The 115,343-nt window shown below is 30.1% G+C and carries 91 protein-coding genes, 5 tRNA genes and 5 pseudogenes (2 of these 101 running past the window's edge); 65 read left to right on the top strand and 36 right to left on the bottom strand.

Annotated features, from left to right (window positions below; all coding sequences use genetic code 11):
* From rnr to groL, 8 genes are all read left to right on the top strand, one after another.
* Positions 1-1,821, top strand: the 3' portion of a protein-coding gene (gene rnr, locus ICMP_RS00860; protein ID WP_052456804.1) for a ribonuclease R. The gene continues 459 nt to the left of window position 1, outside the view; only the last 1,821 of its 2,280 coding nucleotides appear in the window; the start codon falls outside the window, past its left edge; it ends in the stop codon at positions 1,819-1,821.
* A gap of 17 nt (positions 1,822-1,838) precedes the next feature.
* On the top strand, positions 1,839-2,576 hold the full coding sequence (rlmB, locus tag ICMP_RS00855; RefSeq protein ID WP_041070029.1) for a 23S rRNA (guanosine(2251)-2'-O)-methyltransferase RlmB: 738 nt from the start codon (positions 1,839-1,841) through the stop codon (positions 2,574-2,576).
* A 198-nt stretch (positions 2,577-2,774) separates the two neighbouring features.
* A complete protein-coding gene (rpsF, locus tag ICMP_RS00850) occupies positions 2,775-3,143 on the top strand; it encodes a 30S ribosomal protein S6 (protein WP_041068896.1) in 369 nt (122 codons plus the stop codon).
* Between the two features lie 252 nt (positions 3,144-3,395).
* Complete coding sequence (gene rpsR, locus ICMP_RS00845; protein WP_041068893.1) at positions 3,396-3,623, top strand: 30S ribosomal protein S18; 228 nt, start codon at positions 3,396-3,398, stop codon at positions 3,621-3,623.
* Between the two features lie 32 nt (positions 3,624-3,655).
* Positions 3,656-4,105, top strand: a complete 450-nt coding sequence (gene rplI / locus ICMP_RS00840) for a 50S ribosomal protein L9 (RefSeq protein ID WP_041068890.1) — start codon at positions 3,656-3,658, stop codon at positions 4,103-4,105.
* Between the two features lie 85 nt (positions 4,106-4,190).
* The gene (cysQ, locus tag ICMP_RS00835; RefSeq protein WP_052456803.1) at positions 4,191-4,970 is read left to right on the top strand and encodes a 3'(2'),5'-bisphosphate nucleotidase CysQ; all 780 of its coding nucleotides are present in this window, start codon (positions 4,191-4,193) and stop codon (positions 4,968-4,970) included.
* Positions 4,971-5,311: 341 nt separating this feature from the next.
* A complete protein-coding gene (locus ICMP_RS00830) occupies positions 5,312-5,605 on the top strand; it encodes a co-chaperone GroES (RefSeq protein WP_041068887.1) in 294 nt (97 codons plus the stop codon).
* Between the two features lie 40 nt (positions 5,606-5,645).
* On the top strand, positions 5,646-7,292 hold the full coding sequence (gene groL / locus ICMP_RS00825) for a chaperonin GroEL (protein ID WP_041068883.1): 1,647 nt from the start codon (positions 5,646-5,648) through the stop codon (positions 7,290-7,292).
* A gap of 115 nt (positions 7,293-7,407) precedes the next feature.
* Here the strand turns inward: groL and epmB are convergent, their stop codons facing one another.
* Entirely contained in the window at positions 7,408-8,427 is a 1,020-nt protein-coding gene (gene epmB, locus ICMP_RS00820; RefSeq protein ID WP_041068880.1) for an EF-P beta-lysylation protein EpmB, read from the bottom strand.
* A 26-nt stretch (positions 8,428-8,453) separates the two neighbouring features.
* On the opposite strand from epmB, the gene efp reads away from it, so the two are divergent.
* The 15 genes and pseudogenes from efp to rpiA all read left to right on the top strand — a co-directional run bounded on the left by efp (position 8,454) and on the right by rpiA (position 22,912).
* Positions 8,454-9,023, top strand: a complete 570-nt coding sequence (gene efp / locus ICMP_RS00815) for an elongation factor P (protein ID WP_041068877.1) — start codon at positions 8,454-8,456, stop codon at positions 9,021-9,023.
* Positions 9,024-9,179: 156 nt separating this feature from the next.
* Positions 9,180-10,142: an elongation factor P--(R)-beta-lysine ligase gene (gene epmA, locus ICMP_RS00810; protein ID WP_231844667.1), complete on the top strand. Its 963-nt coding sequence runs from the start codon at positions 9,180-9,182 to the stop codon at positions 10,140-10,142.
* 130 nt (positions 10,143-10,272) lie between these two features.
* Positions 10,273-11,403 carry a cell division protein ZapE gene (zapE, locus tag ICMP_RS00805; protein ID WP_041068871.1) on the top strand — a complete coding sequence of 377 codons (1,131 nt, stop codon included), beginning with the start codon at positions 10,273-10,275 and terminating at the stop codon, positions 11,401-11,403.
* A 178-nt stretch (positions 11,404-11,581) separates the two neighbouring features.
* Positions 11,582-12,010, top strand: coding sequence for a 50S ribosomal protein L13 (gene rplM, locus ICMP_RS00800; protein ID WP_041068868.1), 429 nt, complete (start codon positions 11,582-11,584; stop codon positions 12,008-12,010).
* An 18-nt stretch (positions 12,011-12,028) separates the two neighbouring features.
* Positions 12,029-12,424 (top strand): 30S ribosomal protein S9, encoded by a 396-nt coding sequence (gene rpsI, locus ICMP_RS00795; RefSeq protein ID WP_041068865.1) that lies wholly within the window; start codon positions 12,029-12,031, stop codon positions 12,422-12,424.
* 115 nt (positions 12,425-12,539) lie between these two features.
* On the top strand, positions 12,540-12,995 hold the full coding sequence (locus tag ICMP_RS00790) for a ClpXP protease specificity-enhancing factor (RefSeq protein ID WP_041068862.1): 456 nt from the start codon (positions 12,540-12,542) through the stop codon (positions 12,993-12,995).
* Between the two features lie 608 nt (positions 12,996-13,603).
* Entirely contained in the window at positions 13,604-13,855 is a 252-nt protein-coding gene (locus ICMP_RS00785) for a BolA family protein (protein ID WP_041068859.1), read from the top strand.
* Positions 13,856-13,900: 45 nt separating this feature from the next.
* Positions 13,901-15,169 (top strand): UDP-N-acetylglucosamine 1-carboxyvinyltransferase, encoded by a 1,269-nt coding sequence (gene murA, locus ICMP_RS00780; protein ID WP_041068856.1) that lies wholly within the window; start codon positions 13,901-13,903, stop codon positions 15,167-15,169.
* A 39-nt stretch (positions 15,170-15,208) separates the two neighbouring features.
* Positions 15,209-15,520, top strand: a complete 312-nt coding sequence (gene rplU / locus ICMP_RS00775; protein WP_041068853.1) for a 50S ribosomal protein L21 — start codon at positions 15,209-15,211, stop codon at positions 15,518-15,520.
* A 27-nt stretch (positions 15,521-15,547) separates the two neighbouring features.
* The gene (rpmA, locus tag ICMP_RS00770) at positions 15,548-15,808 is read left to right on the top strand and encodes a 50S ribosomal protein L27 (protein ID WP_041068851.1); all 261 of its coding nucleotides are present in this window, start codon (positions 15,548-15,550) and stop codon (positions 15,806-15,808) included.
* Positions 15,809-15,877: 69 nt separating this feature from the next.
* Positions 15,878-16,900: pseudogene (gene cgtA / locus ICMP_RS00765) on the top strand (Obg family GTPase CgtA); the annotation flags it as partial.
* A gap of 282 nt (positions 16,901-17,182) precedes the next feature.
* Positions 17,183-19,174, top strand: coding sequence for a transketolase (gene tkt / locus ICMP_RS00760; protein ID WP_041068849.1), 1,992 nt, complete (start codon positions 17,183-17,185; stop codon positions 19,172-19,174).
* Positions 19,175-19,723: 549 nt separating this feature from the next.
* A complete protein-coding gene (locus tag ICMP_RS00755) occupies positions 19,724-20,890 on the top strand; it encodes a phosphoglycerate kinase (RefSeq protein WP_041068847.1) in 1,167 nt (388 codons plus the stop codon).
* 85 nt (positions 20,891-20,975) lie between these two features.
* Positions 20,976-22,055, top strand: coding sequence for a class II fructose-bisphosphate aldolase (gene fbaA / locus ICMP_RS00750; RefSeq protein WP_041068844.1), 1,080 nt, complete (start codon positions 20,976-20,978; stop codon positions 22,053-22,055).
* 197 nt (positions 22,056-22,252) lie between these two features.
* The gene (rpiA, locus tag ICMP_RS00745; protein ID WP_041068841.1) at positions 22,253-22,912 is read left to right on the top strand and encodes a ribose-5-phosphate isomerase RpiA; all 660 of its coding nucleotides are present in this window, start codon (positions 22,253-22,255) and stop codon (positions 22,910-22,912) included.
* Positions 22,913-22,962: 50 nt separating this feature from the next.
* Here the strand turns inward: rpiA and ICMP_RS00740 are convergent, their stop codons facing one another.
* On the bottom strand, positions 22,963-23,553 hold the full coding sequence (locus ICMP_RS00740) for a 5-formyltetrahydrofolate cyclo-ligase (protein WP_041068839.1): 591 nt from the start codon (positions 23,551-23,553) through the stop codon (positions 22,963-22,965).
* Between the two features lie 424 nt (positions 23,554-23,977).
* Here ICMP_RS00740 and ICMP_RS03430 point away from each other — a divergent pair, with 424 nt between their 5' ends.
* On the top strand, positions 23,978-24,118 hold the full coding sequence (locus ICMP_RS03430) for a hypothetical protein (RefSeq protein WP_158386958.1): 141 nt from the start codon (positions 23,978-23,980) through the stop codon (positions 24,116-24,118).
* Positions 24,119-24,399: 281 nt separating this feature from the next.
* Here ICMP_RS03430 and lysA read toward each other — a convergent pair whose 3' ends face one another.
* From lysA to ICMP_RS00720, 4 genes and pseudogenes are all read right to left on the bottom strand, one after another.
* The gene (lysA, locus tag ICMP_RS00735; protein ID WP_041068837.1) at positions 24,400-25,671 is read right to left on the bottom strand and encodes a diaminopimelate decarboxylase; all 1,272 of its coding nucleotides are present in this window, start codon (positions 25,669-25,671) and stop codon (positions 24,400-24,402) included.
* Positions 25,672-25,846: 175 nt separating this feature from the next.
* Positions 25,847-27,355: a lysine--tRNA ligase gene (gene lysS / locus ICMP_RS00730; RefSeq protein ID WP_041068834.1), complete on the bottom strand. Its 1,509-nt coding sequence runs from the start codon at positions 27,353-27,355 to the stop codon at positions 25,847-25,849.
* Positions 27,356-27,364: 9 nt separating this feature from the next.
* Positions 27,365-28,462 (bottom strand): annotated as a pseudogene (prfB, locus tag ICMP_RS00725) (peptide chain release factor 2).
* A gap of 939 nt (positions 28,463-29,401) precedes the next feature.
* Positions 29,402-29,659, bottom strand: coding sequence for an FAD assembly factor SdhE (locus ICMP_RS00720; RefSeq protein ID WP_041068831.1), 258 nt, complete (start codon positions 29,657-29,659; stop codon positions 29,402-29,404).
* Positions 29,660-29,745: 86 nt separating this feature from the next.
* On the opposite strand from ICMP_RS00720, the gene ygfZ reads away from it, so the two are divergent.
* Both ygfZ and tusA read left to right on the top strand, forming a co-directional pair.
* Positions 29,746-30,738 (top strand): tRNA-modifying protein YgfZ, encoded by a 993-nt coding sequence (gene ygfZ, locus ICMP_RS00715; RefSeq protein ID WP_041068828.1) that lies wholly within the window; start codon positions 29,746-29,748, stop codon positions 30,736-30,738.
* 82 nt (positions 30,739-30,820) lie between these two features.
* On the top strand, positions 30,821-31,072 hold the full coding sequence (gene tusA / locus ICMP_RS00710; RefSeq protein WP_041068825.1) for a sulfurtransferase TusA: 252 nt from the start codon (positions 30,821-30,823) through the stop codon (positions 31,070-31,072).
* An 80-nt stretch (positions 31,073-31,152) separates the two neighbouring features.
* Here tusA and rsmD read toward each other — a convergent pair whose 3' ends face one another.
* A complete protein-coding gene (gene rsmD / locus ICMP_RS00705; protein ID WP_041068822.1) occupies positions 31,153-31,737 on the bottom strand; it encodes a 16S rRNA (guanine(966)-N(2))-methyltransferase RsmD in 585 nt (194 codons plus the stop codon).
* Positions 31,738-31,823: 86 nt separating this feature from the next.
* On the opposite strand from rsmD, the pseudogene ftsY reads away from it, so the two are divergent.
* Positions 31,824-32,765, top strand: a pseudogene (gene ftsY / locus ICMP_RS00700) (signal recognition particle-docking protein FtsY); the annotation flags it as partial.
* Between the two features lie 272 nt (positions 32,766-33,037).
* Entirely contained in the window at positions 33,038-33,904 is an 867-nt protein-coding gene (gene rpoH, locus ICMP_RS00695) for an RNA polymerase sigma factor RpoH (RefSeq protein ID WP_041068819.1), read from the top strand.
* A 72-nt stretch (positions 33,905-33,976) separates the two neighbouring features.
* On the opposite strand, the gene ICMP_RS00690 is transcribed toward rpoH, so the two are convergent.
* Positions 33,977-34,567, bottom strand: coding sequence for a YhgN family NAAT transporter (locus ICMP_RS00690; RefSeq protein WP_041068816.1), 591 nt, complete (start codon positions 34,565-34,567; stop codon positions 33,977-33,979).
* A 204-nt stretch (positions 34,568-34,771) separates the two neighbouring features.
* Here ICMP_RS00690 and asd point away from each other — a divergent pair, with 204 nt between their 5' ends.
* From asd to recD, 4 genes are all read left to right on the top strand, one after another.
* Complete coding sequence (gene asd / locus ICMP_RS00685; RefSeq protein WP_041068813.1) at positions 34,772-35,884, top strand: aspartate-semialdehyde dehydrogenase; 1,113 nt, start codon at positions 34,772-34,774, stop codon at positions 35,882-35,884.
* 117 nt (positions 35,885-36,001) lie between these two features.
* Positions 36,002-39,274: an exodeoxyribonuclease V subunit gamma gene (recC, locus tag ICMP_RS00680; RefSeq protein WP_041068810.1), complete on the top strand. Its 3,273-nt coding sequence runs from the start codon at positions 36,002-36,004 to the stop codon at positions 39,272-39,274.
* 20 nt (positions 39,275-39,294) lie between these two features.
* Positions 39,295-42,840, top strand: a complete 3,546-nt coding sequence (gene recB, locus ICMP_RS00675; protein ID WP_041068808.1) for an exodeoxyribonuclease V subunit beta — start codon at positions 39,295-39,297, stop codon at positions 42,838-42,840.
* A 1-nt stretch (position 42,841) separates the two neighbouring features.
* Positions 42,842-44,659: an exodeoxyribonuclease V subunit alpha gene (recD, locus tag ICMP_RS00670; protein WP_231844666.1), complete on the top strand. Its 1,818-nt coding sequence runs from the start codon at positions 42,842-42,844 to the stop codon at positions 44,657-44,659.
* Between the two features lie 4 nt (positions 44,660-44,663).
* On the opposite strand, the gene argA is transcribed toward recD, so the two are convergent.
* Both argA and ICMP_RS00660 read right to left on the bottom strand, forming a co-directional pair.
* Complete coding sequence (gene argA, locus ICMP_RS00665) at positions 44,664-45,995, bottom strand: amino-acid N-acetyltransferase (protein WP_041068802.1); 1,332 nt, start codon at positions 45,993-45,995, stop codon at positions 44,664-44,666.
* A gap of 117 nt (positions 45,996-46,112) precedes the next feature.
* Positions 46,113-46,189 (bottom strand) — tRNA-Met (locus ICMP_RS00660).
* Positions 46,190-47,026: 837 nt separating this feature from the next.
* On the opposite strand from ICMP_RS00660, the gene ICMP_RS00655 reads away from it, so the two are divergent.
* The 12 genes and pseudogenes from ICMP_RS00655 (at position 47,027) to rpoS (ending at position 62,157) form a co-directional block, all read left to right on the top strand.
* Entirely contained in the window at positions 47,027-48,667 is a 1,641-nt protein-coding gene (locus ICMP_RS00655; RefSeq protein WP_041068800.1) for a CTP synthase, read from the top strand.
* Positions 48,668-48,714: 47 nt separating this feature from the next.
* Complete coding sequence (gene eno / locus ICMP_RS00650) at positions 48,715-50,013, top strand: phosphopyruvate hydratase (protein WP_041068798.1); 1,299 nt, start codon at positions 48,715-48,717, stop codon at positions 50,011-50,013.
* 392 nt (positions 50,014-50,405) lie between these two features.
* Positions 50,406-52,190: an NADPH-dependent assimilatory sulfite reductase flavoprotein subunit gene (gene cysJ / locus ICMP_RS00645; protein WP_041068796.1), complete on the top strand. Its 1,785-nt coding sequence runs from the start codon at positions 50,406-50,408 to the stop codon at positions 52,188-52,190.
* Positions 52,190-53,902 carry an assimilatory sulfite reductase (NADPH) hemoprotein subunit gene (cysI, locus tag ICMP_RS00640; RefSeq protein WP_041068793.1) on the top strand — a complete coding sequence of 571 codons (1,713 nt, stop codon included), beginning with the start codon at positions 52,190-52,192 and terminating at the stop codon, positions 53,900-53,902. Before cysJ ends, cysI begins: the two co-directional genes overlap by 1 nt.
* 16 nt (positions 53,903-53,918) lie before the next feature.
* A complete protein-coding gene (locus tag ICMP_RS00635) occupies positions 53,919-54,650 on the top strand; it encodes a phosphoadenylyl-sulfate reductase (RefSeq protein ID WP_041068790.1) in 732 nt (243 codons plus the stop codon).
* Positions 54,651-54,782: 132 nt separating this feature from the next.
* On the top strand, positions 54,783-56,156 hold the full coding sequence (cysG, locus tag ICMP_RS00630) for a siroheme synthase CysG (protein ID WP_052456800.1): 1,374 nt from the start codon (positions 54,783-54,785) through the stop codon (positions 56,154-56,156).
* Between the two features lie 44 nt (positions 56,157-56,200).
* Positions 56,201-57,109: a sulfate adenylyltransferase subunit CysD gene (gene cysD / locus ICMP_RS00625; RefSeq protein WP_041068787.1), complete on the top strand. Its 909-nt coding sequence runs from the start codon at positions 56,201-56,203 to the stop codon at positions 57,107-57,109.
* 12 nt (positions 57,110-57,121) lie between these two features.
* On the top strand, positions 57,122-58,558 hold the full coding sequence (gene cysN, locus ICMP_RS00620; protein ID WP_052456799.1) for a sulfate adenylyltransferase subunit CysN: 1,437 nt from the start codon (positions 57,122-57,124) through the stop codon (positions 58,556-58,558).
* On the top strand, positions 58,555-59,154 hold the full coding sequence (cysC, locus tag ICMP_RS00615; protein WP_041068784.1) for an adenylyl-sulfate kinase: 600 nt from the start codon (positions 58,555-58,557) through the stop codon (positions 59,152-59,154). Before cysN ends, cysC begins: the two co-directional genes overlap by 4 nt.
* A gap of 170 nt (positions 59,155-59,324) precedes the next feature.
* Positions 59,325-59,567: a septum formation initiator family protein gene (locus tag ICMP_RS00610; RefSeq protein WP_052456798.1), complete on the top strand. Its 243-nt coding sequence runs from the start codon at positions 59,325-59,327 to the stop codon at positions 59,565-59,567.
* Between the two features lie 31 nt (positions 59,568-59,598).
* Positions 59,599-59,775 carry a hypothetical protein gene (locus ICMP_RS03425; protein ID WP_158386955.1) on the top strand — a complete coding sequence of 59 codons (177 nt, stop codon included), beginning with the start codon at positions 59,599-59,601 and terminating at the stop codon, positions 59,773-59,775.
* A 1,370-nt stretch (positions 59,776-61,145) separates the two neighbouring features.
* Positions 61,146-62,157, top strand: a pseudogene (gene rpoS / locus ICMP_RS00605) (RNA polymerase sigma factor RpoS).
* 71 nt (positions 62,158-62,228) lie between these two features.
* On the opposite strand, the gene mutS reads toward rpoS, so the two are convergent.
* From mutS to mutH, 3 genes are all read right to left on the bottom strand, one after another.
* On the bottom strand, positions 62,229-64,751 hold the full coding sequence (mutS, locus tag ICMP_RS00600; protein ID WP_173401953.1) for a DNA mismatch repair protein MutS: 2,523 nt from the start codon (positions 64,749-64,751) through the stop codon (positions 62,229-62,231).
* Positions 64,752-64,885: 134 nt separating this feature from the next.
* Positions 64,886-65,596 carry a TerC family protein gene (locus ICMP_RS00595; RefSeq protein WP_041068781.1) on the bottom strand — a complete coding sequence of 237 codons (711 nt, stop codon included), beginning with the start codon at positions 65,594-65,596 and terminating at the stop codon, positions 64,886-64,888.
* Positions 65,597-65,652: 56 nt separating this feature from the next.
* Positions 65,653-66,339: a DNA mismatch repair endonuclease MutH gene (mutH, locus tag ICMP_RS00590; RefSeq protein ID WP_041068778.1), complete on the bottom strand. Its 687-nt coding sequence runs from the start codon at positions 66,337-66,339 to the stop codon at positions 65,653-65,655.
* Between the two features lie 395 nt (positions 66,340-66,734).
* Here mutH and lgt point away from each other — a divergent pair, with 395 nt between their 5' ends.
* Positions 66,735-67,601 (top strand): prolipoprotein diacylglyceryl transferase, encoded by an 867-nt coding sequence (lgt, locus tag ICMP_RS00585; protein ID WP_041068775.1) that lies wholly within the window; start codon positions 66,735-66,737, stop codon positions 67,599-67,601.
* On the top strand, positions 67,598-68,392 hold the full coding sequence (gene thyA / locus ICMP_RS00580; RefSeq protein ID WP_041068772.1) for a thymidylate synthase: 795 nt from the start codon (positions 67,598-67,600) through the stop codon (positions 68,390-68,392). Before lgt ends, thyA begins: the two co-directional genes overlap by 4 nt.
* 55 nt (positions 68,393-68,447) lie before the next feature.
* On the opposite strand, the gene nfuA is transcribed toward thyA, so the two are convergent.
* Positions 68,448-69,029: a Fe-S biogenesis protein NfuA gene (nfuA, locus tag ICMP_RS00575; protein ID WP_041068769.1), complete on the bottom strand. Its 582-nt coding sequence runs from the start codon at positions 69,027-69,029 to the stop codon at positions 68,448-68,450.
* A 114-nt stretch (positions 69,030-69,143) separates the two neighbouring features.
* On the opposite strand from nfuA, the gene bioH reads away from it, so the two are divergent.
* The gene (gene bioH, locus ICMP_RS00570) at positions 69,144-69,911 is read left to right on the top strand and encodes a pimeloyl-ACP methyl ester esterase BioH (protein WP_041068766.1); all 768 of its coding nucleotides are present in this window, start codon (positions 69,144-69,146) and stop codon (positions 69,909-69,911) included.
* Between the two features lie 113 nt (positions 69,912-70,024).
* Here the strand turns inward: bioH and ppa are convergent, their stop codons facing one another.
* Together ppa and cysK are read right to left on the bottom strand one after the other, a co-directional pair.
* A complete protein-coding gene (ppa, locus tag ICMP_RS00565; protein ID WP_041068764.1) occupies positions 70,025-70,558 on the bottom strand; it encodes an inorganic diphosphatase in 534 nt (177 codons plus the stop codon).
* A gap of 216 nt (positions 70,559-70,774) precedes the next feature.
* Positions 70,775-71,725: a cysteine synthase A gene (gene cysK, locus ICMP_RS00560; protein WP_041068761.1), complete on the bottom strand. Its 951-nt coding sequence runs from the start codon at positions 71,723-71,725 to the stop codon at positions 70,775-70,777.
* 199 nt (positions 71,726-71,924) lie between these two features.
* Between cysK and ligA the strand changes: the two genes are divergently transcribed.
* Positions 71,925-73,976 (top strand): NAD-dependent DNA ligase LigA, encoded by a 2,052-nt coding sequence (ligA, locus tag ICMP_RS00555; protein WP_041068758.1) that lies wholly within the window; start codon positions 71,925-71,927, stop codon positions 73,974-73,976.
* A gap of 2 nt (positions 73,977-73,978) precedes the next feature.
* Here the strand turns inward: ligA and ICMP_RS00550 are convergent, their stop codons facing one another.
* The 3 genes from ICMP_RS00550 to ICMP_RS00540 all read right to left on the bottom strand — a co-directional run bounded on the left by ICMP_RS00550 (position 73,979) and on the right by ICMP_RS00540 (position 75,281).
* On the bottom strand, positions 73,979-74,932 hold the full coding sequence (locus ICMP_RS00550) for a bile acid:sodium symporter family protein (protein ID WP_052456848.1): 954 nt from the start codon (positions 74,930-74,932) through the stop codon (positions 73,979-73,981).
* A gap of 191 nt (positions 74,933-75,123) precedes the next feature.
* A tRNA-Lys gene (locus ICMP_RS00545) sits at positions 75,124-75,199 on the bottom strand.
* 6 nt (positions 75,200-75,205) lie between these two features.
* Positions 75,206-75,281 (bottom strand) — tRNA-Val (locus tag ICMP_RS00540).
* A 255-nt stretch (positions 75,282-75,536) separates the two neighbouring features.
* Between ICMP_RS00540 and gltX the strand changes: the two genes are divergently transcribed.
* The 5 genes and pseudogenes from gltX (at position 75,537) to ICMP_RS00515 (ending at position 81,618) form a co-directional block, all read left to right on the top strand.
* The gene (gltX, locus tag ICMP_RS00535; protein ID WP_041068755.1) at positions 75,537-76,958 is read left to right on the top strand and encodes a glutamate--tRNA ligase; all 1,422 of its coding nucleotides are present in this window, start codon (positions 75,537-75,539) and stop codon (positions 76,956-76,958) included.
* A gap of 71 nt (positions 76,959-77,029) precedes the next feature.
* Positions 77,030-77,101, top strand: a tRNA-Ala gene (locus tag ICMP_RS00530).
* 89 nt (positions 77,102-77,190) lie between these two features.
* Positions 77,191-78,389, top strand: a pseudogene (locus ICMP_RS00525) (Nramp family divalent metal transporter).
* A gap of 524 nt (positions 78,390-78,913) precedes the next feature.
* Positions 78,914-79,879 (top strand): glucokinase, encoded by a 966-nt coding sequence (glk, locus tag ICMP_RS00520; RefSeq protein ID WP_041068751.1) that lies wholly within the window; start codon positions 78,914-78,916, stop codon positions 79,877-79,879.
* Between the two features lie 263 nt (positions 79,880-80,142).
* Positions 80,143-81,618 carry a UbiD family decarboxylase gene (locus ICMP_RS00515; RefSeq protein WP_041068748.1) on the top strand — a complete coding sequence of 492 codons (1,476 nt, stop codon included), beginning with the start codon at positions 80,143-80,145 and terminating at the stop codon, positions 81,616-81,618.
* Between the two features lie 3 nt (positions 81,619-81,621).
* On the opposite strand, the gene ICMP_RS00510 is transcribed toward ICMP_RS00515, so the two are convergent.
* Both ICMP_RS00510 and ICMP_RS00505 read right to left on the bottom strand, forming a co-directional pair.
* Complete coding sequence (locus ICMP_RS00510; protein ID WP_041068746.1) at positions 81,622-82,131, bottom strand: PNPOx family protein; 510 nt, start codon at positions 82,129-82,131, stop codon at positions 81,622-81,624.
* Positions 82,132-82,317: 186 nt separating this feature from the next.
* Positions 82,318-82,389, bottom strand: a tRNA-Arg gene (locus ICMP_RS00505).
* A 282-nt stretch (positions 82,390-82,671) separates the two neighbouring features.
* On the opposite strand from ICMP_RS00505, the gene prmB reads away from it, so the two are divergent.
* The 5 genes from prmB to truA all read left to right on the top strand — a co-directional run bounded on the left by prmB (position 82,672) and on the right by truA (position 88,231).
* On the top strand, positions 82,672-83,592 hold the full coding sequence (prmB, locus tag ICMP_RS00500) for a 50S ribosomal protein L3 N(5)-glutamine methyltransferase (RefSeq protein ID WP_269446732.1): 921 nt from the start codon (positions 82,672-82,674) through the stop codon (positions 83,590-83,592).
* A 61-nt stretch (positions 83,593-83,653) separates the two neighbouring features.
* Complete coding sequence (gene aroC, locus ICMP_RS00495; RefSeq protein WP_041068740.1) at positions 83,654-84,742, top strand: chorismate synthase; 1,089 nt, start codon at positions 83,654-83,656, stop codon at positions 84,740-84,742.
* Positions 84,743-84,855: 113 nt separating this feature from the next.
* Positions 84,856-86,085, top strand: coding sequence for a beta-ketoacyl-ACP synthase I (fabB, locus tag ICMP_RS00490; RefSeq protein WP_041068738.1), 1,230 nt, complete (start codon positions 84,856-84,858; stop codon positions 86,083-86,085).
* Positions 86,086-86,154: 69 nt separating this feature from the next.
* Entirely contained in the window at positions 86,155-87,294 is a 1,140-nt protein-coding gene (locus tag ICMP_RS00485) for a 4-phosphoerythronate dehydrogenase (protein WP_041068734.1), read from the top strand.
* Between the two features lie 127 nt (positions 87,295-87,421).
* Positions 87,422-88,231: a tRNA pseudouridine(38-40) synthase TruA gene (gene truA, locus ICMP_RS00480; RefSeq protein ID WP_041068732.1), complete on the top strand. Its 810-nt coding sequence runs from the start codon at positions 87,422-87,424 to the stop codon at positions 88,229-88,231.
* Positions 88,232-88,356: 125 nt separating this feature from the next.
* Here the strand turns inward: truA and ICMP_RS03485 are convergent, their stop codons facing one another.
* The 7 genes from ICMP_RS03485 to ICMP_RS00450 form a co-directional block, all read right to left on the bottom strand.
* Complete coding sequence (locus ICMP_RS03485; RefSeq protein ID WP_407078880.1) at positions 88,357-88,617, bottom strand: YciC family protein; 261 nt, start codon at positions 88,615-88,617, stop codon at positions 88,357-88,359.
* Positions 88,618-88,925: 308 nt separating this feature from the next.
* A complete protein-coding gene (gene trpA / locus ICMP_RS00475) occupies positions 88,926-89,738 on the bottom strand; it encodes a tryptophan synthase subunit alpha (protein WP_041068724.1) in 813 nt (270 codons plus the stop codon).
* Positions 89,722-90,927, bottom strand: a complete 1,206-nt coding sequence (trpB, locus tag ICMP_RS00470; RefSeq protein WP_041068723.1) for a tryptophan synthase subunit beta — start codon at positions 90,925-90,927, stop codon at positions 89,722-89,724. The genes trpA and trpB overlap by 17 nt, the downstream gene beginning before the upstream one ends.
* A 1-nt stretch (position 90,928) precedes the next feature.
* Entirely contained in the window at positions 90,929-92,335 is a 1,407-nt protein-coding gene (gene trpCF, locus ICMP_RS00465; protein ID WP_052456797.1) for a bifunctional indole-3-glycerol-phosphate synthase TrpC/phosphoribosylanthranilate isomerase TrpF, read from the bottom strand.
* 1 nt (position 92,336) lies between these two features.
* Positions 92,337-93,335, bottom strand: a complete 999-nt coding sequence (gene trpD, locus ICMP_RS03515; protein WP_041068722.1) for an anthranilate phosphoribosyltransferase — start codon at positions 93,333-93,335, stop codon at positions 92,337-92,339.
* Positions 93,336-93,338: 3 nt separating this feature from the next.
* On the bottom strand, positions 93,339-93,926 hold the full coding sequence (locus ICMP_RS03510; RefSeq protein WP_041068721.1) for a glutamine amidotransferase-related protein: 588 nt from the start codon (positions 93,924-93,926) through the stop codon (positions 93,339-93,341).
* 1 nt (position 93,927) lies between these two features.
* Positions 93,928-95,493 carry an anthranilate synthase component 1 gene (locus ICMP_RS00450; RefSeq protein WP_041068720.1) on the bottom strand — a complete coding sequence of 522 codons (1,566 nt, stop codon included), beginning with the start codon at positions 95,491-95,493 and terminating at the stop codon, positions 93,928-93,930.
* 370 nt (positions 95,494-95,863) lie between these two features.
* Here ICMP_RS00450 and sohB point away from each other — a divergent pair, with 370 nt between their 5' ends.
* The 3 genes from sohB (at position 95,864) to acnA (ending at position 101,376) form a co-directional block, all read left to right on the top strand.
* Positions 95,864-96,865, top strand: coding sequence for a protease SohB (gene sohB, locus ICMP_RS00445; RefSeq protein ID WP_041068718.1), 1,002 nt, complete (start codon positions 95,864-95,866; stop codon positions 96,863-96,865).
* Between the two features lie 814 nt (positions 96,866-97,679).
* Entirely contained in the window at positions 97,680-98,654 is a 975-nt protein-coding gene (gene cysB / locus ICMP_RS00440; RefSeq protein ID WP_041068716.1) for an HTH-type transcriptional regulator CysB, read from the top strand.
* 52 nt (positions 98,655-98,706) lie between these two features.
* Complete coding sequence (gene acnA / locus ICMP_RS00435; RefSeq protein WP_041068714.1) at positions 98,707-101,376, top strand: aconitate hydratase AcnA; 2,670 nt, start codon at positions 98,707-98,709, stop codon at positions 101,374-101,376.
* A gap of 12 nt (positions 101,377-101,388) precedes the next feature.
* Here acnA and ribA read toward each other — a convergent pair whose 3' ends face one another.
* Positions 101,389-101,982 carry a GTP cyclohydrolase II gene (gene ribA, locus ICMP_RS00430; RefSeq protein WP_041068711.1) on the bottom strand — a complete coding sequence of 198 codons (594 nt, stop codon included), beginning with the start codon at positions 101,980-101,982 and terminating at the stop codon, positions 101,389-101,391.
* 408 nt (positions 101,983-102,390) lie between these two features.
* Here ribA and ICMP_RS00425 point away from each other — a divergent pair, with 408 nt between their 5' ends.
* Together ICMP_RS00425 and pyrF are read left to right on the top strand one after the other, a co-directional pair.
* Entirely contained in the window at positions 102,391-102,885 is a 495-nt protein-coding gene (locus tag ICMP_RS00425) for a phosphatase PAP2 family protein (protein ID WP_158386952.1), read from the top strand.
* Between the two features lie 128 nt (positions 102,886-103,013).
* Positions 103,014-103,733, top strand: a complete 720-nt coding sequence (gene pyrF, locus ICMP_RS00420; protein WP_041068708.1) for an orotidine-5'-phosphate decarboxylase — start codon at positions 103,014-103,016, stop codon at positions 103,731-103,733.
* A gap of 64 nt (positions 103,734-103,797) precedes the next feature.
* Here the strand turns inward: pyrF and ICMP_RS00415 are convergent, their stop codons facing one another.
* The 3 genes from ICMP_RS00415 to ICMP_RS00405 all read right to left on the bottom strand — a co-directional run bounded on the left by ICMP_RS00415 (position 103,798) and on the right by ICMP_RS00405 (position 107,807).
* A complete protein-coding gene (locus ICMP_RS00415) occupies positions 103,798-105,747 on the bottom strand; it encodes an exoribonuclease II (RefSeq protein ID WP_041068705.1) in 1,950 nt (649 codons plus the stop codon).
* 175 nt (positions 105,748-105,922) lie between these two features.
* Positions 105,923-106,690: an enoyl-ACP reductase FabI gene (locus ICMP_RS00410; protein WP_041068702.1), complete on the bottom strand. Its 768-nt coding sequence runs from the start codon at positions 106,688-106,690 to the stop codon at positions 105,923-105,925.
* A gap of 541 nt (positions 106,691-107,231) precedes the next feature.
* Positions 107,232-107,807 carry a metal-dependent hydrolase gene (locus ICMP_RS00405; RefSeq protein ID WP_041068699.1) on the bottom strand — a complete coding sequence of 192 codons (576 nt, stop codon included), beginning with the start codon at positions 107,805-107,807 and terminating at the stop codon, positions 107,232-107,234.
* Positions 107,808-109,369: 1,562 nt separating this feature from the next.
* Between ICMP_RS00405 and dapE the strand changes: the two genes are divergently transcribed.
* Entirely contained in the window at positions 109,370-110,497 is a 1,128-nt protein-coding gene (gene dapE / locus ICMP_RS00400) for a succinyl-diaminopimelate desuccinylase (protein WP_041068696.1), read from the top strand.
* Between the two features lie 184 nt (positions 110,498-110,681).
* Here the strand turns inward: dapE and bamC are convergent, their stop codons facing one another.
* Positions 110,682-111,284 (bottom strand): outer membrane protein assembly factor BamC, encoded by a 603-nt coding sequence (gene bamC / locus ICMP_RS00395; protein WP_158386949.1) that lies wholly within the window; start codon positions 111,282-111,284, stop codon positions 110,682-110,684.
* 97 nt (positions 111,285-111,381) lie between these two features.
* Positions 111,382-112,257 (bottom strand): 4-hydroxy-tetrahydrodipicolinate synthase, encoded by an 876-nt coding sequence (dapA, locus tag ICMP_RS00390; protein WP_041069997.1) that lies wholly within the window; start codon positions 112,255-112,257, stop codon positions 111,382-111,384.
* A 402-nt stretch (positions 112,258-112,659) separates the two neighbouring features.
* On the opposite strand from dapA, the gene bcp reads away from it, so the two are divergent.
* Positions 112,660-113,136, top strand: coding sequence for a thioredoxin-dependent thiol peroxidase (gene bcp / locus ICMP_RS00385; RefSeq protein WP_041068690.1), 477 nt, complete (start codon positions 112,660-112,662; stop codon positions 113,134-113,136).
* A gap of 108 nt (positions 113,137-113,244) precedes the next feature.
* Here bcp and guaA read toward each other — a convergent pair whose 3' ends face one another.
* The gene (gene guaA, locus ICMP_RS00380) at positions 113,245-114,825 is read right to left on the bottom strand and encodes a glutamine-hydrolyzing GMP synthase (RefSeq protein WP_041068687.1); all 1,581 of its coding nucleotides are present in this window, start codon (positions 114,823-114,825) and stop codon (positions 113,245-113,247) included.
* 32 nt (positions 114,826-114,857) lie between these two features.
* A protein-coding gene (gene guaB, locus ICMP_RS00375; protein ID WP_041068684.1) for an IMP dehydrogenase crosses the window boundary here: on the bottom strand, positions 114,858-115,343 show its final stretch. 990 nt of this gene lie beyond the right edge of the window; 486 of the gene's 1,476 nt are visible here — the last part of the coding sequence; the start codon falls outside the window, past its right edge; the stop codon is at positions 114,858-114,860.

The following is a 115,343-nucleotide window of genomic DNA, read 5'->3' as shown; positions in this document are numbered from 1 at the left end:
ATTGGGCGTTATTTTATTATATCTGGAACCGGTTTTGTAGTACCCGGAGATAGTAGAATAAATTTTGATATTTTAATTCCTATAGAATATTCGATGAATGTTTCTACAGGCTTTATGGTAGTAGTGGAATTAATCAAACGTCCATATAAAAATATTAATGCCATGGGAAGAATAATAGAAATTCTAGGCGATCATATGAATAGTAATCTAGCAGTAGATATGGCTTTACGCATGCATGAAATTCCATATATTTGGTCCGCGGAAGTAAAAGAACAAGTATTATCTTTTGACAAAAATCTGTTAGATAGAGATAAGCAAGGACGTATTGATCTTCGCAAATTACCTTTCGTTACTATTGATGGCGATGATGCTCATGATTTTGATGATGCTCTTTATTGTAAAAAAGCTGACGGTAGATGGTATTTATGGGTCGCTATAGCGGATGTAAGTCACTACGTGCATGCCAATACACCTATTGATAAAGAAGCTCAAAAAAGAGGAACTTCCGTTTATTTTCCCATGCAAGTTATACCAATGTTACCAGAAATTTTATCAAACGACTTATGTTCTTTAAATCCACATGTGGATCGCTTATGTTTAGTTTGTGAAATGAGTATATCACAAAATGGCAAGCTCATTAATTATCACCATTACGAAGCAGTGATAAATTCACATGCAAGATTTACATATAATGAAGTATCCGATATTTTACAAGGAAAAAAAAAGCCTTTATTAGTGCATTTACAATTCATTAAACATTTAAAAGCATTGTATGCTATTTCTAAATTACTAGAAAAAGAAAGAAAAACCCGCGGTGGGATTTTTTTTAAGAGTGAAGAACCTAAATTTATTTTTACTCATGATCATAGAATTCAGAGAATAGAATGTATTGAATATAATGAAGCCCAAAAATTAGTTGAAGAATGTATGATATTAGCTAATGTTGCTACAGCTGATTTTGTAGAAAAAAATAACAAACCTATGCTTTTTAGGGATCATGATAGTCCCAGTGAGGAGAGGGTAGCTACTTTTCGTACAGTTTTGAATAAACTTGGATTAAGATTATCTGGAGGTTCTAAGCCAAAACCTATAAATTATACTGAACTACTACAATTTATTAATAATCGACCAGATGAAGAAATGTTACAAAGTATACTATTGCGGTCTATGAAGCAAGCTGTATATGATGCAGAAAATAGAGGGCATTTTGGCTTAGCTTTAACATCTTATACACATTTTACTTCACCTATTAGACGTTATCCTGATTTGATTTTGCATAGGATTATTAAGTATTTACTTAATATTAGCAATAAAGCAAAATCAAACAATATAAATTCCGGAGCATATTACTATGAAATCACGCAAATATTACAATTAGGCAAACATTGCTCCATGACTGAAAGGCGTGCTGATGAAGCTACGAGAGATGTAATAGATTGGTTAAAATGTGATTTTATGCAAAAGCATATAGGCCATATTTTTAATGGAGTAATATCTAATGTTCAGGGAATGGGTTTTTTTGTTCGCTTAAATAATTTGTTTATAGATGGTTTAGTACATCTTTCAACTCTGAAAAAAGATTATTATTTTGATCCACTAGAACAAAGTTTAGTTAGTAATTCAGGAAGTAAAACATATAGTATGGGAGATCATGTAAAAGTTATAGTAAAATCAGTACATATCGAAGAACGTAAAATTCTTTTTATTTTAGCATCTCAAGTTAATAATTTATGTATTAAAACTAAAAAAATCTCCAATAATAAAAATGCATTACTATTCAAGCAGAATCATAAATTAAACCAATATAATCAATGCAAATAAATCACAATACTAACCAAATGTGTGAAGTAATTTTTGGTATTCATCCTATACAAGCTCTTTTAGAAAAAGATCACAAACGTTTACAAAAAATATTTATTTCAAAAGGAAATACTAATAGATTCAATTTACTTATTGATAAATTAAAAAAATATGATAATGTAAGCATTAATTTTACTACTCGTCAGTGGTTAGATAAGAAGGTGGGGCGAGTAGTTCATCAGGGAATCATTGCATTCATTAAATCAAATCCTCTTCCTAGAGAAGAGGATTTACCCCAAATGCTTTTAAAGATAACTAAACCATTTCTTCTCATTCTAGATAACATAACAGATCCACATAATTTAGGCGCTTGTTTACGTAGTGCTAATATAGCTGGAGTACATATAGTTATTATTCCTAAGAACAGATGTGCTCCATTGAATGCTACAGCGAAAAAAGTTGCATGCGGTGCCGCAGAAAGTACCCCTTTAATTCAGGTTACTAATTTAGTAAGGACCATGCAATTACTTAAAAAACATAATATTTGGATATTAGGAGCTGATATATCCGTAAATAATATACTTTATAAAAGTAAAATTAATGGTGCTGTAGCACTTGTTGTAGGTAATGAAAGTAAAGGTATGCGCCGCTTAACTATTGATCAATGTGATGAATTAATTAGTATTCCAAATTTTGGTAATATTAATTCTCTTAATGTTTCAGCTGCAACGGCAGTTTGTCTTTTTGAGATCGTACGTCAAAATAATTTTGAATAAAAAATTTTTTCTAATTATTTAAAATATTCATTTACAATGTTTAATATTAAAAATAGCTAATAAAATGTATCCTTGATTTTTATATTTTTTAGGTATATTATTACATGATATATATTAATATATGTTCCTTGCTTCTATAATTTTATATGTAAATATATATGATATATAGTAGCTGCATAATCCATAAGGAGCAAACCTGTGCATCACTATGAAATAGTTTTAATGATCCATCCTGATCAAAGTGATCAGGTATCAAATATGATAGATAGATATACCGATATTATTACTAAATATGATGGAAAAGTACATCGTTTAGAAGATTGGGGTAGACGTCAATTAGCTTATAAAATTAATAAATTGCATAAAGCACATTATGTTCTTCTTAATATAGAAACATCAAAAAAAGTTATAGAGGAATTAGAGATTGGGTTTCGTTTTAATGATGCCATTATACGCAGTATGATTATACGTATAAAAAAAGCTATAACTGTGTCATCTCCGATGTTCAGATCAAAAGAGGAAAATTGTGATAAATCAGTGATTACTGAATTAACGGTTAATAGTTGAAAATAAAAGATATGAATAAAAATTAATTGATATAAACATATCATACTATTGTGAATAGTATAATCAATACTAAAAAAATGCTCATGATGATTTGCATTTAAAAAATTTTTATATAATCAATTTTTGTGTGTAAATAAAGTATGCTACATATATACTTTTGCTCATATTTATCAACAATAATCTGTATATACAATAAATTAAATAGTATTTTATACTAAACGTATTACACAACAGATTGTGGAGATTAGCAAAATGGCACGTTATATTCGTCGTCGTAAAATTTGTCGTTTCACCGTTGAAGGTATTAAAGAAATAGATTACAAAGATATTGCGCTATTAAAAAATTACATTACTGAAAGTGGTAAAATTGTACCTAGTCGTATTACCGGAACTAGAGCAAAATATCAACGGCAGCTATCTCGGTGTATAAAACGAGCTCGTTATCTTTCTTTATTGCCGTATAGTGATCGTCATTTATGATTCTACAATTTAGCAATTAAAAGGATAATATAATGCAAGTTATATTACTAGATAAAGTAGCAAAATTAGGTGGTGTAGGAGATAAAGTAACTATTAAAGCAGGTTATGCTCGGAATTTTTTGATTCCGCAAGGTAAAGCTGTTCGGGCTACTCAGCAAAATATTAAATACTTTGAACAACTTCGAGATGAGGCTGTATCTAAAGCAGCACGAGAGTTAGAAAACGCTAAATTAAGAGCACAAAAAATTGCTTATTTAGGTACCATTAAGATTTTATCTAAGACTACTAGTACAGGAAAATTATTTGGTTCTATTGGTGCTCGTGAAATTTCTGAGTGTTTACAGAGATCCGGAGTAATAGTTTACAAAAAAGAAATCATTTTACCAAAAGGAGTTTTACGTACTACAGGAACACATACAGTATATATTAAACTACATAATGAGTTATCAGTAAAAATAATATTAAATATCCTTGCTGAATAAATAATAGGTGGAATTATCGCAATATTAGAGGATTATAGACCAATATATCCAATATTGAGTTAATTTTATACGAGTAACGAAAGTTATGTTAAGAAAAATAATTCAGTTAGCACGTAAAGCTGGTCATGCTATTATGAAAGTTTATAATAATTTGGATGATCAGCAAATTCAAGTTAAGAGTGATTACTCTCCTGTAACGAACGCTGATATGATAGCTCATCATATTATTGTGCAAGGTTTGAAATATATCACACCTGAAGTGCCTATTTTATCTGAAGAAGAACCATCTGATTGGTCAATTCGTGAAAGATGGCAATATTATTGGTTGGTTGATCCACTAGATGGCACAAAAGAATTCATTGATGGTCATGGTGATTTTACAGTAAATATTGCTTTAATTAAAAATGGAAATCCAGTAATAGGTGTAGTTTATGCTCCAGTTTTAGATTTATTGTATTTTGCCCATGAAAAAAAAGCTTGGAAAGAAGTTAACAAGCAAAAAATTAAACTTTGTGTCGTTAATAATTATCCACCGCTAGTCTTAATAAGTCGTTCACATTTAAAATATAATGAATCACTAACTAATTTTTTAAAAAAATTAGGTGAACATCGTAAAATGATAGTTGGGTCATCATTAAAGTTTTGTCTGATAGCTGAAGGAAAAGCACAATTATATCCGCGTTATGGTCCAACCAATATTTGGGACACTGCAGCAGGTCATGCTATAGCAATAGCAGCAGGAGCTCAAGTATGTGATTATAAAGGTAATACTTTGAACTATCTACCCAATAAATCCACTCTGAACACCTATTTTATAGTATCTTCTTATATACTAGATAAAGATCATTTTGTAAATTTGGCATAATGTTAACTAATCCTAATATTATTTAGTATTTACCTCAATTGATAATATATCTTCTATTAATTAACTTGTTTTATAGTTTTATCATTTTTGCCAATAGAAGTGATTCTATAAAACAATATTTTATGTGATAATTCATTTATTAGAAGTTATTTTTTTGTAGTATATAATTATATATTGATACATATATAGTATAAAAATTATTTTAAATATTCACATTTAGGCTTGAAATATAGAAATATGACCATATCTTTTTCACAGTAAAGATGGTAAATACTAATATTTAGGTGTTCGACTGAAAATAAATGATTAGACTTCTTAAGAAAGTAAAGGAGAATTATTCAATGAAAATCCGTCCATTACATGATCGTGTTATCGTTAAACGCAAAGAAGTAGAATCTAAATCTACGGGCGGTATTGTTTTAACGGGTTCTGCAGCTGGCAAGTCAACTCGTGGTGAAATACTAGCTGTAGGCAAGGGTCGTATTCTGGAAAATGGTGAAATAAAACAATTAGATGTGAAAATTGGAGATATAGTTATCTTTAATGAAGGTTATAATGCCAAAACTGAGAAGATAGACAATGAAGAAGTTTTAATCATCTCCGAAAGTGATATTTTGGCTATTGTAGAAAAATAATTAACAGTAATTCACTTAATTAAGATTAAGGGATATTGAAATGGCAGCTAAAGAAGTAAAATTTGGCAATGATGCGCGTTCAAAAATGATGCGTGGAGTAAATATATTAGCAGATGCAGTAAAAATAACATTAGGCCCTAAAGGACGCAATGTTATTTTAGATAAATCTTTTGGATCTCCAATCATTACTAAGGATGGTGTTACTGTTGCACGTGAAGTTGAACTAGAAGACAAATTTGAAAATATGGGCGCACAGATGGTAAAAGAAGTAGCTTCTAAGGCCAATGATGCTGCTGGTGATGGAACTACTACTGCTACTGTATTAGCTCAAGCAATTGTAAATAAAGGCCTAAAAGCAGTTGCTGCTGGTATGAATCCTATGGATTTGAAACGTGGTATTGATAAAGCGGTTATTGCTGCCGTTGAACAGTTGAAGGCACTTTCTGTACCTTGCTCAGACTCAAAAGCGATTACACAAGTAGGTACTATTTCTGCTAATGCAGATGAAAGTGTGGGTACTTTAATCGCTCAGGCAATGGAAAGAGTTGGTAAAGAAGGAGTAATTACTGTTGAAGAGGGAACTAGTTTACAAGATGAATTAGATGTTGTTGAAGGTATGCAGTTTGATCGTGGTTATTTGTCTCCTTATTTTGTTAATAAACCAGAAACCGGTGTTGTTGAGCTGGAAAATCCGTTTATTTTATTAATAGATAAGAAAATTTCTAATATACGTGAGATGTTGCCTGTTCTAGAAGCAGTAGCAAAATCTAGCAAACCATTAGTTGTGATAGCTGAAGATGTAGAAGGTGAAGCGTTGGCAACACTTGTTGTTAATACAATGCGTGGAATTGTCAAAGTTGCTGCCGTTAAAGCTCCTGGATTTGGTGATCGTCGCAAGGCGATGCTACAAGACATTTCTATTCTAACTGGTGGTACTGTAGTCTCTGAAGAAATAGGCATGGAATTAGAAAAAGCTACTATCGATGATTTGGGTCAAGCAAAACGTGTTGTTATCAATAAAGATACTACTACCATTATAGACGGTGCAGGAAAACAAGCCTCTATCCAAGGACGAGTAGCACAAATACGTCAACAAATTGAAGAAGCCACTTCTGATTATGACAAGGAAAAACTTCAAGAGCGTGTGGCTAAATTAGCTGGTGGTGTAGCTGTATTAAAAGTAGGTGCTGCCACTGAAGTTGAAATGAAAGAAAAAAAAGCTCGTGTTGAAGATGCTTTACATGCAACTAGAGCTGCTGTTGAAGAAGGTGTCGTTCCCGGAGGTGGAGTAGCGTTAGTGCGTGTAGCGGCCAAAATAGCTGAACTTAAAGGCGATAATGAAGATCAAAACGTAGGTATAAAAGTAGCTTTACGTGCTATGGAAGCTCCATTACGTCAAATTGTTGCTAATTCTGGTGAAGAACCATCAGTTATAGCTAATAATGTAAAAGATGGGAAAGGTAATTACGGTTATAATGCAGCAACTGAACAATATGGAAACATGATAGATTTTGGAATCTTGGATCCAACTAAGGTGACTCGTTCTGCATTACAGTATGCATCATCTGTAGCAGGTTTAATGATAACTACTGAATGTATGATAACTGAATTACCTAAAAAAAATGAAACACCTGATTTAAGTGCTAATACAGGCGGCATGGGAGGTGGTATGGGCGGCATGATGTAATATTTTTCTGTCGTCTTAATATTATAACTATGTCAATCCCCTCCTATTATCGTGTAGTAAATACAGGAGGGGTAGTTAAACTGTAATATACAATTGTTTACTATGGCACCAAAATTTATTCTAGGTTAATATGTATCTTATATGGTTTTTTGGGAATTGTTCTTATTAATCTAGGTACCATATATCCTGATACCATAGTCATCAACTTGCGTAATATAATACAAGCTTCATCATCTCTTACCAAGAAATGTGATACGCCGGATACTTTATCAAGTAAATGAATATAATATGGTAAAATCCCAGCATCAAATAAACCGTTGCTCAATTTTGCTAGTGTTGTAGGATCATTATTGACATTACGTAGCAACACACTCTGATTTAATAAAGTAACTCCAGAACACTTTAACATATGCATGCTATGACGTAATGCTGAATTAATTTCTTGTACATGATTTATATGCGTAACAAATAAAATTTTTAATCTTGATTGATATATTCTTTGACATAATTTTTGTGTAATCCGCGATGGAATAACTACTGGCAGTCTTGTATGTATACGTAATCTTTTTAAATGTGTAATTTTTTCTAGCTTACTAATTATCCAATCTAACTCATGATCTTTAGCCATTAAAGGATCTCCACCAGAAAAAATAACTTCATCTAACTCATTGTGCAAAGTGATATAATTTAATGCACCCTCCCAAGTTTTTTTATTACCTGGATGATGTTTATAAGGAAAATGACGCCGGAAACAATATCGGCAATGAATGGCACAAGAATTCTTTATTATTAATAAAACGCGATTTTGATGTTTATGTAATAATCCAGGAATTGGAGTATCATGTTCATCTAAAGGATCAGTTCTATAATCAGAAGTATTAATAAATTCCATTTGATTATAGAGTACTTGTAAAAGTAATGGATCTTTCGCATCACCTATTTTCATTCTTTTAATAAATGAACGTGGTACTTTTAAAGAAAAAGAATAAATCAAATTATTCTTAGATAATATTTCTTTTTCTAGATGTTCTAAAGATAAAATAGTTAATAACTCTTTTAATTCAGTTACTACATCAGTAAGTTGATATAACCATGATTCTCTTTTTTTAGATTTTAAAGTTATACTATTTGCCATGTGATATTCATTTTTAGAGAAATTATATGACAACTTATTCTAGCAGTCATTTACGTAATGGAATTAAAATTTTGTATTACAATGAACCATATGTAATAGAATCAAGTGAATTTGTCAAACCAGGAAAAGGTCAAGCTTTTACAAGGGTAAAAATGCGTCGCTTGCTGACAGGTACACGCATAGAAAAAACTTTTAAATCTACTGATTTGTTTGAGAAAGCTAATGTTATAGAGATTATTTTAAATTATTCATATAAAGATGCTAGATTTTTTTATTTTATGCATCCTGAAACATTTGAATTTTATCAAATAGAGAGCAAAATACTCGAAAATATCCATAAATGGCTACAACCTAATGCTGAATGTGTAGTTACGTTGTGGAATGATAAAGTAATAGTAGTACAACCCCCCAATTTCATTATATCCAAAGTGATAAATACAGATCCTGGTATAAAGGGTGATACTGCAGCTTCTGTAAATAAACTTGCAATATTAGAAACAGGAGCTATAGTTAAAGTACCATTATTTGTGCAAGTAAATGAAGTTATTCGTGTTGATACTCGTTCAGGAGAATATGTATCACGGGTTAAATTATAGTTTACTGACTGTTAGTCAATTTAATTTATGTCTATTTTATTAAAAATTAATAGATAATATCTCTTTTTACAGATGTATGCTTATCTCCTTATTAAATTGATTGTACAATTATTCTAAATTATAATAAGCTAAAATCATATTATGAAGATACCATTAATGTGGAAACCAAGTGCATCTACTAGGAATTTACAAAAAAGAGCTAATATTATTTCCTTAATACGTAATTTTTTTGCTGATCGTAATGTTTTAGAAGTAGAAACACCATATATGAGCCGATATACAATAACTGATATTAATTTAGTGCCATTTCAAACATATTTTACAACCTCAGATAAATTACAAAAAGTCAATTTATGGATGATTACTAGTCCTGAATATCATATGAAACGTCTACTTGCTTCTGGGATTGGTTCTATTTATCAAATATGTCATAGCTTTCGTAATCAAGAATTAGGTTCTAATCATAATCCTGAATTTACTATACTAGAATGGTATCGTCCTGGTTATGATATGTATTTAATGATTAATGAAGTAAGCCAATTGTTTAAAAAAATATTAATGTGCAAAAGTACAGAATCTTTATCTTATGAAGAAGCTTTTCTTATGTATCTCAATATTAATCCATTTGAAGCAAATAAAAACCAATTGCTTAATATTGCAAAAAATTTTAATGCTACTGAACTAATTGATGCCGATTGTTCTTATGATACACTTCTTCAAATATTGTTTATGTTGGGTATAGAGCCCCAAATAGGACAAAAGAAACCTGTTTTTATATATCACTTTCCTTCTGGTCAAGCAGGATTAGCTAAAATCAGTAAAAGTAATCCACTAGTATCAGAACGTTTTGAAGCATATTATAAAGGTGTAGAACTAGCAAATGGTTTCTGTGAACTCACTGACGCTACAGAGCAAAAAAAACGTTTTGAACAAGATAATATTTACCGTAAACTACATAACATGCCACAATATTTACTAGACAATTATCTACTACAAGCTCTTTCGCACGGCATGCCAGATTGTACTGGTGTAGCAATAGGAATTGATAGATTAATTATGGTAGCTTTACAAGCTAATACATTAAGTGAAGTTATTGCATTTCCTTTTGATCGTTGTTAGGTATGATTGTTTAAAAAATATAAATGACACATTGATTGTTATCATATAACTACAGAATGGTATTGAAATCTTCAATATTATGACTCATTCATATAATAATATATTACTAAATATTTAGGTAATTTTTTAAATGAATACATCTTCTTTATTATCCCAATATAAAGAAATCCTTTTACGTAAAAATTACAAACCAGATATTATGCAATACAATTTGATTGTCAAGCTTCATAAGCTACAACAAAACCTTTTAGAATATCCTGGAGTAATATCTTCCTCAAAAAAAGGACTATTTAACTACTTATTTAGTGGGTTATTAAAAAAACCAGTGTATGTTCCTAAAATAAATGGTATATATATATGGGGAGGAGTAGGACGTGGAAAAACATGGTTAATGGATTTATTTTTTGACTCTCTAATTACTAAACGCAAATTAAGACTACATTTTAATCGCTTTATGTTACGTATTCATCAAGAACTTGCTTATAGAGATAAGCTAATAGACCCATTATTAGGTTTAGCTGATAGTTTTAAGAAAAATATCGATATTCTCTGTTTTGATGAATTTTTTGTGTCTGATATTGCTGATGCTATATTATTAGGCTCTTTATTACAAGCTATGTTTTCCAGAGGAATTATTTTAATTGCCACGTCTAACTTTCATCCGGATGAATTATATAGAAATGGTTTGCGACGTGATATATTTATTCCGGCTATTGAACAAATAAAATCACACTGTGATATTGTTAATATAGGTTCCAATATTGATTATCGTTTATGTTATTCAAGACTAGCAAATGTGTGGTATTGTCCTTTAAATGAAGCTACTAACAAAGCTATGCTTAATATGTTTAATATGATTTCAGGTCAATTATATATAGAACCAATCAAATTAAAAGTTAATCATCGTATAATACAAACTTTAGGGGCAGCTAATAGAGTCTTAGCAATAGAATTTGCAGTAATTTGTGGAGAAGAAAGGAGTAGAGATGATTATATAGAAATTGCAAATTGTTTTCATAGTGTATTTCTGTTTAATTTACCAGCTAGAATTTGTGAATTAATAAATCAAATGCAAAGATTTATTATGTTAATTGATGAATTTTATGATCGTCATGTCAAATTAATTGCTTCAGCAGAAACTGCATTATCTGATATATATAAAAATGAGTATACAAATTTTGCATACCAGCGTTGTTTTTCAAAATTACAAGAAATGCAAAGTACAAAATATATTAATTTACCTCATTTACCTGAAACATAATTATAAAAACAGCTATACATATTATAAAATATAAGTACATTTTAAACAGTATATCCTTGCATGCAAAATATGTTTTAATAAAATCTACTAAATAAGTTAAGCATAACTAATAAATAGACGAGTAATTATTGATTTTCAAAAATAACTATTTAACTAATACACCATAAGGTATATCTGGATGAAAACTTTTGTAGCCAAAATAGAAACAATAAAGCGTGAATGGCATCTAGTGGATGCTACAGATAAAATATTAGGTCGTTTAGCTACTAAATTAGCTCATCATCTGCGTGGAAAACATAAAGTAGAATATACTCCTCATGTTGATGTTGGCGACTTTATAATTGTTATTAATGCAGGTAAAATAGCGTTAACTGGAAACAAATATACAAATAAATTTTACTATTATCATACTGGATATGTTGGGGGTATAAAAAAGAAAAGTTTTAAAGAAATGCTTAATTCTTGTCCTACAAGAATAATAGAAATAGCGGTTAAAGGAATGTTGCCTAATGGACCACTGGGACGTTCTATGTTGCGTAAATTAAAAGTTTACGCCGGACAAGATCATAATCATGTAGCACAAAAACCTCAATTTTTAGATATTTAACTATAGGGAATAAGAAGAATGATTGAAGATCAAAAATATTATGGTACTGGTCGTCGTAAAAGTTCTTCGGCTCGTATCTTTATCAGGAGAGGAAACGGTAAAATATGCATTAATAGTCAACCGTTAGAACAGTATTTTAGTCGTAAAACTTCTTGTATGATAGTGCTGCAACCTTTAGAATTACTCAAAATGACTGATAAATTGGATTTATATATTACCGTTAAGGGTGGAGGTATTTCTGGACAAGCTGGTGCTATTCGCCATGGAATTTCTAGGGCTTTAGTAGAATATGATGATTCTTTTAGAAATAAACTACGTAATGCAGGTTATATTACTAGAGATGCACGTGAAGTGGAACGTAAAAAAGTAGGATTACGTAAATCACGTTGCCGTCCTCAATTTTCTAAGCGGTAATTCTCATTTTAATAAATATATTTCTAGTGGTTAGAAGATTGATACTATATTAATCTGATCCAGTCGTATTTATTTAAATATTATTTTATATAAGACAAATATCGGAACTAAATTTATGGAAACATCAAAACTAAAATCATATCGTCCTTATTTACTTCGTGCATTTTATAGCTGGTTAATAGATAATCTATTAACTCCATATATTTTAGTGAATACTAAATTACCTGGTGTTACAGTACCAAATGAATATATTACAGATGGAAAAATTATATTAAATATTTCTCCAGTAGCAGTTAATAATTTAATATTAGGAAATAATGAAATTTGTTTTAATACAAAATTAAAAGGAATTATACGTCAAATAAAAGTACCTATAGCAGCAATAATAGCTATTTATGCAAGCGAAAATAGTTTATGTACAATATTTGAATCCAATTTTTCCTCTGAAAAAATTGCACAATTAACAAAAATTAAACAACCTGGAATATCAATTGATGATAGAAAAATTGTTGCAAATAAAAAATTAGATGTACCAAAAAAGAAGCGACCTTTTTTGCGTATAATTAAATAATTAGTGAATAATAAATATTCATTAGTTAGTATTAGATATTAATAGAATCTACTATATAAATACTTCCTTTGAGAGCAGAAAAGTCTGCACGGTGTAAAATAATAGAGAATCTATAAAGAATGAAAGTGAATTTTTTTATCATCAGTAAACAGTATATGAGGATCATAGGCTATTTGATATGGTGAAATAGTAATTTTAAATCTCTTCAAGAGATATAAATTTAGTTATTACTAAATTAGTAAAATATTTTTGTGTTTCTGCGTATAAAAGCTACTTCTATATGATAGAACATCAATAGGTTGCATAAGTGCAATATATATTCTTTTTATTAATATATATAATAAATAGCATAAAAAACACAATGTTCAGTTAACATATTTTATAAAATAAAAAAATACTAAGTAATATACTTAATGCTCTATTAAGTATAGTTATATCTTCTTGAAAAGAAATTTCACCATAATCTTAATTAGATCAATGCTCATTAATAATGTTAAATAGAGAATTTTCTTTATTAGTAAAGATACAAAGATAATTTATCTTCAAATATAGAAGATATTTCAATTTTGGATATTTAGTTGTATTACATCTCTAAAAGATTACAAACCATGACAAACAGTGAAATCAAATCATTATTAATCAGTGAATTAAATTTACAAGAAGTGTATGTTAGTGGAGAAAATAATCATTTTGAAATAATCGCCGTTGATGAGAAATTCAAAAATTTAACTTCTCTTGAAAAACAACAAATTATTTATAAACCTTTGGTATCTTTTATTTTAAATAAAAAAATACATGCCGTTTCTATTAGGACTTATACTCCTAGTGAATGGGTAAAATACTGTGAAATAAATAGATAAGTTTAAAAATATACTCCAATATATAGTCTTTAAATGGTATAAAAGATGGAGAAATTTTTAATTCATGGACCCACCTCTTTAAATGGTGAAGTGATTATTTCCGGATCTAAGAATGCTGCATTACCGATTTTATTTACTTCATTATTAGCTGAAGAAACAGTAGAAATTCAAAATGTTCCTAATCTACAAGATATATATACTACAATACAATTGTTAAGTACATTAGGTGCTAAGATAAAATATCAAAAATCTATATATATAAATAATAGTAATATTAAATCTTTTTGTGCTCCAGATAAATTAGTAAAAAATATGCGAGCATCAGTTTGGGCATTAGCTCCATTAGTTTCACGTTTTGGATTCGCTAAAATATCTTTGCCAGGAGGATGTGATATAGGTTTACGTCCGATTGATCTTCATATCAGCGGTCTCCAGCAACTAGGAGCTAAAATGACTTTACAAGAAGGTTACATTCAAGCTTCGGTAAAAGGTCGTTTAAAAGGTGCACATATTTTCATGAAAAAAATCAGTGTAGGTGCAACAGTAAGTATTATGAGTGCAGCTACTTTAGCTGTTGGTGTAACCGTTATAGAAAATGCTGCTTGTGAACCAGAGATTGTTGATACTGCTAATTTTTTAAATATGTTAGGAGGTAAAATATATAATGCCGGTACTAGAATTATCACTATAGAAGGAGTAAAGCGTCTTGGTGGTGGTGTTCATAAAGTATTACCCGATCGAATTGAAACCGGAACATTTCTAGTTGCTGCTGCTATATCTGGTGGTAATATTTTATGTAAGAATACCCAATCAGATATTTTAAAGACAGTGATAACAAAATTACGTAAAGCTGGAGCTATTATCAAAGTAGGTAAAGATTGGATCAGTTTAGAAATGCATGGAAAAAGACCTAAAGCAGTTAATTTATATACTGCTCCTTATCCAGGTTTTCCTACAGATATGCAAGCCCAATTCACAGTTCTTAATTTGATAGCCCAAGGAAATAGTATAATTACTGAAAATATATTTGAAAATCGTTTTTTACATATTCCAGAACTTATACGTATGGGAGTAAATGCAAAAATTAAGAATAATATAGTTTTTTGTACAGGAGTAGAAAAATTGTTTGGAGTTCAAGTGATGGCTACGGATTTACGGGCTTCAGCTAGCTTAGTATTAGCAGGGTGTATTGCTCATGGTATTACTATTATTGATCAAATATATCATATTGATCGGGGCTATGAAAGTATCGAGAAGAAATTAAATTCTTTAGGAGCTAAAATTAAACGTATAAGTAGAAATTTACAAACATAATTTATGCTGAAACTTAAATAAGTGTTATTGGAGTTTTATATGTACGCAATTTTTGAAAATGGTGGTAAACAATATATAGTAAGTGAAGGTCAAGCTATTCGTTTAGAAAAAATCAATCTTCCAGTAGGTGATAAAATATCATTTAATAAAATATTACTTGTAAGTAATGATAAAGATATAAATATAGGAACACCTATAATATCTGGTAGTGTAATTAATGGAGAAATAATTGCTCATGGACGTAAAGAAAAGATCAAAATCATTAAGTTTCGTCGTCGTAAGCACTATAAAAAACAACAAGGTCACCGTCAATGGTTTACTGATGTAAAGATCTGTAGTATAATTATTTAATATTAAAATAATAAAGGAAGATAACAAATGGCACATAAAAAAGCTGGTGGTTCCACCAGAAATGGTCGTGATTCTAAATCTAAACGTTTAGGTATTAAGCATTTTGGAGGTGAAAAAGTTCTTGCTGGTAGTATTATCGTACGTCAGCGAGGAACGAAATTTCATGCTGGTGATAATGTAATGTGTGGGCGTGATCATACATTATTTGCTGTTGTAGATGGGAAGGTTAAGTTCGAAACAAAAGGATTAAAACGTAAACAAGTCAGCATTGTAGTAAATGAAGGTTAATACGGTAAAGTTTACTAAGATATTCACTTTTTAAGATTATTGGGGATACAACGATTCGTTGGAGAAAAGATGAAGTTTATTGATGAAGCAAAAATTATCATCCATGCTGGTAAAGGTGGTGATGGATGTATTAGTTTTCGTCGTGAAAGATGTATTCCTAAAGGTGGTCCTGATGGAGGTAATGGAGGTGATGGAGGAAATATTTATTTATTAGCTGATGAAAATCTTAATACATTAGTAGATTTTAGATTTAAAAATATATTTAAGGCAGAAAACGGGCAAAATGGGCAAAGTAGTAATTGTACTGGCAAAAGTGGTAGAGATAAAGTAATCAAAGTACCAATTGGTACTCGTATTATGGACAATGAAACACATGAATCATTGGGGGATATGATATATCATAACCAAATGTTACTTGTTGCTAAGGGCGGATGGCATGGACTGGGTAATAGTTGTTTTAAATCCTCAACTAATCGTACACCATATCAAAAAACTGATGGAAAATTAGGAGAAATACGTGAATTATATCTAGAATTAGTTTTATTAGCTGATATAGGAATGCTAGGTTTACCAAATTCTGGAAAATCTACTTTTATCCGCTGTGTATCTCATGCTAAACCAAAAGTAGCGGAGTATCCATTTACTACTTTAGTTCCAACATTAGGTGTGGTACGTATGAATAATAGCAAAAGTTTTGTGGTAGCAGATATTCCAGGAGTGATTCAAGGAGCAGCGCAAGGTATAGGATTAGGTTTGCTATTTTTAAAACATTTAATGCGTTGTAGTATTTTATTACACTTAGTAGATATATCATTATTAAATAATGATGAGATATTATATAATATTAATGTTATATTGAAGGAATTAGAGCAATATAGTAAGGAATTATATGATAAACCACGCTGGTTAGTTTTCAATAAAATTGATCTATTGAATTATAGTAAAGCGGAACAAATTGCTAGACAGGTGACTCAGAAATTATTATGGAATGAAAAATATTATTTAATTTCTGCTAAAAATAAACAAGGGGTTAATTTATTATGTTTAGATATCATGAATTTTATTAACTGTAAAAAGCAATCTCAACTAATTTAGTTTTTGTTATTTTAATGTTATTAGTTCCATGAAGTTCACTACCATGATAAACAATATTATTTAAAGTAATAGTTCTTTTTAAGAGAACTATTACTACTTTATATAACTATCTATCATAAAGTACTAGTCGTAATTTTAAATTATAGATATTGCTCTATTTTAAATAATATCTAAATAACTTTCAAATGATCTGTGACGATATACTCTATCGGGTATATATCATAATTTACCTATTAACATTCATTAAATAAAACCATTATATATAATATGGAGTAGAATATGCATTCTCGTCAGGATATTGCTAACGCTATTCGTATCTTAAGTATAGATGCCATTCAAAAAGCTCAATCCGGACATCCTGGTGCTCCCATGGGTATGGCAGACATTGCAGAAGTATTATGGCGAGATTATTTAAAACATAATCCTGTGAATCCAAAATGGCCTGATCGTGACAGATTTGTTCTTTCTAATGGACACAGTTCAATGTTACTTTATAGTCTCTTACATCTTACGGGATATAATTTATCTATAGGTGATTTACAAAACTTTAGACAGTGGCATTCTCATACTCCAGGACATCCAGAATATGGTTATACCGACGGAATTGAAACTACTACTGGTCCTTTAGGACAAGGTATAGCTAATGCCGTGGGTTTTGCTATTGCTGAACGAACATTAGCTGCACAGTTTAACCGTCCGGGATATGATATAGTAAATCATTATACTTATGCTTTTGTGGGAGATGGATGTATGATGGAAGGTATTTCTCATGAAGTTTGTTCTCTTGCAGGTACATTAAACTTACATAAGTTAATTGTATTTTATGATTATAATGGTATATCTATTGATGGTGAAATGAAAGGTTGGTTCACTGAGGATACTGCCAAACGTTTTGAATCTTATGGTTGGCATGTAGTAAATAATATTAATGGTCATGAAGTTTTTTCTATTAAGAATGCTATTGAAGAAGCTAGAAGAAATATTGATAAACCATCTTTGCTTATTTGCAAAACTGTTATTGGATTCGGTTCTCCGAATAAATCTGGCACACACGATTCTCATGGTTCACCTTTAGGAGAAGAAGAAATTATTTTAACCAGGAAGGAACTCAATTGGAAATATCCTCCTTTTTTTATTCCAGAAGAAATTTATGAAAAATGGAATGCAAAGAAACGAGGACAACAACAGGAAAGTCAATGGGACAAAAAAATCCTTGACTACGAACGAAAATATCCCAAACTAGCTAAAGAATTTAAACGTAGAATTAACAGTCAATTACCTAATAATTGGCATAAAATATCAGAAAGTATTATAAATAAATTACATGAAAAACCAGCTAATATAGCTACCCGTAAAGCATCTCAAAATATTATTGAAGCTTTTGGACCAATATTACCAGAATATTTAGGAGGATCAGCTGATTTAGCACCTAGTAATCTTACAATGTGGTCTGGATCAAAACCTATTAATCTAGACAAAAGTGGTAATTATATTCATTATGGTGTGCGTGAATTTGGCATGACAGCCATAGCAAATGGTATTGCTTTACATACTGGCTTTTTACCATATACTGCAACATTTTTAGTGTTCTCAGAGTATGCACGTAATGCAGTACGCATGGCAGCATTAATGAAAATACGTCATATAATGATATATACTCATGATTCTATAGGTTTAGGAGAAGATGGTCCTACACATCAACCTGTTGAACAATTAGCTAATTTACGCCATACACCTAATATGAGTACATGGAGACCTTGTGATCAAGTAGAATCTGCAGTAGCTTGGAAATTTGCAATTGAACGCTTAGATGGTCCAACTTCACTTATTTTATCACGTCAAAATCTAATACAACAGAAACGTAATTCTAGTCAAATAAGCAACATATCGCGTGGTGGTTATATATTGAAAGATTGCGATGGAAAGCCAAAGTTAATTTTAATTGCCACTGGATCAGAAGTCTCATTAGCTGTATCTGTTTGGCAAAAGCTTTATCAGGAAAATTATAAAGTTCGTGTTGTTTCTCTGCCTTCTACTGATGTATTTGACAAACAAGATGAAATATATCGTGAGTCCGTATTACCATCATCAGTGGTATCACGTATAGCTATTGAAGCAAGCAGCAGCGATTACTGGTTTAAATATACTGGTTTACATGGTGCTATTATTGGTATGACTAGCTTTGGTGAATCAGCTCCTTCTGACAAACTATTTGAAAAATTTGGTTTTACAGTCAATCATATAATTAATATAGCTAAATCATTTTTGTAAAGTCAATGCATTGATTGTTATATGTAATAATGTGAGATAATTTAACATTAGAGTTAATGATATGATGCCATACCATCAAGCAGATTTAATCTGATCAATAAGAATTATATATCGAAAAAAGTTTCAAGGTCAAATATATCCAATAAAAATTCCATTTGCTAAAACTAGTGCAAAAATAAAAAAATTTTGTTCTTCAGGTAAACCTATAAATACTCATTATAATGTGAATACTACACCAACCTCTACTTCCAATAAAAGTATTGTATCTATTATTTTATAAAGCATATATGTCTTTATAAAATTTAATTTTGTATTTTTAATACAGTATAATGTATCATTATAGAATACTATTCGTTATTCGTAATACATACAGTAATAAAACTTTGTGAGATTATCGGGGTAATTAGAGGTATCTCTAATACTAGTAGATTTAAAGTGTCTGATAAAAATATTTACATACATAAGATATCACTATTAGTATTAGCAATTATAAGTAGATATATTGTCTCTTATATCTAAATTTTATTAAAATTCATTAGAGAGTTTTTTATGTCTGTAATTAAGATGACTGATCTTGATCTTACCGGTAAACGTGTACTAATCCGTACAGATTTCAATGTACCTATAAAAGAAGGTAAAATAATATCCGATGCAAGAATTCGTTCAGCTTTGCCAACTATAAAATTAGCTTTGAAACAAGGTGCTGGAGTAATAGTAGCTTCTCATCTAGGTCGTCCAATTGAAGGTGAATATAGTGAAGATTGTTCCTTACTGCCTATTGTCAACTATCTTAAAAAAACATTTACAAATACTAAAGTTAGTTTAGTAAAAGACTATTTACACGGTCTGCAAGTAAATATGGGTGAATTATTTATTCTAGAAAATGTTAGATTCAATAAAGGAGAGAAAAAAAACGATGAATTGTTAGCACAAAATTATGCAGCCCTATGTGATATATTTGTAATGGATGCATTTGCTACCGCACATCGTCTACAAGCATCTACACACGGTGTAATTAAATTTGCACCTATTGTATGTGCAGGACCTCTGCTATTGTCAGAATTAAATGCTTTGAAAAAAGTTATGAGTAATCCATATCGTCCTTTGGTAGCTATAGTGGGTGGTTCAAAGGTGTCTACTAAATTTGATGTTTTGCAATCATTAGTAAAAATCGCAGATACTGTGATTGTAGGAGGAGGTATTGCAAATACTTTTATTGCTATAGAAAATAGCATAGGTAAATCACTCTACGAACCTGGTTTTGTAGAGTCTGCTAAAAAACTACGTGATGAATTCAATATTTTTATTCCCATTGATTCTCGTGTAGGCAAAGAATTTTCTGAAACTGCTCAGGCAACTATAAAAAAAGTTTCTGATTTAGAAGAAGATGATGAAATCATGGATTTCGGTGATGAAACAATCCAATTGATGTCCCAAATGCTTTTGAAAGCTAAAACTATTTTATGGAATGGTCCCGTAGGGGTATTTGAATTTATTAATTTTGGTAAAGGAACAGAAGCTGTTGCCAATTATGTTGCTAGTAGTTTAGCGTTCTCCGTAGCAGGTGGAGGAGATACAATAGCTGCTATTGAAAAGTTCGGAGTAGAAGATAAAATTTCTTATATTTCTACTGGAGGAGGAGCTTTTTTAAATTTTATAGAAGGTAAAACTTTACCTGCTGTCCTTATGTTAGAAGAACGTGCTGCATCAGCATAGAAAAAGTAGCCTAATAAATATTTAAGCACAATATAAATTTTATTTAGTTATATTATAATAAATTAATAAAATTTAAGGTGGAATAATGCATAAAATTCTTGATTTTGTAAAACCTGGAGTTGTTTATGGTGAAGATGTAAAAAAAATTTTTGATATAGCAAAGAGAAATAAATTTGCTATTCCTGCTATAAATTGCATTGGTACTGACTCAATAAATGCTGCTTTAGAAGCAGCTGCAAGAATGCAAGCACCTATTATTATACAATTTTCTAATGGAGGTGCCAAATTTATTGCTGGTAAAGGATTTAAAACAGATAAATCACAGGAAGCCGCTATTTATGGTGCGGTATCTGGAGCACAACATGTTCATGTAATGGCTAAACATTATGGAATACCAGTTATTTTGCATACTGATCATTGTGCAAAAAAATTATTACCATGGATTGATGGTTTATTAGAAATAAATGAAGAATACTTTAAAAAAAGTAAGAAACCCTTATTTAGTTCACATATGATAGACTTGTCTACAGAAAGTCTAGAAGAGAATATAGATATATGTGCTAAATATCTAAAACGCATGTCAAAAATAAATATTTTATTAGAAATAGAATTAGGTATCACTGGTGGAGAAGAAGATTGCGTTGATAATACTAAATATCATCCTTCTGCTTTGTATACTCAACCTGAAGATGTAGATTATGCTTATCATCAATTAATTAAGATAAGTGACTTATTCTTAATAGCTGCTTCTTTTGGTAATGTTCATGGAGTGTATAAACCTGGAAAAGTAAAACTTACTCCAGATATTTTAAAAAGATCGCAAGAATACATACGTCAAAAATATAATTTTAATTATAATGTAATAAATTTTGTTTTTCATGGTGGTTCTGGTTCATCCATATCAGATATTAGAAGTGCTATTAGCTATGGAGTGGTAAAAATGAATATTGACACAGATACTCAATGGGCCACTTGGAATGGTATATTGAAATATTATAAAAAAAATAAAGAATATTTACAGAGTCAGCTGGGTAATCCGGAAGGAGAAGATTTTCCAAACAAAAAATATTACGATCCAAGGGTATGGATACGTTATTCACAAAAATCTATGATACTAAGATTGCAAGAAGCATTCAAAGTACTTAATGCTACTAACGTGCTTTAGTATCTAATTAATGACCAAACTTATAATTTTAGCTAATTATCTTATATAAGATTGTATAAATCTTATTTATTTATAAATCAGAAAATTTAATTATGATCTACAATCAAATAAAAGTGCTTGTAGGTGTTAACTTTTAACTTAATTTAAATCCATTTTTTATGCTATTAAATTTAGTACTATCAGGATGTTAACATAATATGACTAAAGATCAACTCAAAAAAATGGTAGGATGGGCCGCGCTTAAATACGTTAAATTAGGAACTTTAGTGGGAGTTGGTACTGGTTCGACCACTGAACATTTTATAAATGCACTAGGTACCATAAAACATCAAATTGAAGGAGTAGTATCCAGTTCGGATGACTCGTCAAATAAATTAAGAAAATTAAACATTCCAATATTTGATTTAGCTGAAATAAATTTTTTAGATATTTACATAGATGGTGCGGATGAAATTAATCCTTATATGCAAATGATTAAAGGAGGAGGAGCTGCTCTTACACGTGAAAAAATAATAGCTTCTATAGCAAAAAAATTTATTTGCATTGTAGATGAATCTAAACAAGTTGACATACTAGGTCGTTTTCCATTACCTATAGAAGTTATTCCGATGGCACGTGCATTCATTGCACGTGAATTAGTAAAAATAGGTGGTATGCCAGAATACCGGCAAAATGTAATAACAGATAACGGAAATATTATTCTTGATGTACATAACTTACGTATTGTTGATCCAATTGCATTGGAAAAAAAAATTAACTGTTTACCTGGAGTAGTTACTGTAGGCTTATTTGCTGAACGTAGTGCCGACATTGCTCTAATTGGTACTAATAAAGGTATAAAAACTATTATAAAATAGCATATTAAACGTAAACTTTTGTATATTTGTATTGTTGTACAAAATTTATTTTACCATTGCCAAATATGTGAAGGTGTAATTATAATTGGCAATGGAATATCCCATTTGGCTGTAGGTAATTTTTCTACTAACTGAAAATCATGAGCAATTCCAATTGGTAGAAAATTGTATTTCTGCCAATTTTGTAAAGTACGATCATAATAACCTCTGCCCATACCTAAACGTTGTCCTTTACGATCAAATGCAACTAAAGGAACTAACATTACATCTAGATCACTTAAGTTTAGTATGTTATCTTTATTTATAATAGGTTCTAAAATACCAAATGTGTTTAAAATTAAAGGTGTTTTAGGTGTATAATTGATAAAAATTAAATCGTTCTCTACATAAGACTTTATTACTGGTAAAAAAATTTGCTTATTTTCTTCTAATAGAACTTTGATCAGTGGTTTTGTATTGGGTTCACCATCGATTGATAAAAAAATAGCTATTTTTTTTGCCTGTATAATAGGTAAATAACTAACCAATTTTTTAATTAATAATTTTGTTATTTTTTGTTGTTGTTTAGCATTTATGCTATTTCGTAGAGAGCGCATTTTTTGACGAATACTATTACGATTAGATAAATAAGAATCAGACATAAAAATTCCATATAAATTGAAGATCAAATTATTTTGAATCTAAAACATGAGACATATGTAATAAATATTACTCTCAAATCAATAGTAATTTTTACTGTTATTACCATTAACTAAAATAGCTAGCATATTGGATTATCCATCATTTTATATATAGGCTGATTGTCACCAAGAATATCCCAATAGAAAAACTATATTTTTTATCATACGATATTTAATAAACCGCAAGCATTATATTTTATTACAACAAAAACTCATAATAATAGATAATATTTAATCGTGAACGTTATCAATTATCCAAAATATCGTTTGGACTGATATTAGCATAAGAAACCCCATAAAAAGTAGCTATTTATCGTGCTTTACCATGAACGACCTTGGGGACATAACATGCGAATATTTACAGACAAGAAATACATTATAAAATATGCAGCAAGTTACAGTGGTAGGTTATGCTTGTGATTTTAAGTATACTTTTCTAGTGAATGCCAGATTTATAACTGGTTATTTATCAATAATCATTACTTGTTGTTATCGGACGGAGATAACTCTTAATGAAATATGGTAATTGCTTATAATGTTCTCATAGTCAGTACGTAGTTTGTCATGTATTATGATGATAAAAATGTAGATGATATAGCTCTAAAACCAAACATTTTCCTAACTTACTTATTTATATTTTCTAATGCAAAAATATCTAAATATTTGTGGGGAAGCGGAATTAGAATTAGTAGATAAGATACTATTAATTACCTGGTAGGTAATGAAAACTTCAGCTGTCATTAAAGAACTAGAAGCAAATGAAATTGCTTTTTTTTTATAAAAAGAAAAAATGTTAAATTAATAACTTTATTTTGATAAAATAGGTAGTTCTTCTAATGATAATAATTCCTGAATAGTTTGAGATCGTCTTATTTCACGAGGTATGCCTGTCTCAAACATTACTTCTGGTATTAATGGGCGACTATTATAATTAGATGACATTGAGGCCCCATATGCACCAGTATCGTGAATTATTATATAATCCCCTACTTGTGCAGCTACTGGCAAAGAACGCACTGCTATTGTTCCTCCTTCTAATTGAGTAAAAATATCTCCAGATTCACATAATGGTCCAGCTACTAAAGTATCTATTGTTTTGTTCTGATTTATAATTCTCTTATCTCCAGCTATTAATGAAATAGCATGATAACTGCCATACATAGCTGGACGCATTAAATCACTGAATCCAGCGTTTACTAAAATAAAATGACGATTACCCATTTTTTTTATTGCACGTATTTGACATAATAGCACACCAGATTCGGCAACTAAAAATCTGCCAGGTTCAATCTCTAATTTTATATGATGGCCTAGATAATTGACAATACGTTCCCTTGCTGTGTTCCATAACCCGAAATAATGTTTAGTATCTATAGATTTTTCATCGCATCTATAAGGTATAGACAAACCTCCTCCGGCCGAAATTGCTTGTAAATCCTGACCAAATTTTATAACTTGATTAACCATAGCATCACATACAGTTTGTAAATGATTATAATTTACTCCGGAACCTATATGCATATGTAGGCCTATTAATTTTAAATTAAAACGTTTAATAGCGATTAAAGCTAATGGTAAATCATCATACCATATACCGTGTTTACTATTTTCTCCTCCAGTATTAGTTTTTTTGTTATTTCCATATCCAAAACCTGGATTTACCCGTAGCCAAATTTTATGCCCAGGTGAAAGCTTACCTAATTGATATAACATATCTATTGAACCGGCATTGACAGGTATGTTCATATCTATGACACGAATTAAAGTTGGTTCCTCAAAAATATCTGCAGTAAAAGTAATATCATCACAACTAGGTTTATATCCAGCAGCTAACGCACGTTCTATTTCTCCTAGAGAAACAGCGTCAACTTTAACACCCATATTTCGCATTAAACGTAATATATGAATATTTGAACAAGCTTTCTGTGCAAATCTAATTACGTCAAATAATTTTAGTTGCGAAATACGTTCTTTTATAACATCAGCATTATAAACCCATAATGCACTGTTATAATGCTGTGCGATTGATAATAAATTTTGTTCTGTTAATGAATTTTTTTTATTAATTGAACAGGGCATAATAAATCTCTTTTCATCATTTATGATGAATCCATTGATAATGGTATTTATAAATCGTAAATATGATATATCTAGAGAAACTAGTTATCCAGTTTACACTTAAAGTAAATATAAATCTACTCTATAATCAAAAAATTTACTGAGAAACTACATATGTTTTGATATATGATTAATGTCAATTATCGTTGATATTTGGACGGAGGAGCGGAAATAAAATTACATCACGAATATTACTGCTGTCGGTGAAAATCATCACTAATCTATCAATACCTATACCTAATCCCGCCGTAGGTGGCAATCCATATTCTAAAGCGGTTAAATAATCTTTATCACATGATAGGGTGGTTTGTTCATCGGATTGTTGATATTTTGTTAAAAAACGTTGTGCCTGATCTTCCATATCGTTTAATTCGGAAAAACCATTAGCAATTTCATTACCACCAATAAAAAACTCAAAACGATCTGTGATTTCTGGATTTTTATCATTACGACGTGCTAAAGGTGATACTTCTACTGGATATTCAGTTATAAATGTAGGTTGAATTAAGTGAGCCTGTACTGTTTTTTCAAAAATTTCAGTAATAATATTACCTAATTTCCAATGTGATTCTATTTGTATCCCAAGTGAACGAGCAATAGCAGAAGATTTAGCAAAATCTTCCAAATCACCTAACCTAAGGTTTGGATTATGTTTAATTATTGCTTCATTTATAGTAAATTTATCGAATTTGTTAATAAAATCAAAGGTATACTGTCCATATGATAGTTTAGTAGTACCGAACAATTCTTGTGCTAATGTGGATAATAAATTTTCTATCATTTTCATGAGATCTTCATAATCCGCATAAGCCATGTATAGTTCCATCATTGTAAATTCAGGATTGTGACGTGGAGAGAGTCCTTCATTACGAAAATTCCGATTAATTTCAAAAATACGCTCTAATCCTCCTACTACTAGTCTTTTGAGATAAAGTTCAGGTGCAATACGCATATACATTTTAAGATTTAAGGCATTATGATGTGTAACGAATGGTCGAGATGTGGCGCCACCAGGAATAAGTTGCATCATAGGTGTTTCGACTTCTATAAAATCGTTTCTTACCATAAAATGACGAATTTTCTCTATAAGTTTTGCTCTCAAGTGAAATATATAACGAGTTTTGTCATTAGATATAAGATCTAAATATCTTTGACGATAGCAAATCTCCCTATCCATTAATCCATGAAATTTATTTGGTAGAGGCCGTAATGATTTAGTTAACATTTTTAAGGTAGTACAACGTATTGACAACTCACCTGTTTTAGTTTTAAATAGTTTACCACATACACCAATAATATCACCTAAATCCCATTTTTTAAATTCTTCATTAGATTTATCTTTTTGTAAGTAATCACACGAAATATACAGTTGAATACGACCTCCCATATCTTGTAAAGTAAGAAATGAAGCTTTGCCCATAACACGCCTCATTACTATACGTCCAGCAACACTTACTTGAATGCCCATGGATTCTAATTCTGCTGGATCTGTTTCTGAATATGCGATATGTAATTTATCAGAAGTGATATTACGACGAAAATCATTAGGAAAAGCTATACCTTTGTTACGTAAACTATTAAGTTTTTTACGGCGACTTTCCAATTCATTATTTAATACTTGTTTGTCAAATATATATTTAACCATATTATTATTTTATAATCCTGCTTTTAAGCTAGCTTCAATAAATTCATCTATATTTCCATCTAACACTGCTTGAGCATTCCGAGATTCTATGCCTGTACGTAAATCTTTAATACGAGAATCATCTAAAACATACGAACGAATTTGATTACCCCATGCAATATTTAATTTGTTATTTTCTAAATTTTGTTTTTCAATTTTTTTTTTTGTGCTTGGATTTCATATAACTTAGATTTCATTTGTTTCATTGCTTGATTTTTATTTCTATGCTGAGAACGATCATTTTGACATTGAGTTACAGTACCTGTTGGAATATGTGTAATACGCACTGCTGATTCTGTCCGATTTACATGCTGACCTCCTGCTCCTGAAGCACGATATACATCGATACGCAGGTCAAGAGGATTGATAATAATATCAGTATCATCATCGACAACTGGATAGACAAAGATTGAACTAAACGAAGTATGACGACGTTTAGCAGCATTAAAAGGACTTTTACGTACTAAACGATGTACACCAGTTTCTGTACGTAACCATCCAAATGAATAATTACCTGATATATGAATTGTAGCTGCTTTAATTCCAGCAATTTCACCTTCAGATTTTTCAATAACTTCTGTCTTAAATCCCTTTATGATTGCCCAACGAAGATACATTCGCAAAAGAATATTAGTCCAATCTTGTGCATCTGTCCCTCCTGAACCAGATTGTAAATCAATATAACAATCTTTATTGTCATCCTTCCCGCAAAACATAGCATAAAATTCAATTTTTGCTATTTTTTTATCTATATTATTTAACTCGCCAATAACTTCAGTAAAAGTTTTTTTTTCATTAATTTCTATAGCTAAGAGAAATAGATCATTTATCTCCTCTAAATTAGTAGATACTTGTTTTATTGGATTAATACTAACATTTAATGCTGTACGCTCTTTAATTAAATTTTGCATTAATTCTGGATTATTCCATATGCTGGGTTTTTCTAATTCAGTATTAATTTCTGTCAATCTACTACTTTTAATACGGTAGTTAAAGTGACCTCCTAAGGATATCAATACGTTTTGTAATACTTTCTATATGACTTTTTATTAAATTAATTTCAAACATTTCCATTGTACCTAAGTATTATGTAGATGATATGCAATAATATTGCTATTATAAATTTATTTTTAAAATAATTTACATTTAAATTATTTAGTATTTATTTGAGCAGAAAAATATATTTTATAATTAATTGAAGTTAATTTTTATTATAAAATTGGTTGATACATAATTTATATTTATATACTGATTTAATTTAACATCATTAATTTTATTCTTTAGCCAATAATTGGTATCTATATTAACAATAATACCTTCTATTAATAGACCAAAATATTAAAAAAATTTTAGAACGTTGAAATAATATTCATTAACTAACTATTATTGTAATTTTAATTTACCATTAAATTTTTGTTCTGTAATTTAATATATAATTAAGATTATGGTAATTCACCATAGGACCATGCAACATTTTCTAAAATATTTGCGTGTATATGTTTATTTAATATATATAATACCCTATCCTTTTAAAGGATGATAGGTTCCAGGTTCCTGAGGAAGTAAAATTATTACCCTACGTTAAAAATAGGTCTTTAATCTTGAGGCAAGAATACTATTCCATGTTGCTAATCTGGATGATAAAATCATATAATTAATATTAATAATATCTTGATACCGTTTACTTTTTCCAAAGCCTTAAATGCATCTAATTAAGTAGCTTATCAATACCTTTTAATTGAAAATATTGCAATAAATATTGAGTGCTATACTGGAGTTGCGAAAAATCATCTATACCACGATTACTATATAAAAATGGAGGAATATCGTGAGGTAATTGATTGAATATTGATATATTATATCTACATTTTTGCATTTTTTATGATTTTAGTAATCAAATTAACATTGAAGAATATTCAATTATTAAAGGTAATATAATTAAAAATATTAGTAATTATATAAAATTAGTTGGTTGTAATTTATTGTAAATAACCCTATGTAAAATATTTATATATAATACAAACTATTGTTTTGGTGAATTAGTTGTATTATGTGTTGTAGTTTTATATTCTGAGGTTTGTGGCGATTAATAATCCAGTTAAAAAGGTCAATATCATCGCATTTTAATAATTCGATAAATAATTTTTGTTGATGATAACTAATATGATCATATTTTTTTTTAAAAAAACGCATAATAATAATATCTAATTCTAACATACCTCTTCGGCACGCCCATAAAATACGGGATTTTTCATTATTTTTCATAATATTTATTTTTGCAATATCATAATATATATATCCCATTTAATATTAAAATATTATTAAATACTGAATTTTTTAAGGATATTATAATGTTTAGTTTTGCTATATCACAACATTTACCTCTACCTTCTAGTGAATTAATTCTCACTATGATTTTGCTAGAAGATTGGTCTATAGTTTCTATCGCAGGAGAGGATAGTGAACAATATCTTCAAAGTCAGCTGACTTTAGATATTTTTCACTTAGATAAAAAACAACCGCATATTGCAGCACATTGTAATCCTAAAGGTAAAATGTGGAGTAATTTATTATTATTTTATAATAACCACGAGTATTATTACCTAATACGGAGCAATATAAAAAATATTCAAGTTGAGGAATTAAAAAAATATGCTGTATTTTCTAGAGTGACTATTACTTCTCGTGATGAAAAAGTATTAATTGGTATAGTTGGTATTCAAGCACGTGAAGCTTTATCGGAATTATTTGAAAAATTACCCGATATGAATAACTCAGTTATCAATCAGGATGATACTATATTACTTAGGATTACTCAACCTAAAGAACGTTTTATTATAGTAACTAATAATGAAATGGCTAAAAAATTATATAAAAAATTAAAAGAAAAAAGAGCTCATACCAGTAATAGTAGTCAGTGGCTAGCTTTAGAAATAGAGGCAGGTATTCCAATCATAGATGCACCGAGTAGTGGAAAATTCATTCCCCAAGCAACTAATATGCAAGCTTTAAATGCTATTAGCTTTAAAAAAGGTTGTTATATAGGTCAAGAAATTATAGCTAAATCTAAATACAGGGGAACAAATAAATTTTCTTTGTACTGGTTAGTAGGTTATGCAACAAATTTACCTATGTGTAATGATTGTCTAGAAATAAAAAAGGCAAATAATTGGCGGCGTACAGGAAATGTACTAAATAGTGTAAAATTAGCAAATTCCAATATATGGGTACAAGCTGTATTAAATAATAATTTATTTAAAAATAGTGTGCTTCGTGTAGAGAACGATGAAAAAAGTTACTTAAGGATCAATTCTTTACCGTATTCTAATAAAATAGATCAATAATTTTTATTAGAATAAGTGACTTTATAAAGGAATAGAAGAAAATCGATATTTAATATAAATTTAATGATAGAATGAGTAAAATATGGATAATGATTGTAATCATCCCAATTATACATTAGATTCTTTAGGATTACGTTGTCCCGAACCTATAATGATGATACGTAGAATTATAAAAGATATGCAAAAAGGAGAAATTTTATTAGTTATTGCGGATGATCCAGCTACTAAAAGAGATATTCCAAATTTTTGTATATTTATGGAACATATTCTCATAAAGCAGGATATACAATCAATTCCTTATAAATATTTTATAAAAAAAAATAATAATATTTAATATTATTAATATGATAAATTTGATATAGCTATAACATTGCCAATGTTTAGATGTTATATTTTATATATGTTAACCATATATTATGGATGCCGAAAATATAAACGATAAGCAATGTTCGAAGTCTTCTTTTCTTTATATAAATTCCAAACAGATGGTACTTTTAGTGAATAATAAGTGGATTGAGTTTCAACATAAATAAATGCTTCCTGGGATAACCAGTTATTTTTTTCTAAAAGTAAAAAAGTTTTTTGTAATAAGTCACTATGAAATGGTGGATCTATAAAAACTATATCATAAGGTTCACCTGTTTTTTTTAACCAATTCAAAGCATTTATTTGAATTAATTCACTTTGAGTAGCGCATAAAGTGTTAATATTTTTCCTCAATTGTTTAGCTACTTTATGGTTTATTTCTAAAAATGTTACTTGTGATGCATTCCGTGATAATGACTCCAATCCCAAAACACCAGTACCAGCAAAACAATCTAGACATCTCGCTTGATTAATTTTATTAGTCAACCAGTTGAATAAAGTTTCTCGGGCTATGCTAGTAGTAGGACGCAATCCATTATGTTTAATAACTGAAATATTACGTCTTTTCCATTTACCTCCAATAATACGAATTTTTCCTGGTGCGTTATTAATATTATTAAATATTTTATGCATTATGCAATTTTAATCTTTTTTATTAATATAAACTATATATAATTTAAATAAAATGTAAAATACCTAATTGATGGTTAATCATAGCTGAGTGTATTATGCCAAATAATTCTTCAAATAAAGAAAATTTATTTACCCGTATAAAAAAACGTTTAGTGAACACTCATAAAACTTTTTTTTCACTATTCACTGAAAAAACCATTGATGATGATTTATTCAAAAAACTGGAAGAACAATTAATAATTTCTGATATAGGTGTAGAAACGACATATAGTATTATTAATAATCTTACTAAACACGCTACTAAAAGACAATTAAAAAATGCATATGAACTGTATGACATATTAAAATTGGAAATGCAAACAATTTTAGAAAAATCATCAGTCCCGTTACAAATATGTCATCATATACCCTTTATTGTTTTAATGATTGGTGTTAACGGATCAGGAAAAACTACTACCATTGGTAAATTAGCATACGAGTATAAAAAGCAAGGCAAATCAGTTATTTTAGCTGCTGGAGATACTTTTCGTGCAGCTGCTATTGAACAACTTCAGGTATTAGGAAAATACAATGATATTCCAGTAATAGCGCATCATACAGGTGCTGATCCTGCTTCTGTTATTTTTAATGCTATACAAATAGCTAAAATGCGTAGTATCAATATATTAATTGCAGATACTGCTGGTAGATTGCATAATAAATGTCACTTGATGGAAGAATTAAAGAAAATTATTCGTGTTATAAAAAAGTTAGATCCATCAGCTCCGCATGAAATAATACAGACTATTGATGCAAATACTGGGCACAATGCTATTGTGCAAGCAGATGTATTTCATAAAAAAATAGGAGTTAACAGTATTATAATTACCAAATTAGATGGTACAGCAAAAGGTGGGGTAATATTCACAGTATCTGATAGATTGAAAATACCAGTTAGGTATATTGGTACTGGTGAAAAAATCAGCGATTTACAAGAATTTAAAATTAAAGATTTTATTGAAGCTATATTCCCTACAGAACTTATTTAAATTTCTCTATAATAAAATTAAGTAACTTCCAATTCACAATTATACTTATTTATAATGATTTATTAATCAAATCATTAATTATGAATAAATATATTGCTTAAATGCACGATATTAATTACTTTTCAAATATACCTATAATGTTATAAAAAATATTTTTGCTTGTAAAAATAGCTAAAAGTAGCAAAGGTCATTTCGATTTATACTACTTATTGACATAAGTGGATTTTATTTAGAAAAAGTGAAAATATTGACAAATATATGAGGATTTATAAATGACCAAAGAAATGCCAACTTTAGCAATAATATCTCTTGGTAACTTAGAATCCTATATTAAGGCAACTAATATTCTACCAATGTTATCAGCGGAAGAAGAAAAACTACTAGCCGAGCAACTGTATTATCAGGGTGATTTAAATGCAGCCAAAATATTAATTTTATCTCATCTGCGGTTTGTTGTTCATATTGCTCGTAGTTATTCTGGATATGGTTTACCCCAAGCAGATATTATCCAAGAAGGAAGCATTGGCTTAATGAAAGCAGTACGGCGCTTCAATCCTGAGATTGGGGCACGATTAGTTTCTTTTGCAGTATATTGGATAAAAGCAGAAATTCATGAGTATGTATTACGTAATTGGCGTATCGTAAAGGTAGCTACTACTAAAGCTCAACGTAAACTTTTTTTTAATTTAAGAAAAACTAAGCAACGCTTAGGTTGGTTTAATCCAGATGAAGTAGAGATGGTAGCACGAGAATTAGGAGTAACTAGTAAAGATGTATTAGAAATGGAATCACGGATGTCCGCTCAAGATATCACCTTTGATATGATACCTGATGATGAAAACAGTGAAAGTAGAAAAAGTAAATCACCAATTTTATACCTTAAAGATAAATCTTCTGATTTTGCGGATTGTTTAGAGGGAGATAATTGGGATACACATACAGCAGATAAATTAAATAATGCAATTCAAGGTTTAGATCAACGTAGTCAACATATTATTCGATCTCGATGGCTTGAATCAGATAATAAAATTACGTTACAGCAATTAGCTACTTGTTATGGTGTATCTGCAGAACGTGTAAGACAACTAGAACAGAATGCTATGAAAAAACTTCGCATAGCTATTGCAAATAAACTTTAATGCGATCGTTTCGCCCCAATTAAAAACTACATTGATTTTTATTTATATTACATGTATAATAATAGATACGATTCATATCGTTAAGTAGGATCGTATACCATCAAGAAACATTTGAGTGGCTATCATAATTAAAACTAAACCCATTAAACGTTCAAGTGCGTTTACTCCTTTATCTCCCAGTAATCGTAAAAAAAAACTTGATAGTAGTAAAATTACTACTGTGCTGATCCAAGCAACTAATAATGCATAAATTAATTTTTGCATTTGATTGGTATATTGATGGGATAGTAACATCAAAGTAGCTAATAGTGAAGGACCAGCAATGAGAGGAATTGCTAATGGAACAATGAATGGTTCTTCACTATCCAGTAGTATATTAGAAGTATCTGATACCGGAAAAATCATATTTATAGCAATTAAATAAAGAATAATACCTCCTGCTATAGATACTGATTCCGTTTTTAAATTAAGTAATAATAGTATATGTTCTCCTCCAAATAAAAATAATATCATCAATATTAGAGCAATGAACATTTCTCTACATAAAACAATTATCTGACGTGTTCTGTTCAGATTTTTTAATATGGACATAAATACAGGTAAATTTCCTATTGGATCCATTATTAAAAATAATAATATTGTAGTATTAATTATTTTATTCATTTATTTTGTTTATCCTTATTGTTACAATATATCTAGGAATATTTATTTCAATTAAATTATTTAAATAAATATTTTGATAAATGAGCAATTTTTGCTGAATTTTATTGCAGACAGTTACCATTCAAGGTATAGGGGAGGGGTGCAATCAGTAAACTGGCATTAAAAATAGATATCTTGGATTAGCAGAAATAACATAGGAAAATAATGAAAAATGTAGCATTAGTAGGATGGCGTGGTATGGTTGGTTCAGTTTTAATGTCTCGTATGATAGAAGAACATGATTTTGATCATATCAATCCAGTTTTTTTTTCAACTTCTCAGTTGAATCAATCTGCACCAGAATTTTCTGGAAAATCATATGGTGCATTGCAAAATGCCTACGATATAGATTCCCTCAGGCAAATGGATATTGTTATTACTTGTCAGGGGAGTGATTATACTGAAAAGGTATATTCCACACTTCGTAACACTGGTTGGCAGGGTTATTGGATCGATGCTTCTTCTACTTTAAGAATGATGAATGATGCTATAATTGTTCTAGATCCAGTAAATCAATCCTTAATTCATCGAGGATTAGATGAAGGTATTAAGACCTTTGTAGGGGGAAATTGTACAGTAAGTTTGATGCTCATGGCACTAGGCGGTCTTTTTAATAAAAAATTAGTAGATTGGATTTCTGTATCTACCTATCAAGCAGCATCTGGTGGTGGGGCTAATCATATACGTGAATTATTAATGCAAATGGGTGTGCTATACAATTCTGTCTCTACAGAACTACAAGATTCAGCTTCAATAATTTTAAATATTGAACGAAATGTGACTGATTTGGCTAGACGAAAAGACATATTACCCACAAATCATATAGGAACAATTCTAGCAGGCAGTTTAATTCCTTGGATTGATAAGGAAATGCAAAATGGTCAAAGTAGAGAAGAGTGGAAAGGTCAAGTAGAGACTAATAAAATTCTAGGAACCTCTAAAATAATTCCTGTCGATGGTATTTGTGTCCGAGTAAGTTCATTACGATGTCACAGTCAGGCGTTTACTATAAAACTAAATAAGAATATGCCGTTAGAAGATATTAAAGAAATATTGGCATCTCATAATAAATGGGTTAAAGTGATACCAAACAACTATAGATCAACTACAAAGGAATTAACGCCAGTAGCAGTTAGTGGTAGTCTTAGTATACCAATTGGTCGTTTACGTAAGCTGAATATAGGACCTAAATATCTTTCTGCATTCAGTGTAGGAGATCAATTGTTGTGGGGAGCTGCTGAACCATTGAGACGTATGTTACGTTTAATCATTGATTAATGAATCATATACGAGTATCAAATATTAACTACATACAATAATATGAATAAATATTATCCTTCTTTATAAATTATAATTGTATATATAAAAATATTACGCGTACTAAAGTATATTACTATGTTCAAAGTATATCATTCGAATCAACTAGATTTATTAAAAACTTTGATGGCTAACATCATTAATTCTCAACCTTTAAAAGACCCTTTTGAACCAGAAATTATATTAGTACAAAGTAAGGGAATGGAACAATGGTTACAAATAGAATTAGCTAAGGATATAGGGATTTCTGCTAATATAAAATTCATATTACCAGCTAGATTCATTTGGGAAATGTTTTTGTTAATAATACCAGATGTACCAGAAGAAAGTGCTTTTACTAAAAGTCAGATGACTTGGAAGTTAAGAAAAATTTTACCTTACTTACTATCAAAAAATATCTTTACATCATTGAAATACTACCTAACTGATGATAGTAATCAAACTAAGCTATTTCAGCTTAGTTCACGTATTGCTGATATTTTTGATCAATATTTAATTTATCGTCCTGATTGGATAAATCTTTGGGAAGAAGGAAAGAATGTAGAAGGGTTACATAGTAGGCAAGAATGGCAAGGTATACTTTGGAAATACTTGGTAAAATATACACGTAAACTTGGTCAATCAAAATGGCATAGAGCTAATTTATACGATTTTTTTATTAAAACTCTCAAAAATAATAAAATATCTAAAAATTTCCCCAAGAGAATATTTATCTGTGGTATTTCCGCATTACCCCCAATTTATTGGCATATATTTAAAACATTAGGACATTATATGGATGTACATTTACTGTTTACAAATCCATGTCGTGAATATTGGGAAGATATTAAATTAAAACATATCATAGATAAGCAATCCAACACTAAAAATTATTTTCAGCCAGAAAAAATAAATCCCTTACTAGCTTCTTGGGGTAAAATGGGTAGAGAAAATATATGTGTAATTAATCAAATGGATTTGGTAAATGATATAGAAGCTTTTGTAGAAATTAATCCTGATAATCTTTTGCATACTCTACAAGCAGATATCTTAAATCTTGAAGTAATCAAGAAGCAAAGACCACTAAATTCCAACGACACATCGATTACATTCCATTCTTGCCATAGTATTCAACGAGAATTAGAAGTTTTACATGATTATCTACTTACAACGATGGAAGAAGATAGATCAATTGAACCACGTGATATTATCGTTATGGTAACAAATATTGATTCTTATGTACCTTTTATTCAAGCTACATTTGCAAACGCACCTTCTGAACGTTATATCCCCTTTTCCCTTTCTGATCGCCGAGCTATTTCTACCCATCCAATAATACTAGCATTTATGACTTTATTGAATTTGCCTTATAGTCGTTGTACTTCTGAAGAGATTATTAAACTTTTAGAAGTTTCTGCATTTGCAGCAAAATTTTCTATTTCTTCAGAAGATATGCATCTATTACGTCGTTGTATTATAGAATCTGGTATTAGATGGGGATTAGATGATGATAATATCGCTGAGTTATCATTACCTGTTACTGGACAACATACTTGGCATTTTGGATTAAAACGCATGCTATTAGGATATGCATTAGACAGTATAAGTGGCGATTGGCAAGGAATTTTACCTTATGACGAATCAGGAGATAAATTATACAAATTAGTAAATAATCTGGCAGAATTGTTATATAAATTAACTTATTGGCGTAAATATCTATCAAAATCACGTAATTTAAATGATTGGAGATCAACATGTCGTGAAATTATAGATCAATTTTTTATCAGTAATACAGAAATAAATCGTTATTTGCTAATTCTCGAAGAAGAATGGATGGAAATTATATCATATGGAGTTTTAGCACAATATAACAAGGATATTACAATTAGCTTATTACAAGAAGATTTACAAAGGCGCATTAATCAAAAATATATAAAAAATTATTCCTTAACAGATAAAATAAATTTTTGTAGTTTAATGCCTATGCGTACTGTTCCTTTTAAAATAGTATGTTTACTGGGAATGAATGATTCTATATATCCGCGCAGTATTCTACCATTAAGTTTTGATTTAATGCAACAAAAACCTCGTCAAGGAGATCGTAGTCGACGTGATGATGATTGTTATCTTTTCTTAGAGGCGTTAGTATCTACTCAGCAAAAGATGTATATTAGTTATATTGGAAGTTCTATGTATGATAATACAAAAAAATATCCTTCTAAACTTGTTAAAGAACTTCTAGAGTATATTAATTCTAGTTTTTATTTATCTGATCATGCACAATCTGAGTTACAGAATAATTCTATTGATATCACCAAAAAAATTATTCATTTTCACACTAGAATTCCTTTTGCTAAAGAAAACTTCTTATTAACATCATGTTATAATAGTTTTGCTAGTGAGTGGTTAAATGCTGCTCAAGGTTTAGGGTATCCTCCGAAAAATTTTGTTCAAAATTTAACTAAATTTCATATAAAAGAAATAAATATCAATCAACTTTTAAAGTTTTGGTCTCATCCGGTACGTTATTGGTTTAATAGACGGTTAGGTATTAAGTTCTGTTCAATAGATAATCAAGTACCTAATACCGAACCTTTTATTTTACAAGGTATAAATCTTTATCAAATAAAGAAACAAATACTTAATTTTCTAATATTAAATCAAGATATTAATTTGCTTTATAAAAAATATCATACTGCGGGGAATTTACCATATGGTGTATATGGTAAGATTTTGTGGAATATACAACTGGAAAAAATGCAATATATAGCACAAATTGTGAGGAAATATTATAGGGGTAGAGTAGATTTAGATGTTAACTTATTTATTGGTGATATTTTAATAAATGGTTGTATAAAACAAATTCAAAATGACGGGATATTAAGATGGAATTCTAATATACTGAATATCAATGATGGTTTAAGGCTATGGATAGAACATCTTATTTATTGTGCTCTTGGTAAAAAAGGTATTAGTCGTATTTACGGAGACAAAAATACTATTTGGTATTTTGACGCATTACCTCAAAAGATAGCTATTTCAAAATTACAAGAATTTATTAATGGTTATTGCCTAGGGTTAAATAAACCATTGATGTTATTGCATAAAAGTGGAGGAGAGTGGGCATCAACTATTTTTAACAAAAATACTAGATGCATAAAGTTAGATAATCTTACTAAAGACAAAGCTAAAATGAAATTATTAAAAACTTGGCACGGAAACAGTAAAATGCCAGGAGAAAAGAACGATCCATATTTATTTAGAATATGGAGTTCGCTTAATGAAAATAGGATAAAAGAAATTATATATTTTGCTCATAAATGGTATATACCATTACTTCAATCAAATAAATATGAAAAATATAAAAATTAATTTTTCCACTATAATAAATAATGGATAACTTAAAAATTAAGTCTTTAAATTTGCTGAAGTTACCATTGAAAGGAGAGTCTCTAATTGAAGCTTCAGCGGGCACAGGAAAAACTTTTGCCCTTGTCCTACTTTATTTACGCTTATTATTGGGATTAGGAGAGGATGGCAATCCTAATAGACCTCTTAAGGTAACAGAAATTTTAGTGGTAACTTTTACTGATAATGCTACTTCTGAATTGCGATATAGAATTAGTAAAAATATTCATGCATTACGTATGACCTGTCTTAACTATGAGAACAATGTCCAATTTAACGATCTTGTAAAACAAATTCCTAATAGAGAAGAAGCTAACAAATTGCTATTTATAGCAGAACAGCAAATAGACGAAGCCGCTATATTTACTATTCATAGTTTTTGTCAACGTATGCTAAATTTAAATGCTTTTGAATCATGTGTATTATTTGAACGTAAATTCATTGAAAATGACTTGTTTTTGTTACAGCAAGCAACAGCAGATTTTTGGAGAAAAAATTGCTATCATTTGAAAAAAGATATTGCTAGCATTATCTTGAAAGAATGGAATGGACCGGATGCACTTTTAAAAAATATTTTACCATATCTACATTTACGTAATAAGATACCAAATATTAAAGTAAAAGATAATGAAATAAATGATATTCAATTACATCACATATGTACTATCAACTACATTAAAATAATAAAAAATCAATGGATTGCTAATTATACAGAAATAGAAAATATTCTTTTTAATCTAAAAATAGATAAACGAAGTTATAATAGCAGATACTTACCTTTGTGGATTAATAAAATAACAAAATGGGCTAAAAAAGAAACTATAAACTATTTATATCCAAAAGAACTAAAATATTTTAGTCAGGAATTAATCACAAAAAAAATAAAAAAAGGTAGTATATTCTCTCATTCATTATTCATATCAATTGAAAAATTCCTTAAAAAAGATTTATCTATACGTGATATATTTATAAAACAGGCACTAACGTATATTAATAAAACATTATATAAAGAAAAATTGTTACGTTCTGTAATAAGTTTTGATGATTTATTAATACTATTGGATAAAGCATTACATAAGCCGCATGGAGAAATACTTGCAGATAATATTCGTCAAAAATATCCCATTGCACTCATAGATGAATTTCAAGATACTGATCAATTACAGTATCGTATTTTTAAAAAAATTTACTTTAATCAAAAAAATTATGGTTTGATATTAATAGGAGATCCTAAACAAGCAATTTATTCCTTTCGAGGTGCCAATATATTCACTTATATTCTAGCTAGAAATGAACTTAAGTGTTATACCCTAGATACTAATTGGCGTTCGTCTACAGCTATGGTCTTAAGTGTAAACCAATTATTTTCAAGGATAGAATGTCCGTTTTTATTTTCAGTAATTCCTTTTCGTCCTGTGTTATCTGCAGAAGAAAATAAACATCTTCGTTTTGAAATAAATAATGAATTACAACCAGCTATAAAATATTGGTTACAACCAGTAAAAAAAACTAATGTTACTGACTATCAATTTTATATGGCTCATCAATGTGCTGTAAATATTAGCCAATTACTAGAAGGAGCAAAAAACGGAAAAGTATTTATAGGACAGGCTAATAACTTACACATGCTAAAAGCATCAGATATTACAGTATTAGTACGTAACCATAGTGAAGCAGATATTATTATCAATGAACTAAATGCTATAAATATTCCTTCAGCCTACTTTTCTAATAGAAATAGTGTCTATAATACGCACACAGCACGTGAATTACTTTTACTTTTACAGGGGATATTATTTCTGGAACAAGAAAATATTTTTCGCACCGCTTTAGCAACATCTTTATTAGGTTTTGATTCCACTGTATTAGATATAACAAATAAAAATTCACCACATTGGATTTCATTGATAGAAAAATTCATTTTATGGCGAGATATTTGGTATAAAAATGGCATATTTCCTATGCTGCGAAATATAATAAAAGAACAAAAATTAGCAGAAACATTACTAACATTAACAAATGGAAACCGTTACCTCATTAATTTTATGCATTTGAGTGAACTGCTACAAATCGCATCAGTAAATCTAGACTGTCCCATAAAAATATTGAGGTTTTTAGAAAATCAAATTCAACATCCAAATGAACAAGATATCAATCAACAAGTACGCTTAGAAAGCGATCATAATTTAATTCAGATTATTACTATACATAAATCTAAAGGTTTACAGTATCCTTTAGTTTGGTTACCTTTTGCAGCTAACTTCAACAAAGATTTATCCATAAATTCAAAATTTATAGATGATTTTAGTGATCAGAGCATTAATCAAAAAACTTTATCATTAAGAGATAAAGAATTACTTTCAGAAAATTTACGCTTACTCTACGTAGCATTAACGCGATCGATTTATCATTGTAGTGTAGGTATAGCACCTTTAAATCACACAATAAGAAAGAAAACAGAGAATACGGATTTTCACAAAACTGCTATAGGATTTTTATTGCAATATGGTAAAACTGCAGATGATATTAAACTAAAAAATTATCTTTACGAAATGATGGAAAATAACAAGCATATTAAAGTGATTGAAAATACCGTATTAGTAGATAAAACTATATGTCAAAACAAAACATCAGCAGATATCCCTAAATTAAATTTTCGTCATTTTACACGTGATTTAACTAGGATTAGTTATATTAATAGTTATTCTTCTCTACATCAAAATAATAATGATATTACCGAAACAAGATATAATTTTGAAATAACAAACTATAAAATTAAGAATTTTTATATTAGTGATAATCTAACTCCTCATGATTTTCCTAAAGGATCAAAAACTGGAAATTTTTTACATAATTTACTTAATTCACTAGAATTTAATTTATTTCCAGAACAATCATGGTTAGAAAAACGTCTTCAAGAAAGTGGGTATTCTGCTGATAAGTGGATAAGTGTATTGGAGAGTTGGATTTTTAATATCTTAAATGTTTCATTAGGTGTAGATGATATACAATTAAGCAAATTAGAAAGTAAAAATATGTTGAGAGAAATGGAATTTTATATTCCTATTAAAAATCAGATAACAGCTTCTTCTTTAAATAAATTAATACAACATTATGATCCTATTTCTAGGTATGCTCCATCTCTTAATTTTAAACAAATCCAAGGTATGTTAAAAGGATTTATAGATCTAGTATTTTCCTGGAAAGGAAAATATTATATTGTTGATTATAAATCAAATTGGTTAGGCGATAGTGAATATAATTACACTATAGAAACAATTAATCAATCAATGATTGATCACAGATATGATCTTCAATATCAAATATATTGTTTAGCTTTACATCGTTATTTAAAACAGCGATTAAGATATTATAAATATGAATACCATTTCGGTGGAGTATTTTATCTTTTTTTACGTGGAATAGTAGCCACCATTCCCAAAAGTGGTATTTTTACTACAGTCCCTTCTTATGATTTTATCAATAGTTTGGATTCTCTTTTTTTAGAGGACAAGAGCATTTATGAGTGACATGTTCAATAAGCTTTTAATGCAAGCAGTAGAAGACAAATTACTATCTTTTTTTGATGTTAATTTTGCACGATTATTAGCTAATGAACAACATCCATTTTTACTATTATTATCAGCATATGTCAGTGCTAAAAGCAGGGAAGGTCACACTTGTTTACCTTTAGAATTTTTTTCTAAAGGACAATTATTTAGTACTTCTCATTCAGATTTATCTAAAAAATTATGGCAAATAACAGGAGTACCAAGTAATTTAATGAAGTATCTAAATAGTTGGAATGCCATTAGCAATGGACAAGATGCTACACCATTAGTGCTAAGTCAAAATTGTATTTACTTACATAGGTTTTGGAAAAATGAATGTATTATCGCAAATTTTTTTAATAATAACTATGATATAAATACTTTCGACACCAAAACTATAAGATTAGTACTAGATAATTTATTTAATAATCATACTTATCAAAAAATTGCAGCTGCTACAGCAATAACTAAGAAAATATCAATAATTTCTGGGGGTCCAGGTACTGGCAAAACTACTACAGTAATCAAATTACTTATCGCAATTATTCGCCTTAACATCAATACTATAAGAATTAAACTAGCTGCTCCTACTGGTAAAGCAGCTTCTCGCTTAACTGATAGCTTAACTCATCTATTAAATAAATTGTCTATTTCTCCAGAAGAACAATGTAAATTACCACATGAAGCAACTACATTACACCGTTTACTAGGTGCACAGTATGAAAGTAAAGGTATGATTTATAATATAAGTAATAAATTACCTCTAGACATTTTAGTGTTAGATGAAGTTTCTATGATAGATTTGTCGATGATGTCTAATTTAGTTGCTGCTCTTCCAGAGCATGCTCAGGTGATATTTATTGGAGATCGCAATCAGTTACCTTCTATAGAGACAGGTAGTATAATGAACGATTTGTGTATGCGTAGTAAAAATTACTTTAGCCCTTTACGTGCTTGGCAGTTAACGCAATTAACAGGATGTAAAATTAGAAGTTATGCTACTAAAACTGCAAAAATTATAGATGATAATATTTGTTTATTATCTGTTAATTACAGATTCGATAGTCAATCAGGTATTAACCGTTTAGCACAAGCAGTAAAAATGGGTAATATAAAACGTGTAGCACATATTTTTAATATGTGTTTTGAAGATGTTAATAAAAAGACCATAACGGATTTTGTAGACTATCAATCAATGTTGGGAGATATTTTAGAAAATTATATAGAATTCCTCACATTAATCAATAAACAAGAAAATCCATTAAAGATTATTTCTGCATTTATCCGTCACCAGGTAATTTGTCCATTACGCGATGGACCTTTTGGAGTACAAGGATTAAATTATTATATTGAACAAACATTAATACAAAGACATTTAATTTCTATGTATTCCAATAATCAGCATTATCTAGGACGTCCAATAATAATTACACGCAATGATAGTTCTTTAGGATTATCCAATGGTGATATTGGTATTATTTTATATTATAAATATCAAGATATGCAGGCATTTTTCATAAAAAAAAACTTAACTATTAAAACAGTTGAACTGAACCGTCTTCCTCTCCATGATACCGCTTGGGCAATTACAGTACATCAATCACAAGGATCGGAATTTGATGCTATATCATTAGTTATGCCTAGAGAATTTATACCTCTATTAACAAGGGAATTAATATATACTGCTATTACTCGTCCTTGTAAGAGATTAATAATTTATACTAATAATGCAGTGTTTGAATCAGCAATAAAAAATAAAACTTATCGTTATAGTAGATTAAGAAATAGAATTAATTAGCAATCTATATTAATTCCGCTATTAATACTTTAGAGCGTCTTTGGTAGTTATACATCTTCTTTTTACTTTCTGGTAATGATTCTATATCGACTGGTTTAAATCCACGCTCTTGGAACCAATGAATGCTATGCGTAGTGAGTACAAATATCTTTTTCAGGCCTATTTGGCGAGCCTGAACTATAATACGTTCCAATAAAATATCACCCCTTTCTGAACTACGATATTCAGGATGTACTGCTACACACGCTAATTCTCCAATTTTTTCCTTATGAAAAGGATAGAGAGCAGCACAACCAATTATTAAATTATCCCGTACAATGATGAGAAATTGCTCAATTTCTCTCTCTAACTGTTTTCTTGATCTTCTTACTAAAATTCCTTGTTCTTCCAATGGTCGAATAAGCTGTAATATCCCACCGATATCATCTATAGTAGCTCGGCAAATTTGTTCAGATGATTGCATAACTATTTGTGTACCAATACCTTCACGCGAAAATATTTCTTGTAAAAGTGCTCCATTTTCTTTATAGCTTATTATGTGACTACGTTTTACACCACTGCGACATGCTTGAACTGCTCCACGTAAAAAAAGTTTTACACAGAGACACTCGTTGATATTTTGTATATTATTAATATAATGCTCTACTTCATTAGGAAACAGCTCAGAGATAATCTCATTATTGCTCTTAACTACTCCTTGATAAGGGCCAAAACCAATTAATTTTTCTGCTTGCAATTTGATGGCAATTTGAGTAGCTACTTCTTCAGAAGTTAGATTAAAACTTTCTCCTATTATAGAGCCTGCCAGAGGACCAATTAAGACAATAGCATGATTATCAAGATGAGAATAAATCGATTCTTCATCAATCCTGCGAATACGCCCACTATGACAGTAATCAATACCTTCTTCAATACCTAATGGTTGAGCAGTAATAAAATTGCCACTTACAACATTAATACAATTTCTCGTTCTCTGCCATGTAGTACTATTCAGACTCATGGATAAACGTGCTGTAATATCTAACTGTAAACTACCAGTGACTTGCTTGATTATTTCTAATGTTTTAAAGTCTGTTATACGTGTACACTTATGATAGATAGAATGAATTTTATTTTCTTTGAGTTTATTATTGATCTGTGGTCGTGCACCATATACTATCACAATACGGATACCTAAACTACTTAATAACCCAATATCATGTATGATACTAGAAAAATTTTCATGTTCTATTGATTCACCATTAAGCATTATGATAAAAACTTTACCATGGTGAATATTAATATATGGAATAGTATGACGCAATCCTTGAACAAGTTCTGTAGTGCGGGTTTTCACAAGAAAAACCTCAATAAATTGATTTTTATTATGGTTATTTATGGCGTGGAGCACATCTTAATAAAAGACTATAATTATATTAAAATGTCATTGGTAATATGCGAGCTATAATAGTAGTGGTGGCGGGGGCCGGATTTGAACCGACGACCTTCGGGTTATGAGCCCGACGAGCTACCAGGCTGCTCCACCCCGCAAACTATTGATAAAAACTAATATACTCTCAGTGGTATATAAATGCAAGTATTTTTTTAAGCTAATTATGAATAGATATAACTATCTAAGTGTATGATATTAATAGTATCAAATTATATTAATAAATATTTATGTAGATATGATCTACTTTAGTAAATCATATATAATAACTGTAACGCAAAATAAATTACTTAAATTTTTGTGATTTCAATAAGCACATCATTTATTGCTCTTCATTAGAGAAGTGTATTAGCTAGCTGGTTTAACCGCAAAATTTTTAATAAATGTTTTATAGTCCCTAAATAATATTAACAACAGTAGAATATTTTAGATATTTAGTCATTAAATTAGCAGAATGTATGGTTTCTTTTGCGGAGATAATAAGAACTTATAGCAATAAAAGAAAATTAGTACGAGTATCTATGTACCAATAGCTAATTGCTTAGTAATAGCACGATTGAAAGAGCAATTATAAGATTATATTTTGCTATTTACAATAGGATTGATTAGCAATCATATTGCTAATTTATTACATTAAAGTAGAATTGATCGTGAAAAATATATAGCAAAATTAATTAATAAAAAAAAGAAATATTCTTGCCAGATTGTAACATCATGTATAATACTAATTTACATATTTTATACTATTGATAACAATGTAAGTCGCTATTGTATATTTGTATTGAAATTTGATATAATTACAATGGTTAATTGTCTATTAGCCATATGTTAAATTAGATACTTGATTTGAAAATCTTGTATATAAGTATAACCTCTTAGGTTATAATATAAAGATATATATTATAATTTATAGAGTTTTTAATTCAGACAAATTTACAATGCAAACAAATTATATTTTTGTAACAGGCGGAGTAGCATCTTCGTTGGGTAAGGGAATTACTACAGCTTCCCTTGCCGCGATATTAGAAGCACGAAATCTCAAAGTCACAATAATGAAATTAGATCCTTATATAAATATTGATCCGGGAACTATAAGTCCTATGCAGCACGGTGAAGTTTTTGTAACGGAAGATGGCGCAGAAACAGATTTAGATTTAGGTCACTATGAACGTTTTATTCGTACTAAAATGTCCAAATATAATAATCTAACTTCTGGACAGATATATTCTGAAGTATTGCGAAAAGAAAGAAGAGGTGATTATTTAGGAGCAACTGTTCAGGTAATTCCTCATATTACTAATGCAATTAAAGAACGTATAATAAAGTGTGCCAAAGGATATGATATAATACTAGTAGAAATAGGAGGTACAGTAGGCGATATAGAGTCTCTACCATTTTTAGAAGCAATTCGTCAAATGGCTGTGGATTTAAGTCGTAGACATACTATGTATATTCATTTAACTTTAGTACCTTATATAGCCGCAGCAAGAGAATTCAAAACTAAGCCCACTCAACATTCAGTAAAGGAGCTGCTGTCTATCGGTATTCAACCAGATGTATTAATTTGTCGTTCAAATCAAGCAGTATCAATAAATACACGTGCTAAAATAGCATCATTTTGTAACATATTAGACAAAGCAGTTATTTCATTAATTGATGTTAATCCTATATATAATATTCTATTTTTATTAGAATCACAAAATTTAGATAAATATATTTGCCAATATTTTAAATTACAAGTCCCTCTAGCTAATTTAAGTGAATGGAAAAAAATTGTTGATACTGAAGCTAAGCCTATTGATAAAGTTACCATAGGTATGGTAGGTAAATATGTAGAGTTACCAGATGCTTATAAATCTGTTATTGAAGCACTTCAACATGGTGGTTTGAAGAATAGAATTACAGTAAATATTAAGTTTATAGATTCTAGAGAGATTGAAAGGAAGGGTGTGGAACTTTTAAAAAGTTTAGCAGGTATTTTGGTTCCAGGAGGATTTGGAAGTAGTGGGATAGAAGGTACATTGATAAGTACAAAATATGCCAGAGAAAATAAAATACCTTACCTAGGTATTTGTCTTGGTATGCAGATAGCATTAATAGAATATGCTAGAAATGTAGCTGGTATCAAAAACGCTGATTCAACAGAATTTTCACCTGATTGTAAATATCCATTAGTAGTATTGACCAGTAGTCATATCTTAAATGAAGATAAAAAACAATACCATAATGAAACTTATTTAGGTGGGACCATGCGTCTTGGTAGTCAACAGTGTAAATTAATTCCTAATAGTTTAGTAAGAAAAATTTATAATACTGATATTATATTTGAACGACATCGTCATAGATATGAAGTGAATAATTTTCTTTTGAAACCAATAGAAGAAGCTGGCATGCGTATTGTAGGTCGTTCTAATAATAGATTAGTGGAAATCATTGAAATATCAGATCATCCTTGGTTTATTGGGTGTCAATTTCATCCTGAATTTAACTCTACACCACGTTATGGTCATCCATTATTTACTGCTTTTATAAAAGCCGCACATGAATATCAAAAGAATTCTCAGAAAAGTTTCACTTAATATATAACAAGTTATTAATTTTATTAAATTAATTAAAGGTTAATCTCATGTCTAAAATTATAAAAGTAATTGGTAGAGAAATCATTGATTCTCGTGGTAACCCTACTGTTGAAGCTGAAGTGCATTTAGAAGGTGGTTATATTGGTTTAGCTTCTTCGCCTTCCGGTGCTTCAACTGGGTCTCGTGAAGCATTAGAGTTACGAGATAATAATATAGCACGTTTTTTAGGTAAAGGTGTAGTTAAATGTGTCGCTATAATTAATGGCCCAATTAATACAGCCCTTCAAGGAAAAGATGCTGAGGATCAAGTAAATATTGATAAAATCATGATAGATTTAGATGGTACAGAAAATAAAGCTCATTTCGGAGCGAATACTATTCTAGCAGTTTCTTTAGCTGTTGCAAAAGCTGCTGCTGTGGCTAACGGTAAGTATCTATATGAGCATATTGCAGAACTAAATGGTACTCCAAACAAGTTTTCTATGCCATTACCTATGATTAATATTATAAATGGTGGTGCTCATGCTGATAATAATGTAGATATTCAAGAATTTATGATACAACCAGTTAGCGCTATTAACATAAAAGAAGCAATTCGTATGAGTTGTGAAATATTTCATCATTTAGCAAAAGTATTAAAACAAAATAGCATGACTATAGCAGTAGGAGATGAAGGTGGTTATGCTCCTAATTTTGATTCTAATATTCAAGCACTAGAAATTATTTCAGAAGCAGTACAAAGAGCTAATTATGAATTAGGAAAAGATATCACTTTAGCCATAGATTGTGCTGCTTCAGAATTTTATAGAAATGGTAAATATGTTTTAATGAGTGAAGGAGCAAAAGAACTTAATTATCAAGAGTTTACTCATTTTTTGGAAAAATTAACCAAAAAATATCCTATTATTTCTATTGAAGATGGGTTAGATGAATCTGATTGGATAGGTTTTGCTTACCAAACTAAAGTGCTCGGTAATAAAATTCAATTAGTCGGTGATGATTTATTTGTGACTAATACTAAAATTTTAAAAAAAGGTATTGAAAAAGGAATTGCTAATTCTATTTTAATAAAATTAAACCAAATAGGAACTCTTTCAGAAACCTTATCTACTATTAAAATGGCAAAAAATGCTAATTATACAACAATAATTTCCCATCGCTCAGGAGAAACTGAAGATACAACTATTGCTGATCTAGCTGTAGGTACTATGGCAGGCCAAATAAAAACAGGTTCTATGAGTCGCTCAGAACGTTTATCAAAATATAATCAGTTGATCCGAATAGAAGAATTATTAGGGGATAAATCCTGTTTTAATGGAAGACGAGAAGTTAAAGGACAATATTAATATATCTTTTTGATATAACAATATCAATATATTTAGTGTTATATTTAAGATAATCATTAGTATTATGTGAACTTTAGCTTTAATAACAATTATTTTGCTAATGTCACGTAAGTAACTATTTTAATAATATTAATTATTGTTGGGTACAACTTGATAAAAAATAATTTTAATAATGTGGATAAGAAGGTATATAGAACAAAACATAACAAGAATAATTATTTAATAAACCCTCATTGAACACTTGGAATTTGATCTATATAATTTATCTGTTTAATTAGTAATTTTTGTTATTTAATATATCAAAGCTTTATTTAAAGATACGTATGTACATCAGTAATCTAAGCAATTATATTAATAATACTATAGATTGTTAGTAGGTATTGTGTACTACGATGATAAATGAGTTTCCTCAAGATTTTTCAATTCCGTTAAAACTTGATCGATTTGAAAAATTACAAAAAATAATAGCTGATCTTTCTAAAAATGAAATCGCTTGGCTTTCTGGTTACTTCTGGGGATTAGTGAATGAAAATAATTGTATAAAAAATGTAGATTCTACTTTCGTTATCACCATTATTTCCGCATCACAAACCGGTAATGCACGTCTTGTTGCTGAACAATTAAAAGATGATCTATTAGTAGAAAAATTAGATGTTAACTTATTAAATGCTAATGATTATAATTTTAAAAAAATTGATCAGGAAAAAATACTAATTATTATAACTTCTACATATGGAGAGGGAGAACCACCAGAAGAAGCTGTAGTGCTGTATAACTTTTTAATGTCAAAAAAAATAAAACTTAATAAAACAGCTTTTGCTATTTTTGGTTTAGGTGATAAATCTTATGAATTTTTTAACAAGATAGGAAAAGATCTTGATAAAAGATTAGAGCAATTAGGAGCTGAGCGTTTATTAAATCGTGTAGACGCAGATATAGATTATACTGAACAAGCTGTTTGTTGGCGTCAACAAATTACCAGTATTATTTCCCAATATGTGCAAAAAAGAAATTTAGATTCACCGATTCTAATGAATTCTAGATCCTCTCATCAAATACCAGAAAAATGTTATACAAAAGAAAATCCATTTAGTGCAAATATTGCTCTTAATCAAAAAATCACTGGAAGAAAATCTAATAAAGATATACGACATATTGAAATAGATATTCAAGATTCTATGATCAAATATCAACCTGGTGATACAGTTGGTATTTGGTATCAAAATGATTATGAATTAGTAAAAGAATTAACAAATCTAATGTGTTTGCCCACTGAAACAGTTAAACTACAAAATCAAACTTTATCACTAGAAGAAGCACTTCAAAATTATTTGGAACTTACTGTTAATACCCCCCAGATTGTAGAGAAATATGCTGTATTATCCAACAATAAAACCTTATTAAATATAGTGAAGGATAAAATAAAATTACGCAATTATTGCAAAAAAATTCCTCTAATTGAAATGATTCGAGAAGCTCCTGCCAAAATACAAGCCATGGATTTGATAAAATTATTACGTCCTTTAAAACCACGTTTTTATTCTATTTCTTCATCTCAAGATGAAGTAGAAAATGAAATACATATTACTGTTAGTATAATATGCTACAAGATTAATAATAGAATTCGTTCAGGAGGAGCATCCAGATATTTAGCATCTTGTTCTCCAAATAATGACAAAATTCGTATTTTTATAAAAACTAATGATAGTTTTCGCCTTCCTAAAAACTTAGATACACCTATTGTTATGATCTGTTCTGGTACGGGTATTGCCCCTTTTCGGGCTTTTATGCAGCAACGTGATCATGAAGGAGCTAAGGGAAAAAATTGGCTTTTCTTTGGTAATCAAAAATTCACTGAAGATTTTTTATATCAAGTTGAGTGGCAAAGATATGTTAAAAAAGGCTTATTAACCAAAATCGATCTTGCTTGGTCTCAAGACCAAAGAGAAAAAATTTATGTTCAACATAAAATTAGGGAGAAAGGTAAAATATTATGGGATTGGATTCAAGAAAATGCATATATTTATGTATGTGGGAATGCTAATTATATGGCAAAAGATGTTGAAAAAGCATTGTTGGATGTAATATCAAAATACGGTAATATGGATTTAGAGGAAGCCAACAATTTTTTAAACCAATTGCGCTCTGAGCGCCGTTATCAGCGAGATGTTTATTAATGAGTACTCGACATATCGGACCATTAGTTATTGATGGCAAATTTTCTGATACAGAACGCTTAAAAAAAAGCAGTAATTATCTGCGTGGCACTATAGTTGAAGATCTACAAGATGCATTAACTGGTGGTTTTAATGGCGATAATATTATGCTGATTCGATTTCACGGAATGTATCAACAAGATGATCGTGATATTAGAGCTGAAAGAATATTGCAAAAACTAGAGCCACGTTATGCTATGATGCTACGTTGTCGTTTACCTGGTGGTATTATAAGTACTCAACAATGGTTAGCTATAGATAAATTTGCTACTGACAGAACAATTTATGGCAGTATTCGACTAACTAATCGTCAAACTTTTCAGTTTCATGGTATATTAAAGAAAGATTTAAAAAGAGCGCATCAAATGTTATACTCAATTGGCTTAGATGCATTAGCTACTGCTAATGATGTTAACCGCAATGTTATGTGTTCTTCTAATCCGGTAGAATCAGTATTACATCAAGAAGCTTATATATGGGCAAAAAGAATTTCTGAACATCTTTTACCACATACACATGCTTACGTAGAGATTTGGTTAGATCAACAAAAAAAATCAACAGCTGATTGTGAACCTATTTTAGGTGAAACATATTTACCGAGAAAATTTAAAACTACTGTAGTAGTACCTCCTCATAATGAAGTGGATTTGCATGCTAATGACCTTAATTTTATTGCAGTAGTAGAAAAGAATAAGATATTAGGTTTTAACCTTTTGGTAGGTGGTGGATTATCTATGGAATATGGTAAGAAAGAAACATATCCATGTACTGCAAAAGAGATAGGTTATCTGCCTTTAGAAAAAACATTAGAAGTAGCAACTGCTGTAGTTACTATACAACGTGATTGGGGGAATCGTGTTAATAGGAGTAATGCTAAAACTAAATATACGTTAGAACGTGTTGGCCTTGATATTTTTAAAAAGGAATTACAAAAAAGAGCTCAATTAATTTTTGAGCCAATTCGTCCTTATGAGTTTATTACACGTGGAGATAGATTTGGATGGATTAAAGGGATAGATAATAAATGGCATTTAACTCTTTTCATTGAAAATGGAAGATTAATTGATTATCCTGGACGTTGTTTAAAAACAGGAATTTCCAATATTGCTAAAATTCATCAAGGTAATTTTCGCTTAACAGCAAATCAGAATTTAATAGTAGCAGGTGTATCAGAAGGAGAAAAAAATAACATTGAACAAATTGCAAGACAATATGGCCTCATAGAAGGAGTCAGTAAACAACGTGAAAATTCGATGGCTTGTGTATCCTTTCCTACTTGTCCATTAGCAATGGCAGAAGCAGAACGTTTTCTTCCATTATTAGTTACTAAGGTAGAAAAAATTTTGGATCATTATGGTTTAGCAGATGAGTATATAGTATTACGTGTAAGTGGTTGCCCTAATGGTTGTGCTAGAGCTATGCTAGCGGAAATAGGACTAATAGGTAAGACAAAAGGACATTATAATTTATATATTGGTGGTAATAGAATTGGAACCCGTATTCCTCGTATATATCGAGAAAATATAACAGAAAATCAAATTATTAATATAATAGATGAGCTAATTGGTTATTGGGCAAAAAATCGCATTAATACAGAATCTTTTGGTGATTTTGTTATACGTAGTGGTATCATTATACCAGTAATAGATCCAGCTAAAGATTTTTGGACCTAAAAAGTAGGAAAACTTAATGAAAGTACCTGTAATAAAAAATATCCCTCAAGATGAACGCATTAGTTTACTAAATGAAATAAATATTAAATTAGCCAGCTTTTCGGCAGAGAAGCGTGTTAGCTGGGCTTTAGAACATATGCCTATCAATTTTATGCTATCTTCGAGCTTTGGCATTCAAGCGGCTGTATCTTTGCATTTATTAACTTGCCAAGCTCCCGACATTCCCATTGTTACAATTGATACGGGTTATTTATTTCCTGAAACTTATCATTTTATTGATGAACTAACAAAAAACATGCGACTCAACCTAATGGTATTTCGTTCAAATATATCACCTGCTTGGCAAGAAGCACGTTATGGTAAACTCTGGGAACAAGGTATTGAAGGTATTGATAAATATAATAAACTTAATAAAGTGGAACCTATAAATACCGCTTTAAAAACATTAAATATTCAAACGTGGTTTGCAGGACTTAGGCGTGTTCAGTCTCATAGTAGGGCGAATTTACCCATTGTGCAAATTCAGAATAATGTTTTTAAATTTTTTCCAATAATTGATTGGAATGATGATCAGGTCGCTAATTATATCAACAAACATAAGTTACAATATCATCCATTGTGGCGAAAAGGATACGTTTCTGTAGGAGATATTCATACTACCAAAATATTAACTCCAGATATATCAGAAGAAGAAACAAGATTTTTTGGTTTAAAGCGTGAGTGTGGTCTACACGAAAATACTAAATAAATTATTTAAAATGAGGAATTTTATTAATACATTATTCGATTAGGTAACTACTCATTACAATTAGTAATTTCATTTATAATAAACAACCAACATATATTTATTTAAAATAGTATTTAATCTATTAAGGTTAACGTGCACTATCTTCCTATCTTTACAGATCTTAATGGTCGATCAGTTTTAGTTGTTGGTGGTGGAAATATCGCAGCAAGAAAAATTAGACTGTTAAACAGTTCTGGAGCAAATGTAAAGATTGTTGCTCATAAACTGTGTAAAGAATTACAAATTTTACAAAAAAAAGATAAAATAAAATGGATTGCAAATGATTTTCATGTATCACAGTTAAAAAAAGTTTTTTTAGTGGTAGCGGCAACTAATGATAATAAGTTAAATAAGCAGGTTTTTACAGCAGCCACTTATTATCATAAGTTAGTAAATGTCGTTGATAACCCCGTCTTTTGTAGTTTTATATTTCCTTCTATTATTAACCGTTCTCCAATAATTATTGGAATTTCCTCCAGTGGTACTGCTCCTGTATTATCTCGATTACTACGAGAAAAAATAGAAGCTTTATTGCCTACTAACATAGGTAAAATAGCTAAACTAGCCGGTCAGTGGCGTGATAAAGTAAAACAAAAACTTAAATTTTCCGAACGTCGTTATTTTTGGGAACGTTTGTTTACGGGATTATTTCCTAGTTACGTAACAATGGGAAATATTAGAAAAGCTCAGGAAGTCCTTGTTCATGAATTAAATAATCATCATTCTAACAAAGGAGAAATCATTTTAGTAGGAGCTGGTCCAGGAGATAGTGGCTTGCTTACATTACGTGCTCTACAGGTGATGCAATTAGCTGATGTAGTGCTTTATGATTATCTTGTAAGTAAAGAAGTATTAGAAATGGTGAGACGAGATGCTGAATTTATTTGTGTAGGTAAACGAGCGGGATATCATTCTATTTCTCAAGAAAAAACTAACGATTTACTGATAAAACTAGCTAAACAAGGTAAAAGAGTAGTTCGCCTTAAAGGAGGTGATCCATTTATTTTTGGACGAGGAGCTGAAGAGCTACAAGCTGCATATCAAGCAGGTATTCCATTTCAGGTAGTACCGGGCATTACAGCTGCTATTGGGGCTAGTATATATGCAGGCATCCCATTAACTCATCGGGATTATGCACAGAAAGTAATATTTATTACTGCTCAGGGTAAAACAAATAAAAATAATATTGACTGGCTTTCATTGGCATGTGAACGTCAAACTTTAGCTATTTATATGAGTGCAATGAAAGCAGCAGAAATTAGTGCTGAATTAATAAAGCATGGGCGTTCACCACAAACACCAGTAGCTGTTATTAGTAGTGGTACAAATAAAAATCAACAAGTATTGATTGGTCAGTTAAAGTATCTTGAAAAACTTTCAACCAACACTCTTAGTCCAACTCTATTAGTAATAGGTGAAGTTGTTGATCTCCATAAACAATTAACTTGGTTTCACAATGCAAATTAGCATAAATAGCATTATTTATTCTTAAAAAAGTTTAAGGAACGCTTATGGATGCAAGAAAGTTGACTCATCTGCGTCAATTAGAAGCGGAGAGCATCTATATTTTTCGTGAAGTAGTTTCTGATTTTAATAATCCGGTGATGATGTATTCTATCGGAAAAGATTCTTCTGTAATGTTACATTTAGCAAATAAAGCTTTTTATCCTAATAAATTACCTTTTCCATTATTACATATTGATACGGGTTGGAAATTTCAGGATATGTATAAATTCCGTGATTATATAGCGAAAAAATTTCAATTAGAAATGAAAGTGTATTCTAATCCTGAAGGTATTTCCATGAAAATAAATCCATTTATTCATGGCAGCACTAAATATACTGATATTATGAAAACGGAAGGATTAAAACAAGCATTAAACAAATACAGATTTGATGCTGCCCTTGGTGGAGCACGTAGAGATGAAGAAAAATCTAGAGCTAAGGAAAGAATTTATTCATTTAGAGATAAATTTCATTGTTGGGATCCTAGAAATCAACGACCAGAATTATGGAATAACTATAATGGTCAAATTAATAGCAATGAAAGTATGCGAGTATTTCCGTTATCTAATTGGACTGAACTCGATATTTGGCAGTATATCTTTCTAGAAAGCATTCCAATCGTTCCTCTTTATTTTGCAGATATTCGTCCTATTTTAGAAAGAAATGGTATGCTGATCATGGTAGATGATGATCGTCTTTGCTTAGAGGCTGGAGAAGTGGTTAAACAAAGAATGGTGCGTTTTCGTACCTTAGGATGTTGGCCTTTAACAGGAGCAATAGAGTCTAATGCAAAAAATATAAAAGAAATTATTGAAGAAATGTTAGTTTCAAATACCAGTGAACGCCATGCACGTATTATTGATCATGACCATTCAAACTCTATGGAATTAAAGAAACGCCAGGGCTATTTCTAAGGATATATTAATATGAAAGCTTCCATTACTTCAAAAAAATTATTTCAAGAGAGAGATTTAGAATCTTGGTTATCTTCTCAGCAAAAAAATAGTTTATTACGTTTTATGACATGTGGCAGTGTAGATGATGGGAAAAGTACATTGATTGGTCGTTTATTACATGATACCAATCAAATTCATATAGATCAATTTTTGACATTACAAAATGATAGTAAAAAGCAAGGTATTTATGGTGAGAAAGTTGATTGGTCTCTATTAGTAGATGGGTTACAAGCAGAACGTGAACAAGGAATTACTATCGATGTTGCTTATCGTTATTTTTCTACTGAAAAACGTAAGTTTATTATTGCAGATACCCCAGGTCATGAACAATATACACGTAATATGGCTACTGGAGCTTCGACGTGTGATTTAGCAATTTTACTTATTGATGCATGTAAAGGTATGTTAAATCAAACAATTAGGCATACTTTCATTTCTACTTTATTAGGTATTAATCATTTTATAGTAGCAATTAACAAAATGGATCTTGTAAATTATGACCCATCAATATTTGAAAAAATAAAAAAAGAATATTTAAATTTCACTAAAGAACTGCCAGAAGATTTAGATATACATTTCATTCCAATTTCAGCCTCAGAGGGAGATAATGTCGTTAAACGCACATCAGCTATGCAATGGTATGATGGTCCAACATTGCTAAATATATTGGAAACTATTGTAATCAAAAAAGACACTGATTATTCACCGATGTGTTTTCCTGTACAATATGTTAATCGCAATAATGTTTGTTTTCGCGGTTATGCTGGTACATTAGCTGCTGGTACGTTAAAAGTAGGTCAGCGTATTAGAGTATTGCCTACAAATATAGAAACTCATGTGACCAGTATCATTACCTTTGATGGCAATTTACAAACAGCAGTTACCGGTGAAGCTATTACATTAGAGCTACATGATGATATAGACATTACTAGAGGCAATTTTTTAGTAGATTTGAGGTCTACACTAAAGCCCATACAACATGCCAAAATTGATGTTGTCTGGATGACAAATAAGCCATTAAAAATTGGTGAGATGTATGATGCTAAAATCATGACGAAAAAAGTGCGTGTATATATAGAAAAAATACATTATCAATTTGATATTAATACGTTACAAAAGATTCCTAATGATAGTCTATCTCTTAACAGCATTGGATTAGTCGAAGTATTCTTTACTGAACCAGTTATAGTGGATAAATATAAACACAATAGAACCATCGGAAACATGATTTTTATTGACAAATTAACTAATATGACAATAGGTGCTGGTATGATTAATGAAACGACACCAATAGTAAACAATATTAGAAACTATAGTTCTTTTGAAAAAGAACTGAATATTTTAATTAGTCGTTATTTTCCCGAATGGATAAATATTAATCGATCCAACACAAATGGTACAAAATGATTAATCACAATGTAACATGGCATAAATATTCTATAAATAGAAATGATAGAGAAATACAACATAAACATCCTGCTGTAGCATTATGGTTTACAGGACTGTCTGGATCTGGTAAATCTACTATTGCTGATTATTTAGAGAATTATTTATATCATATGGGTATAAATACTTATCTTTTAGATGGAGATAATTTGCGTCATGGACTTTGCTGTGATTTAGGATTTAGTGATGTTCATCGAAAAGAAAATATACGTCGTGTAGGAGAAGTAGTGAAACTAATGATAGATGCAGGATTAATAGTATTAACAGCTTTTATTGCTCCCTATCGAGCAGAAAGACAAATGGTAAAGCGGCTATTAGGAGAAGAAAAATTTATTGAAATTTTTGTAGACACACCGTTGGAAATATGTGAAGGAAGAGATCCTAAGGGTCTTTATGAAAAAGCACGTAGAAGAAAATTAAACTATTTCCCAGGAGTTAATGCTACTTATGAAGTACCTCAAAATCCTGACATTCATCTTGATGGTACACAATCCGTTGTAACTTTAACTAACCAAATATTAGCTCTATTACGTAATCGTAAAATAATTATCTCTTAAAATAAGAATGGTATTCTCTTCTGGGAAATGGTTAACCTGTAGAAAAAATTTAAAAATTTTCTTTTTTGGAATAATAAATATATTCTGAATTTATTGTATTTTATAATAAATTTAATTTTCAAAAAATATAAACATCAGTGAACAAATTCAAATTAAATTTAATACTCTTAATGATATTCATATGGCTTCAACATTCATTGTGGTTAGGCGACAATGGTATTAAGGAAAGCCTACATGTAAGTAAAGAAATTAGCCGCCAAGAAGAAAAAAATGATAAAATCAAAAATGATATTGATCAATTACAAGCTGAAGTAGATGCTATCAACAATAGTTCTGAAATTATTGAAGAGATAGCTCGTAGTAAATTTAATATGATTAAACCTTGTGAAGTATTCTACCGTTTTGTCTCATAAGCATAAAATATGCTTTCAATAAATTTAGTAAATGTTTAATCAATCGATTATGAGTAGAAAAATTCATGAGATTTATGTAATTGCTATTGTTCCAGCAGTAATCTGCAGAAGAATGCAATTAATTAGTATCATTAATATATTGATTAATCATCTATTTAAGGCAGTTATTGTAGTCATTAATTATCAAGGTAAAATTTTGGCAAATTAGCAATAGCATAAACGAGATCATATACGAGACCATGCGATTTTATAAGTATTACAGTTCGTTCACACGTGCATTCTCCAGATTTAAAAATCTTACTGAATATACGTAAATATAGTAAAATCCATGGATTTTTGGGCACTCCAGTCAGTACATAACCATATAAAAAACTGACATAAATAGTTTTATCTTATACAATAGTAAATATCTGTCGCTAACGCCTAAATTTTTTAATTTGCTTATTTTGAGTTGCTACATGCCTTGTATGAAGGAGCATTAATTGATAAAGCTGAAGCTTGAGAATCAGATATTCCTAGTAATTAGTGATAGGACGTAGAGATATAAAAATGCCTAAACTTCTAGCGAAAAATATTTATCCTTAATAAGGAAAATATGAAATGATAATTTCACAACATTTTGATGTTCATGCTTTTTGAGGTACAGCATATTTTTTAGTGATTGGTAGAATGATAATTCTATACGTGATTTAATTGCTAATTGTGATTGTAGTGTCATCATGCATTTGTATGTGCAAGTGCGGTGATATTTGAAAATATTAGATATATAATCCTACACAAGATATTAACCATAGCAAAACTAATTGATATTTGAAAGGTTATTCAACTAATCCGGTTACTCCCTCCGTTGGTAACATAGATATATAGTACAAGAACCTTTGTTTTCATCTTTTAGATCGTTGTCAATCTAACGTAAAATAAATTTTTTTAAAACATAAATAGTAGTTGTTATTTATTAATTAACTGCTAAAGCTTTTAGCTAAGTAACATATAAATATGCATAATATGTCAAATTAGCTTCTCATCTATCCTCATATTATTTCTAATAAAATAGTTCAATTTTTACTATATAAAAAGTATTTTTCTCCTATCATATAACACGATTCAATAAAATTAATGACAATTATTTATATTATAGCTATAATATCAATTACTTTACAACAGTAAGATATTTTATATTAATAAAAAGCTTATTTCAGTAAATAATAAATTGATACTGTTTATAGTTTATTAATATAATACGTTTATATGTGGCTCATAGCTATATGAATATATACACTGTAGTGTGGTCAATTTTTTATTGATAAAGAATAATAAATAACTTATTTGATAATACAATTAACTCATAACATGAAAGTTATTAATAATTCCGAACATCTACTCAGTATTGAGTAATAGCTTACTTAATACAGTCATTATGATCTTTAAATTTTGTACTAAATATAGTAAATAAGTAAAGCATCACCGCTACTGGCTCAGTTATATTATATGAAAATAGTTATCATGGGGGGGGATATGCACGCAACGATAAGCTGGTAGAACCCTATTTTCTGTTTAGTGGGATCAGAGGAGCAGCTTATGAGTCATAATATTCTTAAAATGAATAATTTTTCAGATTATAATGTTTTTGACAGAAATGTAGTTGAGGTAATTGATGACACTACACTATGTAAATAACTCACGGAGTGACAACGAATGTTGTGATCTTGATGATCATATAGAAGAGATTTTATCCTCTCAAAATATGAATAAACGAGTTTTAGATACTACTCAGCTTTATCTTGGAGAAATTGGTTCTTCACCACTATTAACTGCAGAAGAAGAAGTGGTTTTTGCTCGTCGTGCTTTAAACGGTGATATTATTTCTCGTCGTCGTATGATAGAAAGCAACTTAAGGCTGGTTGTTAACATTGCTCGTCGTTATAGTAATCGTGGTTTAGCTTTATTAGATCTTATTGAAGAAGGCAACTTAGGGTTGATTCGAGCAGTTGAAAAGTTTGATCCAGAACGTGGTTTTCGTTTTTCAACTTATGCAACATGGTGGATTCGTCAAACTATTGAACGTGCTATTATGAACCAAACTAGAACAATTCGTCTGCCTATTCATAGAGTAAAAGAATTAAATATTTATTTAAGTGTTGCACGTAAATTATCTCATAAATTAGATCATGCAGCAAGCCCAGAAGAAATATCTGAAGAATTAGATAAACCACCTAAAACTATTAGCGATCTGCTACGTCTTAATGAAAGCATGACTTCTATAGATATACCTTTAGGTAACGAATCAGAAAAACGATTACTAGATATTTTAGCAGACGAAAACGATTCTGGTCCAGAAAATACTATATTGAATGAGGATATTCAACAAAATATTGTCAAATGGTTATTACAGTTAAATCCTAAGCAACGAGAAGTACTAGCTCGTCGGTTCGGTCTTTTAGGTTATGAAGCAGCTACATTAGAAGATGTAGGTCATGAAATCGGTTTGACTCGTGAAAGGGTCCGTCAAATTCAGGTTGAAGGATTACATCAATTACGTGAAATCTTAGAAGAAGAAAAATTAAATATTGATGCTTTATTCCTGGAATAGGAATAATCTTCATTAATAAATAATAGGCCCATAAGTACGCTTATGGGCTATTAAAAACGATAAGTAGAAATTTATATTAATGATTTTAAATCATAAATCAACTTTAATGCTTGATAAGGAGAGATCAAATCAGGATTTATGTCTGAGAGTTTCTGTATTATTGAATTTTTATTAGTTAATTGATTATTTGCTATACACTTATTGTGATAGGTATCTTTAGTTATATCGGATGCATACTCTAATTGTCTCAGCTTTTCTGAAGCATTCTTAATAATTTCCTTAGGTATTCCAGCTAAAGCTGCAACTGCTAATCCATAACTCTTATTGCTAGCTCCTTCTTGTATCTTATGCATAAATATAATATTATTTTCATATTCTATTACATTAAAATGAATATTAAAGACTCCTTCTATGGTCTTTGTTAATTTAGTTAATTCAAAATAATGAGTTGAAAATAGAGTCATTGCTTTAATACTTTTTGCTAATTTTTCTACACAAGACCAAGCTAGCGATAAACCATCATAAGTTGAAGTGCCGCGACCAATTTCATCAATTAATACTAAACTATTTGCCGTAGCGTTGTGCATAATATTAGCTGTCTCTATCATTTCTATCATAAATGTAGAACGTCCTAAAGCTAAATCATCAGCAGCACCAATACGTGTAAATATTCTATCTAAAGGACCAATATTCATCTTTTCCGCTGGAACATAGCTACCAACACAAGCTAGTAATACAATCAAAGCTGCTTGTCTCATATATGTGCTTTTACCTCCCATATTAGGACCAGTGATAATAATCATGCGTCTGTTTGGAGAAAGCTCTAGGGAATTGGCAATGAATGGTTCTTTGATTACCTGTTCAACAACTGGATGTCTACCATTTATAATTTTAATACATGGATCTTCTTTTAAGATAGGACGACAATAATTCAAAGTATATGCACGTTCAGCCAAATTACTTAATACATCAATCTCTGATAATGATGCTGAGCAAGATTGAAGCGATTTTAAATAAGGTATGATAAATTCTAATATTTCATTATATAGTTTTTTTTCTAATAATAATGATCTAGCTCTGGCTGTCATCATGGAATTTTCATATTTTTTTAATTCAGGAGTAATATAACGTTGAACATTTTTTAGTGTTTGACTACGGATATAATGGATAGGAACTAAATGACTGTGATTACTGTTAATTTGAATATAGTATCCATGTACTCTATTGAAACCAACCTTCAATGAATCTGTTCCTAGTTTTTTACGTTCATTTATTTCCAATAAAGATAAATATTCATTAGTTCCTTCTGATAAAGATCTTAATTTATCTAATTCAGAGCTATATCCTGTAGCAATAACTGCACCATCACGTATTAGAAGTGGAGGTGTTTCAATTATAGCTTTTTCTAAGAGTTTGCTCAGTTCACTGAATTCTCCTAATTGTCTCATAAGTCCTATTATTAAAGGAGATTGTACTTTTACTAAGGCTAGTTTTAATTTAGGCAACTGTCTTAAGGCATTGCGCATACCTGACAAATCTCTTGGACGAGCAGTATATAGTGCTAAACGAGCTAATATCCGTTCTAAATCACCTACTGGTCGTAATAAACTTTTTACTTCTTCTATACTTATTTCTTTCAACTCTAGTACAGCTTCCTGACGTTTCTTAATTTTCAAGTTATTACGTAAGGGCATATTTAGCCATCTTTTTAACATGCGACTTCCCATGGGAGTCACTGTCTTATCTATCACAGATACCAAAGTATTTTCAGAAGTTCCTGAAAAATTTTGTGTTATTTCTAAATTTCTTCTGGTCGCTGCATCTATAATTACAATATCTTTCTGATGCTCTATATGTATCGAATTAATATGAGGTAAAGAAGTTTTTTGTGTATCTTTTACATATTGAATCAAACAACCCGCTGCACGTATAGCAAGATTAGCATCTTCTACTCCGAATCCTTTTAAATCTCGAGTACCAAAATGTAGATTAAGCTGTTGACAAGCAGTATCCAAATCAAATTCCCACACCGGACGTCTGCGTATTACGGGCAGATGTTTAATTAATTTTAATTCTTCAAAATCTTCTGGATATAGCAATTCTGCAGGATTAGTACGTTGAATTTCCGAATCCATAATGTCGATTTTGTTGAACTCACTAATAATAAAATTTCCAGAACCTATATCTAAAGTTGCATAACCATATCCCGAGGAATTCATTATAATGGCAGCAATTAAATTATCTTTTCTTTCTGGTAACAAAGATTCATCAGTAATAGTACCCGGAGTAACAATACGCACAACTTTGCGTTCCACTAAACTACGACATTTTGAAGTCTCTCCAATTTGTTCACAAATTGCAACAGATTCTCCTAATTGCATTAATTTATTTAAATAATTATCAAGAGCATGGTAAGGTATACCAGCCATAGGAATAGGATTGCCTGCTGAATTACCACGTGTAGTAAGAGCAATATCTAATAATTCGGAAACTTTTTTTGCATCTTCATAAAACAATTCATAAAAATCTCCCATGCGATAAAATAACAAAATTTCCGGATAACTAGATTTAATAGATAGATATTGTTGTATCATAGGTGTATGATTGTTTAAATCTATATCACTAGTTTTTTCACGTGTATAATCAATCAATGTTTTTTCCTTGTTAATACATAATAAATACTATTTATATTGTGCAATAATATATTAATTATTCCTTTAAATAAGGATTAATAGATATTATTAGTACGTAACCAATTTAGAATTTCAACTATAATAGAAAATAACATAGCAAAATAGATATAACTTTTAACAATAAATATCCTTTCACTTTCTAAAACTAACATCCAACCTACTAAATTTAAGAAAGTTAAAGCTAATATTTTTATTGATGGATGTTTTTCAATGAACTCTCCTATAATTTTAGCCGCATATAACATAAAAAATACTGAGATAAGAATCGCACATATCATAATATGAAGATTATTAGAAAGACCTACAGCGGTTATGACAGAATCCAGACTAAAAATAATGTCTAAAAACATTATTTGTATAATAACATAAATAAAAGATGGTTGATAATTATCATTTGTAGAAATTGTTCTATCTTTAATAGTTTCATAAATTTCTCGGCTAGATTTCCATACAAGAAAAAAACCTCCGTTAAAAAGAAATAAATCACGTATAGAAAACTCATGATGAAATAAGTGAAATATGGGATGAGTCATACGTCCTATAAAAGTGACACACATAAGAAGCATGACACGCATGATCATTGCCATTATTATACCTAGTAATCGTGCTCTGTTTTGCATATTATAAGGTAATTTAGACACTACTAAAGAGAGGAAGATTATATTATCAATACCAAGAACTATTTCTAAAACAGTAAGTGTTCCAAGTGCGAACCAGACATTATACAGGGCAGTCCAAGTAAACATTTTGACTCTCAAAGTTAATTAAAATTAAACAATTTATGATAGATCTGGTTGAAACATTATAATAAAAAATAACGTGCCAACAAAGAACTGGTAAATTTTTTTTTAAGGTAGAAAGCGCGCGGTGTCGTTAGTATAATTTGACCATTATTGCCAATTGCTTCTGTAAATATCTGCTTGTTAGCGCTTTTAGAACGCAATTGCATATATTCTCCATAACTTGATGTAATATTTTCAATTTCCCCCAGTGCAATCATATCTATTAATTCCTCCCAATCTTGTCGTAATAAATGTTCTTCATGGGCATTAGGGCTCCAAAGTACAGGTGCACCAACACGTCTTATATTAAGCGGAATATTTTGTTTTCCTTCTACTGGAATCCAGAGCACTCTTGTTAATTTGTGGTAGACATAACTATTATTCCAAGTGATTCCAATATTGCCTCTTAGAGAGGCCATACATATAAAAGTACTTTCTAGTGGATATCCTTCACTATTTATAGGAATAGTTTTCAGTTCAATGCCAAGATGAGGAAAATCTTGAATGGCTCTATTATTACCATACGCTCCTAAATTCAATTCTATTAGGATACCAACCCATCCCTTATTATTTTTTAAGTTTATAGGTACCGTAATACCTGCCTTTAAGGCTAACTCTTGAATAGTGCATCCTGCTAACTTCTGAGCTCTTAATAGCAAAGTTTTTTCATCTATTGGCGGATTATGCAAATTAAAAGGTTTACTCATAAATTTAATTTTATATTAAAATTTTAATATAGTATTAATATTTTAACTAATATGACTTTATATTATGAAAATTAAAAAATAAATTATTGAATGCAAGTTTAGGATAAGCTAATTATTAATAATGCTTACCATTTCAATTTTTGAAGAATAATGTATCTATAATTGTTTGAATAGATAGGAGTTTATGATATAAATTGCTCAGAGTATTTAGCAGCCAATTTGTTACTGTTTAAGAATTTAATAGTTGTAAATGTATGATGTACTTTATCCGTAACGTGGTTTTTATATGTTGTAATATTTATCGACATCTTATGCCGATTTATATAGTAGTTAGATAAATACATAGAGCATATTTTGCATACAGTATATATTTTTAGTAAAAATAATAGTTAAACATGATTAATTATATTACTTTGCCAAAAATTAATCCTATATTTTTATCTATTGGTCCGCTTTCGTTCCATTGGTATGGATTGATGTATGTCATAGGTTTTATATTTGCCAAATGGTTAGCATTACGGTATGTCAGAAAACCACATAGTGATTGGAAAGAAGATGAGGTACAAAATTTATTATGTTTATCTTTCATCGCTGCAATTGTAGGTGGTCGTATTGGATATGTATTGATCTATAGATTTGATCTTTTTATTAAAGATCCATTATTTATGTTTAAAATATGGAATGGAGGAATGTCATTTCATGGTGGATTAATAGGAGTAATTTTTATTGTATTTTGTTTTTCATATAGTACTAACCGTGATTTTTTGAAAATATCTGATTTTATCGCCCCTCTTGTTCCGTTTGGTTTGGGGGCAGGTCGTTTAGGTAATTTTATTAATGGTGAATTATATGGCCGTGTTGCTCCTAATATTCCTTGGGCAATGCTATTTCATAATTCATACAATGAAGATCTAAATTTTGTTAAAATACATCCTGAATATCAAAAAATGTTAAATATATATAGTGTACTACCACGTCATCCCTCGCAAATTTATGAATTAATGTTGGAAGGTGTGTTGCTTTTTATCATTATTAAGATATTTATTTGTAAACCTAGACCTAGGGGGAGTACTTCCGGAGTGTTTTTAATTAGTTATGGTTTATTTCGTATTATCTTAGAATTCTTTCGACAACCTGATCCCCAGCTAGGTCTTTTTCATAAAATTATCAGCATGGGCCAAATTCTTTCTATTCCTATGATTATAAGTGGTGTAATTATAGTAATATGGTCATATCATTATCATGAGTGTTATAAAATATGAAACAATATTTAAAATTAATGAAAAAGGTATTAGAGAAAGGTGCAAAAAAAAATGATCGTACCGGCGTTGGTACTATTTCTATTTTTGGTGCACAAATGATTTTTGATCTTCAAAAGGGTTTTCCATTAGTAACTACAAAAAAATGTCATGTACGTTCGATTATTTATGAATTACTCTGGATGTTACAAGGTGATACAAATATTAACTTTTTAAAAAGAAACAAAGTTAATATATGGAACAAATGGGCCGATAATGATGGCAACTTAGGACCAATATATGGAAAACAGTGGCGCAGTTGGCAAACAGTAAATGGACGAATAGTTGATCAAATTAGTCAGGTATTAGAACAAATAAAATATGATCCTGATTCTCGTAGAATGATTGTATCTTCTTGGAATGTTGGAGAACTAAGCCAAATGGCTCTTCCTCCATGTCACATTCTTTTTCAATTCTATATATCAGCTGGTAAACTTTCTTGTCAATTATACCAACGTTCGTGCGATATATTTTTAGGATTACCTTTTAATATTGCTAGTTATGCGCTTCTAATGCATATTATAGCTCAACAATGTAACCTAAAAGTTGGTAATTTTATATGGACAGGTGGAGATATCCATCTGTATAATAATCATATTGAACAAGCACATATACAGTTAGCAAGGAAACCACGCTCATTACCAAAATTGATTATTAATCATAAATCAGATTCATTATTTAATTATAATTTTAAAGATTTTAAAATTATAGGATATAATCCATATCCTCCTATTTTCGCTGAGGTAGCAGTATAATATATAAGCTGTTGATAACTTCTTTTTAAGAAAAGACATATCTCAAACAGTTATTTTAATAATAAGAATGTTGACCATATTGATGTTTAGTTACATCACATACTCCTTTTATTTCCGGAAAATATTTAATTAATTCTTTTTCAATTCCTTGTTTCAAGGTTACATTAATCATAGAACATCCATTACATCCTCCGCTAAATTCTAAAATAACATAATTTTCATTTGTTATTTCTACTATATTTACATAACCACCATGATTTGCTAGCTGAGGATTAATCTTGGTATTTATTAAATATCTCATACGATCAATTAATGGAGCATTATCATCATCTGCTAGTTTAGCTATTTTAGCATTCGGAGCTTTTAAGGTTAATTGAGAGCCAAGATTATCTATTGATAAATCTATTTCTGCTCCTTTTAAATAAGGAACACTAGATTTATCTATATAAACGCAAAAATTGTTGAATTTGATTTCAATATCAGTTTGTTCTATTGTATCTAAAGGACAGTAAGAAACCCCACACTCAGCATGAATAGTACCTGGATTAATAATAAATACTCTAATTTGAGTACCTTTCTCTTGATTTGCTAGTAATTTTATAAAATGCTCTTGAGCAACTGCACTAATGCTGATCATGTAATCTCTCTCTTTATTTAAAATATATACTTATAAACTATATATAGTTTATAAAAATATAATAAAACATTTTAAAAAAGTTAAATATGTAAAAAATAATTTTGGAAAATATTTATGAAACCATTTTATTACCATACGTGTGGACACGGTACTATTAATCTAGTATTATTGCATGGATGGGGATTAAATGCAAAAATATGGGATACCATATTATCCTGGTTAAATCCTTATTTTCGTGTGTATCTTATAGATTTACCTGGTTTTGGTTATAATCAAAGATATGAAGCAACTCTTTTGAGAGAAATGTCACAATTTTTAGTTCCTATAATTCCTGAAGATAGCTTCGTTTTAGGTTGGTCTTTAGGTGGTTTAGTGGCTAGTTATTTAGCTATAACACAACCACACAAAATAAAAGGACTCATTACTGTAGCATCTTCACCGTGCTTTATCAAAAAAGTACACTGGCCTGGCATTAAAATGCAAACATTAATTGAGATAAAAAAACAGCTTAACAAAAATTTTTATCGTACTCTAGAACGTTTCTTTATATTACAAACTATAGGTAGTCAAACTGCTATAAAAGATATTCATACTTTTAATAAAGTTATATTATCGTGTTCCATACCACGATTATCAGCACTGGAAAATAGTTTAAATATTTTATGCAATACCGACTTACGAAATGCACTCCTTCAAGTGTCTTGTCCTTTTCTAAGGATATACGGCGCTCTTGATGGATTAGTACCACGAAGCATATCACGGTTATTGGATGAAATGTATCCTAATAGCAAATCAATTATAATGCAGAAAGCAGCACATGCACCTTTTCTTTCTCACCCTACATTATTTTGTCAACATATAATAAATTTTATTAAAGCATAATTTTTGATTGTTATATTTAACTAATTAAGGTCATGCTATTTGGGAAAGACATAAACATGTTTAATGTCTTTGTCCATTAATGAGCAATTGAATATCCTTCATTTCTTAGTTAATTAACTATTTTCTTGAGCACGTTGAAATGAATTGATAATTTCCAGCTCAGCTGATTTAATATCAGCCCAACTATCTATTTTCGTCCACTTATTATTTTCTAAGTCCTTATAGTGTTGAAAAAAATGGTTAATTTGATTCAGTAGTAATTCTGGTAAATCAGTGATATTTTTGACATATTTATATGTTTCTGAAACCTTATTATGAGGTACAGCAACTATTTTTACATCTTTACCTGATTCATCAGTCATTTTTAGCATTCCAACTGGTCGACAACGTATTACAGATCCTGAGTATAAAGGATGTGGGGTAGGTACCAAAACATCGACTGGATCTCCATCTAAAGATAAGGTATTATTTATATAACCATAATTGCATGGATAACAAAGAGTAGTCGACATAAAACGATCTACAAATAAATGGCCAGATTCTTTATTTATTTCATATTTCACCGGAGTAGAATGAGCTCCAATCTCAATGATTACATAGATATCTTTGGGTAAATTTAAACCAGCTGGTATCTTATCGAAATTCATTAAATTTTCCTTTTATATTTATAACATAACAAATGATAAGAGTATTTCTCTCTTTTAAAATAGCTTACTAGAGCATTCATATTTCTTTTAAATATCATATTTCCTGCAATTATTTTAATAAAAATATCCTCTTTTATGCATTAATATCTATAATGTTTATTAAAAATATTTGATAATAATCCTTAATAAGGATAATGTCTGTCACATGTAATCTTATTAACTTTTAAAAAGTATAGAGCTTAAATAACGTTCTGCAGAAGAAGGTAAGATAACTACTATGGTTTTGTTGGAAAATTTTTTTGTTTGTTGTATTTTTAAAGCAGCGGCTACCGCAGCTCCTGAAGAAATTCCAGCTAGAATGCCTTCTTTTTTCATTAAACAATGAGCTGTTGTTATTGCTTCTTCATTAGTAATGGTAATTACTTGATCTACTAAATTAAGATTTAAATTAGCAGGAATAAATCCAGCACCAATACCTTGAATTTTATGCTGACCTGCTTTAATCTTTTTACCGGATAAAGCTTGACTAATAACAGGAGAATCAGTAGGCTCTACTGCTACACTAATCAGATCTTTTTTATTTTTAGTATTTTTGATATAGTGACTCACTCCTGTTAAAGTACCTCCTGTTCCAACCCCGGCAATAAAAATATCAATCTGCCCATCAGTATCCTTCCATATTTCTGGACCAGTTGTTAGTTCATGTATTTCAGGATTAGCTGGATTACTGAATTGTTGTAAAAGCACATAATATTTAGGATTATTATTAACAATCATTTCTGCTCTATCTATAGCTCCTTTCATACCCATTTTACCATCTGTCAATTCTAATTTCGCGCCCAATGCTTGGAGTAGAGATCGACGTTCCATAGACATGGTATCTGGCATGATGAGAGTTAATTTATATTGACGAGCAGCAGCTACATAAGCTAATGCTATTCCAGTATTACCGCTAGTGGGTTCTATTAATTCTAAGTCTCGATTGGCATGGATAATACCACGTTTCTCGGCATCCCAAATCATATTAGCTCCTATGCGACATTTTACACTGAAACTAGGATTACGCGATTCAATTTTTGCTAAAATATTACCATTTCCTATCTTGTTAAGACGTACTAACGGAGTATTACCAATTGTTAAAGAATTATCAGTATATATATTACTCATTATTTAAGCCCTCTAAATAAAGTTTATATTTTGTATATCTTATTTAAGATATTCTATTAATATTTTTTGATTGATATATCATCAAATTTAAATTAGTTATCATTTAATTAGATATATAAAATTATTGTATTAATAATAAAAAAACACCGTAACGGTTATAACAGATTTCTCTAAATAATTTTTTTATCTGTAAAATATTATGGAATATATAAAAAAAAGAGTAAATAAACTGCGTTTTATTTTACGCTACCATGCACATCTTTATTATGTAATGGATGCTCCAAAAATATCTGATGCTAAATACGACAGCTTATTATTAGAACTGCATGAGTTAGAAAAACAATATCCACAACTAATTCATCCTGACTCACCTACACAACGTATAGGTGATAAACCTGTTATGCTTTTTAAACAAGTAACACACAGCATTCCTATGCTCTCTTTAGATAACGTCTTTAATAAAGAAGATTATAAAAAATTTAATACAAGGATACAAAAATTTTTTCAAAAAAGTAATAGTATTATAAAATTTTGTTGTGAAATGAAATTCGATGGATTGGCAGTCAGTATAATTTATGAAAATGGTGTATTAGTTCGTGCTGCAACTCGTGGAGATGGAAATTATGGTGAAGATATTACAAAAAATGTACGAACTATTCGTGCGATACCAATTTATCTTCAAGGAAATAACCTACCTAGGTTATTAGACATCCGTGGTGAAATTATCATGATGCAGGATGGATTGAAAAAAATTAATTCTGAAGCTAATAAAATAGGTGGTAAAATATTTACTAATCCTCGCAATGCTGCTGCTGGTAGCCTACGTCAACTTGATCCATCTGTTGCAGCTAAAAGACCATTAAATTTCTTTTGTTATAGTGCGGGATTTATAGAAGGATATAGTAAATTACCCAATAGTCATTGGAAACAACTACAACTGTTTAAATCATGGGGATTACCCATTCATGAGAATATTAGTGTAGTTAATAATATCGAAGAAGTTTTTTCTTTTTATGATAAGATTAAACAAGAACGTATTAATTTAGGGTTTGATATTGATGGCATAGTAATCAAAGTTGATTCCATAGAGCTGCAAAATCAAATCGGCTACTCAATCCGAGCCCCACGCTGGGCTATTGCTTTCAAATTTCCAGCACAAGAAGAAATATCTACTGTGCTTAAGGTAGATTTTCAAATAGGTCGTACTGGAGTGATAACACCTGTTGCTAGACTGAAACCTGTTAAGATAGCAGGAGTAACAATTAGCAATGTAAATTTACATAATGAAAATGAAATAAAAAGATTAGGGTTATCTATAGGTGATAAAGTAGTCATCAGGCGTAGTGGCGATGTTATTCCTAAAATTATCAGTGTACTTAAAAACTATAAAACTATCAATAGAAATAACATTTTATTTCCTGAGCACTGTCCTATTTGTGGTTCAACTGTAGAGCGCATTGAAGGTAAATCTATCTCTCGTTGTACTGGTAGCTTAATTTGTAAATCACAAAGAAAAGAGATGCTTAAACATTTTGCTTCTCGATCAGCAATGAACATTGAGGGTTTAGGAGATAAAATCATAGATGCTCTTATACAAAAAAACTTTTTAAAAACATCCTTCGATTTTTTTCAATTAACTATTGCTAATTTAATTACTATAGACAGGATTAGTAATAAATTGGCAAAAAAATTAATCAATTCTATTGAAAAATCAAAAAAAACGACATTAGCGCGTTTTATTTATGCATTAGGGATTAGAGAAGTTGGAGAAGCTACAGCAAATAATTTAACTAATCATTTTGGCTCATTAAAAAATATTATGGATGCTACTTTTAATGAACTGTCTGCAATAAAAAATATTGGAAATATATCTGCTAAATATATATATAATTTTATGCATGAAAAGAACAACAGAATGGTCATTGATCAATTAATACAAGAAGCTGGAGTATATTGGCCTACTGTTAATTTTTCAAAAATAAATAAGATTAATAATTTAATTTTTAAAAAAACTATTGTATTAACTGGATCTTTTATTAAAATACAACGTAAAGAACTTAAATATCGTATTATTTTGTTAGGAGCAAAAATAAATAATAATATTTCTAAAAAATCTGATTTATTGATTTATGGGAAAAACCCGAGTTATAACAAAATTCAACAAGCTCAAAAACTGGGTATTAAGATGATAGATGAAACAGAAGTTTTTAAATTTTTGCTGCAGTATGACATAGACTTTAAAGCATTATAATGCTATCTATTTTTATAGATTTGGACAATAATAGAACAAACTAAAAGTTGAATTTGATGAAATATCATTAACGGTAGTAGTATCATTCCTCTAATAGAGCCGGGAAAAAGAAGATGGGCCATAGGAAGTCCATTGGCTAAGCTTTTTTTAGAACCACAAAATAAAACAACAATTTCATCTTGTTTATCTAATCTCAGTAAACGCGCTACTAGAAGATTAATTAATAATACAATAGAAAGTAATAACATACATCCTGTGATAATCGATAACATAGCTTGAAAACCCAATTTATTCCAAATACTATTTCCTATCGCTTCGCTTATAGCTGAATAAACAACTAACAGTATGGAATATTTATCCATTTCATTAATAATATAATCGTGTTTTTCAATCCATCCGCTAGTCCAACGTCTTAATAGGTGACCTAATATAAATGGCAGTAACAAATGCAACATAATTTTAGTGATTTGTTCTATTTTATTCGAGGAACCATATTCTATATTAATTACTAAATTAAGCAAGAATGGAGAAAGAAATATACCTAGGAAACTAGAAGCAGAAGCGCTACAGATAGCAGCAGCTACATTACCACCAGCCATAGAAGTAAATGCAATAGCAGATTGTACAGTGGCTGGTAAAATACATAAATAGATAAATCCTGTATATATTTCTGCTGGAATATTAAGAGGATGCCACCAACCTAACAATAATCCCAAGATTGGAAATAATAAAAATGTGCTTAGTAATATACATAAATGTAATTGCCAATTGCTGCTGCCTAAAATAAGTTTTTTTCTGGATAATCTGGAACCATGCATGAAAAACAACAGTGAGATAGTAATAGCTGTTAAAAAGTTTAAAAAAACAACAAAATGGCCTTTTGCCGGAAATAAAGTTGCTAACAAGATAGTAAAAAAGAGTTTTATCATAGTTGATTCAAATCTTAATAAGCTCATTTCACCATCCATTTAAAAATTAATATTATAATATGCTCATTAATAACTTTATTATACTGCAGAGAATTATATGTTATTCTATTGATAATAGAACTGCAGTATTGCTAAAATTTAATAGCTCTTTAAGTTAAAGAACTCACTGATAGGCTACATACAATCAAACTAGATTATAATCTTTATTAAGATATATTTGGTGGGTCGTGCAGGAATTGAACCTGCGACCAATTGATTAAAAGTCAACTGCTCTACCAACTGAGCTAACGACCCTTCAAGTGGTGGGTGATGACGGATTCGAACCGTCGACCCTCTCCTTGTAAGGGAGATGCTCTACCAACTGAGCTAATCACCCGCTAATGTATCTACATTACACAAAATCAAATTATAGCATAAAATAAAATATTTTAAATACATCTTTAAGATTTTTTAGAAAAAATTTCTGTAAATTAATCATTTACTGTATATAAATTCATTTTATTAAAACTTTATATTGAGTCAATACTTTTTTAGTACAAATTTTATTGTCCTGTTTAATTAATGTTATTGTTTAATATAAAATAAATTTTCATCTTATAAATAAAAATTAATTATTAGATAGGATAATATCATGAAGGTTAAAACAAGATTTGCTCCTAGTCCAAGTGGTTATTTACATATAGGGGGAGCTCGTACTGCTCTTTATTCTTGGTTATATGCTAAACATAATAAAGGTAGCTTTGTATTACGTATTGAAGATACCGATTTAGAACGTTCCACACCTGAAGCAATTAAAGCAATTATAGATAGTATGAAGTGGCTTAAACTCAATTGGGATGAAGGTCCATATTTTCAAAGTCAGCGCTTTGATCGCTATAATGATGTAATTAATAAAATGTTAAAATTAGGAAAAGCTTATAAGTGTTATTGTGCTAAACAGAGATTAGATCATATTAGAGATATACAAATCAAACGTGGAGAAAAACCCCGTTATGATAGATATTGTCGCACTAATAATATTAGTTGTTTAGATGCTAATACCCCTTATGTAGTACGTTTTCTTAATCCATTAAGTGGATCTGTTATTTTTCACGACCATATCCGCGGTCCAATAGAATTTAAAAACGAAGAGTTAGATGATCTAATCATTAGGCGTACTGATGGATCTCCTACTTACAATTTTTGTGTTGTAGTAGATGACTGGGATATGGGTATTACTCATATAATCCGTGGAGAAGATCATATTAATAATACACCCCGTCAAATCAATATTTTTAAGGCGCTAGGTGCTACTGTACCACAGTACGCCCATCTTTCCTTAATTTTAGGAGAAGATAGTAAAAAATTATCTAAACGCCATGGAGCTGTAAGTGTCATGCAGTTTCATGAAGATGGTTTTTTACCGGAAGCATTACTTAATTATTTAATTCGATTAGGTTGGTCACATGGTAATAAAGAAATTTTTAGTATGAAAGATATGCTTGATCTTTTTACTTTAAATAAAATTAATAAATCATCTAGTACATTCAATTTAAAAAAATTACTTTGGTTAAATCATCATTATATCAACAATCTACCAGTTGAATATGTAGCTAAACAGTTACAGTGGCATCTTACCAAAGAAAAAATTAATATTTGTACTGGCCCAAATTTAGTTAAATTAGTACTGTTATTAAGGAAACATTGCAAAACTTTAAAAGAAATAGTAATATCAGGACGTTATTTTTATGAAGAATTTGAAACATTTGATTCTGATGCAGCTGCTAAGTATCTGATTCCTGTATCGATAGAGTCGCTAAATATGATATCCCGTGGTTTGGGCACTCTCAAGCAATGGAATGCAGAAAATATTAAACTGACTATTTACAACACTGCAAATAAATTAAATTTAGATATAAATAAGGTTTCCATGCCATTACGCGTTGCAGTTACAGGAAAGAGTAATTCACCTTCTCTAAATATTACTATAGAAGCAATTGGGAAAGATCGTTCTATATATCGTATTAAAAAAGCTTTGTTTTTTATAAAAAATAAAAATAGGATAATTGATTAATCTTTTAATATATTACATACCTAGTCAGAACTTATTAATTTCTGACTTGCTAATTATGTAATAATATATACGGGGCTATAGCTCAGTGGTAGAGTTCTTACATGGCATGTAAGAGGTCAGCGGTTCAAATCCGCTTAGCTCCACAATACAATTGTATATCAATTATTGAAATTATATACTGTTTTTTAAAAGAAATACAACATATATAGGATTAATATCATTAGGTAATTTCATTATGTCAGATAATAATACTGAAAAAATTCATACAGAATCTAGAAAAATTAATATGCTTTTACTTGGTCCAGCTTTTGTAGCAGCTATTGGTTATATAGATCCCTGAAATTTTTCTACTAATATTCCAGCTGGTGCAGTTTGCAGTTTATGGCTATAAACTATTATGGGTAGCTCTTTTGTCAAATCTTATTGCAATGTCAATTCAATTAATGTCTGCTAAATTAGGCATTGCTACGTGTAAGAATCTAGCCGAACATATTAGAAATAGATTTCCTAGTCCTATTGTTTGGTTTTACTGGATACAAGCAGAAATTATTGCGATGGCAACCGATATAGTAGCAGAATTTATTGGATCAGCATTGGGTTTCAAAATGTTATTTGGTATTTCACTACTTCAAGGAGATCTAATTACCGGATTAGTTCCTTTTTTAATTTTAATGCTACAAAATCATGGAGAGCAGCGATTAGAGATAGTGATAGTTGCGGTATGTTACATACTGGAGTTAATGTGGGCACATCCAAAAAGTATAGATATAATTAAAGGCATGGTATTGTTTTCATTTCCTACTTTTGATGCGGTTTTTTTAGCTGCTGGTATCGTAGGAGCTACAATTATGCCGCATGTTATTTATTTACATTCAGCACTAACACAAGCAAATTAATTCTCGGGCAACTTTAGAACAACGTTATGCTTCTACAAAAGTTGATGTAGTTATAGCAATGACAAGAGCCGGATTTGTAAATGTAGCCATGATAGCTATGGCAGCAGCATTTCATTTTACAGGACATACTAAAGTAGCCGAATTGAACTACTTTACATCCACTTTTAGGACGTTCGGCTGCAGTAGTTTTTGCATTGAGCTTAATAGCGGCAGGTATTTCCTCCACTGTTGTAGCTACTTTAGCAGGACAGGTAGTAATGCAAGGCCACTATGGTTACGTCGTCGTATTATTTGCTACCTTCAATATTGATTTCAGTGGGTTGTAATCCAACTTATTTTAGTCTTTAGTCAAATGTTGCTGAGCTTTAGTATTACATTAGCTCTCATTCCTTTACTTTGTTTTACCAGTAATCCTTTGATTATGGGAGAAAAACTAGTTAATTCCCGTATTAGTATAAATATTGGATTCATCATTATAGTAACAGTAGTCTTACTTAAGATATATTTACTTATAGGTGAAGTAAATATATTTTAGTCATTCGGTAATTATACATATTTATATGCCAATTTAGGGTAGTATATAATAATGTATACAATACAACTTTATAAGCGAGATTTTATTGTTTATTAATTATGAGCTTTATTTCATATAATTCAAACAATTACAAAAATATCAAATGTATATTTGTAATAATATATTAGCACATACAGTATAAACTTTACTATTTCTTTAGCTGTTATTACATATTAATAATGATCAATCTTATAGATTTTATGACTATAAAAATTAATTTTAAGTGATAAATCATACATATAGTTATAATTAAATATTCAGTTTACACTATAACCATTATAGCTTTGCGAGTAATATTATTTGCTATTTTGCTATTAATACTTATATTATAAATTATTTATTACCATAAGATTATCAGGATCTCAGTCATGTTATTGTATTTAAAATTTATATAATTAATTTTGTAAATAGATGTGGTTGTTTACTCACGATAATTTTTATATAGATTCTTAAAATATTCGAGACCCTGTGGAGCACTATTAAGAATGATCAAGTATGCCTTGGTGGGTGACGTAGGCGGGACAAATGCCCGTCTCGCTATGTGTGAAGTAAAAAGTGGTAAAATTACACAGGTAGAAACATTCTCAACATTGAAATATGATAGTCTTGAACAAGTTATTTACGATTATTTGAGTAAACAAAAACCATATATTAAATATGGCTGTATTGCTATTGCCTGTCCAATAACTAGTGATTTGGTAGAAATGACTAATCATGATTGGGCTTTTTCCAAAAAGAAACTTAAAAAAAACTTAAAATTCAATAAACTAGAAATTATCAACGATTTTACAGCTGTTTCTATGTCTATTCCCATGTTGGGTAAAAATGATATATTCCAATTTGGAGGAAAAGAAGCAGAAAGATATAAGCCTATTGCAGTTTACGGTGCAGGTACTGGATTAGGCGTCAGTCATCTTGTTCATGTAGATAAATTTTGGATAAGTCTTCCAGGAGAGGGTGGTCATGTAGATTTTGCACCAAATAGTCAAGAGGAAAGTAAAATTTTAGAAGTATTACGAGATGAATTAGGTCATGTTTCAGCGGAACGTGTATTATCTGGAACTGGATTAGTTAATCTCTATCGTGCCATAGTGAAATCCAACCATCGTAGACCAGAATATTTAACACCAAAAGACGTTTCTGAACGTGCATTAAGATATAAATGTAATGATTGTCGCCAAGCTCTTTCGCTTTTTTGCATCTTAATGGGACGTTTCGGGGGAAATTTAGCACTGAACCTTGGTACATTTGGTGGTGTTTATATAGCTGGTGGAATCGTTCCACGTTTTTTAGATTTTTTTAAGTCATCTGGTTTCCGAGCCGCCTTTGAAGATAAAGGTCGCTTCAAAGAATACTTATTAGATATTCCAGTTTATATGATTACTCACGATCAACCTGGTTTACTAGGAGCAGGTGCATATTTACGTCAAGAATTAGGATATATTCTTTAATATTTTTTTATCCCCTAACTGATTTAAACATTACCTATCTATTTTCTATCTCAATCAAAACATATTTCATTAAACTTCTATATTTGTTTCATACCTATTACAATTCATTTCATTATTTTATTTATTATATTAAACGTTATAAGCAATATTATAATTCTTCAATTAGGTATAATGCGTATTATAGAATCAAAGTTTTAAGTGGAAAATTACTGTTAGTACATTAATTATATGCATCTACTTTAAAGGATCGAGGATATATAAAAATGTATAATCGGCAAAAAACAGAAATAAATGATCTACGCTCTGCTATAGAATTCTTACAAAAAATTCCTGGACAATACGTTGAAACCCATCATGAAGTTAATCCTAATTGTGAATTAGCAGGTATTTATAAACTTGTTGGAGCTGGTGGTACAGTACAAAGGCCTACAAAAATAGGACCAGCAATGTTATTTAATAATATTAAAGGATATAATAAAATTCGGATTTTAGTAGGACTATTAGCAAGCCGTAATAGAGTCGGATGGTTACTAGGTAGTGATCCAAAACAACTTACTTACTTAATTAATCAAGCTATATTACATCCAATTAGTCCTAAATTAGCTGGACCGGCATCAGCATTGTGTCAAGAGGTTATTTGGTTAGCTAAAAATAAAAATTTCGATATACGCACTATCTTGCCAGCTATTACTAATACGACCAATGATGCCGGACCTTATTTTTGTATGGGACTGGTATTAGCTGAAGATCCAACGTTAGGAATGGATGTCACTATTCATCGTTTATGTGTGCAAAACAAGGATGAATTAACTATATTTTTTGCACCAGGTAGGCATATTGATGTTTTTCGCCAACGAGCCGAATCAAAAGGTAAAAAACTTTCAATTACTATCAATATAGGTTTAGATCCTGCTATTTACATAGGATCTTGTTTTGAAGCTCCTATTACTCCTTTGGGTTTTAATGAGTTAGCTATAGCAGGTAGCATTAGACAAAAACCTATAAAATTAGTTAAGGCATTAACTGTAGACGCTAAATGTATTGGTTCAGCAGAAATTGTTATAGAGGGATTCATTGAACCAGGACGATATTTACAAGAAGATTATAATACGCAGACGGGTTACTCTATGCCAGAATTTTTAGGATATAGTGGTAACGCTAATCCTTCCTTACCTATTATTAAGGTGACTGCTATTACGACTCGTCAGAATCCTATTCTACAAACTATTGTAGGTCCTGGAGAAGAACATGTCAACTTAGTAGGTTTACCTACTGAAGCCAGTATATTTAATGCATTAAATAAAGCTATGCCGGGTTTTATCAGTGAAGTATATGCTCATAGTTCGGGTGGAGGTAAATTACTTGTTATTTTAAAATGTAATAAAAAAACCGCTTTAGATGATGGACGAGTTAGACAGGCAGCTTTATTAGCTTTTGGAATTTATTCTGAATTAAAAAACATTATTTTAGTAGATGAAGATGTAGATATTTATGACAGCGATGATATTCTTTGGGCCATGACTACACGTTTTCAAGGTAACTATGATCTTATTAATATTCCAGGTGTGAGTGGCCATATTTTAGATCCATCCCAAATGCCAGAATATAACTCTGGAATATCTACGAAAGGAATAACTAATAAATCAATTTTTGATTGCACCGTGCCATTTCAAATAAAAGATAAGTTTCAAAGAGCCCAGTTCCAATATGTTGATATTACTCCATTCATTAATAAATAGTATTCAATTATATTTCTCATTAATATTTACAAGTAATTGGCGTTGTTTTTTCCAACGAAAATTTACATTTTGGGGATCATGGACAATAAAACTAATACCACTGATGACATTAGCATAATTGGAACAGTAATGTATTATGCTAATAAGTTTTATTTCAAATATTGTTAGTTTACAGAGAGATTTTTCAGCAAGTAATTTTGCTAATCCTTGTATTTCTACAATACCTTTATTCCATGCTAATACTAAAGATAATTTATTGTTATACTCAATATTTTTTTTATTATTAGAATTTGACCAGAGAGCAATTTTAATAGTTTTCTGATCGCTAGCATAAATTTCTCCTAAGCTTAATTGAGCCGTATGAGGCCAACCTTGTGTATTTGTGCTGAGAAGACAAACGGATTCATTGACTGTATTTATCGATATATCTTTATGTAAATATTTAAAAATTGGTTCTGGTAATTCTTTAAATTTATATGATTTAATAGGATTAATATCCTTTTTTTTAAGCATGATTTAACCTTATTTTAACCAATAAATTTCTTCTGTTTAGAAGAAATATTTTCGATAATCATTTAGATTTTTAGAGTTTATATTGTTTATTAATATTTTATGAATCTACAAAATAGATTACTTATATAATAAAATGGTTAGAAAATATGTAGTTAAATTATTTTAATTTTTGCTGTAAACAAAATATGTCCTCTGTAGGAATTGAACCTACAATTAGCCCTTAGGAGAGGCTTGTTATATCCATTTAACTAAGAGGACTGATAATATTTAGGTATAATACATGCATTTTGATATGATAAAGTATCAATATTTAATGCATTATATATTTCTCATGAATATACATTTAATTTGTATTATATACAATATGCGTATTGTTATAATATAACAAATAATATATGGTACCTATTATAAAATAACAAATTGAATTTTTTGAAATCATCATAGTAAAAGGCGGGTAGATTATTAAAATAATTGAAAGTGCCACGATACAATCAATACCTAATTACTGATATAATCATCTAATGATAGAGAATTGACGAAGTGAAAAACCCTTTATTATCGGAGATACAAAAAGATCTTCATACGATTCAAGATATGTTACGCTGGACTGTGAGTTATTTTTCTTCTAATAATATATATTATGGTCATGGCACAGATAATCCATGGGATGAAGCTTTACAGTTAATTCTTCCTACTATTTATTTACCTATTGATATACCAATAGAGATACGAAAGGCTAATTTAACTGTTAGTGAACGACAACAGATTGTTAAATTAGCTGTTCGCCGAGTTATAGAACGTATACCTGTTGCTTATATCACTAATAAAAGTTGGTTTTGTGGTTATGAATTTTATGTTGATGAACGTGTTTTAATACCTCGCTCTCCCATAGCAGAATTAATTGAAAATCGCTTCCTGGGTTTAATATCTTATAATCCTCAAAATATTTTAGATATGTGTACTGGAAGTGGATGTATTGCTATATCTTGTGCTAACTTTTTTCCAGAAGCTACTATAGATGCCGTAGATATCTCTCAAGATGCACTAAATGTAGCTAGACAGAATGTTATTGCTCATAGTTTATTACATCGTATTAAACTAATACGTAGTAATCTTTTTCAAGAACTTCCTTTAACTAATAAATATGATTTAGTAATTGCTAATCCACCTTATGTTGATGTAGAAGAATTAAAACATTTACCAAAAGAATATAGTTATGAACCAGCGATCGGTTTTATTGCTGGTAGTCAGGGACTAGAAGTAGTAATTCAGATTATTAATAGTGTTTCTGCATATTTAAGCGAAAATGGAATTTTAGTTTGTGAGGTAGGTAATAATATGATGAATCTTATCAAGCGATATCCTCAGCTACCTTTTAATTGGTTAGCATTAAATAATGGTGGAGAAGGAATCTTTATGCTAAATCGTAAACAAATTGCTAATTTTATTAAGTATTTATAGTTTAAATAATTTAAAATTATATGATTAATATATATTTATTATCCTAGTAAAAGGAATTAGAATGGCTGGTAATAGTATTGGTCAACTTTTCAGATTGACTACTTTCGGTGAATCTCATGGTATAGCGTTAGGATGTGTAGTTGACGGTGTACCACCTGGCATTCCATTAGTTGAATCTGATATTCAAAGTGATCTTAATCGCAGACGTCCAGGGATGTCACCATATACTACTCCACGACGTGAATCAGATGAAGTAAAAATTTTATCTGGTGTCTTTCAAGGTGTTACAACTGGAACACCTATTGGTTTGTTGATTAAAAATACTGATCAACGCTCACAAGATTATAGTGCTATTAAAGATTTATTTCGTCCTGGTCATGCTGATTATACTTACTATAAAAAGTATGGAATTCGTGATTACCGTGGTGGAGGGCGTTCTTCTGCTCGTGAAACGACTATGCGTGTAGCTGTTGGAGCTATAGCAAAAAAATATTTACATATGAAACATAATGTAAAAATACGTGGTTACCTATCAACAATGGGTGACATTATTTGTGAATTTAAAGGATGGGATAATGTAGAAAAAAATAATTTTTTCTGCCCTGATCCTAATAAAATAGATTTATTAGATCGATTAATACGTAATTTAAAAAAATCGGGAAATTCTATAGGAGCACAAGTAACAATTATAGCAGAAAATGTCCCTCCAGGATTAGGAGAGCCCGTTTTTGATCGTCTTGATGCTGATCTCGCTCATGCTTTAATGAGTATTAATGCAGTAAAAGGAATAGAAATAGGAGATGGGTTTGCTGTAATTGGTCAATTGGGTAGTGAACATAGAGATGAAATGGGTCTAAAAGGTTTTACGAGCAATCATGCCGGAGGAATTTTAGGTGGTATTAGTAACGGTCAAATTATTAAAATCAATTTAGCCATGAAACCTACTTCTAGTATTACAATACCCGGTAAAACTATCACTAAATATGGAGAAGAAGTAGAAATTATTACTAAAGGTAGACATGATCCTTGTGTAGGTATTCGTGCTATACCCATCGCGGAAGCAATGACAGCTATAGTGATTATTGATCATTTATTGCGTCATCGTGCTCAATGTTCTGACTCAATAGATATGATTAATCAGTATTTATAATAAAGATACCTTATTATATTAAAGGATATTTTACCAATTCACTTGGTTTAAGTTGGATAACTTTGATTAAAGTATAATTATATCTATCCAATTTTTAAAAGAGAAACGAATAAATGAAACGTGCAGTAATTACTGGCTTAGGAATAGTTTCTAGTATTGGCAATAACCAGCAAGAAGTATTAAATTCTCTACGTACAGGAAAATCTGGCATTTCGTTTTCTAAAGAAATGCAAGATTCTGGTATGCGTAGTCATATTTGGGGAGATATTAAATTATCTAACAATTTAATTTCTACTCTTATAGATCGTAAGAATCTACGTTTTATGAGCGATGCTTCTATTTACGCTTATTTATCTATGATGGAGGCAATAAAAGATGCTAGATTAACATCGAAAGATTATCAAAGAAATCCGCGGGTGGGGTTATTAGCTGGTTCTGGTAGTGGATCACCTCGCTTTCAAGTGTTTGCTGCTGATGCTCTACGTAGTATACGTGGGGTAAAAGCTATTGGTCCTTATATAGTTACTAAATCAATGTCGTCTAGTGTATCTGCTTGTCTTGCAACATTTTTCAAAATTTATGGTTTAAATTATTCTATTAGTTCGGCATGTGCTACCTCTGCACATTGTATTGGAAATGCTGTAGAACAAATTCAATTAGGTAAACAGGATATTATATTCGCAGGAGGAGGTGAAGAACTAAGTTGGGAAATGGCATGTGAATTTGATGCAATGCGCGTATTATCAACAAGATATAATGGTGTTCCTCAGCAAGCATCTCGTCCGTATGATATTAACAGAGATGGTTTCGTTATTGCAGGAGGTGGGGGAATCATTGTAATAGAAGAATTAGAAAACGCTTTAGCCCGCGGTGCTTCTATTTACGCTGAAGTAGTTGGATATGGAGCAAATTCTGATGGTCAAGATATGGTAGTTCCTTCTGTCGAAGGTGTAGCACGTTGCATGAAAATAGCTATTAAGGATATAGAAACTCCTATTGATTATATAAATACTCATGGTACTTCTACATTAATAGGTGACATAAAAGAAATAGATGCAATTCGTGAAGTATTCGGAGATAAAATACCTTATTTATCTTCTACTAAATCGATTACTGGGCATGCTTTAGGTGCAGCAGGAGTACAAGAGGTAATTTACACTGTATTAATGTTAAAATATTGTTTTATAGCTCCAAGCATTAATATTGAAAAAATTGATCCGAAAATAAAAGATGTAAAAATTATTACTAAATTTACAGAAACTACCCTAACTACAGTTATGTCAAACAGTTTTGGGTTTGGAGGGACTAATGCTAGTATTACCATACGTAAATATACTATATAAAATATATCATAATCTATATTTAGACTGCTATCATAAAATATCTTATTTTTCTAAATAGGAAATAATTCTGTGAAAATAGTTATTGATGATAATATGCCTTACGCTTTAGAATTATTCAGTCGTACTGGTAAAGTCATCTCTGTTCCAGGACGTTATTTATCAGAGAAAGAAATAAATGAAGCTGATGGATTGATGGTACGTTCTGTTACTAAAATTAATAAAGATTTTTTAAAAAATACAAAAATTAAATTTGTTGGTACTGCTACATCAGGTATTGATCATATTGATACAACATGGCTTCGTAAATCTGGTATTACATTTTCTGCAGCTCCTGGTTGTAATGCTATTGCTGTTGTAGAATATGTTTTCTCTGCATTGCTATTATTAGCCGAACGTAAATCTTTCCAACTTACTTTACTTACGGTAGGAATTATTGGATTAGGTAATATCGGTAGTAAATTAAAAAAGCGTTTAATGGCTTGGGGAGTAAAAACACTTACTTGTGATCCACCTCGCGCAGATAATGGGGAACCAGGGAATTTTTTTACTCTTGAAGAATTAATCAAACAATCAGATGTGATTACTCTTCATCTTCCTCTATATAAGGAAGGTAAATATAAAAGTTTACATTTAATAAATAAAGAATTGTTACTTTCTTTAAAAAAAAATACTATATTGATTAATACTTCTCGTGGTTCCATAGTGGATAATAAAGCATTATTAGAAATACTTCAGATACGTCATGATATAGTGGTAGTTTTAGATGTGTGGGAAGATGAACCTAATTTTTCTATAGATTTGTTAGATCGTATTGAGATTGCTACAACACATATTGCTGGACATTCTTTAGAAGGTAAAACACGTGGAACTATTCAAATTTTTGAGGCGTGGACTAATTTTTTAGGTAAACCTCAGACAATAATGATAGAACAAATACTACCTCCACCTACATTTAGTTATATTCTCTTAAATGGCCAACTTACTCAAAATATATTAAAAAGCTTAGTACATTTGATTTACAATGTATATGATGATGATGCGATTTTTAGAAATTTTTCATTATTGCCTAATGGATTTGATGATGTTCGAAAACAATGTTTGTATAAAATTCGACGTGAATGGTCTTCTTTAAAAGTTATATGCAATTATAAAAATACTGCAGATCAGTTAATAAAATTAGGCTTTACAGCTGAATATCATTCAGATTAAGATATTTTATTAGATGAACTGGAGAAGGTTTCAAGGCAGCTTGAACACCCATAACCCATATTATATTAATAGTTATTATGAACTTTATATCATATACTATAACATTAACGGGAATATATATTAATATATGCTTAAGAGTAGTAAATTTATTAAATGGGCACTGGGTGTTAGATATGATGGCAGTAAATACTATGGTTGGCAAAAACAAAAAGCATTACACACTATACAAGAATATTTAGAAAACGCTCTTTCTGTAGTAGCAAATCACGAAGTAAAAGTTTTTTGTGCTGGGCGTACTGACGCAGGTGTTCACAGCATAGGGCAAGTGGTTCATTTTGAAACTATATCCAAAAGAAATGAATCTGCTTGGACTAGGGGTGTAAATGCTCATTTACCCCATGATATTGCGGTGAGTTGGGTAAAAGAAGTACCCAATTGTTTTCACGCTCGTTTTAGTGCTCTTGCACGTCGTTATCTTTACATAATATATAATAAATCATTAAGATGTCCCCTCTTTAACAACTGCATGATGCATTTTTATCCTTATTTAAGTGAAGAGAAAATGTACCGAGCAGGACAGTATCTATTAGGAGAAAATGATTTTTCTACATTTCGTTCCTCGTATTGTCAATCTCATACCCCATGGCGTAAATTAATATATCTTAAGGTTAAACGTTATGGACATTATATAACAATTGATATGAAAGCAAATTCTTTTGTTCATCACATGGTTCGTAATATTGTTGGTAGCCTAATAGAGGTAGGTTGTGGCAAACATACTGAAAAGTGGATATCAGAATTATTAATCGCAAAAGATCGTAAATTAGCTGGTGTTAAGGCTCAAGCTCAAGGTCTTTACTTGCTATCCGTAGACTATCCTTCTCATTTTGCATTACCATATTCTAATAATATAGAACCATTATTTTTAATTAATTAAACTTATGAAGTATTGATATATGTTATCTATTATAAATTTCAGACATATATAAACGATACAAGCAAATAATTAGCGCAGTCAATAATAAATAATGCCAAATATGATACGACAGTACAAAAACAATCCTATATTTCCAAAAATAAACAAGCTAATAAAACAGAAATTATTAGGTTAGCCAGTCCAAAACTTATTATATGTAGTATAATAAGTTTTAAATTTTTCCACGATATGCGGATACTATCCTTTATTGTAGTGATAATTCCATATTTTGTTTTAATGAGAATTATAGGAGATAAAGAAAGTAGCATAAATAATAATATACCAGGTACTATAAATAATGTTGCTCCTGCTATTACTAATACATGAACAAAAAAAGTTGGATAGATAATTTTACTATTAGTAGCATCCTACTAATTACAGGTTTTTCGCTCGATGAATTTAAAAAAAAATTCTAATCACTAGGAATATGCTAGTACTTAAGAAATGTGATAAGTACATAAAATAATTTGGTGTGACGTATAATATGTATAATTACCAACATAGTAAAAGACAAAAAAATGATATTAATAGTATTTTGAAAAATACGTTACAAAATTGCTTTTTTGTATCCTAATATGTTTGCTGTAATCAACATATATAATACATATTAGAATTAATATTATACGCCATAAAAAATATAATATTGATTTTAAAATTATTTCTTAGTTGCTGCTTTAATCTGATTGAGGAAATTTAGTAAATTTATTAACATCTGATCTATTCCATCTCCCATAAATTGTTCAATTATGGAAATAATTGCTGAACCTAAGATAACACCATCTACTCCAGAAGATATAATACTTTTTACTTCAGTTGGTTTAGATATTCCAAATCCTTGTAATATAGGCGGAGAATTATAAATACGTAATTTTTTAATTAAATGTGGTAATAATTGTACACAAGAATTTTCTATTCCTGTTACTCCAGGACGGGAAAGTAAGTAAGTGTAATCTTGGTTAAAAGAAGCAATTTGCTTTATTAACTCTTCATGAGCATTGGGGGGACATATAAAAACTGGAGAAATAAGATTTTTAATAGCTGATTCACGAAAACTCATTGAGTATTCAATTGGTACGTCTGCCACTAGAACTGAATCAATATCAATGTAGGAACATCTGTTATAAAAATTATTTATTCCATGAGAAAAAACTAAATTGGCATAAGTTAACAAACCAATAGGCAACTGAGTATACTTTTTCCGTACTAATCTAAGTATCTCAAAACATCTTTCTACAGTAATTCCGGCATTAAAAGCACGAACTGTAGCTTTTTGGATAGTAGGACCGTCGGCTAATGGATCAGAAAAAGGAATTCCTAATTCTAAGGCATCTGCGCCTCCATTAATTAAAGTATCAATAATTTTTAAAGAGACTTCAATAGAAGGATCACCTATAATAATAAATGGTACTAAAGCACCTTCATTTGATGCTGATAAACGTTTAAAAAGTTTTTTATAACGTTGCTTCATTAAAATTTGCCTTATTTTTTAAAAAATCGCTAACTGTAACAATATCTTTGTCTCCACGTCCGGAAAGATTAACTACCAAAATTTGTTCTTTATGTGGATTTTCATGGATTAGTTTTAATGTATATGCTAAAGCGTGAGATGATTCTAAAGCGGGTAATATTCCTTCTGATTGGCAAAGTTGTTGAAATGCATTTATTGCTTCTATATCAGTAATAGAAAAATACTCAGTACGACCTATCTTATGTAAATAAGCATGTTCTGGTCCGACAGAAGGAAAATCAAGACCAGCAGAAATAGAATAAGATTCCTTAATCTGTCCTTCTTCATTTTGCATTAAAGGCGATTTCATCCCTAAATAAATACCTATAGTACCATGCTTTAATGGTGCACCATGTTCTCCAGTAGATATACCTTTGCCAGCAGGTTCTATTCCAATTAAACGGACACTTTTTTCATTTATAAAATCGGCAAACATACCTATAGCATTGGAACCCCCTCCAACACAAGCAATAATAATATCAGGTAAGCGTCCTTCTAATTCAAGAATTTGTTGTTTTGTTTCTTTACCTATTATGCGTTGAAATTCACGCACAATAGTTGGAAAAGGATGAGGTCCTGCGGCTGTTCCAAGAACATAATGAGAAGTATCATAATTTTCCGACCAATCACGCATTGCTTCATTACATGCATCTTTTAAGGTAGCATTACCACTATATACAGGAATTATTTTAGCCTTCATCAGATGCATACGAGAAACATTTAAAGATTGCCGTTTTAAATCTTTTGCGCCCATATAAATACGACATTTCATGTTGAATAAAGCGCTAGCCATGGCTATGGCAATACCATGTTGACCTGCTCCAGTTTCTGCAATAATTTCATTTTTCCCCATTTTTTTGGCCAACAGTAATTGCCCTAAAACTTGATTAGTTTTATGTGCTCCCCCATGTAAAAGATCTTCTCTTTTGAGATATATACGACTTTTAGTACCTTTGGTCAAATTACGACAAAGAGTCAATGGGGTGGGACGACCAGCATAGTATTTTAATAAATTTCGCAATTCTAGACAAAAATTAGGATTATTTTGCATATTAACAAAATATTTCTCTAGCTGATATAAAGCTGGTATCAAAATTTGCGGTACATACATACCACCGAATTCACCAAAATAAGGATTCATTAAACTCATATTATCTTCCTTCTATTTGCTGATTTCTATGAGAATTAATTAATTTATATTCCTTTAATCTATTAAATACGGCTGTAACCTTTGTTATGTCTTTCACACCTGGTCTAATTTCTACTCCTGAATTGAAATCTAGTCCAGCAGCTCCCAAATTGACAGCCTGAACACAATTATTTATGTTTAAATTACCGGCAATCATAACATTGTGTAATTTTTTATCTTTTAATAAAGACCAATTAAAGCTATGTCCAGTACCACCTTCACCATTATCAAAAATATATCGATCTATATTGGTGCCATTTAGATCGGGAACTGCATCTTTAATGCTGATCGCTTTCCATATTTTTGTATTTGTTGGTAGTGATTTACGTAATATAGTTACATAAGTATCATCTTCATTACCATGAAGCTGAATAACTGATAGATTTAATTTCATTGTTAATTTAATTATTTCAAAAATTTCGGCATTACGAAATACTCCAACATATTTTAGTGGTACGCTATTAACAATTTGCAATGCGTTATTTTTATTAACAAGGCGTAATGATCTATCCACAAAAATCAAACCTCCATAAACCGCACCTTTTTGGTAAACCATTTTTGCATCTTCAGCACTGGTTAAACCACAAATTTTGTTATCCCCAAATAATAATTTGTTTACAGCAAGATTCATATTTGGCTCAAGCATCAATGCCGAACCAATTAAAAAACCATTGACCAAATTACTCAATTTAATGATATCTTCATATTTGTTAATACCTGATTCACTAATAATTTTAATATGTTGTGGAATTTTTAAAGATAGTTTTCTTGTACGATCCAAATCTACTGATAAATCATGCAAATTTCTATTATTAATACCAATTACTTTAGCGTTTAGTTCAATAGCTCTTTTTAATTCCGCCTCATTATTTATTTCCGTTAAAATTCCTATGTTAAGTTCATGAGCTAAATTAGCTAATCGAGCATATTGTTGATTATCTAAAATAGAAAGCATCAGTAAGATAGCATCTGCCTTATGATATCTAGCTAACAAAATTTGATATGGATCAATTATAAAATCTTTGCAAAGTATAGGTTGGCTAACTAACCCACTTACAGTAGATAAAAAATCAAAATTACCATGAAAATATTTGTCTTCTGTTATTACTGAAATTACTGAAGCATATTTACTATATGTTTTTGCAATTTCATGTATATTAAATTCTTTCCTTATAATTCCGTGTGAAGGAGATGCTTTTTTACATTCTAAAATTAAGGATGTATTAATGTTGTCGAGAGCCTTATAAAAATAACGTTTAGCAGGTTGAACTATTTTAGACAACTTTTCAAAAGGAGTTTTTGCTTTGCTATCTTTAATCCATTGAATTTTATGTTTAATTATTTTGTGAAGAATATCATGATCTTGCATTTTACCTCCTTGCTGCTAACTCATTTATGCGCTCGTAAGCTTGTCCACTACGAATAACATCTAATGCATTTTTAGTATTTTGATATAAATCCTCTTTACCAAAAATTTTCATTAGCATTGCTACATTAATAGCTACTGCTGATTCATGAGCTTTATTACCTTTTCCTTGAAGTAATTTTGTAAAAATATCGAAATTTTCTTTTGGTGTACCTCCTTTAAGACTATTTTTTGGATAAAAAGGTAATCCAAAATCTTCCGGAGAAATTACATAATTAATTATTTTATCGCCATTGAGTTCAGTAACATGTGTTAAGCTATGTAAAGCTACTTCATCTATACCCCCACCATATACTACAATAGCCCGTTTATATCCCAATAACTTTAAAGTCTGAGCTATCGGTAAGGTTAATTCTCTGTTATACACTCCAATTAAAGACATAATTGGACGTGCAGGATTAATTAAGGGACCTAATATATTAAATAATGTCCGTGTTTTTAATTGCTGACGCATCGGCATAACATACTGAAATATCGGATGATACTTTTGTGTAAACAAGAAGCAAATATTTAAATTATCTAGTGCAATGCGAGATTGTTCTGCAGACATATTTAAATTAATATTAAAAGCCTGCAACAAATCCGCTGAACCAGATTTACTGGATATATTACAATTGCCATGTTTTGCAATCTTGAAACCACAAGCAGCAGCGACAAAAGCACTAGCTGTAGAAATATTAATAGTGTTGCTACCATCTCCTCCAGTTCCCACAATATCAGCAAAATTATAATCTGGACGGGAAAAATTTTGTGCTTTTTCTAATAAGGCGCTAGCAGCTCCAGCTATTTCTTCCGGAGATTCTCCACGCATCTTTATAGCAATTAGTATCGCAGTAATTTGTATTAAATTTACTTCTTTATTAATGATTGAAGTGAAAAGCTCTTGACTTTCTATATAAGTTAATGATTGGAATGAATAGAGTTTTTCCATAATAGATTGCATTTATTACTCTTCGTGTTTTAATTGTATCCAATTTAAGGCTTGTTCTAGTAGTTTATCTCCGTAAGTAGTCAGAATAGATTCAGGATGGAATTGAAAACTACAAATCCTATCCTTTTCATGACGCACAGCCATGATCATATCATTACAATATGCATTGACAACTAGTTCTGTAGGTACATTAACAGCTACTAAAGAATGATAACGGGCTACTGCTAATGGATTATTTAATCCTGAAAACATTGCTTTACCATCGTGTGTTATTTCTGAAACTTTTCCATGTAAAATTTCTCTTACTGGTCGAATATAACCACCATAAGATTCTATAATTGCTTGATGACCTAGGCAAATACCCATTATGGGAACAACCCCACGTAGGATTTTTATTAAATCCAGCATACATCCTGCTTCTGCCGGAGTGCCAGGTCCAGCTGATAGCATAAGTATTGGATTATTTAATTTATTTATATTTTCAATAATTATTGAAAGGGGCACAGTATTACGATATATTATTACCTGATGCTCTAAAATACGTAGTTGATCAACTAAATTATATGTAAATGAATCTATATTATCTAAGAGCAAGATATGCATCTTAAAAGATCTCCTTACAATTATGAGCAATGGCAATAGCATTAAGCACGGCTCGTGCTTTATTACGGCTTTCTTCAGCTTCCGCTGGCCCATAGGAATCAATAACTACTCCTGCTCCAGCTTGTACAGTAGCTACTCCATCTTCAATATACGCAGAGCGTATTACAATACAAGTATCAAAATCACCATGAGCTGTAAGATAACCTATAGCTCCACCATAACTGCCACGTCGTATACCCTCTACTTCAGATATTAATTGCATAGCACGTACTTTTGGTGCACCTGTTAAAGTTCCCATATTCATACAAGCCCTATAAGCATGCAATACATCTAGATTTTTATCTAGAGTACCAACTACACGCGATACTAAATGCATAACTACAGAATATCGGTCCACTTTAGTGAGATCTGCTAAATGACGACTTCCTGGAACACAAATACGAGCTAAATCATTACGTGCTAAATCAACGAGCATAATATGCTCTGAAAGTTCTTTGGTATTAGTACGCATTTCTAGTTCAATTTTACTATCCAAATCAGGATATAATGATCCATCTGCATGACGACCTCTAGGTCTGGTACCAGCAATAGGATATATTTCTATTTGTCGAGTATCAGAATTATATTTTAATGAGCTTTCTGGAGATGCTCCAAATAAAGTAAAATCATTATCCTGCATAAAAAACATATAGGGACTAGGATTAATCTTTTTTAATATGTCATAAGCTGCTAGGGGAGAAGGACATGGTATATAGAAACGTCGAGATGGAACTACTTGAAATATTTCTCCTCTACGAATAGCTGATTGCATACGATAAACAACATTACAATAATCTTCATCAGTTTGATTACATCTTAATGTCATGTGTTTTATACTTTCTACCGGTAATGGTTTTATAGGTTTTACCATTTCATTACTTAGCTGTTCTACACGCATTTTTAATCTATGCATTTCACTCATAGAAGGTAGGAAAACAGTTGCTTGTAAATTAGCCTGACATTTTTGATGATCTATAATAAGAAGTGTTTCAGCTAGATAAAAACAGTAATCCGGACAACGTTGTTCACTAGGTAATAACGGTAAATTTTCAAAATTAGCTACTAAATCATAAGCGAATAATCCACCTAAAAGTATTGCTTCTTGTTTATTTTCTACTGGTGCAATTAATTTAGGAATTAAACGTAATATATCAAATACTGAAGATGATTTTAGAATAGAGTCTTCATCTTGTAGTTTTTCTAAACGAGGAAATGTTATTTCTCTTTCTCTGTAAGAAGTTTTTATCTCAATAACATTTCCAGGTAATCTAACGTCTAATAAAGAAAGTAAATCACTTCCATTTTTTGATAGTGCTTCTACTCGTACAACATTATTTCTTGCAGTAATACGTAATGCGCTGTCTATTATCAAGATACTTTTTAGATTACGTTTACTATTAATATCAGCCGATTCTAGTAATAATGTAGCTGCACGTTCACCACATAGCTGATAAAATACATTAGCAGGATCTTCACGATAACTTATATTTTTAGTAATTAATTGTACGGTAGTTTGATTATTACACATAATTAATTTTCTGAAATTTGTTTAATAATTCACTGGCATATAATTTTGGAGCGTATATCATGAATTAATGATGAGAATCTTACTAAGATCTGAGATTCATAATTACAATATAAAACATTAATAAGATACATTACTTAACTATATATAAGAAGATGTCAATCTTATTTTAAGACATATAATTATTTGTATTCTTACAACAAGAATTTTAATATAATATATGTTATTTTATAATCTTTTTAAGAAGGAGTTGATCTAAGATCAATAACACGATTTTATATATCGTAAAAATAAAAATTATAAGTTACAATATATTGTATATTCCTCACTACATTCGAATAGCATTCTTTATATTTTTATATAGGTAGGTATAATGAAGTTACTGATTCTTTATGGATTATTTTGTGTAAAAACTGTTACAGTAATATTTATTATTGTTATATGTTTTATATTAATTATGAATATTTTTCAGCGCAATAAAATTCCAGATGAGGAGTTAAGCTTAACTAGCTTAAGCGATAATTATCAAAAAATGAAGGAACAAATGCAACTAGTTAAGATGAATCCATATGAGCAAAAACGATGGTTAAAACAGAAGAAGAAAGAAGAGAAAAGAAAAAATAAAGATTATAAACAAAATAACAGTAGTCCAGCGATACCTACTCTATATGTGATCGATTTTACAGGAGATATATATGCTTCTCAGGTTAATTCTTTAAGAAAAGAAATATCAGCAATTCTTGCTGTTGCAAACACAGGGGATGAAGTGGTACTGCGTTTAGAAAGTTCCGGTGGAATAGTACATGGATATGGATTGGCTTCTTCACAATTACAAAGAATTCGTAATGCTGGGTTACGTTTAACTACTACCGTAGATAAAATAGCTGCTAGTGGTGGATATATGATGGCATGTGTAGCAGATAGTATTGTAGCAGCACCATTTGCCATTATTGGTTCAATTGGAGTAGTATCTCAGTTTCCTAATTTTCATCGTTTATTAAAACGTAATAATATTGATATCGAATTGCATACTGCGGGACAATATAAACGTACTTTAACACTATTTGGCAAAAATACTCCAGATGATAGGAAAAAATTTCGTGAAGACTTATGTGAAATTCACAAATTATTTAAATCATTTGTGCATGAAATGAGACCGACTTTAGATATTGATAGAGTAGCTAATGGAGACCATTGCTATGGAAAACAAGCGTTATCAGAAGGTTTAATTGATGTTATTGCTACTAGTGATGAATTTATAATTAATTCTATGAAAAACTTTAACGTTATAAAAGTACAATATGTACCTCCTAAAAAAACCTTGTTTCAACGTATTTCACATAGCATGAATATATTCATGGAACATTTTTTTTAGTCTGTATCACCTCATTAATTTATATTTAATTTTTAGAGTACACAGATGAATCATTTAATTACCTCTTATTGAGATCTAGCTTCTGTTGTTTAAATTATGAATAATGTTTTTGTTATCGTTTAATATCATATAAATACTAAAAAACTAAGAGTAAAGTATACGCTGCTAAAATAGTAAGTTTATTTATTACTTATATCATAAATTTCTTTTTATTATAGTAGAATAAAGATAATTGAATTAAAAATTTAAAAATTAGGTTGTCTGATTATTAATTCATTTGTAAAAATTATACTCTGCCAAAGCAGGTGCAATTTATTGTATTCAATTAATCATATGATACCCACCACAACTATCAATATTTAGCATAGCAATAGCGATTTATTAAACAGCACATAATATGAATTATCTCCTGGTATGAAGAATATTAAATATATAAATTTAAAAATAACAAATCAACATGTTGATCACTATCATTTTAATTAGGAATATGTATTAATAAATTTTGTTAAAACATTATGCCTATTTACTTGGAATAAAAAGTTAGTCCAGTATTTTTAGCTACTAGTACCCCAAAATAAAACTACAGTATATTACTGCAAAAAATAAAGTGTAAAAATAACTGATTTAATGTTTCTATTGATAATTATCAATAGAAACATAAAAACGTAATGTATTAAATTTCAATATTTGTCTTGATTTAAAAATTATCTTTTATTACAGATACTTACAAAAAGTAAAGAAATTTTTCTATCTATTTTATAAATAACTCCTAATTGAGGAGTATAGTTAGCTTTACAGTAGCAGGATACAATATATGAAACTGCAACAGTTACGTTATATAGTAGAAGTAGTTAATCATAATCTTAACGTTTCTTCCACTGCTCAAGGACTTTATACCTCACAACCTGGAATAAGCAAACAAATACGCATGCTGGAAGATGAATTGGGAGTACAAATTTTTGCTCGTACAGGTAAACACTTAACACAAATTACACCAGTCGGTAAAGATATTATACGTGTTGCACGTGAAGTGCTTTTGAAAGTTGATGCAATAAAATCTGTTGCAGGAGAATATACAGGGCCAGATAAAGGTTCTTTGTATGTTGCTACTACTCATACACAGTCACGTTACATCTTACCTCAAGTTATTAAAGGATTTATAAGCCGTTATCCATATGTATCATTACACATGCATCAAGGATCACCAATACAAATAGCGGAAACAGTTTTAAAAGGGAATGCAGATTTTGCTATTGCAACAGAATCCCTATATCTATATAATGATTTAGTTATGCTGCCATGTTATCATTGGAATCGTACCATTGTAGTTACTCCAAATCATCCTTTAGCAAAAAAACAACAGATCTCTATACAAGATTTAGCACAATTTCCCCTAGTGACTTATAATTTTGGTTTTACCGGTAGATCTGAATTAGATGCTGCTTTTAATCAAGTAGGGTTGACTCCTCGTATCGCATTTACAGCCACAGATGCAGATGTCATAAAAACATATGTCTGTCTTGGTTTAGGAGTAGGGGTTATTGCTAGTATAGCAATTAATCCTGTTTCCGATATTAATCTAGTATTTATTAAAGCTTCAGATATTTTTATTAAAAGTACTACAAAAATAGGATTTCGTCGTACTACCTTTTTACGAGGTTATATGTATGATTTTATTCAAAGATTTGCCCCTCATCTAACTAGAGAAGTAGTAGATACAGCAATTAGTTTAAGATCTAATCAAGAAATTGAATGTATGTTTAAAGATATTGAACTTCCTGTGAAGTAACCTGTGGTATATTGTATATTATATTTAATGATTGTCAATTAAAGGAGTAGTTATGTCTTTAACATTACGTGAACAGAGTAAAAAGATATTAACAGTATATAAGGATAAATATTACTTTTATAGTCTTCTTACTGCTGCTCAGAAAATAGGAAATATCGATTATTTACCTAAATCATTAAAAATAATATTAGAAAATTTAATTCGTTGGCAGGATGGGGATTTGGTTACTATAGAGGATATAGAAGCATTAGTAATGTGGCAAAAAGATGCTCATTTAGAAAGAGAAATAGGATTTCATCCAGTACGTGTTTTAATGCAAGATTTTACTGGCATACCAGCTGTATCTGATTTGGCTGCAATGAGAGAGGCTGTTAAACGTCTTGGAGGAGACATGAAAAATGTTAATCCTTTATCATTAGTAGACTTAGTTATAGATCATTCAGTAGTTGTAGATAGATGTGGTGATAATAATGCTTTTAACGAAAATGTAAAATTAGAAATGAAAAGGAATAAGGAACGTTATGCTTTTTTACAATGGAGTCAGAAAGCTTTTAATAATTTAAGAGTTGTCCCTCCGAGCACTGGTATATGTCATCAGATAAATTTAGAATATTTAGGAAAGACTGTTTGGTCTAGTGTTTCTAACGGTGAAAGATTAGCTTATCCTGATACATTAGTTGGCACTGATTCACATACTACTATGATAAATGCTATGGGAATATTAGGTTGGGGAGTAGGTGGGATTGAAGCAGAAGCTGCTATATTAGGACAACCAGTATCAATGTTAATTCCTGATGTCGTTGGTTTTAAAATTACAGGAAAGTTGCGTCCAGGTATTACTGCCACTGATTTAGTATTAACTGTAACTCAAATGCTCCGAAGTCATGGTGTAGTTGGTAAATTTGTTGAATTTTATGGAGATGCATTAATACATTTACCTCTAGTAGACAGAGCTACAATTGCTAATATGACTCCAGAATATGGGGCTACTTGTGGTTTTTTTCCTATAGACCAAATAACTTTAGATTATATGAGCTTAACTGGTAGAAATCGTACACAAGTTGATTTAGTAGAAAAGTATGCAAAAGCTCAGGGTATATGGCGAAATTCTGGAGATGAACCGATTTTTACCAGCACATTATCATTAGATATGTATGATGTAGAATCAAGTATAGCTGGACCGTGTAGACCTCAAGATAGAATACCCTTGCATCAAGTACCTTCAATTTTTAAAAATTTTAAAAATAACCTAATAAATAAAAATATTATACCATATAAAACTAAAAAAAATAGCCTAAAATATAAATTGTATCATGGTGCAATAGTTATTGCTGCTATTACTTCATGCACAAGCACATCTAATGCTAATATGTTGATGACAGCAGGATTATTAGCTAAAAAAGCTGTACACATGGGGTTGAAACGTAAACCTTGGGTTAAAGCTTCTTTAGCGCCCGGTTCAAAAGTAGTGTCTAATTATCTCAATAAAGCAGGTCTTACACCTTACTTAGATACATTAGGTTTTAATTTAGTGGGATATGGATGCACAACATGTATTGGTAATACAGGTGCCTTATTAGATAATATTGAAGATATTATTAAAGAACACAACTTGGTAGTAAGTGCTATCCTTTCAGGAAACCGTAATTTTCCAGGTCGCATACATCATTTAATTCAAACTAATTGGTTAGCTTCACCACCTTTAGTTATTGCTTATGCTTTAGCTGGCAATATCAAAATTAATTTAATCAAAGATCCGCTAGGAGAAGATAGAACAGGAAAACCTATTTATCTAAAAGATATTTGGCCTTCTCCGGAAGAAATAGCTGATGCGGTAAATTTATTAAATAATGATATGTTTCGTTTTGAATATTCCGATATATTTAAAGGTACTAAAGAATGGCAGCAGATTAATGTAACCAGAAAAATAGAAAATTATAATTGGGATGAAAATTCTACTTATATTCGTTTATCCCCTTTTTTTAATAAAATGCAAAAACAAATCCAACCTATTAAGGCAATTTGTAATTCTAGGGTACTTGCTATATTAGGTGATTCAATCACAACAGATCATATTTCTCCAGCAGGAAATATAAGCGTAGATAGTCCGGCAGGATTATATCTGTTATCTAAAGGTGTTAAAATGAGTGATTTTAATTCTTATGGATCACGTAGAGGAAATTATGAAGTCATGATACGCGGTACTTTTGCTAATGTTCGTTTACGTAATGAAATAGTGCCTAATAAAGAAGGAGGTTACACTAAACACTTTCCTAGTGGAGAATTACTCACCATTTATGATGCTGCAATGAAGTATCAAAAAAATAATATTCCTCTTATTATAATAGCAGGTAAAGAATACGGCTGTGGATCAAGTCGTGATTGGGCAGCGAAGGGACCTTTATTACAAGGGGTGTATGTAGTTATAGCGGAATCATTTGAAAGAATTCATAGGTCTAACTTAATTGGAATGGGAATACTACCATTAGAATTTCCTAAAGGGGTTACTAGAAAGACTCTTCAGTTAACTGGAGAAGAATATTTTGATATTATTGATTTGGATAAGATAAAAATAAGATCTAATGTAACTGTCAACATAAAAAGTAATAGTAATACATTAAAAGAAATAATAAAAGTTAATTGTTGTATTTATACCGACAAGGAATTGAATTATTATCGTAATGGGGGAATTTTACATTACGTAATACGTAATATACTATAAAATATATAGTAATCATTTTTTTGGAATTATATGACCTAATTTGGTTATTTTTGTATCAATATAATGTGAATTATGCGAAGTGCGACCTACAACTAATGGCACACGTTCAATAATATTAATTCCTGCTGATTTGAGAATTTCTACTTTGCGAGGATTATTAGTTAATAATCTAATTTTATTAATGCTGAGCAATTTAAACATATCTGCACAGAGAGTAAAATCCCGTTCATCAGCAGCGAAACCTAATTGATGATTTGCTTCTACTGTATCATAACCAGCATCTTGTAAGGCATATGCTCTAATTTTATTAAGTAATCCTATGTTACGTCCTTCTTGACGATGATAAATAAGAACACCACATCCTTCCATAGCAATAGCATTTAAAGCTGCTTTTAATTGAAAACCACAATCACATCTTAAACTAAATAAAGCATCTCCTGTTAAACATTCCGAATGTATACGAGCCAACACATGGCATTGATAATTAATATCTCCATAAACTAATGCAATATGATTGTTACCTGTTGATAACTCTTCAAACCCGATCATCAGAAAATCTCCCCATGGAGTTGGTAGTTTAGTTTTTGCCACTTTTTTAATTTGCATTTAACTATTATCCAAAAAAATCCATTAGCAATTATGATCATATTAGAATTACTACTTTTAGTAAACTAGAATTTAGTATTCCATAATATGGTTAACATGAAAATATCTTAAATAATTTGATTAATAAATGAAAAGTTAATTTTATAGGTCATCAAAAGAAGAAAAATGTATAAAACAGTTAGATATACAGTTAGCAGTGTAATTTTACTATTGTTACTACCATTGATCGTTTGGTTTTCTCAATGGAAATGGGAATTTAAAGATAGTGCATTTTTAATAAGATTTTTTTATTTTATAACAGAAACTGTGAATACTCCGTGTAGTATATTAATTAGCATATTATTGAGTATTTACATAGTACGTTGTTTGCAACTTTGTTTCAAAAGTGCTTTTTTATTAATAATAATAATGAACAGTATAATTATAACAGGTCAGCTTACTAAACATTTTATTAAAGAACAAATAAAAGAACCACGCCCTTATATGATATGGTTGTCAAAAATACATAATTTTGATAAAAGAATATTTCATCATCTTAGAAGAGATGAAGTGACTAATATAGTTTCAATTATGTTATCCCAAGATACTCAAATACCTAGATGGTTAAAAAATTATTGGATTCAAGAAAGCAGTTTTTCATTTCCTTCTGGTCATTCTATTTTTGTAACTACTTGGTCTCTATTAGCTACTATATTACTTTGGCCTCGTCGCTACATTAAAACTGTTGTATTTCTGTTTTTATGGGCTGATGCAGTGATGGCTAGTAGGCTTTTTTTAGGAATGCATTGGTCTTGGGATCTAATTTTTGCGATATTGTTATCATGGTTATTAATTATTGCATTTACGTGTATTAAAATTGTTTCTTCTTTTTTTTTAATAAAAAATTATGAACAAGATTTTTGATATGAATAATCTGAATTAGAGGTACTAACAGTATTCTTCTTAAAAAATAAAAATAATTATTTTTTAACATTAAAATAAATGATTATATAAGTTAAAATAATTTTTTTCGATAAACAATAAAATTAAATATGACTAATTTACATAAAAAAAACAATTCTCCCGTTATTCTTGCTCTTGATTATAAGAATTTAAATGAAACATTATCTTTGGTTGATTGCATTGATCCTGAGAGCTGCAGACTAAAAGTAGGCAAAGAAATGTTTACTTTATTTGGACCTTACTTAGTAAAGCTTTTACAAGAAAGAGGTTTTGAAGTTTTTCTTGACTTAAAATTTTACGATATACCTAATACTACGGGACGAGCTGTAGCAGCAGCAGCAGAATTAGGAGTATGGATGTTAAATCTTCATGCTAATGGTGGAACTCGTATGATGAATACTGCACGTAAAATATTGGATTCTTTAGGTAAAGATGCGCCTAAACTAATTGCTGTCACTATACTAACAAGTATGGAAAAACAAGATTTATATGAAATAGGAATTCATTCTACACCATTTGAACATGCTGAACGACTTGCGCGACTCGCATATGAATGCAATTTAGATGGAGTTGTATGTTCTCCTAAAGAAGCTAATCACTTTAAGCAGATATTTGGTAAGGATTTTATATTAGTTACTCCAGGAATACGTTTCATTAATAGTGATATGGATGAAGATGATCAGCGTCGTATTATGACACCTCAACAAGCTCATTTATCTGGTGCAGACTATATAGTAGTTGGTCGTCCGGTTACAGAATCGACTAATCCAATATTTACTTTAACATCTATTATAAACTCCTTTAAATAATATAATAACATCATATAGATGAATGTATCTATTCATTTGTAGTCATTATCTAATAATCAGATTATTAGATAAAAGCACACACAGGACGTGCAATAATGCTACGATCTTCTCTTCGTACTTCATCAATTGATACTTTAATCATATCAGATATACGATAAATAATTTCATTTTTAATAAGTACCGTACCATTTTCATAACTATAAGTTAATTCATTAGGTATATCATGAATAAATAATTTAGGAATAAACGCAGAGGCACCATTTTCTAACAAGCGGATTCGCATGCCACTACGTGCAACATCTATAATTTCCGCAGTGAATTTTTTTTGTGTACCAGCAAATCGAGATAAAAAATCAGCATATAACCAATCTGTAATATCTCTTTCTGCCAAGCGATTAAGACGACGCATTTCGCTTATTTTAGTTGTTAATGTTTCTGCCGGACAGATTGTTTTTTCACCCTTAATAATTATTTTTAGCAAACGATGATTTATCATATCTCCATATTTACGAATAGGAGAAGTCCAAGTTGCATAACATTCTAACCCCAAAACAAAATGTGGTCCTGGTTTTGTGGTTATTTCTGTAGACGATTGAAAACGTCTTATAAGGCTCTCAAGATATCTCGTAGGTTGTTCATTAAGTTTACGCTTAAGTAAACAGAATCCTTCTAATGTTCTAATATTGTTAGTATCTACGATAATACCATGTGCTGCAAGCAAAGATGATACCTGCTCAGCTTTAACTGCATCAAAACCAGTATGCACATTATATACTCCGAATCCTAGATTTTCATAAAGTACTTTAGCAGCACATATGTTAGCAACTATCATAGCTTCCTCAATCATACGATTAGCGATACGACGAGGTTCAGCAATGATATCTGTTACTTCATTTTTTTTATTTATAATAAATCGATAATCAGGACGATCATGAAAAACTAACGCATGATCTTGACGCCATTTCTTACGTATTAGGCAAAGATCATGTAATAAGTGAAGTTGGCTAGCTATTTGATCATTGGGAGGTACCCAATTACCTGATTTTTCTAACCAATCAGAAACATTATTATAAGCTAATTTAGCTTTTGATGTAATCCATGCAGTAAAAAAAATTATCTCATGGGAAATAGTTCCATCTCTATTAACGATAACAGAGCAAACCAATACTGGACGAGGCACATGTGGATGTAATGAACAAATATTATCAGAAATTTCTCTTGGTAGCATCGGAATATTGAAACCAGGTAAATAATTAGTAAAAGCACGTTGAGCAGCTATTTTATCTAATTTACTTCCTTCTGAAATGTAAGCAGTAGGGTCAGCAATAGCCACATTTAAACGTAGTTTCCCATCAGATATTTCTTCAACATAAACTGCATCATCCATATCTTCAGTATTACTATTATCTACTGTTATGAAATTAATATCAGTCAAATCTTTACGAATAAGATGATCATTGTATAATTCTACATTTTCCGCTTTAGGAGCATGACGTTCCAAATTATAACGAGATAAAGTCACCCACCAAGGTACTAAAGAATCATCTTCTCTCACTATAAATTCCGTTAATTCTGCATACAAGCCACAATTATCTTTTAAGGGATGTTTACGGATTTCAGCAATAGCCCAGTCTCCTATCTTAAAATTATGCTGTAAATTTGTCGCGACCTGACAAGGAATAATATGTTGTTTTACTATAGGATGATCAGGAATAATAAAAAAGTTATTTTCTTTTTTTTGAATAACTTTGCCAATAAACCTTTTTAAAAAAGATTCAATTAATATTTCTGGTTCAGCTATTTCACGCTTTTCCTCGCTAGTATGAATAACAGCAATAATACGATCACCATGAATGACTTTTTTCATGTTTGTTGGAGGAATGAAATAGTTTTTTTTGCTATTAGCTTCAAGAAAACCAAAATTTTTAGTACATTTTACTACACCTTCTACACGTGGCATTTTAGCGTTTAGTTGTTTTTTGAGCTGTTTGAGTAATGGATTACCCTGTAACATATTTTATTTATTAGTGTTGGAGTTAAGAATAAATAATATAATTAATATTATATAGCTACAATATAAGTACTATATACTATTTAAATTACATTATCAATTTGAATATGACTTTAATTATATTAACTTAATAATCTTATGAAAGTAATTATTATTTATGATAATAAAGCAATTTATTTTAAAAAGCAATATTAAAACCCCCATCTACGTGTATTACTTCCCCCGTTATCCCAAGAGCTAATTCAGAAACTAAAAATGCAGCAGTATTACCTATATCTTCAATACTAACATTTCTATGTAGAGCTGTTCTTGGTGTGTATTCAGCTAACATTTTACGAAAATTTTTGATAGCACTAGCTGCTAAAGTGCGTATTGGCCCGGCAGAAATAGCATTAACACGAATGCCATCAGGACCCAGAGCATGAGCCATATAACGCACATTAGCTTCTAAAGATGCTTTTGCTGGACCCATAACATTATAAAATGGAACAGCACGTTCAGATCCTAAATAAGATAATGTAAGAAGAGATCCACCTTTATTAATCATACTACGAGATTCTCTAGCCATTGCCACAAAACTATAAGAACTAATTTCCTGAGCAATTTTAAAACCTTCTCTAGTAACATTATTTACATAATCACCAACAAATTGATCACTAGGAGCAAAAGCAATGGAATGCACAAAACCATCAAATTTATTCCAAAACTCAGATAGTTTACAAAAAAAATCTTTTATACTTGTATCGTTTGATACATCACATGGTAATATAATTTCTGATCCTACTATTTTAGCACATTCTTCTACACGTATTCTTAATCTATTATTTTCATAAGTAAAACCTAATATAGCCTTTTGCTTATGCATAGCTTGCGCAATACCCCAAGCAATAGATTGCTTATTAGCAATACCAGTAATTAAAATACGTTTTCCAGAAAGAAAACCCACAATATTTTCCTTGATGTTAAATATTTATAGTAAAATACTATATTTAATCATATACATAGATGTATGCATATTTTTATATATATAAAAATTATATTAGATGAATTGTAGGATTTTTAATAGCATTATTTTGTTTACCTATAAGTATATAGCAGATGCTAGATATCTAATGTTTCTTATTAATATATAAATAAACAACCCACTTTGATTAACTTTACATTATAATCATCCTGATACTTCCTCTGGAAAATTGGCAAATTTCTAAACTTGAGATATTATGACAAGCAGTTTCATCTATTTATTTTCCATACTGAAGAACTGCTATAAAAAGATAATGATCTTTATCATAGTATCCGCTTGTATCGTAAATAGCCATTTCATCCAGTTTACCTGCAACTGGACAAGGTTTTCTATCTACTAGTTTAATATGGTGAAAAATTACTTAAAAATTTTTATAAAATAAATACGATTTATAATTTATCGTGTCTACTTAATGTTAGGTTTAACTATTAAATAATTCTTGTTCCAGAGAGATAACTCTTAATTATATATTAATTAAATGGTTAATGCTATTATGAAAATAATTAAACAAAGGTTTTATGAAAAATAAATTTATATTTGTAGGAGCACAGAAAGCATAACTTATAAGTAAGAAACATAGAATACGCTCAAGTTCAATCTGATAATTTGTTTTGGTTTTTAGTAAAGGCAAACTGCATCTCCAACGACATGGCCAAAATAAAGGCACTCCAGCTGAAGTTAACATATCAGCCATAATATGACTAAGATATCCTATAATCATTCCCTGAATTACATCAAGTGGCATCAACCATTTGGGAAACGAATATAACCAATATAAACACAACCATAACAATACTATACACAATAAACTATGGGTAAAACCACGATGTCCGCAAACTCGCGCTATTGGTATAGATAACCATCTAATTCTTTGACCAATTACAGAATTCTTATGATCAATATCTGGTAGCAAACAAGTCAAAAGAGCTGCTGGAAGCAAATGCCACCAATCAGCATTGACGAGCAATACGGCTAATATAGCACGCTTAGCAAAAATAGTAATAGCAATAGCAAAAATAATATGACCTTGAGCTGTCATGATAAATTCTCAATAAATCTGTCAACTTACGAGTAATAAATTATATCAACTTATTATAAATGTTTAATTATATAATTAATCAGCAAATGCTAAGAGCAGACTTCAATATACATGAAAATTTATTTTGCGTGGGTAAAAATAATTAAAGTTCAATTTTATTGAAACCTTAATTAAAAAGATAAAAAACTCATAATATAAGCATATTATGCTAAATTTTTTAAGATAAATTATCTAGTTTAGATGTTCATTCATATCTGGTGTATTTATTAATAAAGTTTATGAATAATTGACACACGTTTACGTATAAAAAACATTATAAAATTAGCATTAGCACAATACACCAATGCATCGCAGAAATAATATAAGTGATTAGGATCATCCAATTTAATATAGCAAATATGTAATTTCTTACTTATTTTACGGCTGGTCTAAAACAAAATAACAAAAATTTAGTAGAATTTAATTCTATTAAAAATTAATATAACATAAAGTACTCCAAGCTTGGGAAAAAAGTAACAAAGGCACTGTGATCCAACTCAAAGGGCAGTATAAACCAACTTATATAAAAAAGATAAGCACAAAATTATAGTATTAATTGCCCTACTACATCAGCTGCAATTCCTACTAACTCAATTCAAGCAAAATCCAAAAGCAATCCATGCTTTCAAAAAATATGTTTTCAGTCAATAAATACAAGTTGCCGGGATTACCATATAATAACTAACCACTACTTAAAAAGACTCAGCTTACTTACTACCATAAATAAAATAATTATATTAATTGCAGAAAACAAAAACCTTTCGGCAAATCATATTCAATAAATCCTTAATAAGGCAAAGCTATTAATAATTGCGGTCTCGTCTTAAAATAATGCCAGTAATTTACATAAATTGCTATACATGTGATATCAAAAATTCCTGTCAGGGCCAAGTTCATAAAGTATATAAATCAAGTCTCATACGAAGCTTTTTCACCATAAAAATCCCTGGCGTAATAAACAAAACTACCCAATCGATGGAAGATGTAACATTAGCTATTCTAAAGCAGTACGATAAAACAGCAAAACATACCATAAATTAGATAAATTATGGTTGAAGTTGGTCCAGCTACTTGTAATCGAACTACCTAATAAAAAAAATGTCACGTACTAATAGCTATTATTATTTGTAATTAATCACTCACATCCCGTGAGCTTAACCAACGTCAGCAAGTAATGCTTCTGTTTTTTCAATTATTTTCTATTTTAGTAAAATAAATAACTGTAGTATTAAATATCGCATATATCTGTAGATTAATTTTTAATTAATATGCATTATTATAGATATTTTAAATAAATATATCTATATATTTGATTATAAGCCTTCATCATTTAATTCATTGTGAGGAGCTTTTTAGCATATAAACGTTGTATTTAAAAATTACATATTTTATTAAAAATGATACTATTTTAAATAAATTAAATTAAACTTAAATCTATGTAGGTTGTTAAAATAATAGTTAATTATAGATTATTAATCTTTTAATATAAAGTATATTTAGTTGTATTTGGGGAATCAGAAAATATGTTTTGTCCAGTTATTGCACTTGCACAGCAATTAATTAGTCGCCCATCTCTTAGTCCTAACGATGCTGGATGTCAGAAATTATTAATAAAACGATTAGAAGCCATAGGTTTTCAAATAGAAATAATAAATATTGGTAATACCAATAATTTTTGGGCAACTCACGGAATAGGAGAAACTCTAGTTTTTGCAGGGCATACTGATGTAGTTCCTCCAGGTGATGTTAGTATTTGGAAGCATCCTCCATTTGAACCAGTGATATTAGATGGGATGCTATTTGGTAGAGGTGCAGCTGATATGAAAGGTTCTCTTGCAGCTATGGTGGTTGCTGCAGAATCTTTTGTAAAAAAATATCCTAATCATAAAGGACGTCTTGCATTTTTAATTACTTCCGATGAGGAAACTAGTGCTATTAATGGAACATTAAAAGTAATAGAACGTCTGATCGCTAAGAAAGAAAAAATAGAATATTGTATTATTGGAGAACCTTCTAGTATAGAAATAATAGGAGATGTAATAAAAAACGGCAGACGTGGTTCTATAACAGGTAACTTAACTATCCATGGTATTCAGGGTCATGTAGCTTATCCACATTTAGCAGATAATCCCATACATCGGGGAATACCATTATTAAATTCACTTATTAAGATTGAATGGGATAAAGGCAATTCATTTTTCCCGCCTACCAGTATGCAAATTTCAAATATACAATCTGGTACTGGTCAGAATAATATAATTCCAGGTAGCTTATTTGTTCAATTTAATTTTAGATTTGGTACTGCATTAAGCTCTAAACAAATTTGTCAACGGGTAGAGGAACTCTTTAATAGTTATAAATTACATTATACTATTGATTGGCATATTTCCGGACAACCTTTTCTGACTACGCATGGTAAATTAATTGATGCTGTAATAAGTTCAGTTGTCTATTATAACAAGAAAAAACCTCAATTACTTACTACGGGTGGTACATCAGATGGTCGTTTTATTAATTACATAGGTGCACAAATAGTAGAATTAGGTCCAGTTAATGCAACTATCCATAAAATTAATGAATTTGTGAGAGTTTCTGATTTACAAAGATTAAGATTGATGTATCAAAAAATTATAGAAACATTAATCGCTTAATATTTTCAATATGTATCTTGTAAGATAATATATTTTATATAGTAGTTAGAAGGCTGCAATTTAATGGCAGCACTTGTTCTTTTTATTACTCTGATTTTCAATCATTTAACACAACCAAGAATAAATTTCTGTACAACATTTACAAAAATACAAATTAGTATTTAATACTATTTATGAAATTATATCATTTCATATATTGTGCATAATATATTCTATTGAGTCCTTTGCTTATTTCATTCATCATTAAAGCATTATATTTGTGTCTTTGTATTGCAGATGTAATCGATTTTTGGTAACTTTGTAAGTCGATTAATTTTAAAATCAATATTTGTTTATTATTTTGCACTTTCAAAGTAATTTTATACTTACTATGATATGGAATATACTCAGGAATTTTCCAAGTAATCCAAGAAGTTGTTAATTGTTGATTAATATTATCTACATAAATTGGAACATTTCGATACTTCATCACTTTAATTATGTTATTCCATAAAGAATTACAATATCCATCAATCAACACTTCATATGTATCATCTGCAGAATCAATATATTCACCGTTAATAAGTTTTAGTAATTGCATTGGAGGTCGTATATCTAATTTGTCTGCTAATTCCTCTGGTTTTACTATGTTGGATACCTGAATTTTTTTATTTTTTATTTTTAAACTAAAATCTTTAGGTATATTTAATTCTTGTAATTCATCAGTCTTCTGATTGAGTAAGTATTGTCTATTAGTATCAATATCTGCTCTGTAGGTGTAGCTGTAGAAATCTCCTATGTGCATCATAGTCAGAAATATTTTGCAAAATATGATCAGTTGAGTTAGTATTTTCCTCTTATAAATCATAGACGATATGATTTTTCCAATCACATTTTTTCCAATCTTATTTTATAGCTTTTTTCAGAGCTTGTTGTACAATAGGTTTCATTGTATCAGTTAGAGGTGTCATTGGCAAACGCAAAGTATCATTATTAATTAATCCTAGTTGTCTTGCCGCCCATTTTACGGGGATGGGATTAGGTTCGCAAAAAAGTGCTTGATGTAAAGACATCAGGCGTCTATTAAGTAAACGTGCTTCTGTCAAATTACCTGCTATAGCTAATCTGCATATTTCTACCATCTCACGAGCAGCAATATTGGCTGTTACAGAGATAACACCGTGTCCTCCTAATTGCATGAAATCCAAAGCAGTAGCATCATCTCCACTAATGAGAACAAAATCTTTATGAACAACTTCTTTTATTTGACTCACTCGTGATAAGTTTCCTGTCGCTTCTTTTATTCCAATTATATTTTTAAGATTAGCTAAACGTGCCACAGTTTCAGGCAAAATATCACATCCAGTACGTGAAGGCACATTATAAATTATCTGGTTTAATTGAGTATTTTCCGCAATAGCCTTAAAATGATTGTATAATCCCTCTTGAGTTGGTCGATTATAATATGGAGTGACGCTCAAACAAGCAATAACCCCGGAATTTTCAAATCTTTTAGTTAAATTTATAGCTTCAGAAGTTGCATTTGCTCCAGTACCTGCAATAATTGGAATGCGTTCTTCAGCGATATCCAAAGTTCGCATTACGACATCAGTATGTTCATTATGACTTAAGGTAGCAGATTCACCTGTAGTGCCTACAGAAACAATTGCTGAAGTGCCACTGACAACATGATAATTAACTAATCTTTTTAAACTTGTATGGTCAATACATCCTTTGTCATCCATTGGAGTGACAAGGGCAACAATACTTCCCGTAAACATTTGCATGCTATATCCTTAAATATATAAATACTTTCAATTCTTCATTGTATTAACGTGATTTAATTATTTTTTAGTTTATCTTTTATTTACTATGATCATATATATTTATTAAAGTATTATGTATTGTGTGATTCAAGTAATTATCTTAAATAATGATTTAATCAAAATAGCACATTAATTATTAATAAAAAAACTTAATATGTTAATATCCTACCTATTAGGATCGCTAATTTCTAGTTTTATTACGTAATTATTTTCAGTAAAAGATATATTTTTTATAATATATCTTTTACTTTACCAATATCTTCTTTAATATAAGAAGATTAAAGTGCGGTAATAAATTTATTATTTCTACTAGTTTAGTAGCAAAATAAATTATTTATAATATTTAAGGTTTTAATGATGAATACTCTGAAAATAGGTGATTTAGTCCCCCAATTTAGCTTACCTGATCAAGATGGTGAACAAGTAAGTTCATCAGACTTTATAGGACAAAGATTACTTATTTATTTTTATCCAAAATCAATGACTCCAGGATGTACACTCCAAGCATGTGGCTTAAGAGATAATATGGATAAATTTCAAAAAGCAAAGGTAGAAATATTAGGTATTAGTACAGATAAACCGGAAAAACTTTATAGATTTGTAGAACAAGAGCTATTAAATTTTAATTTATTATCGGATACAAATCATGAGGTATGTAAAAAATTTGGAGTATGGGGTGAAAAAAGTCTCATGGGTAAAACTTACATGGGCGTTTATCGTATGAGTTTCCTTATTGATGAAAATGGACGCGTAGAACAGGTTTTTAATAATTTCCAACCATCTAATCATCATAATATAATACTAGATTATCTGTGTATTACTGATAAAATTTAAAATTTGGTGCTATTTAATATTATTTTAAATAAATATCATAAGCACCCTTCAATTAGGATAAATCTTATAAAGATTACTTATATTAAAAATTTCATAATAATACTTAGTTTATTCCCATTCAATAGTAGCTGGTGGTTTACTGCTAATATCATAAACTACACGAGATATTCCCTGTGCTTCATTAATAATTCTGTTAGAAACGTAACTTAGAAATTCATATGGTAAATTAACCCATTTAGCTGTCATAAAATCTATAGTTTCTATAGCACGTAAAGCAATAATCCATTCATATTTACGCTTATCTCCCATGACACCGACTGAACGTACCGGAATAAATACAGCAAAAGCTTGACTAATTTTATTATATAAATTAGCAATAAGTAATTCTTCTATAAAAATAGCATCAGCAATTCTTAGTAAATCAGCATATTCTTTTGTTACATTACCAAGTATACGTATAGCTAATCCTGGTCCTGGAAATGGATGACGATAGATGATATCATCCGGTAAACCCAATTCTACACCTATTTTACGTACTTCATCCTTAAATAATTCTTTTAATGGTTCTATTAACATTAATTTAAGTTTTTTCGGCAAACCTCCAACATTATGATGTGATTTAATAATATTAGTTATAGGAGTAATCGACACCGATGACTCAATCATGTCAGAACAAATAGTACCCTGAGCTAGCCATTTAACTCCTCTGATTTTATTAGCTTCTTCTTCAAAGATTTCAATAAAAATACGACCAATAATTTTACGTTTGAGTTCAGGATCTACGACACCACTCAATGATTTCAAAAAACGTTTTTCTGCTTGTACATGTAATATCTTTAACCCAAAAATTTTTTTAAAAATATTTTTAATCTGACAAGCCTCATTTAAGCGCAACAAACCATTATCAATAAATACGCAAACTAAATTATCTCCAATTGCACGATGCAACAAGATAGCAGTAACTGCTGAATCTACACCACCTGAAATGCCTAAAATAACCTTATCGTTACCTACTTGATGTCGAATAGTTTCAACCATATGATCAATAATGTTCACAGAAATCCATTCGGAATTACAATGACAAATATCAAAAATAAAACGCTTAAGTATGCTAATACCTTGAGTAGTATGAGTAACTTCTGGATGAAATTGTAAACCATAAAAATTTTTATATATGTTAGCAATAATGGCAAATTTACAATTTTCTGTACTTGCAACATTTATGAAATTAGGTGGAAGTAAAGTAACTTTATCGGTATGACTCATCCAAACATCTAGTAATTTTTTTCCATCAAAACTAATATTATCCTGAATATCACGAAGTAATGTAATATCTTTTTCTATCTTGACCTGTTTATGTCCAAATTCACACTTATTAGATATTTCCACTTTTCCACCTAATTGCATGGCCATGATTTGCATACCGTAACAAATGCCTAATACAGGAACCCCAGCATCAAACACATACTCAGATATACAAGGAGCATTAAATAAAGTCGCACTTTCAGGACTTCCTGATAAAATGATACCTTTAGGATTAAATAAAATAATTTTTTCTTTTGAAACATTCCAGGGATATAATTTACAGTAAATTCCTAGCTCTCTTACTCGGCGTGCAATTAAAGGCGAGTACTGTGACCCAAAATCTAAAATTAAAATACTATGTTTGTAAATGTTTTTAGTGGTCATAAAGTTATTCTAAAACATTAAATATTATATTTTTATAAAGGATGTAATCCCATACGATAATTAGGTGACTCTTTAGTAATGATAACATCGTGTACATGACTTTCTAAAATTCCTGCACTACTAATGAGTACGAATTCTGCTTTTGTTTGCACATCTCTAATAGTCGAGCAGCCAAGTAATCCCATACACGACCGTAATCCCCCTATTTGTTGATGTATCACATCTTTTAAATATCCCTTATATACCACACGACCTTCTATTCCTTCTGGTACTAGCTTTTCTACAGTATTATCAACTAGTTGAAAGTAACGTTCGGCGGAACCAGTGCTCATTGCGCTTAATGAACCCATACCACGATAAGATTTAAAGGCACGACCCTGGTAGAGTTCAATATCACCTGGAGCTTCTTCAGTCCCGGCTAATATAGAGCCTAACATCACACAAGAAGCACCAGCAGCAATAGCTTTAGCTATATCTCCAGAAAAACGAATACCTCCATCTGCAATTACCGGAATATC

Source organism: Candidatus Ishikawaella capsulata Mpkobe (assembly GCF_000828515.1).
Classification (GTDB): domain Bacteria; phylum Pseudomonadota; class Gammaproteobacteria; order Enterobacterales; family Enterobacteriaceae; genus Ishikawella; species Ishikawella capsulata.
This window is presented reverse-complemented; position numbering and strand designations above follow the sequence as displayed.

What these genes read in the sequence shown, in the direction of transcription:
- rpoH (WP_041068819.1), top strand. Translation starts at nt 33,038, where the DNA reads ATGACCAAAGAAATGCCAACTTTAGCAATAATATCTCTTGGTAACTTA.
- ICMP_RS00415 (WP_041068705.1), bottom strand. Translation starts at nt 105,747, where the DNA reads ATGTTACAGGGTAATCCATTACTCAAACAGCTCAAAAAACAACTAAAC.
- lysA (WP_041068837.1), bottom strand. Translation starts at nt 25,671, where the DNA reads ATGCCCTGTTCAATTAATAAAAAAAATTCATTAACAGAACAAAATTTA.
- ICMP_RS00830 (WP_041068887.1), top strand. Translation starts at nt 5,312, where the DNA reads ATGAAAATCCGTCCATTACATGATCGTGTTATCGTTAAACGCAAAGAA.
- acnA (WP_041068714.1), top strand. Translation starts at nt 98,707, where the DNA reads ATGTCTTTAACATTACGTGAACAGAGTAAAAAGATATTAACAGTATAT.
- gltX (WP_041068755.1), top strand. Translation starts at nt 75,537, where the DNA reads ATGAAGGTTAAAACAAGATTTGCTCCTAGTCCAAGTGGTTATTTACAT.
- zapE (WP_041068871.1), top strand. Translation starts at nt 10,273, where the DNA reads ATGAATACATCTTCTTTATTATCCCAATATAAAGAAATCCTTTTACGT.
- ICMP_RS00510 (WP_041068746.1), bottom strand. Translation starts at nt 82,131, where the DNA reads ATGCTTAAAAAAAAGGATATTAATCCTATTAAATCATATAAATTTAAA.
- trpD (WP_041068722.1), bottom strand. Translation starts at nt 93,335, where the DNA reads ATGCAATCTATTATGGAAAAACTCTATTCATTCCAATCATTAACTTAT.
- recC (WP_041068810.1), top strand. Translation starts at nt 36,002, where the DNA reads ATGTTCAAAGTATATCATTCGAATCAACTAGATTTATTAAAAACTTTG.
- cysB (WP_041068716.1), top strand. Translation starts at nt 97,680, where the DNA reads ATGAAACTGCAACAGTTACGTTATATAGTAGAAGTAGTTAATCATAAT.
- ICMP_RS00720 (WP_041068831.1), bottom strand. Translation starts at nt 29,659, where the DNA reads ATGAAAAATAATGAAAAATCCCGTATTTTATGGGCGTGCCGAAGAGGT.
- guaA (WP_041068687.1), bottom strand. Translation starts at nt 114,825, where the DNA reads ATGACCACTAAAAACATTTACAAACATAGTATTTTAATTTTAGATTTT.
- dapE (WP_041068696.1), top strand. Translation starts at nt 109,370, where the DNA reads ATGTTTTGTCCAGTTATTGCACTTGCACAGCAATTAATTAGTCGCCCA.
- ligA (WP_041068758.1), top strand. Translation starts at nt 71,925, where the DNA reads ATGGAATATATAAAAAAAAGAGTAAATAAACTGCGTTTTATTTTACGC.
- aroC (WP_041068740.1), top strand. Translation starts at nt 83,654, where the DNA reads ATGGCTGGTAATAGTATTGGTCAACTTTTCAGATTGACTACTTTCGGT.
- ICMP_RS00785 (WP_041068859.1), top strand. Translation starts at nt 13,604, where the DNA reads ATGACAAACAGTGAAATCAAATCATTATTAATCAGTGAATTAAATTTA.
- thyA (WP_041068772.1), top strand. Translation starts at nt 67,598, where the DNA reads ATGAAACAATATTTAAAATTAATGAAAAAGGTATTAGAGAAAGGTGCA.
- rplM (WP_041068868.1), top strand. Translation starts at nt 11,582, where the DNA reads ATGAAAACTTTTGTAGCCAAAATAGAAACAATAAAGCGTGAATGGCAT.
- cysK (WP_041068761.1), bottom strand. Translation starts at nt 71,725, where the DNA reads ATGAGTAATATATATACTGATAATTCTTTAACAATTGGTAATACTCCG.
- fabB (WP_041068738.1), top strand. Translation starts at nt 84,856, where the DNA reads ATGAAACGTGCAGTAATTACTGGCTTAGGAATAGTTTCTAGTATTGGC.
- mutH (WP_041068778.1), bottom strand. Translation starts at nt 66,339, where the DNA reads ATGAGTAAACCTTTTAATTTGCATAATCCGCCAATAGATGAAAAAACT.
- ICMP_RS00755 (WP_041068847.1), top strand. Translation starts at nt 19,724, where the DNA reads ATGTCTGTAATTAAGATGACTGATCTTGATCTTACCGGTAAACGTGTA.
- ICMP_RS00655 (WP_041068800.1), top strand. Translation starts at nt 47,027, where the DNA reads ATGCAAACAAATTATATTTTTGTAACAGGCGGAGTAGCATCTTCGTTG.
- lgt (WP_041068775.1), top strand. Translation starts at nt 66,735, where the DNA reads ATGATTAATTATATTACTTTGCCAAAAATTAATCCTATATTTTTATCT.
- murA (WP_041068856.1), top strand. Translation starts at nt 13,901, where the DNA reads ATGGAGAAATTTTTAATTCATGGACCCACCTCTTTAAATGGTGAAGTG.
- recB (WP_041068808.1), top strand. Translation starts at nt 39,295, where the DNA reads ATGGATAACTTAAAAATTAAGTCTTTAAATTTGCTGAAGTTACCATTG.
- fbaA (WP_041068844.1), top strand. Translation starts at nt 20,976, where the DNA reads ATGCATAAAATTCTTGATTTTGTAAAACCTGGAGTTGTTTATGGTGAA.
- ICMP_RS00635 (WP_041068790.1), top strand. Translation starts at nt 53,919, where the DNA reads ATGAAAGTACCTGTAATAAAAAATATCCCTCAAGATGAACGCATTAGT.
- lysS (WP_041068834.1), bottom strand. Translation starts at nt 27,355, where the DNA reads ATGGTTAAATATATATTTGACAAACAAGTATTAAATAATGAATTGGAA.
- cysD (WP_041068787.1), top strand. Translation starts at nt 56,201, where the DNA reads ATGGATGCAAGAAAGTTGACTCATCTGCGTCAATTAGAAGCGGAGAGC.
- rpsR (WP_041068893.1), top strand. Translation starts at nt 3,396, where the DNA reads ATGGCACGTTATATTCGTCGTCGTAAAATTTGTCGTTTCACCGTTGAA.
- trpCF (WP_052456797.1), bottom strand. Translation starts at nt 92,335, where the DNA reads ATGCAAGATCATGATATTCTTCACAAAATAATTAAACATAAAATTCAA.
- ppa (WP_041068764.1), bottom strand. Translation starts at nt 70,558, where the DNA reads ATGAATTTCGATAAGATACCAGCTGGTTTAAATTTACCCAAAGATATC.
- epmB (WP_041068880.1), bottom strand. Translation starts at nt 8,427, where the DNA reads ATGGCAAATAGTATAACTTTAAAATCTAAAAAAAGAGAATCATGGTTA.
- efp (WP_041068877.1), top strand. Translation starts at nt 8,454, where the DNA reads ATGACAACTTATTCTAGCAGTCATTTACGTAATGGAATTAAAATTTTG.
- ICMP_RS00405 (WP_041068699.1), bottom strand. Translation starts at nt 107,807, where the DNA reads ATGACAGCTCAAGGTCATATTATTTTTGCTATTGCTATTACTATTTTT.
- bcp (WP_041068690.1), top strand. Translation starts at nt 112,660, where the DNA reads ATGAATACTCTGAAAATAGGTGATTTAGTCCCCCAATTTAGCTTACCT.
- epmA (WP_231844667.1), top strand. Translation starts at nt 9,180, where the DNA reads ATGTGGAAACCAAGTGCATCTACTAGGAATTTACAAAAAAGAGCTAAT.
- mutS (WP_173401953.1), bottom strand. Translation starts at nt 64,751, where the DNA reads ATGATACAACAATATCTATCTATTAAATCTAGTTATCCGGAAATTTTG.
- cysI (WP_041068793.1), top strand. Translation starts at nt 52,190, where the DNA reads ATGAGTACTCGACATATCGGACCATTAGTTATTGATGGCAAATTTTCT.
- ICMP_RS03430 (WP_158386958.1), top strand. Translation starts at nt 23,978, where the DNA reads ATGCAGCAAGTTACAGTGGTAGGTTATGCTTGTGATTTTAAGTATACT.
- tusA (WP_041068825.1), top strand. Translation starts at nt 30,821, where the DNA reads ATGGATAATGATTGTAATCATCCCAATTATACATTAGATTCTTTAGGA.
- cysJ (WP_041068796.1), top strand. Translation starts at nt 50,406, where the DNA reads ATGATAAATGAGTTTCCTCAAGATTTTTCAATTCCGTTAAAACTTGAT.
- rpmA (WP_041068851.1), top strand. Translation starts at nt 15,548, where the DNA reads ATGGCACATAAAAAAGCTGGTGGTTCCACCAGAAATGGTCGTGATTCT.
- rpiA (WP_041068841.1), top strand. Translation starts at nt 22,253, where the DNA reads ATGACTAAAGATCAACTCAAAAAAATGGTAGGATGGGCCGCGCTTAAA.
- ICMP_RS03425 (WP_158386955.1), top strand. Translation starts at nt 59,599, where the DNA reads ATGTTTAATCAATCGATTATGAGTAGAAAAATTCATGAGATTTATGTA.
- groL (WP_041068883.1), top strand. Translation starts at nt 5,646, where the DNA reads ATGGCAGCTAAAGAAGTAAAATTTGGCAATGATGCGCGTTCAAAAATG.
- ICMP_RS00610 (WP_052456798.1), top strand. Translation starts at nt 59,325, where the DNA reads ATGATATTCATATGGCTTCAACATTCATTGTGGTTAGGCGACAATGGT.
- trpB (WP_041068723.1), bottom strand. Translation starts at nt 90,927, where the DNA reads ATGAGTTTAATGAATCCTTATTTTGGTGAATTCGGTGGTATGTATGTA.
- ICMP_RS00515 (WP_041068748.1), top strand. Translation starts at nt 80,143, where the DNA reads ATGTATAATCGGCAAAAAACAGAAATAAATGATCTACGCTCTGCTATA.
- rpsI (WP_041068865.1), top strand. Translation starts at nt 12,029, where the DNA reads ATGATTGAAGATCAAAAATATTATGGTACTGGTCGTCGTAAAAGTTCT.
- ICMP_RS00690 (WP_041068816.1), bottom strand. Translation starts at nt 34,567, where the DNA reads ATGAATAAAATAATTAATACTACAATATTATTATTTTTAATAATGGAT.
- trpA (WP_041068724.1), bottom strand. Translation starts at nt 89,738, where the DNA reads ATGAAGCAACGTTATAAAAAACTTTTTAAACGTTTATCAGCATCAAAT.
- ICMP_RS00740 (WP_041068839.1), bottom strand. Translation starts at nt 23,553, where the DNA reads ATGTCTGATTCTTATTTATCTAATCGTAATAGTATTCGTCAAAAAATG.
- bioH (WP_041068766.1), top strand. Translation starts at nt 69,144, where the DNA reads ATGAAACCATTTTATTACCATACGTGTGGACACGGTACTATTAATCTA.
- ICMP_RS00790 (WP_041068862.1), top strand. Translation starts at nt 12,540, where the DNA reads ATGGAAACATCAAAACTAAAATCATATCGTCCTTATTTACTTCGTGCA.
- ICMP_RS00425 (WP_158386952.1), top strand. Translation starts at nt 102,391, where the DNA reads ATGAACAGTATAATTATAACAGGTCAGCTTACTAAACATTTTATTAAA.
- rsmD (WP_041068822.1), bottom strand. Translation starts at nt 31,737, where the DNA reads ATGCATAAAATATTTAATAATATTAATAACGCACCAGGAAAAATTCGT.
- glk (WP_041068751.1), top strand. Translation starts at nt 78,914, where the DNA reads ATGATCAAGTATGCCTTGGTGGGTGACGTAGGCGGGACAAATGCCCGT.
- asd (WP_041068813.1), top strand. Translation starts at nt 34,772, where the DNA reads ATGAAAAATGTAGCATTAGTAGGATGGCGTGGTATGGTTGGTTCAGTT.
- rplI (WP_041068890.1), top strand. Translation starts at nt 3,656, where the DNA reads ATGCAAGTTATATTACTAGATAAAGTAGCAAAATTAGGTGGTGTAGGA.
- ICMP_RS03510 (WP_041068721.1), bottom strand. Translation starts at nt 93,926, where the DNA reads ATGCATATCTTGCTCTTAGATAATATAGATTCATTTACATATAATTTA.
- dapA (WP_041069997.1), bottom strand. Translation starts at nt 112,257, where the DNA reads ATGTTTACGGGAAGTATTGTTGCCCTTGTCACTCCAATGGATGACAAA.
- ribA (WP_041068711.1), bottom strand. Translation starts at nt 101,982, where the DNA reads ATGCAAATTAAAAAAGTGGCAAAAACTAAACTACCAACTCCATGGGGA.
- cysN (WP_052456799.1), top strand. Translation starts at nt 57,122, where the DNA reads ATGAAAGCTTCCATTACTTCAAAAAAATTATTTCAAGAGAGAGATTTA.
- tkt (WP_041068849.1), top strand. Translation starts at nt 17,183, where the DNA reads ATGCATTCTCGTCAGGATATTGCTAACGCTATTCGTATCTTAAGTATA.
- cysC (WP_041068784.1), top strand. Translation starts at nt 58,555, where the DNA reads ATGATTAATCACAATGTAACATGGCATAAATATTCTATAAATAGAAAT.
- ICMP_RS00595 (WP_041068781.1), bottom strand. Translation starts at nt 65,596, where the DNA reads ATGTTTACTTGGACTGCCCTGTATAATGTCTGGTTCGCACTTGGAACA.
- truA (WP_041068732.1), top strand. Translation starts at nt 87,422, where the DNA reads ATGCTTAAGAGTAGTAAATTTATTAAATGGGCACTGGGTGTTAGATAT.
- rplU (WP_041068853.1), top strand. Translation starts at nt 15,209, where the DNA reads ATGTACGCAATTTTTGAAAATGGTGGTAAACAATATATAGTAAGTGAA.
- rlmB (WP_041070029.1), top strand. Translation starts at nt 1,839, where the DNA reads ATGTGTGAAGTAATTTTTGGTATTCATCCTATACAAGCTCTTTTAGAA.
- recD (WP_231844666.1), top strand. Translation starts at nt 42,842, where the DNA reads ATGTTCAATAAGCTTTTAATGCAAGCAGTAGAAGACAAATTACTATCT.
- nfuA (WP_041068769.1), bottom strand. Translation starts at nt 69,029, where the DNA reads ATGATCAGCATTAGTGCAGTTGCTCAAGAGCATTTTATAAAATTACTA.
- eno (WP_041068798.1), top strand. Translation starts at nt 48,715, where the DNA reads ATGTCTAAAATTATAAAAGTAATTGGTAGAGAAATCATTGATTCTCGT.
- sohB (WP_041068718.1), top strand. Translation starts at nt 95,864, where the DNA reads ATGAAGTTACTGATTCTTTATGGATTATTTTGTGTAAAAACTGTTACA.
- ygfZ (WP_041068828.1), top strand. Translation starts at nt 29,746, where the DNA reads ATGTTTAGTTTTGCTATATCACAACATTTACCTCTACCTTCTAGTGAA.
- cysQ (WP_052456803.1), top strand. Translation starts at nt 4,191, where the DNA reads ATGTTAAGAAAAATAATTCAGTTAGCACGTAAAGCTGGTCATGCTATT.
- bamC (WP_158386949.1), bottom strand. Translation starts at nt 111,284, where the DNA reads ATGATGCACATAGGAGATTTCTACAGCTACACCTACAGAGCAGATATT.
- pyrF (WP_041068708.1), top strand. Translation starts at nt 103,014, where the DNA reads ATGACTAATTTACATAAAAAAAACAATTCTCCCGTTATTCTTGCTCTT.
- ICMP_RS00550 (WP_052456848.1), bottom strand. Translation starts at nt 74,932, where the DNA reads ATGAGCTTATTAAGATTTGAATCAACTATGATAAAACTCTTTTTTACT.
- ICMP_RS00450 (WP_041068720.1), bottom strand. Translation starts at nt 95,493, where the DNA reads ATGTGTAATAATCAAACTACCGTACAATTAATTACTAAAAATATAAGT.